The 98213-nt window shown below is 69.3% G+C and carries 92 protein-coding genes; 36 read left to right on the forward strand and 56 right to left on the reverse strand.

Annotated elements, in window-relative coordinates:
- The 13 genes from ABTZ89_RS00005 to ABTZ89_RS00065 all read right to left on the reverse strand — a co-directional run.
- On the reverse strand, positions 1-245 hold a 245-nt coding region (locus ABTZ89_RS00005; RefSeq protein ID WP_502949492.1), incomplete at its 3' end, for a ribosome maturation factor RimM.
- Between the two features lie 5 nt (positions 246-250).
- A complete protein-coding gene (locus ABTZ89_RS00010; RefSeq protein ID WP_093146638.1) occupies positions 251-490 on the reverse strand; it encodes an RNA-binding protein in 240 nt (79 codons plus the stop codon).
- Positions 487-924, reverse strand: coding sequence for a 30S ribosomal protein S16 (rpsP, locus tag ABTZ89_RS00015; RefSeq protein WP_270952888.1), 438 nt, complete (start codon positions 922-924; stop codon positions 487-489). The genes ABTZ89_RS00010 and rpsP overlap by 4 nt, the downstream gene beginning before the upstream one ends.
- Before the next feature lie 223 nt (positions 925-1147).
- The gene (locus ABTZ89_RS00020) at positions 1148-1885 is read right to left on the reverse strand and encodes a CPBP family intramembrane glutamic endopeptidase (RefSeq protein ID WP_270952889.1); all 738 of its coding nucleotides are present in this window, start codon (positions 1883-1885) and stop codon (positions 1148-1150) included.
- Positions 1886-1994: 109 nt separating this feature from the next.
- Positions 1995-2819, reverse strand: a complete 825-nt coding sequence (locus ABTZ89_RS00025) for a CPBP family intramembrane glutamic endopeptidase (protein WP_351038385.1) — start codon at positions 2817-2819, stop codon at positions 1995-1997.
- A 90-nt stretch (positions 2820-2909) separates the two neighbouring features.
- The gene (locus tag ABTZ89_RS00030) at positions 2910-3986 is read right to left on the reverse strand and encodes a metal-dependent hydrolase family protein (RefSeq protein ID WP_270952891.1); all 1077 of its coding nucleotides are present in this window, start codon (positions 3984-3986) and stop codon (positions 2910-2912) included.
- Positions 3983-5536 (reverse strand): signal recognition particle protein, encoded by a 1554-nt coding sequence (ffh, locus tag ABTZ89_RS00035; RefSeq protein WP_351038387.1) that lies wholly within the window; start codon positions 5534-5536, stop codon positions 3983-3985. Before ffh ends, ABTZ89_RS00030 begins: the two co-directional genes overlap by 4 nt.
- Positions 5537-5682: 146 nt before the next feature.
- Positions 5683-7407 carry a DEAD/DEAH box helicase gene (locus tag ABTZ89_RS00040; RefSeq protein WP_351038389.1) on the reverse strand — a complete coding sequence of 575 codons (1725 nt, stop codon included), beginning with the start codon at positions 7405-7407 and terminating at the stop codon, positions 5683-5685.
- 299 nt (positions 7408-7706) lie between these two features.
- The gene (locus tag ABTZ89_RS00045; RefSeq protein WP_270952896.1) at positions 7707-8243 is read right to left on the reverse strand and encodes an AAA family ATPase; all 537 of its coding nucleotides are present in this window, start codon (positions 8241-8243) and stop codon (positions 7707-7709) included.
- A 471-nt stretch (positions 8244-8714) separates the two neighbouring features.
- Positions 8715-9053 carry a P-II family nitrogen regulator gene (locus ABTZ89_RS00050; protein WP_270952898.1) on the reverse strand — a complete coding sequence of 113 codons (339 nt, stop codon included), beginning with the start codon at positions 9051-9053 and terminating at the stop codon, positions 8715-8717.
- Positions 9050-10378 carry an ammonium transporter gene (locus ABTZ89_RS00055; protein WP_270952900.1) on the reverse strand — a complete coding sequence of 443 codons (1329 nt, stop codon included), beginning with the start codon at positions 10376-10378 and terminating at the stop codon, positions 9050-9052. Before ABTZ89_RS00055 ends, ABTZ89_RS00050 begins: the two co-directional genes overlap by 4 nt.
- A gap of 50 nt (positions 10379-10428) precedes the next feature.
- A complete protein-coding gene (locus ABTZ89_RS00060; protein ID WP_351038392.1) occupies positions 10429-11700 on the reverse strand; it encodes a CynX/NimT family MFS transporter in 1272 nt (423 codons plus the stop codon).
- Positions 11697-12386, reverse strand: coding sequence for a FadR/GntR family transcriptional regulator (locus tag ABTZ89_RS00065; RefSeq protein ID WP_270952902.1), 690 nt, complete (start codon positions 12384-12386; stop codon positions 11697-11699). The genes ABTZ89_RS00060 and ABTZ89_RS00065 overlap by 4 nt, the downstream gene beginning before the upstream one ends.
- A 137-nt stretch (positions 12387-12523) precedes the next feature.
- Between ABTZ89_RS00065 and ABTZ89_RS00070 the strand changes: the two genes are divergently transcribed.
- Genes ABTZ89_RS00070 through ABTZ89_RS00080 form a run of 3 tightly spaced genes read left to right on the forward strand, consistent with a single transcriptional unit; the run spans position 12524 to position 14384 of the window.
- Positions 12524-12859, forward strand: a complete 336-nt coding sequence (locus ABTZ89_RS00070) for a helix-turn-helix domain-containing protein (RefSeq protein WP_270952905.1) — start codon at positions 12524-12526, stop codon at positions 12857-12859.
- 14 nt (positions 12860-12873) lie between these two features.
- On the forward strand, positions 12874-13707 hold the full coding sequence (locus ABTZ89_RS00075) for an ImmA/IrrE family metallo-endopeptidase (protein WP_270952906.1): 834 nt from the start codon (positions 12874-12876) through the stop codon (positions 13705-13707).
- A 14-nt stretch (positions 13708-13721) separates the two neighbouring features.
- Complete coding sequence (locus tag ABTZ89_RS00080; RefSeq protein ID WP_351038396.1) at positions 13722-14384, forward strand: PIN domain-containing protein; 663 nt, start codon at positions 13722-13724, stop codon at positions 14382-14384.
- A 73-nt stretch (positions 14385-14457) separates the two neighbouring features.
- Here ABTZ89_RS00080 and ftsY read toward each other — a convergent pair whose 3' ends face one another.
- Positions 14458-15921 (reverse strand): signal recognition particle-docking protein FtsY, encoded by a 1464-nt coding sequence (gene ftsY, locus ABTZ89_RS00085; protein ID WP_351038398.1) that lies wholly within the window; start codon positions 15919-15921, stop codon positions 14458-14460.
- 174 nt (positions 15922-16095) lie between these two features.
- Here ftsY and ABTZ89_RS00090 point away from each other — a divergent pair, with 174 nt between their 5' ends.
- Positions 16096-17232: an anhydro-N-acetylmuramic acid kinase gene (locus tag ABTZ89_RS00090; RefSeq protein WP_351038528.1), complete on the forward strand. Its 1137-nt coding sequence runs from the start codon at positions 16096-16098 to the stop codon at positions 17230-17232.
- 30 nt (positions 17233-17262) lie between these two features.
- Here the strand turns inward: ABTZ89_RS00090 and ABTZ89_RS00095 are convergent, their stop codons facing one another.
- Positions 17263-17847: a 2-oxoacid:ferredoxin oxidoreductase subunit gamma family protein gene (locus ABTZ89_RS00095; protein WP_351038400.1), complete on the reverse strand. Its 585-nt coding sequence runs from the start codon at positions 17845-17847 to the stop codon at positions 17263-17265.
- 90 nt (positions 17848-17937) lie between these two features.
- Here ABTZ89_RS00095 and ABTZ89_RS00100 point away from each other — a divergent pair, with 90 nt between their 5' ends.
- The 6 genes from ABTZ89_RS00100 to glnA all read left to right on the forward strand — a co-directional run bounded on the left by ABTZ89_RS00100 (position 17938) and on the right by glnA (position 26020).
- Positions 17938-19377, forward strand: coding sequence for a class I adenylate-forming enzyme family protein (locus ABTZ89_RS00100; protein ID WP_351038402.1), 1440 nt, complete (start codon positions 17938-17940; stop codon positions 19375-19377).
- Positions 19370-20587 (forward strand): lactate racemase domain-containing protein, encoded by a 1218-nt coding sequence (locus ABTZ89_RS00105; protein WP_351038404.1) that lies wholly within the window; start codon positions 19370-19372, stop codon positions 20585-20587. The genes ABTZ89_RS00100 and ABTZ89_RS00105 overlap by 8 nt, the downstream gene beginning before the upstream one ends.
- Positions 20588-20600: 13 nt before the next feature.
- Complete coding sequence (locus tag ABTZ89_RS00110) at positions 20601-21410, forward strand: SDR family NAD(P)-dependent oxidoreductase (RefSeq protein WP_351038406.1); 810 nt, start codon at positions 20601-20603, stop codon at positions 21408-21410.
- 115 nt (positions 21411-21525) lie between these two features.
- Positions 21526-21726: a hypothetical protein gene (locus tag ABTZ89_RS00115; RefSeq protein WP_270948196.1), complete on the forward strand. Its 201-nt coding sequence runs from the start codon at positions 21526-21528 to the stop codon at positions 21724-21726.
- Positions 21645-24503, forward strand: a complete 2859-nt coding sequence (uvrA, locus tag ABTZ89_RS00120; RefSeq protein ID WP_351038408.1) for an excinuclease ABC subunit UvrA — start codon at positions 21645-21647, stop codon at positions 24501-24503. The genes ABTZ89_RS00115 and uvrA overlap by 82 nt, the downstream gene beginning before the upstream one ends.
- 92 nt (positions 24504-24595) lie before the next feature.
- Positions 24596-26020: a type I glutamate--ammonia ligase gene (gene glnA, locus ABTZ89_RS00125; RefSeq protein WP_351038410.1), complete on the forward strand. Its 1425-nt coding sequence runs from the start codon at positions 24596-24598 to the stop codon at positions 26018-26020.
- Between the two features lie 33 nt (positions 26021-26053).
- Here the strand turns inward: glnA and ABTZ89_RS00130 are convergent, their stop codons facing one another.
- The gene (locus ABTZ89_RS00130; protein ID WP_351038412.1) at positions 26054-27235 is read right to left on the reverse strand and encodes a YVTN family beta-propeller repeat protein; all 1182 of its coding nucleotides are present in this window, start codon (positions 27233-27235) and stop codon (positions 26054-26056) included.
- Positions 27236-27370: 135 nt separating this feature from the next.
- Entirely contained in the window at positions 27371-28513 is a 1143-nt protein-coding gene (locus ABTZ89_RS00135) for an L-talarate/galactarate dehydratase (protein WP_351038414.1), read from the reverse strand.
- A gap of 375 nt (positions 28514-28888) precedes the next feature.
- Here ABTZ89_RS00135 and ABTZ89_RS00140 point away from each other — a divergent pair, with 375 nt between their 5' ends.
- Genes ABTZ89_RS00140 through ABTZ89_RS00150 form a run of 3 tightly spaced genes read left to right on the forward strand, consistent with a single transcriptional unit; the run spans position 28889 to position 31894 of the window.
- A complete protein-coding gene (locus ABTZ89_RS00140; RefSeq protein WP_351038416.1) occupies positions 28889-29887 on the forward strand; it encodes a tripartite tricarboxylate transporter substrate binding protein in 999 nt (332 codons plus the stop codon).
- Entirely contained in the window at positions 29884-30351 is a 468-nt protein-coding gene (locus ABTZ89_RS00145) for a tripartite tricarboxylate transporter TctB family protein (RefSeq protein ID WP_351038418.1), read from the forward strand. Before ABTZ89_RS00140 ends, ABTZ89_RS00145 begins: the two co-directional genes overlap by 4 nt.
- Before the next feature lie 58 nt (positions 30352-30409).
- A complete protein-coding gene (locus ABTZ89_RS00150) occupies positions 30410-31894 on the forward strand; it encodes a tripartite tricarboxylate transporter permease (protein ID WP_351038420.1) in 1485 nt (494 codons plus the stop codon).
- A gap of 17 nt (positions 31895-31911) precedes the next feature.
- On the opposite strand, the gene ABTZ89_RS00155 is transcribed toward ABTZ89_RS00150, so the two are convergent.
- A complete protein-coding gene (locus tag ABTZ89_RS00155; RefSeq protein ID WP_270948110.1) occupies positions 31912-32787 on the reverse strand; it encodes a LysR family transcriptional regulator in 876 nt (291 codons plus the stop codon).
- A 196-nt stretch (positions 32788-32983) separates the two neighbouring features.
- Here ABTZ89_RS00155 and kdgD point away from each other — a divergent pair, with 196 nt between their 5' ends.
- The 3 genes from kdgD (at position 32984) to ABTZ89_RS00170 (ending at position 35726) form a co-directional block, all read left to right on the forward strand.
- On the forward strand, positions 32984-33904 hold the full coding sequence (kdgD, locus tag ABTZ89_RS00160) for a 5-dehydro-4-deoxyglucarate dehydratase (protein WP_351038423.1): 921 nt from the start codon (positions 32984-32986) through the stop codon (positions 33902-33904).
- A gap of 167 nt (positions 33905-34071) precedes the next feature.
- Positions 34072-35409: an enolase C-terminal domain-like protein gene (locus ABTZ89_RS00165; protein WP_351038425.1), complete on the forward strand. Its 1338-nt coding sequence runs from the start codon at positions 34072-34074 to the stop codon at positions 35407-35409.
- Positions 35316-35726, forward strand: coding sequence for a hypothetical protein (locus tag ABTZ89_RS00170; RefSeq protein WP_351038427.1), 411 nt, complete (start codon positions 35316-35318; stop codon positions 35724-35726). The genes ABTZ89_RS00165 and ABTZ89_RS00170 overlap by 94 nt, the downstream gene beginning before the upstream one ends.
- 82 nt (positions 35727-35808) lie before the next feature.
- On the opposite strand, the gene ABTZ89_RS00175 is transcribed toward ABTZ89_RS00170, so the two are convergent.
- The 6 genes from ABTZ89_RS00175 to ABTZ89_RS00200 all read right to left on the reverse strand — a co-directional run bounded on the left by ABTZ89_RS00175 (position 35809) and on the right by ABTZ89_RS00200 (position 40622).
- Positions 35809-36261, reverse strand: a complete 453-nt coding sequence (locus ABTZ89_RS00175) for a hypothetical protein (protein WP_351038429.1) — start codon at positions 36259-36261, stop codon at positions 35809-35811.
- Between the two features lie 215 nt (positions 36262-36476).
- Positions 36477-37196: a GntR family transcriptional regulator gene (locus tag ABTZ89_RS00180; RefSeq protein ID WP_351038431.1), complete on the reverse strand. Its 720-nt coding sequence runs from the start codon at positions 37194-37196 to the stop codon at positions 36477-36479.
- Positions 37197-37235: 39 nt separating this feature from the next.
- Positions 37236-38417, reverse strand: coding sequence for an N-methyl-L-tryptophan oxidase (gene solA / locus ABTZ89_RS00185; RefSeq protein ID WP_351038433.1), 1182 nt, complete (start codon positions 38415-38417; stop codon positions 37236-37238).
- 8 nt (positions 38418-38425) lie between these two features.
- Positions 38426-38821 carry a hypothetical protein gene (locus ABTZ89_RS00190; protein ID WP_351038435.1) on the reverse strand — a complete coding sequence of 132 codons (396 nt, stop codon included), beginning with the start codon at positions 38819-38821 and terminating at the stop codon, positions 38426-38428.
- A gap of 22 nt (positions 38822-38843) precedes the next feature.
- Positions 38844-39413, reverse strand: a complete 570-nt coding sequence (locus ABTZ89_RS00195; RefSeq protein WP_351038437.1) for a GNAT family N-acetyltransferase — start codon at positions 39411-39413, stop codon at positions 38844-38846.
- 42 nt (positions 39414-39455) lie between these two features.
- Positions 39456-40622: a cation diffusion facilitator family transporter gene (locus tag ABTZ89_RS00200; protein ID WP_351038439.1), complete on the reverse strand. Its 1167-nt coding sequence runs from the start codon at positions 40620-40622 to the stop codon at positions 39456-39458.
- Positions 40623-41193: 571 nt separating this feature from the next.
- Here ABTZ89_RS00200 and ABTZ89_RS00205 point away from each other — a divergent pair.
- The 10 genes from ABTZ89_RS00205 (at position 41194) to ABTZ89_RS00250 (ending at position 52869) form a co-directional block, all read left to right on the forward strand.
- The gene (locus ABTZ89_RS00205; RefSeq protein WP_270948101.1) at positions 41194-42735 is read left to right on the forward strand and encodes an ABC transporter substrate-binding protein; all 1542 of its coding nucleotides are present in this window, start codon (positions 41194-41196) and stop codon (positions 42733-42735) included.
- A 21-nt stretch (positions 42736-42756) separates the two neighbouring features.
- On the forward strand, positions 42757-43431 hold the full coding sequence (locus ABTZ89_RS00210; RefSeq protein WP_270948100.1) for a haloacid dehalogenase type II: 675 nt from the start codon (positions 42757-42759) through the stop codon (positions 43429-43431).
- Positions 43432-43452: 21 nt separating this feature from the next.
- Entirely contained in the window at positions 43453-44730 is a 1278-nt protein-coding gene (locus ABTZ89_RS00215; RefSeq protein ID WP_270948099.1) for an NAD(P)/FAD-dependent oxidoreductase, read from the forward strand.
- A 33-nt stretch (positions 44731-44763) separates the two neighbouring features.
- Positions 44764-45708, forward strand: coding sequence for an ABC transporter permease (locus ABTZ89_RS00220; RefSeq protein ID WP_351038442.1), 945 nt, complete (start codon positions 44764-44766; stop codon positions 45706-45708).
- A complete protein-coding gene (locus ABTZ89_RS00225) occupies positions 45695-46594 on the forward strand; it encodes an ABC transporter permease (protein ID WP_270948097.1) in 900 nt (299 codons plus the stop codon). The genes ABTZ89_RS00220 and ABTZ89_RS00225 overlap by 14 nt, the downstream gene beginning before the upstream one ends.
- A gap of 28 nt (positions 46595-46622) precedes the next feature.
- Positions 46623-47330, forward strand: a complete 708-nt coding sequence (locus tag ABTZ89_RS00230; RefSeq protein ID WP_351038445.1) for a GntR family transcriptional regulator — start codon at positions 46623-46625, stop codon at positions 47328-47330.
- Positions 47327-48319 (forward strand): ABC transporter ATP-binding protein, encoded by a 993-nt coding sequence (locus tag ABTZ89_RS00235; RefSeq protein WP_351038447.1) that lies wholly within the window; start codon positions 47327-47329, stop codon positions 48317-48319. Before ABTZ89_RS00230 ends, ABTZ89_RS00235 begins: the two co-directional genes overlap by 4 nt.
- Positions 48316-49320 carry an ABC transporter ATP-binding protein gene (locus tag ABTZ89_RS00240; protein ID WP_351038449.1) on the forward strand — a complete coding sequence of 335 codons (1005 nt, stop codon included), beginning with the start codon at positions 48316-48318 and terminating at the stop codon, positions 49318-49320. Before ABTZ89_RS00235 ends, ABTZ89_RS00240 begins: the two co-directional genes overlap by 4 nt.
- Positions 49317-50798, forward strand: coding sequence for an aldehyde dehydrogenase family protein (locus tag ABTZ89_RS00245; protein ID WP_351038451.1), 1482 nt, complete (start codon positions 49317-49319; stop codon positions 50796-50798). Before ABTZ89_RS00240 ends, ABTZ89_RS00245 begins: the two co-directional genes overlap by 4 nt.
- A gap of 733 nt (positions 50799-51531) precedes the next feature.
- Positions 51532-52869, forward strand: coding sequence for an MFS transporter (locus ABTZ89_RS00250; protein WP_351038453.1), 1338 nt, complete (start codon positions 51532-51534; stop codon positions 52867-52869).
- Between the two features lie 47 nt (positions 52870-52916).
- On the opposite strand, the gene ABTZ89_RS00255 is transcribed toward ABTZ89_RS00250, so the two are convergent.
- The 4 genes from ABTZ89_RS00255 to ABTZ89_RS00270 form a co-directional block, all read right to left on the reverse strand.
- The gene (locus tag ABTZ89_RS00255) at positions 52917-53483 is read right to left on the reverse strand and encodes a tRNA ligase subunit PheS family protein (RefSeq protein ID WP_351038455.1); all 567 of its coding nucleotides are present in this window, start codon (positions 53481-53483) and stop codon (positions 52917-52919) included.
- Between the two features lie 451 nt (positions 53484-53934).
- Positions 53935-55080 (reverse strand): aromatic ring-hydroxylating oxygenase subunit alpha, encoded by a 1146-nt coding sequence (locus ABTZ89_RS00260; RefSeq protein WP_351038457.1) that lies wholly within the window; start codon positions 55078-55080, stop codon positions 53935-53937.
- A 218-nt stretch (positions 55081-55298) separates the two neighbouring features.
- The gene (gene purU, locus ABTZ89_RS00265) at positions 55299-56147 is read right to left on the reverse strand and encodes a formyltetrahydrofolate deformylase (RefSeq protein WP_270948089.1); all 849 of its coding nucleotides are present in this window, start codon (positions 56145-56147) and stop codon (positions 55299-55301) included.
- A gap of 10 nt (positions 56148-56157) precedes the next feature.
- On the reverse strand, positions 56158-57531 hold the full coding sequence (locus ABTZ89_RS00270; RefSeq protein WP_351038459.1) for an L-serine ammonia-lyase: 1374 nt from the start codon (positions 57529-57531) through the stop codon (positions 56158-56160).
- Positions 57532-57646: 115 nt separating this feature from the next.
- Here ABTZ89_RS00270 and ABTZ89_RS00275 point away from each other — a divergent pair, with 115 nt between their 5' ends.
- Complete coding sequence (locus tag ABTZ89_RS00275; RefSeq protein ID WP_270948087.1) at positions 57647-58321, forward strand: GntR family transcriptional regulator; 675 nt, start codon at positions 57647-57649, stop codon at positions 58319-58321.
- Here ABTZ89_RS00275 and folP read toward each other — a convergent pair.
- From folP to ABTZ89_RS00345, 14 genes are all read right to left on the reverse strand, one after another.
- Positions 58314-59201: a dihydropteroate synthase gene (gene folP, locus ABTZ89_RS00280; RefSeq protein WP_351038462.1), complete on the reverse strand. Its 888-nt coding sequence runs from the start codon at positions 59199-59201 to the stop codon at positions 58314-58316. The genes ABTZ89_RS00275 and folP overlap by 8 nt on opposite strands.
- Positions 59198-60076, reverse strand: a complete 879-nt coding sequence (locus tag ABTZ89_RS00285; protein ID WP_351038464.1) for a bifunctional 5,10-methylenetetrahydrofolate dehydrogenase/5,10-methenyltetrahydrofolate cyclohydrolase — start codon at positions 60074-60076, stop codon at positions 59198-59200. Before ABTZ89_RS00285 ends, folP begins: the two co-directional genes overlap by 4 nt.
- Positions 60073-60693: a cyclodeaminase/cyclohydrolase family protein gene (locus tag ABTZ89_RS00290; protein ID WP_351038466.1), complete on the reverse strand. Its 621-nt coding sequence runs from the start codon at positions 60691-60693 to the stop codon at positions 60073-60075. The genes ABTZ89_RS00285 and ABTZ89_RS00290 overlap by 4 nt, the downstream gene beginning before the upstream one ends.
- A gap of 106 nt (positions 60694-60799) precedes the next feature.
- Complete coding sequence (locus ABTZ89_RS00295; protein WP_351038468.1) at positions 60800-63274, reverse strand: GcvT family protein; 2475 nt, start codon at positions 63272-63274, stop codon at positions 60800-60802.
- Positions 63275-63371: 97 nt separating this feature from the next.
- Positions 63372-63965, reverse strand: coding sequence for a sarcosine oxidase subunit gamma (locus ABTZ89_RS00300; RefSeq protein ID WP_351038470.1), 594 nt, complete (start codon positions 63963-63965; stop codon positions 63372-63374).
- Entirely contained in the window at positions 63958-66738 is a 2781-nt protein-coding gene (locus tag ABTZ89_RS00305; protein ID WP_351038472.1) for a 2Fe-2S iron-sulfur cluster-binding protein, read from the reverse strand. The genes ABTZ89_RS00300 and ABTZ89_RS00305 overlap by 8 nt, the downstream gene beginning before the upstream one ends.
- The gene (locus tag ABTZ89_RS00310) at positions 66735-67046 is read right to left on the reverse strand and encodes a sarcosine oxidase subunit delta (RefSeq protein WP_351038474.1); all 312 of its coding nucleotides are present in this window, start codon (positions 67044-67046) and stop codon (positions 66735-66737) included. Before ABTZ89_RS00310 ends, ABTZ89_RS00305 begins: the two co-directional genes overlap by 4 nt.
- 18 nt (positions 67047-67064) lie before the next feature.
- Positions 67065-68303, reverse strand: coding sequence for a sarcosine oxidase subunit beta family protein (locus ABTZ89_RS00315; protein ID WP_351038476.1), 1239 nt, complete (start codon positions 68301-68303; stop codon positions 67065-67067).
- Positions 68300-69601, reverse strand: coding sequence for a serine hydroxymethyltransferase (glyA, locus tag ABTZ89_RS00320; RefSeq protein WP_351038478.1), 1302 nt, complete (start codon positions 69599-69601; stop codon positions 68300-68302). Before glyA ends, ABTZ89_RS00315 begins: the two co-directional genes overlap by 4 nt.
- Positions 69602-69720: 119 nt before the next feature.
- Positions 69721-70347: an MBL fold metallo-hydrolase gene (locus ABTZ89_RS00325; RefSeq protein WP_270948077.1), complete on the reverse strand. Its 627-nt coding sequence runs from the start codon at positions 70345-70347 to the stop codon at positions 69721-69723.
- The gene (locus ABTZ89_RS00330) at positions 70344-71432 is read right to left on the reverse strand and encodes an S-(hydroxymethyl)mycothiol dehydrogenase (protein ID WP_270948076.1); all 1089 of its coding nucleotides are present in this window, start codon (positions 71430-71432) and stop codon (positions 70344-70346) included. Before ABTZ89_RS00330 ends, ABTZ89_RS00325 begins: the two co-directional genes overlap by 4 nt.
- 219 nt (positions 71433-71651) lie before the next feature.
- Positions 71652-72797 (reverse strand): aromatic ring-hydroxylating oxygenase subunit alpha, encoded by a 1146-nt coding sequence (locus tag ABTZ89_RS00335; protein ID WP_351038481.1) that lies wholly within the window; start codon positions 72795-72797, stop codon positions 71652-71654.
- Positions 72798-72923: 126 nt separating this feature from the next.
- A complete protein-coding gene (locus ABTZ89_RS00340) occupies positions 72924-74099 on the reverse strand; it encodes an NAD(P)/FAD-dependent oxidoreductase (protein WP_351038483.1) in 1176 nt (391 codons plus the stop codon).
- Entirely contained in the window at positions 74099-74458 is a 360-nt protein-coding gene (locus tag ABTZ89_RS00345) for a bifunctional 3-phenylpropionate/cinnamic acid dioxygenase ferredoxin subunit (RefSeq protein ID WP_270948073.1), read from the reverse strand. The genes ABTZ89_RS00340 and ABTZ89_RS00345 overlap by 1 nt, the downstream gene beginning before the upstream one ends.
- 121 nt (positions 74459-74579) lie before the next feature.
- Here ABTZ89_RS00345 and ABTZ89_RS00350 point away from each other — a divergent pair, with 121 nt between their 5' ends.
- Both ABTZ89_RS00350 and ABTZ89_RS00355 read left to right on the forward strand, forming a co-directional pair.
- The gene (locus ABTZ89_RS00350; protein ID WP_270948072.1) at positions 74580-75365 is read left to right on the forward strand and encodes an IclR family transcriptional regulator; all 786 of its coding nucleotides are present in this window, start codon (positions 74580-74582) and stop codon (positions 75363-75365) included.
- 137 nt (positions 75366-75502) lie between these two features.
- Positions 75503-76942 carry an MFS transporter gene (locus ABTZ89_RS00355; RefSeq protein ID WP_351038486.1) on the forward strand — a complete coding sequence of 480 codons (1440 nt, stop codon included), beginning with the start codon at positions 75503-75505 and terminating at the stop codon, positions 76940-76942.
- A gap of 251 nt (positions 76943-77193) precedes the next feature.
- Here ABTZ89_RS00355 and alc (ABTZ89_RS00360) read toward each other — a convergent pair whose 3' ends face one another.
- Genes alc (ABTZ89_RS00360) through ABTZ89_RS38885 form a run of 3 tightly spaced genes read right to left on the reverse strand, consistent with a single transcriptional unit; the run spans position 77194 to position 80479 of the window.
- Complete coding sequence (gene alc, locus ABTZ89_RS00360) at positions 77194-78393, reverse strand: allantoicase (protein WP_351038488.1); 1200 nt, start codon at positions 78391-78393, stop codon at positions 77194-77196.
- A gap of 32 nt (positions 78394-78425) precedes the next feature.
- Positions 78426-79967, reverse strand: a complete 1542-nt coding sequence (locus ABTZ89_RS00365; protein WP_351038490.1) for an AbgT family transporter — start codon at positions 79965-79967, stop codon at positions 78426-78428.
- Positions 79964-80479, reverse strand: a complete 516-nt coding sequence (locus ABTZ89_RS38885) for an allophanate hydrolase-related protein (protein WP_502949493.1) — start codon at positions 80477-80479, stop codon at positions 79964-79966. Before ABTZ89_RS38885 ends, ABTZ89_RS00365 begins: the two co-directional genes overlap by 4 nt.
- Before the next feature lie 194 nt (positions 80480-80673).
- Between ABTZ89_RS38885 and alc (ABTZ89_RS00375) the strand changes: the two genes are divergently transcribed.
- The 3 genes from alc (ABTZ89_RS00375) (at position 80674) to ABTZ89_RS00385 (ending at position 84115) form a co-directional block, all read left to right on the forward strand.
- Complete coding sequence (gene alc, locus ABTZ89_RS00375; RefSeq protein ID WP_351038494.1) at positions 80674-81894, forward strand: allantoicase; 1221 nt, start codon at positions 80674-80676, stop codon at positions 81892-81894.
- A 6-nt stretch (positions 81895-81900) separates the two neighbouring features.
- Positions 81901-83247 (forward strand): C4-dicarboxylate transporter DctA, encoded by a 1347-nt coding sequence (dctA, locus tag ABTZ89_RS00380; RefSeq protein WP_351038496.1) that lies wholly within the window; start codon positions 81901-81903, stop codon positions 83245-83247.
- Positions 83248-83425: 178 nt separating this feature from the next.
- Positions 83426-84115 carry a GntR family transcriptional regulator gene (locus ABTZ89_RS00385; RefSeq protein ID WP_351038498.1) on the forward strand — a complete coding sequence of 230 codons (690 nt, stop codon included), beginning with the start codon at positions 83426-83428 and terminating at the stop codon, positions 84113-84115.
- A 19-nt stretch (positions 84116-84134) separates the two neighbouring features.
- Here ABTZ89_RS00385 and ABTZ89_RS00390 read toward each other — a convergent pair whose 3' ends face one another.
- Genes ABTZ89_RS00390 through ABTZ89_RS00400 form a run of 3 tightly spaced genes read right to left on the reverse strand, consistent with a single transcriptional unit; the run spans position 84135 to position 87061 of the window.
- Positions 84135-85421: an MFS transporter gene (locus ABTZ89_RS00390; RefSeq protein ID WP_351038500.1), complete on the reverse strand. Its 1287-nt coding sequence runs from the start codon at positions 85419-85421 to the stop codon at positions 84135-84137.
- Between the two features lie 60 nt (positions 85422-85481).
- Positions 85482-86231 carry an SDR family NAD(P)-dependent oxidoreductase gene (locus ABTZ89_RS00395; RefSeq protein ID WP_351038502.1) on the reverse strand — a complete coding sequence of 250 codons (750 nt, stop codon included), beginning with the start codon at positions 86229-86231 and terminating at the stop codon, positions 85482-85484.
- Positions 86228-87061 (reverse strand): sugar phosphate isomerase/epimerase family protein, encoded by an 834-nt coding sequence (locus ABTZ89_RS00400; protein WP_351038504.1) that lies wholly within the window; start codon positions 87059-87061, stop codon positions 86228-86230. Before ABTZ89_RS00400 ends, ABTZ89_RS00395 begins: the two co-directional genes overlap by 4 nt.
- A gap of 126 nt (positions 87062-87187) precedes the next feature.
- Here ABTZ89_RS00400 and ABTZ89_RS00405 point away from each other — a divergent pair, with 126 nt between their 5' ends.
- The gene (locus tag ABTZ89_RS00405; RefSeq protein WP_351038506.1) at positions 87188-88105 is read left to right on the forward strand and encodes a LysR family transcriptional regulator; all 918 of its coding nucleotides are present in this window, start codon (positions 87188-87190) and stop codon (positions 88103-88105) included.
- 226 nt (positions 88106-88331) lie between these two features.
- On the opposite strand, the gene ABTZ89_RS00410 is transcribed toward ABTZ89_RS00405, so the two are convergent.
- From ABTZ89_RS00410 to ABTZ89_RS00425, 4 genes are read right to left on the reverse strand one after another with little or no spacing between them, the layout of a single operon-like run.
- Positions 88332-89642 carry an MFS transporter gene (locus ABTZ89_RS00410; RefSeq protein WP_270948061.1) on the reverse strand — a complete coding sequence of 437 codons (1311 nt, stop codon included), beginning with the start codon at positions 89640-89642 and terminating at the stop codon, positions 88332-88334.
- A 5-nt stretch (positions 89643-89647) separates the two neighbouring features.
- Positions 89648-90796, reverse strand: a complete 1149-nt coding sequence (dgoD, locus tag ABTZ89_RS00415) for a galactonate dehydratase (RefSeq protein WP_351038509.1) — start codon at positions 90794-90796, stop codon at positions 89648-89650.
- A gap of 39 nt (positions 90797-90835) precedes the next feature.
- Positions 90836-91450, reverse strand: coding sequence for a 2-dehydro-3-deoxy-6-phosphogalactonate aldolase (locus ABTZ89_RS00420; protein ID WP_351038511.1), 615 nt, complete (start codon positions 91448-91450; stop codon positions 90836-90838).
- Entirely contained in the window at positions 91441-92427 is a 987-nt protein-coding gene (locus tag ABTZ89_RS00425; RefSeq protein ID WP_351038513.1) for a 2-dehydro-3-deoxygalactonokinase, read from the reverse strand. The genes ABTZ89_RS00420 and ABTZ89_RS00425 overlap by 10 nt, the downstream gene beginning before the upstream one ends.
- 65 nt (positions 92428-92492) lie before the next feature.
- Between ABTZ89_RS00425 and ABTZ89_RS00430 the strand changes: the two genes are divergently transcribed.
- Positions 92493-93260, forward strand: a complete 768-nt coding sequence (locus ABTZ89_RS00430; RefSeq protein ID WP_351038515.1) for an IclR family transcriptional regulator — start codon at positions 92493-92495, stop codon at positions 93258-93260.
- Between the two features lie 152 nt (positions 93261-93412).
- On the opposite strand, the gene ABTZ89_RS00435 is transcribed toward ABTZ89_RS00430, so the two are convergent.
- The 3 genes from ABTZ89_RS00435 to ABTZ89_RS00445 form a co-directional block, all read right to left on the reverse strand.
- Positions 93413-93868 (reverse strand): SRPBCC family protein, encoded by a 456-nt coding sequence (locus tag ABTZ89_RS00435; protein WP_351038517.1) that lies wholly within the window; start codon positions 93866-93868, stop codon positions 93413-93415.
- A gap of 175 nt (positions 93869-94043) precedes the next feature.
- Complete coding sequence (locus tag ABTZ89_RS00440) at positions 94044-94973, reverse strand: fumarylacetoacetate hydrolase family protein (RefSeq protein ID WP_351038518.1); 930 nt, start codon at positions 94971-94973, stop codon at positions 94044-94046.
- Complete coding sequence (locus tag ABTZ89_RS00445; protein ID WP_351038520.1) at positions 94973-95947, reverse strand: MBL fold metallo-hydrolase; 975 nt, start codon at positions 95945-95947, stop codon at positions 94973-94975. Before ABTZ89_RS00445 ends, ABTZ89_RS00440 begins: the two co-directional genes overlap by 1 nt.
- Positions 95948-96167: 220 nt before the next feature.
- Here ABTZ89_RS00445 and ABTZ89_RS00450 point away from each other — a divergent pair, with 220 nt between their 5' ends.
- Together ABTZ89_RS00450 and ABTZ89_RS00455 are read left to right on the forward strand one after the other, a co-directional pair.
- A complete protein-coding gene (locus ABTZ89_RS00450) occupies positions 96168-96788 on the forward strand; it encodes a TetR/AcrR family transcriptional regulator (protein ID WP_351038522.1) in 621 nt (206 codons plus the stop codon).
- A 368-nt stretch (positions 96789-97156) separates the two neighbouring features.
- Positions 97157-97354, forward strand: a complete 198-nt coding sequence (locus ABTZ89_RS00455; protein ID WP_351038524.1) for a pyrimidine/purine nucleoside phosphorylase — start codon at positions 97157-97159, stop codon at positions 97352-97354.
- Positions 97355-97538: 184 nt separating this feature from the next.
- Here the strand turns inward: ABTZ89_RS00455 and ABTZ89_RS00460 are convergent, their stop codons facing one another.
- On the reverse strand, positions 97539-97961 hold the full coding sequence (locus ABTZ89_RS00460) for a cupin domain-containing protein (RefSeq protein WP_351038526.1): 423 nt from the start codon (positions 97959-97961) through the stop codon (positions 97539-97541).
- Positions 97962-98213 lie beyond the last annotated feature (252 nt).

The raw sequence follows: 98213 nt of genomic DNA on the forward strand, positions 1-98213 counted from the left end.
TCGGCGGCCTCGCGGCCGTCGACGCCCTCCGCGCGCAGCAGCAGCCGCCCGGCGTGCGGCCGGGTGGCTGCCACGGTGAGGTTCTGCCCGCGGCCCTTGCCGCGGCGCTGGGTCCCGAGCACCGAACCGGGTGCGAACCGCAGCTCAGGGCTGTCGGTGAGCACCTCGACGACGAGCTCTCCCCGCACACCGTGCGGTCGGACGATGCGCCCCACGGCGAGGGTCTCCTGCTCGGGATCAGCCATGGCGCTCAGCGGTCGGTGTCGACCACGTCGACCCGGATGCCGCGACCACCGATGCCGGACATCACGGTCCGCAGGGCGGTCGCGGTGCGACCGCTGCGGCCGATGACCTTGCCCAGGTCGTCGGGGTTCACGTGCACCTCGAGGGTGCGACCGCGCCGGGTCGTGAGCAGCTGAACGCGGACATCGTCGGGGTTGTCGACGATGCCGCGCACCAGGTGTTCAAGCGCGTCCGCGAGGACCGTCACGCCTGACCTTCCTCGGACTTCTCCTCGGCCTTGTCCTCGGCCTTCTTGCCACCCTTCTTCTTCGGGGTGGTGGCCTCGACGGTGGGCTCCTCGCCGGCGGCGGCGAGCGCGGCCTCGAACAGCTCCTGCTTGCTCGGCTTCGGCTCGGCGGTCTTCAGCCGACCCTCGGCACCCGGCAGGCCCTTGAACTTCTGCCAGTCGCCGGTGATCTCCAGGATGTTCTGCACCGGCTCGGTCGGCTGCGCCCCGACACCCAGCCAGTACTGCACCCGCTCCGAGTCGACGACGATGCCGCTCGGGTTCTCCTTCGGGTGGTACTGGCCGATCGTCTCGATGGCCCGGCCGTTGCGGCGGGTGCGGGCGTCGGCGACGACGATGCGGTAGTGCGGCTCGCGGATCTTACCGATCCGGGCAAGCTTGATCTTCACAGCCACGGGTGCTGGTGCTCCTCAGACTCTCGTTCGTGCTCCGGTGAGCACGCCGAACCACGTGGGGTGGCGATTCGGAATGCTCGTAGGTCAAATGGCCACAAGCGGTGAGAGGGACCCCTCGCGGCGAACAGCTAACCATTCTGCCAGATCCGCAGCCTCCAGCAGTCCCGGGGTGGTCCGGGAGCAGACGATCTCGTCCTGCGCGGCTGGATCCGAGCCCGGCCGGTCAGGCGGGGAGGAGCCCGAGGGAGACGAGGAGCAGGCCGAGGGCCGGGAGGAAGTTGTTCACCTGGTGGGCGACCACGCTGGCGGTCAGGCGGCCGGTGACCATGCGGGCCACGCCGATCGGGATCGCGATCACCAGCAGCAGCGCGGTGCGCTGGGGTTCCAGGTGCCCGATCGCGAAGACAGCGGTGCTGAGCAGGAACACGTTCAGCTGGCTCCAGCGCATCCTCTCCATGGCGCCCCAGAGCAGGCCGCGGTAGAGCAGCTCCTCGCACAGCGGCGCGATCAGCCAGATGTGCAGGAACACCACCACCGCGGCGATCGGGGGCAGCTCCACCCCGTCGAGCACGCTGCTCACCGTCGAGTGGGCGTTGTCCTGCCCCACCCACTTCGCCCACAGCATGGTCGCGATGGTCGTGGTGACCAGGCCGATGCCGCCGATGAGCAGGCCCGTGGTGACGTCCGACCAGCGCCACTCCAGACCGAAGTCCAGCCGCGGGCCGTTGCCGCGCACCACCGTGATCAGGACCGCCAGCGCCCCGGCGATCACCGTGGGCAGCACCAGCATGATCACCAGCGTCAGGGCGTCCGGGCTGCCGAGCGCGGCGGCCAGGACCACCGACACCAGCACGAAGACCACCTGCGTGAGGACGAACGCGCCGAACCCCCACCGGTGGGTGCGGGCGGGTGCGCGTTCCGGTGCGTCCTCGGCTGGTTCTGGCTGTTGCGTTTCGTTCACGGGCGCCTCCGTGGTGCCGATCGGCGGCGTGGCGAGCCCGTGGCTGATCGCTCGCGGGCACCGGCGAGCCGCCAGGTTACCGCTATCGGCGCCTTGCGCGGCAGCGATTTCACCTGGCCACGGCGAACAGCAGGAGTGCGGGCAGGAAATTGTTCGTGGCGTGGGCGATCATGCTGGTCGCCACCCGACCGGTGATCATCCGCGCCGCGCCGATCGCGAGACCGCCGACGAACAGCACCGGCGTGCGCCACACCTCCTGGTGAATGAGCGCGAAGATCAGCGCGGTCAGGACCAGGATCGCGTAGCGCGGCAGGCGGTAGTGCTCCAGCGCGCCCCACAGCGCGCCGCGCATCAGCAGCTCCTCGGTCAGCGGCGCGCCGAGGAAGGCGAACAGCGCGAACAGGAAGAGCCAGATCGTGCGCTCCCCCTGCATCAGCCGGGTGAGATCGGTCTCCGGCGGCGGGCCGGAGACGGCGATGATCACCAAGGTCAGCAGCCAGGACCCGATCAGGGCGGCGAACCCGCAGGCCACGCCCACCTTGAAGTCTCGCTTCTTGGGCACGATGCCGAAGTCCGAGCGCAGGCCGCGGCCGCGCCACCAGGAGAACACCGCGGGCACCAGGCCGAGCAGGACGTTCGGGGCGAAGGCGAGCAGCAGCAGCGGACCGGTGTTGGGCGGGGTCGTCGGGTCGAAGCCGCCGTGCCGCTCCGGCCGGACCGCGGTGAGGACCAGCACGCACAGGTAGTAGCCGCCGTAGCCGATGAAGAACGCGGCCAGGCCCCACGCCAGCGAGCCGCGGCGCGCGGCCTCCAGCTGGGCCTCCCAGTACGTCGGGTGCAGGTCCTGGTCGACGCCGTCCTCCGCCGGAGGCGTCGGTTGCGCGAGCGGGTCGTGCCCGTTCTCCGGCGGTTTCCGTTCCGGCTGGTCCCCCACTGCGCGCTCCCCTCGACGCCTCAACCCTAAGCGCTCGAAGAGTTCGACGCCGATCAACCACCCGGCCCTGACCTGGTGGTTCGAAGATCGTCAGGCGCCGACGACGTTGCCGCGGAGAACGATGCGGACGGGGTTGCGGAGCTCGGTGAGGTCCTTGCGGGGGTCGGCGGCGTAGCAGACCAGGTCCGCCGGGGCGCCGTGCTCCAGGCCGGACCAGCCCAGCCACTGGCGGGCCTCCCACGACGCCGCGCCGATGGCCTGCTCGGTGGACATGCCGACCCGGTTCAGCGCGATGACCTCCTCGGCCAGCACGCCGTGCGCGATGCCGCCGCCCGCGTCGGTTCCCGCGTAGACCGGGATGCCCGCCTCGATCGCCTTGGCCACCGTCCGGTCGGCCCGCTCGTACAGCTCGGTCATGTGCGAGGCGTAGGTCGGGTACTTGGTGGCCGCCGCCGCGAAGGACGGGAAGTTCTCGATGTTGATCAGCGTGGGGACCAGCGCGGTGCCGCGCCGGGCCATCAGCTCGATCGTCTCGTCGGTGAGACCGGTGCCGTGCTCGATGCAGTCGATCCCGGCCTCGATCAGCCCCGGCAGCGCGTCCTCGCCGAAGACGTGCGCGGTGACGCGGGCGCCCAGCCGGTGCGCGGTCGCGATCGCCTCGCGCAGCACCTCGTCGCTCCACAACGGAGCCAGGTCGCCCACCGAGCGGTCGATCCAGTCCCCGACCAGCTTGATCCAGCCGTCGCCGTAGGCCACCTGCTCGGCGACCGCGGCCGGCAGCTGCTCCTCGTGGTCGAGCTGGTCGGCCAGGTACGGGATGTAGCGCTTCGGGCGGGCCAGGTGGCGGCCGGCGCGGATGATGCGCGGCAGGTCCTCGCGCTCCTGCAGCGGCCGGGTGTCGATGGGCGAGCCGCAGTCGCGGACCAGCAGGGTGCCCGCGTCGCGGTCGAGCTCGGCCTGGGCGACCGCGTCGTCCAGCTCCACCGGGCCTTCCGGTCCGATGCCAATGTGGCAGTGCGCGTCGACCAGGCCGGGCAGCACGAAACCGCCGTCGAAGACGGTTTCGGCGCCCGGCACCGGGTCGAGGCTGACGCGCCCGTCGCGAACCCAGAGGTCGCGGTGCTCCCCGTCGGGGAGGACCACTCCGCGCAGGTGCAGCGCGGTCACTTCTTCTTGCCGTTTCCGAAGTTCAGCTTGGACGGGTCGAAGCCGGCGGGCAGCTCGTTCATGCCGCCCTCCAGCTTGGACAGGTCCGGGCCGCCGGGGGGCATGCCGGGCATACCGCCGGGCGGCATGGCCGGGAAGCCACCGGGCAGGCCGCGCATGCCCTTCGGCTGCGTCGGGCCCTTGCCCTTCTTGCCCTTCTTCCCCTTCTTGCCCTTGCGGTTCTTGCTGCCCCCGCCACCGCCGAAGCCGAACCCGCCGGCCATCTGCTGCATCATCTTGCGGGCTTCGAAGAAGCGGCTGACCAGGTCGTTGATGTCGCTGACCGTCACGCCGGAACCGCGGGCGATGCGCTGGCGCCGGGAGGCGTTGATGATCTTCGGGTCGGCCCGCTCGGCGGGCGTCATGCCGCGGATGATCGCCTGGATGCGGTCCAGGTGCTTCTCGTCGAAGTTGGCCAGCTGGTCCTTCATCTGACCGGCGCCCGGCAGCATGCCCAGCAGGTTCTGCAGCGGGCCCATCCGGCGCACCGCCTGCATCTGCTCGAGGAAGTCCTCCAGGGTCAGCTGGCCGGTGCCCAGCTTCTCCGCGGCCTTCTCCGCCTGCTCCTGGTCGAAGGCCTGCTCGGCCTGCTCGATCAGGGTGAGCATGTCGCCCATGCCCAGGATCCGGTTGGCCATCCGGTCCGGGTGGAAGAGGTCGAAGTCCTCCAACTTCTCACCGCTGGAGGCGAACATGATCGGCTGACCGGTGATCTCTCGGACCGACAGCGCGGCACCACCGCGGGCGTCGCCGTCGAGCTTGGTCAGCACCACGCCGGAGAAGCCGACGCCGTCGCGGAAGGCCTCGGCGGTGTTGACCGCGTCCTGACCGATCATCGCGTCGAGGACGAACAGGACCTCGTCCGGGGTGATCGCATCCCGGATGTCGGCGGCCTGCTTCATCATCTCCTCGTCGACGCCCAGCCGGCCGGCGGTGTCGACGATGACGACGTCGTGCTGGGCCCGGCGGGCCTCGTCGATGCTGCGGCGGGAGACCTCGACCGGGTCGCCGACGCCGTTGCCCGGCTCGGGCGCGAACACCGGCACCCCGGCGCGCTCACCGACGACCTGGAGCTGGTTCACCGCGTTCGGGCGCTGCAGGTCGCAGGCCACCAGCATCGGCGTGTGGCCCTGCCCGGACAACCACTTGGCGAGCTTGCCCGCCAGCGTCGTCTTACCGGCACCCTGCAGACCCGCCAGCATGATCACCGTCGGCGGGGTCTTGGCGAACTCCAGCCGCCGGGTCTCGCCGCCGAGGACGGTGACCAGTTCCTCGTTGACGATCTTGATGACCTGCTGGGCCGGGTTGAGGGCCTGGGAGACCTCGGCGCCCTTGGCCCGCTCCTTGACACCCTTGATGAAGCTGCGCACCACGGGAAGCGCCACGTCTGCTTCGAGCAGGGCGATGCGGATCTCCCGCGCGGTGGCGTCGATGTCCGCGTCGGACAGCCGCCCCTTGCCGCGCAGGTTCGTCAGGACCGAGGTGAGCCGGTCGGAAAGAGTGTCGAACACGGGTTCACGGGCTCCAGAGTCGATGGATTACCTATGCGAGGGTAACTGCCCCCGCCCGGGGTCCGGTGCGGGCTGGGCAGCGCAATCGCGGAAATGGCGCAACCCCGGGCGGCGGGACGGCCACCCGGGGTTCACCGGACATCACTTCAGCTGCGCTGGTAGTCATCGCGCCGACCGCGCGACTGCGGCGAGCGCTGCCCCTTGCGGTGCGGGCGCCGGTCGCGGTCCCGATCGCGGTCGCGGTCCCGGGCCGGACGGCGGGGACGGCGGTTGATCGACTCGCCCTCGGCGCGGGTGATGCGCAGACCGCGCCCGGCCACCTGGGTGTCGCGCAGCTTGGTCAGCAGCTCTTCCGGCAGGTCGGCGGGCAGCTCGATCAGGGTGTGCTCGTTGCGGATGTCGATGTGCCCGATGTACTTGCTGGGCACGCCGCCCTCGTTGGCCAGCGCCCCGACCAGCGCGCGCGGGGTGACCCGGTTGCGGCGGCCGACCTCGACCCGGTAGGTCTCGGTGTCCGAGCTGTTCGAGTGGAACGACGGGCCTTCGCGGCGCTGCGGCTCCGGCTCGGGCTCCAGCAGCAGCGGCCGGTCGCCCTGGGCCATGCTGGCCAGCGCGGCGGCGATCTCCAGCGCCGGCACGTCGTGGGTCTGCTCGTACTCGCGCACCAGCTCCTGGAACACCTCCAGGTCGCCCTTGGCCAGGGTGTCGGTGATGGCCTGCGCGAACTTGGCCAGGCGGCGGTCGTTGACCGCGTCGATCGTCGGCAGGTCCATCTGCTGGATCTGCTGGCGGGTGGCCCGCTCGATGGCGCGCAGTAGGTGCCGCTCGCGCGGGGAGACGAACAGGATCGCCTCACCGCTGCGCCCGGCCCGGCCGGTGCGGCCGACGCGGTGCACGTAGGACTCGGTGTCGTGCGGGATGTCGTAGTTGAGCACGTGCGAGATGCGCTCGACGTCCAGACCGCGGGCGGCGACGTCGGTGGCCACCAGGATGTCGATCTTGCCGTCCCGCAGGTGGCCGATGGTGCGCTCGCGCTGCGCCTGCGCGATGTCGCCGTTGATCGCCGCCGCGTTGAAGCCGCGGGCCTGCAGCTTCTCCGCCAGCTCCTCGGTGAGCTGCTTGGTGCGGACGAACACGATCATCGCGTCGAAGGCCTCGACCTCGAGGATCCGGGTCATCGCGTCCAGCTTGTTCGAGCCGCGCACCGGCACGTACCGCTGGGTGATGTTGGTGGCCGTGCTGGTCTTGGTCTTGACCGAGATCTCAGCGGGCTCGTTGAGGTAGTTCTGGCTGATCTTGCGGATCGCGCCGGGCATGGTGGCGGAGAACAGCGCCACCTGGCGGCTCGACGGCACGGACTGCAGGATCCGCTCGACGTCCTCGATGAAGCCCATCCGCAGCATCTCGTCGGCCTCGTCGAGCACCAGGTTCTTCAGGTTGCTCAGGTCGAGCGAACCCTTCTCCAGGTGGTCGATCAAGCGGCCGGGGGTGCCGACCACGACGTGCGCGCCGCGGCGCAGGCCGGCCAGCTGCGGGCCGTAGCCGGTGCCGCCGTAGATCGGCAGGACGTGGAAGCCGGGCAGGTGCGAGGCGTAGCGCTGGAAGGCCTCGGAGACCTGGATGGCCAGCTCGCGGGTCGGCGCGAGCACCATCGCCTGCGGCCCCTTGGCCTTGAGGTCCAGCTGGGAGAGGATCGGCAGCGCGAACGCCGCGGTCTTGCCGGTGCCGGTCTGCGCCAGACCCAGCACGTCGCGCCCCTCCAGGAGCAGCGGAATCGTCTGCGCCTGGATCGGGGACGGGGTTTCGTAGCCGATCTCGGTCAGCGCCTGGCGGACGCGCGGGTCGAGGTCGAGCTCGTCAAAGGTCTGCATGCTGAACGCGGGTCTCCTCAGTGGGGTCGACAGGGGGCTGATGGATCGCGGAAACGGCCCGGTGCTGCCCGCCGAGGAGGGTGGGCCAGGGGAGTCGGCGCGGTGGTGCAGCCGACCACGGGACAGTCGCTTGCGCTTGTCGAACCGCGCGTTCCGCTGGACGCACACCCTGTTGCCAGTCACCCGCAGCTCGATGATTCTCAGCCTGGTGCGGCGGCGTCCTAGCCGCAGCACCAGCGATCCAGCCTAGCGATCGAGATCCGCGCCCGCTGCCCCGCCCCACCACAACGGGACGCAAGTCACGATTCGACGTCCAGCCTGAGGCCTGAGCTGACCTCTTCGCGGGTCAGGAGGTGCGCTTGCCGCCAGCCGCGCGGCGTCGCACCGTCGCGGAGCCTGCGGTGCATGCGGTCCGCGCGCTGCACGTGCCGGGCGAACGACGTGCGGCGGATCAGGCGGCCGCGCTGCTGCTGACCGGCCAGGGCGTCGTCCGGGTCCGCGTACAGCCACACGAGCACTCGCTGGCGGCCGCTCATCCAGCCGAACGCGAGCAGCAGGGCTCGGGTGGTGGCACGGGTGGCGGGTTCGTGCGCGACGACCGGGCCGGGCGCGGTCAGGCAGAACCAGACGATGCGGGTCCGGTGCGCCAGGTGCACGACCGGGCGGTAGTAGCGGTAGGGCAGCCAGCCCGGCAGGACCTCGCGCAGGCGCGCGCGGACCTGCTCGGAGTCGAGCGTCGAGATGTCGGCGTCCGAGCTGAGCTTGCCCAGCACCGTGCTCTTCCCGGCGCCGGGCAGGCCGGCCAGGACGACGAGGGATCGGCGGCCGACCTGCACGGCCGGCGGAGGATATGTGACCACTGGTGAGAAGTCCGGTATGTCCACGACGGGACCAGATTACGCGTTGTTGGATCTTGTGCGGCAGATCCGCTCGCACATCTCCCGCGAACAGGAGAGGAGGCGGCCCGCCTCCCCCTGCGAGCCGCCTCCAGCGCCACCCCCTGGCGCACTTCCCGGTCCGCGCGGGCGGCCCTTCCCCTACCACCCGCGCGGTTCCCCCCTTTGCGATCGCCAGGCCCGGTTTCACCCGCCCGACCCCCAGTACGGGCGGGTTCCCATCCGGTTCCCCCTGATCACCGCGTCGCACTTAGAAGTGTGCCGGGCCACCGGCCCCGGCGAGACCGTGAAGCTCCCTGAGTCCGACTGCGTATTGCTACTCACCCACCACCCGGCCCGGTCGGAAAACCACTCACGACATGACGAAGGGCGCCTCCCGACTCGGAGGCGCCCTTCGAGAAGTCACGAGGACTAGATCGCTTCGGGACCGGTCTCGCCGGTGCGGACCCGGACGACGGTGTCGACGGCGGTCACCCACACCTTGCCGTCCCCCACCTGGCCGGTGCGGGCGGCGCGCACGATGCCGTCCACGACCTTGTCCGCATCCGGTTCGTCGACCAGGACTTCGACGCGGAGCTTCTCGATGAAGTCGACCGAGTACTCAGCACCCCGGTAGACCTCGGTGTGCCCCTTCTGCCTGCCGTAGCCCTCCACCTGGCTGACGGTCATGCCCAGCACCCCGAGCCGGCCCAGCTCCTCCTTCAGATCGTCCAACTTGGACGGTTGCACGATCGCGGTCACCAGCTTCATGCGCGGCTGCCCTCCAGCTTGCGTTCCGACTCGACCGCGGTGCGGCGCGCGGAGCGGCCCTCACCGAAGTGGTAGGCGGCCTCGGCGTGCTCGGTCTCGTCGATGCCCACGGCCTCGTCCTGCTCGCTGGCCCGGAACCCCACGACCGCCTTGACCAGCAGCGCCAGCAGCAGGCTGAGCACGAACGAGTAGGCCAGCACCGCGACCGCGCCGACGGCCTGCCGCCACAGCTGGTCCAGCCCGCCGCCGTAGAACAGGCCGTCGACCCCGGCCGGGGCGGCCGAGGACGCGAACAGGCCGATCAGCAGCGTGCCCAGCAGGCCGCCGACCAGGTGCACGCCCACGACGTCCAGCGAGTCGTCGTAGCCGAAGCGGTACTTGAGGCTGACCGACAGCGCGCAGACCGCGCCGGTGATCGCACCGACCGCGATCGCGCCCAGCGGGGTCACCGACGAGCAGGCCGGGGTGATCGCGACCAGACCGGCGACGATGCCCGAGGCCGCGCCGAGCGTGGTGGCGTGGCCGTCGCGGATCCGCTCCACCAGCAGCCAGCCGAGCATCGCGGCGCTGGTGGACACCAGGGTGTTGACCAGCACGACCGCGGCGGTGGTGTTGGCGGCCAGCGCCGAACCGGCGTTGAACCCGAACCAGCCGAACCACAGCAGGGCCGCGCCGAGCACCACGAACGGCAGGTTGTGCGGCTTGCCCGGGTCCTTCGGCCAGTCCCGGCGCTTGCCCAGCACCAGCGCCAGCGCGAGCGCCGCGGCACCGGCGTTGATGTGCACCGCGGTGCCGCCGGCGAAGTCGATCGCGGCGATCCGGTTGGCGATCCAGCCGCCGACCGCGGTCACGTTGCCCGCGTCATCGGTCGAGTCGAACGCGAACACCCAGTGCGCGACCGGGAAGTACACCACCACCGCCCACAGCGCGGCGAACAGCAGCCAGGGGCCGAAGCGGGCGCGGTCGGCGATCGCCCCGGAGATCAGCGCCACCGTGATGATCGCGAACATCGCCTGGAAACCGGCGAAGGCCAGGGTCGGGATCGAGCCGGAGAGCTGGTCCTCGCCGAGCAGCGAGCCGAGCCCGAAGAACTCGGCGGGGTCGCCGAGCAGGCCGACGCCGCCCACGTCGGACCCGAACGCCGTGGAGTAGCCGACGAGCACCCACAGCACGCCCACCACGCCGATGCTGCCGAGGCTCATCATCAGCATGTTGAGCACGCCGCGGGAGCGCACCATGCCACCGTAGAAGAACGCCAGACCGGGGGTCATGAGCAGGACCAAGGCCGCGCTCACGAGCACCCACGCGGTGTCGCCTGAATTCACATCGCCTCCCGTGCGGACCGAGTTGCGCCGCATCATGGGAAGCCGCTGTTTCAGCCGACCCGTCCTGCTGTTTCGCCGCGGTGAAATCGGGTTACGGGCGTGTTGTGACGTGACCGCCGTGCTGCACGGGACGGCACTTGGCGGTGGCGGCAGGCGAGCAGCCCCGAGATCAACCAGGCGGCGCAGCAGGCCATCAGCAGCGCCAGCGGGGCCGTCCAGGTGCCCGCCAGGTCGTGCAGGAGGCCGATCAGCAGCGGACCGGTCGCGGCGATGAGGTACCCGATGCCCTGCGCCATCCCGGACAGCGCAGCGGCGGTGTCGCTGTCCGGCGCGCGCAGCCCGATCACCGTCAGCGCCAAGCCGAACGACGCGCCCTGCGCGACCCCGAGCACGATCACCGAGGGCCACACGCCGGATGCCGGGCCGACCAGGATCCCGGCGAACCCGAGCGCGATGCAGATGGCCAGCACGGTGGAGATCGGCCGCTGGTCGCGGAACCTGCGGCACAGCACCGGCACCGCGAGCGAACCGATGGACTGCACCGCCGCCTGGATGCCGAGCGCCAGTCCGGACAGCTCAGCGCTCATGCCCCGGCCCTGCAGCATGGTCGGCAACCAGCCGAACACCACGTAGGCCATCGCCGACTGCAGCCCCATGAACGCGGTGACCTGCCAGGCCAGCGGGGTGCGCCACAGCAGCCCGGGCCGCGACGGCTGCGGCGGCGCGCCGGAACCGCGGCGCAGCACGAAGGCGCTGATCACCAGGGCCACCAGCACCGGGACGGCGAGCACCCCGAGCGGTGCCTGCCAGGCCGAGCCCAGCGCGGTGCCGACCGGCACCACGATGCTGGCCGCGAACGCACCGCCCAGCGTCAAGCAGACCGTGTACACCGCAGTGATCACCGGGATGTTGTGCGGGAAGTCGCGCTTGATCAGCCCGGGCAGGGCCACGTTCGCCACCGCGATCCCGGCGCCGACGACGACCGTGCCCGCCAGCAGCGTCCAGGTCGAACCCGCGGCCCGCAGCGAGTTCCCGACCAGCAGCACCACCAGGCAGCCGACGACCACCTTCTCGTCGCCGAACCGCTGCCGCAGCGTCGGCGCGACGAACGCGAACACCCCGAGGCACACCACCGGCAAGGTGGTCAGCACGCCGGCGAAGGTGTTCGACACCCCCAGGTCCCGCTGGATCGCCTCCAGCAGCGGAGCCACCGCGGTGAACGGCGGCCGCAGCGCGAGCGCCACCAGCACGATCAGCACCATGGTGGCCACCGCGGCGGTGCCGGCCGGGCGCACGGGCGCCTGCTGGACTCCGGTACTCACTGCTCGGTTCCCCTCTCTGCGACGACGCTGCCCAGCGACGTCAGGCACGGCTGGATCACGGCCTGCGCGGCCGCGGCGGCGGACTCGGGATCGCGGTCGGCGATCGCGTCGAACAGCGCTCGGTGGGCTTGCGGGCCGCCCTCGGACAACGCGCTGTCCGCACGCAGCTCCACCAAGCTCTCCCGCAGGCGTTCGCTCAGGTAGCGGTACATCTCGGTGAGCAGCGGGTTGCGCGCCGCCTCGACCACGGCGCAGTGGAACTCGACGTCAGCGGCGCCGAAGTCCTCTGGCGAAGCAGCGCGGTCCCGCCGCTCCAGCAGCTCGCGCAGCCGCTCGACGTCGGCGTCCTCGCGGCGCACCGCGGCCAACCGCGCGGCCTGCACGTCGTGGGCGAGCTGGACCTCGAAGACGTCCCGCAGCTCGGCCAACCGCAGCTGCCGCAGCATCGGCGTCGGATCGGCGGCCGACACCACGAACGTCCCGGCGCCCTGCCGGGCCTCCAAGCACCCCAGCTGCACCAGCGCCCGAACGGCCTCCCGGACGACGGCCCGGCTCACGCCGAGCTCGGCGACCAGCTCCTGCTCGGTGGGTATCCGCTCCCCAGGAGCCCAGGCCCCACCGGACAACTGCTCGTTGAGCGCAGCGATGACCTCGTCGACCGAAGACCGACGCCCCACAACCCGCATCCGAACTACCTCCCGCCAGACCGTAAGCGATACATCAGTCGTCAGACAAATTTCCCACCGGGCGAGAAGCACCAACAACCTTCGCCATCGGCTATGATGAATCAGATCGGAAAAAATGATTCAGATGGGGGGTTCAGGTGACTGCGACACAGGTCGGGGCAGCGGTTGACCGCGCTCGCGAGGCGGCCGGGCTGTCCCAGCGGGGCCTCGCCGACCGCACCGGCATTTCCCAGACGACCCTTTCCCGCATCATCTCCGGCGAGCGGGCCGCGAAGATGCCCGAGATCATCCGGATCGCCGACGCCACCGGCTACACCGTCGCCCAGCTGACCGGAACAGCGGCTGCTGAACGAGTGCAGTGCGCTGCTCGCGCGAGCAACGGCTCGGGCATGGAGAAGATGCGGCAGCGGCTGCTGGATTTCATCGAACTCGATGCCTACCTGGACGAGCAGGCAGTCACCGCGCCCCAGTGAAGGACAGGCAGATCATGACGCCGGAGCAGCAGGGAAGGGAAGCGGCAGCCGCCTTCCGCCGCGAGCACCACCTGGGAGATCAGCCCCTAGGTGATCTCGTCGCGCTCATCGAGCGGACAACCGGACATGATGTCGCCGTGCTGGACGCGAGTCCCGACGAGCACGGACTGACCATGCGCGACCCCGTGCGGGACGTCACCTTCATCGGGGTCGCCCGCACACGCAATCCCATGCGGCAGCGCAGCACGCTGGCGCATGAGCTCGCCCATGTGATCTTCGCCGACTGGAACGGACCACAAGGACAAGACCTCAGCGCCCGCACTGCTCAGGAGCAACGCGCTGATGCGTTCGCCCGGAATCTGCTGGTGCCGGCGGCCGGTCTCAAGGCGTTCCTAGGAGACCATGCCGCCCCGTCCGAGGCCGCCCTGTCGGCCGTCGTGCAGGGGTTCCTCGTCTCACCGGCCATCGCGGCCATCGCGCTCCACGACTGCGGATGCATCAACGCATCCACCAAGCAAGAGTGGATGGGACTTTCGACTCCACAGCTGGCAACGCGCTTCGGGTGGACCGATCAGTACGAGTCGCTCCAGAACGACTCCGATCGCACCCGCTCGCCCCAGCGACTCCTCGCCCGCACCATCGCCGGATACCGGGAAGGAGTCGTGACGGCTCAGTCGGTAGCCACCCTGCGAGGAATCACCGTCGATGCCGCCAGGAGAGAACTCGCCGACGCCGGAATCGCCCCGCGCGATCCCTCGGTTCCGTGGATGACGGCCCAGGACCTGCCGGTCGTATCAGTGGACTTGAGCGACCTGGACGACCAAGCAGGCGAGGGCGTCGCCGAATGAACCATCGCCCCATCATGGATGCCGGACCGGGCATCAACTTCCTGTCCCTCAACAAAGAACGCCTGCTCTTCAGCGTCCTGGGGGCGTTGAGCGTCCCAGAGATCGTGCGAGATGAGATCCTGCGCAAAGCTCGCCAGGATCAGCGCTTCGCCGCAGCTGAACGCGTCTGGAAAAGGCTTCCACCCCGGCTCATGGAAGTCCTCCCCGACGACGTGACCGACGAACTGGCCGCAGCGGTCCAGCGCATCAGCGGCATCCCCTTCGATCAGCGCATCCGGACCTCGAAAGACCTTGGAGAGACGATGGTCATCGCCCATGCCGTCGTCGCGGCCGAAGCCGGAGAGCACGCGATCGTCCTCATCGACGACGGCGGCGGCTGCCGTGCGGCCGCGTTCGAAGCCCAACGCCTCCAGCGCCTGCGCAACGCAAGTCACTCCGTCGGGAGCATCAGACTGGTCAGCAGCATCACAGTGTTGGAACGCGCAGCCGGGGTGAGCACCTGCCCGACAGGGACGCCATGCGAACGCTCTACTCGCGACTCCGAAACCTCGATGACGGACTGCCTCCCCTGTCCGACACGAAGCTCATGTCTCTGCCCTGCTGGCAATGAGCCGCGCAAGATCTCTGCCAGCAATACCGGGCATCTCCCCGTCGACGGCAATCAGCGCGCCACCTAGCTGCACGGAGCAGCCCCTGTCCGGACAGCAACGACCCCCGCACCGGTCGGCGCGGGGGTCGTTCTGCGTTGGCTCAGTCGAGGAGGGCGTCCACGAAGGGGCCTGGTTGGAAGGGGGCGAGGTCGTCCGGGCCTTCGCCGAGGCCGACCAGCTTCACCGGGACTCCCAGCTCTCGCTGGACCTGGAAGACGATGCCGCCCTTGGCCGTGCCGTCGAGCTTGGTCAGGACGATGCCGCTCACGTCCACGACCTCGGAGAACACCCGGGCCTGGGTCAGGCCGTTCTGGCCGGTCGTGGCGTCCAGGACCAGCAGGACCTCGTCGACCTGGGCCTTCTTCTCCACGACCCGCTTGACCTTGCCGAGCTCGTCCATCAGGCCGGTCTTGGTGTGCAGGCGGCCGGCGGTGTCGACGAGGACCGCGTCCACCGCGGTGTCCGAACCGCGGCTGACCGCCTCGAACGCCACGCTCGCCGGGTCCGCGCCTTCCTTGCCGCGCACGACCTCGGCGCCCACCCGGTGGCCCCAGGTGGCCAGCTGCTCGACCGCTGCGGCGCGGAACGTGTCGGCCGCGCCGAGCAGGACGGTCCGGCCGTCGGCGACCAGGACCCGGGCCAGCTTGCCGGTCGTCGTGGTCTTGCCGGTGCCGTTGACGCCGACCACCAGCACCACGGCGGGCTTGCCGCCGTCGGACGGGTCGCCGTGCGGCAGCGCCTTGACCGCGCGCTCCATGTCCGGGCCGAGGGCGTCGACGAGGACCTCGCGCAGCAGGGCGCGGGCGTCGTCGGGGGTGCGGATGCCGCGCGAGGCGATCTCGGTGCGGAGGCGCTCGGTGATCTCGGTGGTGGTGGCCGCACCCAGATCGGCCATCAGCAGGGTGTCCTCGATCTCCTCCCAGGAGTCCTCGTCGAGGTCACCCGCGCCGAGCAGGCCCAGCAGGCCCTGGCCGAAGGTCGACCGGGACCGGGACAGGCGGCCGCGCAGCTTCTCCAGGCGACCGGCCGTCGGCTCGATCTCCTCGATCTCCTCGGCCGCTTCCGGCTCCGCCGGGGTCGGCTCGGGCGTCGGCTCGACGCGCTCCTGGACCGGCACCTCGGGTTCGGCCGGCGCGGTCTCCGCCGGGGCTTCCGGCTGCGCCGGGGTCTCGGGCTCCGCCGGGGCCGACGGCTCCTCGGTCACCGTCGTGTCGGTCACCGCAGTGTCGGTCGCGTCCGGGAGCTGGACGTCGACGATGTCGCGGCGGACGGTGTCGCGCGGCACCGCCGCGTCGTCGCCGACTCCGGGCTGGCCCTCCACCTCGGTGCGCTCGCCCGCCGGGTGCTCCGGCGGGGCAGCCGTGGTGGCGCCGCCGCTGGACAGGCTGATGCCGCCGTCCGCGCGGTAGCCGCCGCCCTTGACGGCCTCGGTCGGCCCGGCGCTGTCTTCCCGTTCGCCCAGGCTGATCCGGCGCCGACGGTTCAGCACCACACCGGCGATCACGGCGATCGCCAGCACCAGCACCACGGCGACGATGATCAAAATCACGGTAGAGGTGGTCACCCGCCCATCCTCCCACCTGCTGATTCGGGTGCTGGCACGCGCCCCGAACCGCTCCCCGCGGCGGTGAGGAAATAACCAACAATGCGCCGCCGATGCTTGCATTTCCCGGCGGCTGTGCAATACACCACATATGTGCAGTGGTGGCGAGTGCTCGGGCTGATCTCCGGAACGTCGATGGACGGTGTCGACGTGGCCGCGGCGGAGCTGCGCCTGGACGGCGACGTCCTGGACCTCAGGCCGCTCGGCAGCACCACCGTCGCCTATCCCCCGGACCTGCACCGGGACCTGCTGGCCGCGCTCCCGCCCGGGGAGTGCAGCGCCGCCGAGCTGTGCCGCCTGGACACCCTCGTCGGGCAGCACTTCGCCGCCGCGGCGAAGGCCGGGCTGGAGCTCGCGGACGGCCGCGCGCACCTCGTCGCCTCGCTGGGCCAGACGCTCTACCACTGGGTCGAGGACGGCAAAGCGCGCGGCACGCTGCAGATCGGCCAGCCCGCGTGGATCGCCGAGGCCACCGGGCTGCCCGTGGTGTCGGACCTGCGCGCCCGCGACGTGGCCGCAGGCGGGCACGGCGCACCGCTGGCCGGTGTGCTGGACGCGCTGTGGCTGGCCGACGAACCGGGTCCCGGCGTGGCGCTGAACATCGGCGGCATCGCCAACATCACCGTCGTCGGCGGCGAGCGCCCGCTGGCCTACGACACCGGTCCGGGCAACGCGCTGATCGACCTCGCCGCCGCCCGGATCACCGGAAGACCGCAGGACACCGATGGCGCGATCGCGGCGAGCGGCACCGTGCGAACCGATCTGCTGGACGTCCTGCTCGCCGACGAGTACTACCGACTGGCCCCGCCGAAGTCGACCGGCAAGGAGCGGTTCAACGCCGAGCACCTCGACCGGGCGCTGGCGCGGATCGGCACCGAGGTCGACGGCGCCGACCTGCTCGCCACGCTCACCGAACTGACCGCGCGCACCGTCGCCGACGCCTGCCGCGCGGAAGGAGCAGTCCGCGTCGTCGCCTCCGGCGGCGGCGTGCACAATCCGGTCCTGCTCGCCGCCCTGCGCCGCCTGCTCGACGCTCCGGTGCTGGTCAGCGACGAGCTGGGGCTACCCTCCGACGGCAAGGAAGCACTGCTGACCGCGCTGCTCGGATTCCTCACCTGGCACGGCACGTACGGCAACACGCCGGGCACCACAGGTGCCGCCGGACCCCGGTTGCTGGGCAGCATCACCCCAGGAGCTGGACCGCTGCGGCTGCCTGCCCCGGCCGTCCACCAGCCGAGCCGGCTGCGCGTGCAGCCCGGCGACACCGCGTAGGAGGCAGCATGCGATGGCTAGACCTGGCCGTCATCGGCTTGTACCTGGTCGCCATGCCGGTGCTCGGGTTGTTGTTGAGCTCACGGCTTCGGCGCCCGCGGCCAGCGCGGTCGCATTGGATCCGGCGTGCTCCCGGCGGTACGGCGGCAGCAGCTCGGTCATCGCCGCCACCAGCGCTTCCTGCGAAACCAGCCCGGTCACGTTGTTGAACGCTCCGAGCAGCACGAACCCGGCAGCCTGCGGCGCCCCCAGCTCGACGGCCAGCGCGGTCGCCGCGACCGGCACCACCCGGTGCTGGTCGCCTGCGGTTTCCGGATCCACAATGGACGAGTTGAGCAGCAGCAACCCGCCCGGGCGCAAGCGTTCCGGCACCGCGCCGCTGAACTTGTGGTTGGCCACGATCGCCGACGCCGCGGACGGCAAGATCGGCAGCGCGCGCAGCGGTGCATCACCGATCACGACGGTCGACTGCGACGGACCGCCGCGCATCTCCCCGCCGTACTCCGCAGCGAGCATCGCGTGCCTGCCCTCCCGGGTCGCGGCCAGTGCCAGGGTCTTGCCGATCAGCTGGATGCCCTGCCCGCCGATGCCCATGAGCAGTACCTCGAACTCCACTGCACCACCTCCAGAGGAAGCGCTTGCTTGGTTTTTGATTTTTAATCTAAAGTCCGGTCCGGGTCAACGGTTCGACCTCGAGGAGGCGCAATGCCCCTGTTGATCGGCGACGCGATCCGCGATGCGGCCCGCGCGACACCTCAAGCCACCGCAGCCACCCTCGGCGCGGACCAGATTTCCTTCGCAGCACTGGACGAACAGGCCAACCGCGCCGCCAACGCGCTGCGCGGCCTCGGGGTCCGGCGCGGCGACGTGCTCGCGTGGTGGTCCGGCGCGGCACTGCACAACCTCACCGGGATGCTCGCCTGCGCCCGCATCGGCGCGGTGTTCGCACCGCTGTCACCGCAGCTCGGGCCCGGTGAAGCGCGGCCCGTGCTGGACTACCTCGATCCCCGGCTGCTGGTCTGCGACGACGAGCGGCTGGAGCCGGGCTCGGGGGTGCGGGCAGTCGGCGTCGACGGCCTGGACTCGCTGATCCGGTCGGCTTCCCCGGCAGCGCCGGTGACACCGGATCTCACCGAGGACGACCCGCACATCCTGTACCTGACCAGCGGCAGCACCGGCACCCCCAAGGGCGTGCTGGTCAGCCACCGCGCCAGCTGGCTGCGCTCCGCACCGGGCCCGGCGGACCCGCCGATGCGCGGAATGCTGAGCAGCTTCCCGCTCTTCCACTACGGCGGCTGGCACTACGTGCTGGAAGCATGGCTGAACCGCACCGCCGTTCACCTGGTGCCGAAGGCCGACGCGGCACACCTGATCGACGCCATCCAGCGGCACCGCCCGACCGCGATGTACGCCATCCCGGCGGTCTGGGAACGCGTGCTCGCCGAACCCGCCGATCTCAGCTCGCTGCGCAATGCCGACACCGGGACCTCGCTGGTCGCCGAAGAGCTGCTGGAACGGCTGGCAGCGCGGATCCCGCGAGCTCGCACCCGGATCCTCTACGGCGCCAGCGAAGCCGGCCGGATGACCTCGCTGGCGCACCACGAACTGGCCGGCCACCCCGGCAGCGTCGGAACCCCGTTCGGCGCCGGGCAGATCCGGATCGCCGAGGACGGCGAGGTCCTGTTCCGCGGCCCGACCCTGATGAACGGCTACCTGCGGCTGGCGGACCAACCGGTCCACGACGGCTGGTACCGGACCGGCGACCTCGGTCGGCTCGACGAGCGGGGTTTCCTGTACCTGACCGGGCGAAAGCGGGAAGTCATCCGTTCCGGCGGGGAGACGATCTCGCCTGCCGAGGTGGAGACGGCGATCCGCGGGCTGCCGGGAGTCCGGGACGTCGCGGTGGTCGGCCTGCCCGACTCGACCTGGGGCGAAGTGGTGTGCGCCGCCATCGTCCCGGAGGACGGCCAGCCGATGCCCACCGTCGCTTCGCTGCGCGCCCAACTGCCCGGACTCGCGAGCTACAAGCATCCGCGCGTCATCGCCGCTGCCGCGGAGATCCCGCGCACCAGCGCCACCGGGCAGGTCGTTCGCGCGAAGGTCCGCGCGAACGTGCTCGCCGAGCAAGCGGCGAGCCATGCCTAGGGCGTCCGTCCGCTGGCAGGCCTGGTTCGACGACTGCGACCTGGTGCTGGATTTCCCCACGGGCTGGGCAGTGCGCACCTGCTCCCCCCAGGACGCAACCGACATCGGTGCCCGAGGGATCGCGGCGGCATTCGCCGAACCCTTCGGCGCACCGCGACTCCACGAGATCGCTGCGGGTCGCACCGCGCCGTGCGTCGTGATCGACGACCTGTCGCGGCCGACGCCCGGAGCGCGCCTGATACCGGCCGTGCTCGACGAGTTGGCCGCCGCCGGCATCGCCGCCGAAGAGGTCACGGTGCTGATCGGCGCAGCCAACCACCGGCCGCTGATGCGCGCCGACCTGCTGAAGAAGGTCGGCGAGGAGGTGCTGTCCCGCTGCCGGGTGCGCAACCACTTCTCCTGGACCGGGTGCCGCGAGATCGGCACCACCACCCGCGGCACCCCGGTGCGCCTCAACACCGATTTCCTCGACGCCGACCTGAAGATCCTGGTCGGTTCGATCGTGCCGCACCCGGTCACCGGCTTCTCCGGCGGCGCGAAGCTCGTGCTGCCCGCGGTGGCGGCCATCGAATCCGCCCAGGCGTTCCACACCGGTGTGCCGAAACGCGGTGAGCGGCTGGGCATGACCGAGACGACTGCCCGCCGCGACGCCGAGGAAGCCGGCCGCATGGCCGGGGTGGACTTCATCGTCAACGCGATCCCCACCACCAACCGCGGCATCGCGGGCCTGGTCACCGGAGACCTGGTGGCAGCGCACCGCGCCGGGGTGGACATCGCCCGCCAGGTCTACGCCACACCGGACCCGGGCGAGGTCGACGTCGCCGTGTTCGCCAGCTACCCCAAGGACAACGAGTTCCTGCAGTACTCCACCGCCCTGTCCGCCCCCACCGGCGCCGGACGATCCCCGGTACTTCCGGGAGGGACCGTGGTGATCGCCACGGCGGCCACCGAAGGCATGGGCTTCCACTCCCTGTTCGGCCCGGGCATGCCGCTCGGCCACCTCGCGCCCACCCCCAGCGGGGACTTCGACCTCGTGATCTTCAGCCCCGGCGTGAGCGCCAACGATCTGCGCCCCGAACAACGGGCCGAGCTGACCCTGTTCAACACGTGGCAGGACACCTCGAACTGGCTGCACCGCAAGCATGGCGACCACGCCGCGGCGGCCGTCTTCCCCACCGGCACCACCCAACTGCTGAGGCCGCCGACCTGACCGCAGGAACTCGATGTGGACGGCGCCTGCGGCGTCCGACCACCGACCACCCTTCGAGGAGCACCCGTGCCGAACACTGCCCAGCCCACCATCAGCCTCGGTTTCACCCCCCGGCGACGTCCTGCTGGTCAGCGGCGCCGGGAGCGGGATCGGCGCGGCCATCGCCCTCCGCGCCGCGGAGCTGGAGCTCGCCGTCGCCGCCTGGGACCTCGACGGGAGCGCCATCGCCGCCACCGTCGACCGGATCACCAGGACCGGCGGCAAGGCCCTCGCGGTCACCGCTGACGTCTCCGCACCCGCCGACGTCGAGCGGGGCTTCGCCGAGAGCCGCCGCCTCGGCGAGATCCGCTACCTCGTCAACAACGCCGGGCCGTCCTCCGCCGGGGACCTCGACTTCGACGACGGCGTCCGGATCGCAGTCGGCAGCGTCCGGTCGATGACCGAAACCTGGCTCTCCGCCGGGGTTCCCGAGGGAGCCGCGCTGGTGAACATCGCTTCCGTCGCCGGAAACCTCATGGGCACGGATTCGCCCTGGTACTGCGCCGCCAAGGCGGGGATCGCCGGCTACACCAGGCACCTCGCCACCTACCGGAACACCGAGGTGCGCAGCAACGCGGTCGCCCCGGGCATGACCGACACCCCGCGACTCCAGGGCTTCGCGCGGAGCGAGGTCGGGCAGCGGTCGCTGGAGAAGAACCCGATGAAGCGGATGGCGACCGCGGACGACATCGCGTGGTCCGCGCTGTTCCTGCTCTGCCCGCTCGCCTCCTACATCAACGGCGTCCTGCTGCCGGTGGACGGCGGCTGGGCGGTGACCCAGTGACCGGCGGGCCGGCGGATCCGCGAGGTCGTGCTGCCACCGCACCGGCGCCTTAGCGGCTCCACCGGCACCATGCGCATCGCGGGCAACTGCAATTCGCTGCTGCACCGTCCACAGCGTGGCTGATGTGGCGCTCGGCGTGTGCTGGGACGCCACCGGCGAGGCCGCTGCGGTGGGCGAGTTCGAAGCCCTGTGCCAGACTGATTGCGTTGTCCTGACGTGGGTTGGTCTTGAGGCGTGGCTGACCGGCTGGTTGTTCGTGGCGCGCGTGAGCACAACTTGCGCGGCGTGGGCGTCGACCTGCCCCGCGACAGCTTGATCGTGTTCACCGGTCTGTCCGGTTCCGGGAAGTCGTCGCTGGCGTTCGACACGATCTTCGCGGAGGGCCAGCGCCGGTACGTGGAGTCCCTGTCGGCGTACGCGCGCCAGTTCCTGGGGCAGATGGACAAGCCGGACGTGGAGGTCATCGAGGGCTTGTCGCCCGCGGTGTCGATCGATCAGAAGGCCGCGAGCCACAACCCGCGTTCGACGGTGGGCACGGTCACCGAGGTCTACGACTACCTGCGGCTGCTGTACGCCCGCGCCGGGGTGCCGCACTGCCCGGTCTGCGGCGAGCGGATCAGCAGGCAGACCCCGCAGCAGGTCGTCGACCAGGTGCTGGGCCTGCCAGAGCGCACCCGCTTCCAGGTGCTGGCCCCGGTGGTGCGCGGGCGCAAGGGCGAGTACGCCGATCTGTTCACGCGCCTGCGGTCGCAGGGGTATTCGCGGGTGTCGGTGGACGGCCAGGTGCACCACCTCGACGAGGTGCCGAAGTTGCGGAAGCAGGAGAAGCACTCCGTCGAGGTGGTCGTCGACCGGCTCACGGTGAAGCCGGGCGCGAAGCAGCGGCTCACGGAGTCGGTGGAGACGGCGCTGGGGTTGGCGGACGGCCTCGTGACGCTGGAGTTCGTCGACCAGCCGCCGCGCTCACCGGACCGGCAGTGGTCGTTCTCGCAGAACCTCGCGTGTCCCCGCGGGCACCCCATCGACGTGCAGGACTTCGAGCCGCGGTCCTTCTCCTTCAACTCGCCCTACGGCGCGTGCCCGGTGTGCACCGGGATCGGGGTGCGCCGCGAGGTCGACCCGGACCTGGTCGTCGCGAACCCGGACCTGTCGCTGGCGGAAGGCGCCATCGCACCGTGGCAGGGCGGCCAGAGCGAGGAGTACTTCCAGCGCCTGCTGCACTCCTTGGCCGATGCCCGGGGTTTCTCGATGGACACGCCGTGGCGGCGGCTGCCCGCGAAGGTCCAGAAGGCGGTGCTGCACGGCTGCGACGAGCAGATCCACGTGCACTACCGCAACCGCTACGGCCGGCAGCGGTCGTACTACGCCAGCTTCGAGGGGGTGATCCCGTTCCTGGAGCGCCGCCTGGAGCAGACCGAGTCGGAGTACGTGCGCCAGCGGTACGAGGGGTACTTGCGGGAGGTGCCGTGCCCGGAATGCGAGGGAACCCGCCTGCGGCCGGAAGTCCTCGCCGTCACCCTGGAACACCGGCAGCTCGGGAAGCGCTCGATCGCCGAGGTGTCCGCCCTGTCGGTGGCCGGTTGCGCCGAGTTCCTGCGCGGTCTGGTGCTCGGCCGCCGCGAACGCTCGATCGTCGGCCGGGTGCTCGCGGAAATCCAGGCGCGCCTGAGCTTCCTGCTCGACGTCGGGCTGGACTACCTGTCGCTGGACCGGGCCGCGGGCACGCTCGCCGGCGGGGAAGCCCAGCGGATCCGCTTGGCCACGCAGATCGGCTCCGGTCTCGCCGGCGTCCTCTACGTGCTGGACGAGCCGTCGATCGGCCTGCACCCGCGGGACAACCACCGGTTGATCGCAACGCTGACCCGGCTGCGCGATCTCGGCAACACGCTGATCGTCGTCGAGCACGACGAGGACACCATCCGCGCTGCGGACTGGGTCGTGGACATCGGTCCGGGCGCGGGCGAGCACGGCGGGTCCATCGTGCACAGCGGTCCGCTGGACACCTTGCTGGCCAACCAGAAGTCGTTGACCGCTGCGTACCTGACCGGCCGCCGCTCGATCCCGGTACCGGCCGTGCGACGGCCAGCTGATCTGTCGCGGGCGCTGGTGGTCCAGGCGGCGCGCGAGCACAACCTCCGCGGCATCGACGTGTCCTTCCCCCTGGGTTGCATGATCGCCGTGACCGGGGTTTCCGGCTCGGGGAAGTCGACCCTGGTCAACGACATCCTCTACAACGGGCTGGCCAGGCAGCTGCACGGTGCCCACGCGGTGCCGGGCAAGCACCGCGGCATCACCGGCGTCCACCACATCGCCAAGGTCGTCCACGTCGACCAGTCCCCCATCGGTCGCACCCCGCGGTCCAACCCGGCCACCTACACGGGGGCGTTCGATCCCATCCGCAAGCTGTTCGCCGCCACCACCACCGCCAAGGTCCGCGGCTACCAGCCCGGGCGCTTCTCCTTCAACGTGCCGGGCGGACGCTGCGAAGCCTGCGCCGGGGCGGGCACCATCCGCATCGAGATGCAGTTCCTGCCCGACGTGTACGTGCCGTGCGAGCAGTGCGGCGGGGCCCGCTACAACCGCGAAACCCTGGACGTGCGGTACAAGGCGAAGACGATCACCGAGGTCCTGGACATGCCCATCGAACAGGCGTTGGAGTTCTTCGGGCCGTTGCCGGGGATCGCTCGCCGGCTGCGCACGTTGGTGGACGTCGGCCTCGGGTACGTGCGGCTGGGGCAGCCGGCACCGACGCTGTCCGGCGGCGAGGCGCAGCGGGTGAAGCTGGCGACGGAGCTCACGCGACGGTCCAACGCGGGCACCGTGTACATCCTCGACGAACCGACGACCGGGCTGCACTTCGACGACGTGCACAAGCTGCTCGACGTGCTGCAACGCCTGGTAGAAGCGGGCAACACGGTCATCGTCATCGAGCACAACCTCGAGGTCGTCAAGACCGCCGACTGGATCGTCGACCTGGGGCCGGATGCAGGGTCGGCGGGCGGCCGGGTGGTCGTCACGGGCACCCCCGAAGCGGTCGCCGAGGCGGAGACCAGCTACACCGGGCAGTTCCTGCGCCACGTGCTCGCTTCCTGAGCCCGGAGGAAGAGGTGATCGGCTGCGCATTCGAGTCCCGGAACGACCAACGCACTTCGAGCCCCTCGCCCGAGGAGATGTGGGAGGTAGCCATGTTCACCAGTCCGGACGACGTCCTGCGGTTCATCTCCGACGAGGACGTGAAGTTCGTCGATGTCCGGTTCTGCGATCTTCCCGGCATCATGCAGCACTTCGCCGTGCCCGCGAAGTCGTTCGCCGCGGAGATCTTCGACGAGGGCATCGCCTTCGACGGGTCGTCGGTGCGCGGCTTCCAGTCGATCCACGAGTCGGACATGCTGCTGCTGCCCGATCCCTACACCGCGCGGGTGGATCCGTTCCGCACCGAGAAGACGTTGAGCCTCAACTTCTTCGTGCACGACCCGTTCACCTTGCAGCCCTACAGCCGCGACCCGCGCAACATCGCGCGCAAGGCCGAGCAGTACCTTGCCGAAACCGGCATCGCCGACCTGGCCTACTTCGGCCCGGAAGCCGAGTTCTACCTCTTCGACTCGGTGCGGTTCTCCACCGCGGAGCACGCTTCGTTCCACGAGATCGACGCCGTCGAGGGCTGGTGGAACACCGGCCGGGCGGAGGAGGGCGGCAACCAGGGCTACAAGATCAAGTACAAGGCGGGGTACTTCCCGGTCCCGCCCACCGACCACCTGGCGGACCTGCGCGACGAGATCGTGCTGAACCTGATCGATGCGGGTTTCACCGTGGAGAAGGCCCACCACGAGGTCGGCACCGCGGGCCAGGCCGAGATCAACTACAGGTTCAACACGCTGCTGCACGCCGCCGACGACCTCCAGCTCTACAAGTACGTCGTGAAGAACACCGCGTGGCAGCACGGCAAGACGGCCACGTTCATGCCCAAACCGCTGTTCGGCGACAACGGATCCGGCATGCACACCCACCAGTCGTTGTGGAAGGGCGGCCGGCCGCTGTTCCACGACGAGGCCGGTTACGCCGGGCTCTCCGATCTCGCCCGGCACTACATCGGCGGCGTCCTGCACCACGCGCCGAGCCTGCTGGGGTTCACCAATCCGACGGTGAACTCCTACCACCGAATGGTGCCGGGGTTCGAGGCGCCGGTGAACCTCGTCTACTCCCAGCGCAACCGCTCGGCCTGCATCCGCATCCCGGTCACGGGCGCCAACCCGGCGGCCAAGCGGATCGAGTTCCGCTGCCCGGACTCCTCCGGAAACCCCTACCTCGCCTTCGCGGCGATGATGCTGGCCGGGCTGGACGGCATCGCGAACAAGATCGAGCCGCCGGAGCCCATCGACAAGGACCTCTACGAGCTGCCGCCCGAGGAAGCCGGCGCGGTGGTGCAAGTCCCGTCGTCGCTGGACGCCGTGCTGAACAGCCTCGAAGCCGACCACGACTTCCTGCTGCGCGGCGATGTCTTCACCTCGGACGTGATCGAGACCTGGCTCGCCTTCAAGCGGGAGCACGAGATCGACCCGCTGCGGCTGCGCCCGAATCCGTACGAGTTCGAGCTCTACTACGACGTGTGACGGGAGGTATCGCGCAGCCGCCGCCGGTGGTCGTCAGCGGAGGTTGCCGGTGTGCCCGAGGGAATACCGGCCTGGCTGCGGCATGTAGGTCAGCCCGTGCGGGCCGGCGCCGACCCGGATCCGCGCCAGCAGGTGACCGGTGTCGGTGTCGAACACGTAGACCTCGTTGTGGTACCGGCCGGACAGCCACAGCTGCTTGCCGTCGGCGGAAACCCCGCCCATGTCCGGGCTTCCGCCGCCGGGGACCTGCCACTTGCCGATCGGCTGGTGGGTGGTGCTGTCCAGGACCGACACGCTGCCCTCTCCCCGGTTGGCGACGAACACGCGCCGCGAATCGCGGGAGAAGTAGATCCCGTGCGCGCCCTTGCCGGTGGGCACGAAACCGATCTGCCGGCTCGCCGCGCCGTCGAACAGGTACACGCCCCCGGCCATCATGTCGGCCACGTAGAACGTGCTGCCGTCCGGCGCCAGCCGGCTGTCCTGCGGCATCCCGTCGTGCACTTGGTCGAGCTGGAAGGTGCGCACCTGCCGGCGCCCGGCGACGTCGAGCACGATCATCCTGTTGGCGAACTCGCACGTCACCAGCGCGAGTTTGCCGTCGGCGGTGAAGTCCATGTGGTTGACCCCGGCGCAGTCGGGCACGGACACCTGCCCTTGCCGCTGCCAGGTGTGCGGATCGTAGAAGTCCAGGCGCTTGTAGTACTCCGCGACGACGATGGCCGAGCTGCCGTCCGGGGTGAAGTACAGGTTGTACGGGTCCTGGACCTGCAGCGGGACACCGGGCTTGCCGGTCTTCGGATCGACCGGGGTGAGCGTCCCGCCCGGCACTTCGTCGGCGGCGACGTAGAGCGTCTTCAGGTCGTAGGACGGAACGACGTGCTGCGGCTCGTTTCCTCCTGGGAACGTGTCGACGACCTTGAAGGTGTTCGGGTCGATCACCGACACGGTGTCGTCCAGGCTGTTGGGCACGTACACCAGGTTGCGCACCCCGTCCATGGCTTCCGACAGCTGGCCGGGGCGGGTCGCCGCGTAGACGTCACCGGCGTCGAGCGGGGGTGGCATCCCCGCCAGCAAGTCGGTCTGCGGAGGCGCCGGAACCGCCGTGGGCGCGGACACGTCGGCGTGCACCTGGTGGTCCGGTTCCGGGACACCGCAAGCCGCCGCCACGAGCCCGAAGACACCCAACAACCCTAGGAACGCTTTCCTGAACCGCACGGCCGCGACGCTACAAGTCACCCGAAGAAGAGCGCGGAAAACCACGCCTCCGAAGTCGGCATAAGGCCTTAAAGGGTGACCCGCGCCCGCGCCTTCGAACCCGCCGGGCCCGCTGGAAGAGCCGCCCTCGCCGGGTCAGCCGTGGACTTCGTGTTGCGCGACCGTCCAGGACCGGGCTTGGTCGCTGATCGTCACTCCGAGGCCTGGGCGCGAGGAGAGGTGCATCCGGCCGTCCTCGATCCGGAGGTGTTCGTTGAACAGGGGGTCGAGCCATTCGAAGTGCTCCACCCACGGTTCCCTGGCGTAGGCCGCCGCGAGGTGGATGTGGATCTCCATCGCGAAGTGCGGGGCCAGCTGGAGGTTCCGGTCGTCGGCCAGCGCCATCACCTTCAGGAACTGGGTGATGCCGCCGACCCGCGGGGCGTCGGGCTGGACGACGTCGGCGCCGCCCGCCCGGATCAGCTCGCGGTGCTCGGCCGCGCTGGTCAGCATTTCACCCGTTGCGATCGAGGTGTCGAAGTTCGACGCGAGCACGGCGTGGCCCTCGAAGTCGTAGGCGTCCAGGGGTTCTTCGATCCACACCAGGTTCAGCGGATCCAGGGCTCGGCACATGCGTCGCGCGGTGGGGCGGTCCCACTGCTGGTTGGCGTCGACCATCAGCGCCGCACCGTCGCCGATCTCCTCGCGGACCGCGGTCACCCGGGCCAGGTCGACGGCGTTGTCCGGATGACCGACCTTGATCTTGATGCCGCCGATGCCGCTGGCCACCGACTCCGCCGCCCGGTCCACGACCTCCTCGATCGGCGCGTGCAGGAATCCGCCGGAGGTGTTGTAGCAGCGCACCGAGTCCCGGTGCGCGCCCAGGAGCTTCGCCAGCGGCAGGCCCGCGCGCTTGGCCTTGAGGTCCCACAGCGCGACGTCGAAGGCCGCGATCGCCTGCACCGACAACCCGCTGCGGCCGACCGAGGCACCGGCCCAGACGAGCTTGTCCCAGATCTTGGCGATGTCGCTGGGGTCTTCGCCGATCAGCACCGGGGCGATCTCGCGGGCGTGGGCGTACTGACCGGGGCCACCGGCGCGCTTCGAGTAGCTGAAGCCGATGCCCACCAGCCCGCTGGCCGTGGTGATCTCGGCGAACAGCACGGCCACCTCGGTCATCGGCTTCTGCCGCCCGGTCAGCACCTTGGCGTCGCTGATCGCGGTGGGCAGCGGCAGCGTCACCGAGGTGATCTCGACGCGGTCGATCCGGTCCAGGACGGCTGATTCGGTCGCGGTCACGGGTTCCCCCTCCATCGACGTCCACTGTGGACTCGGCTGCGCGCGGGCGGGTTCGTCGAACCGGATGCGCTTGATCGTGACCGGCCCGACCAGGGCCAGTGCTCCGCAGTGACCAGGACTTTAAGTCGGCGTACCGATTCCGGTCCAACACCAAATCAACATCGATCAATACCCGGACTGCATCGGCGCATCCAGCGTGGAAGCCGGCGCGGCACTCCCCCGCGCCGCCGGGCAGCGATGCGCGGAAGGTATCACTCGATACCAAATCGACCTTGGACACGCATCGCACGCGATCTTAGGCTGCCGAGCGTTCGACACCGTGACGGCACTCACACCGCGACGGTGGGCCGCCTCCAGCCGAAGGAGCCCCAGGTGATGTCGAAAGTCCCCGCACTCCGAAGAGTTCTGCCGTCCGTGCTCGCCGCTGCGCTGTCCCTACCGCTCGCCGCATGCGGCGGGAACCTGTCCAGCGGTGGTGGGGATTTCCCCGGCGGACCGGTGACGATGCTGGTCGGCCAGGCCCCCGGCGGGAGCACCGATCTCATCGGTCGCGCCCTGGCCGACGGCGCCGCCGACGACCTCGGCGTCGCGATGCCGGTGGTCAACACGCCCGGCGCCAACGGGGCGCTGGCCGCGAAGGAACTCGCCGGCAAGCAGCCGGACGGCCAGCACGTCCTGGTCCTCAACGCGTCGCTGACCTCGATCACCCCGCTGGCGGTCGCACCGGAGGAAGTCGTCGACATCAACGACTTCGAGGTGATCACCGGGGTTTCCCAGGACGACTACGTCCTCGTCGCCAACTCCTCCTCGGGCCTGCGCTCGGTACCGGACCTGGTCCAGGCCGGCCGGGACCTCAAGTTCGCCACGACCGGCGTCGGCACCGGCAGCCAGCTGTCCCAGGAACTGCTGTTCAAGCAGGCCGGGATCGCGGGCACCGCGGTTCCCTTCGACGGCGGGTCGCCGGCGATGACCGCGGTCCTCGGCAACCAGGTCGACGTCGCCTCCGTCCAGCTCGGCGAGGCGATCAGCCAGATCGAGGCAGGTCAGCTGACCCCGATCGCCACCTTCTCCGCGCAGCGCAGCCGGTACCTGCCGGAGGTCCCGACGGCCGTGGAGCAGGGCTACGACGTGCGGGTTTCGCAGTTCCGCGCAGTGGTCGCGCCCAAGGGCACCCCGCCGGAGCGGGTGGAACGGCTGCGCAAGGCGTTCCAGGCCACCTTCGCCGCGGACCGGTACCGCGAGTTCAACGAGGACAACCTGCTCACCCCGCACGAGGTCGACGGCGCGCAGGTGGTCCAGGAGTGGACCAGCTCGCTGGAGAGCTACCGCGCCATGACCCAGCAGTACGGGATCAGCCTCGGCGGGCCGAAGTGAGCGAAGCCCAGCCGGAGCACGAGCGCCCGGCCGGGATGGCCGCGAACCTGGTCGTCGCGCTCGTCGTGGTCGGAGTCGGGGCCTGCGGCGCGGTCGGGTCCTGGTCGCTGGGGCTGGGCAGCGCCGCGGAGCCGGCGGCCGGGACCTGGCCGTTCCTGGTCAGCCTCGCGATCTCGGTGCTCGGTGTCGTGCTCGCACTGCTGGCGCGGCGCACGCGCGACGCGGAGCGGATGTCGTCGGCGAGCTGGGCGGTCCTGGCCGCGATCGCGAGCATGGTCGGCTTCGCCGCGGTGATCACCGCGATCGGGTTCGAGATCCCGGCCGCGCTGCTGGCGTTCGTGTGGCTGCGGTTCCTCGGCCGGGAGTCGTGGCGGATGTCGGTGCTCGGCAGCCTCGGCATCGTGGTCGGGTTCTACGTGGTCTTCGTCGGCTTGCTGGACGTCCCCATCCCCCACCTGTTCTGAACCGGAGAAGAGCTCCCGGTTCCGGCCGCCGTGCACAACACTCCCGTTAGGAGCGGCGATGGATCTGGCCCCGGTGATCGAGGGGTTCGGCGTCGTTCTCGAACCCACCAACCTGCTCTACTGCCTGATCGGCGTGGTGATCGGGATGCTGGTCGGGGTGCTGCCCGGGCTCGGCCCGGCCGCCACGATCGCGATCCTGCTGCCGTTGACCTTCAACGTCGAGCCGGTCACGGCGATCATCATGCTCGCCGGCATCTTCTACGGCGCGCAGTACGGCGGCACCATCACCTCGGTGCTGCTGCGGTTGCCCGGCGAGGCGTCGTCGGTGGTGACGGTCTTCGACGGCTACGCACTGGCCCGCCAGGGCCGGGCCGGGACCGCGCTGGGCATCGCGGCGATCGGGTCGTTCGTCGGCGGCACCGCCTCGATCGTGGTGCTGTCGGTGCTCGCGCCGCTGATCGCCGGGTTCGCGCTCGACTTCGGCCCGCCCGAGTACGCGGCCCTCGCCCTGCTCGGCATCCTGCTGGTCGCCACCGTCAGCAACGGCGGCCGGGTGAAGGCGATCGTCGCCGCGTGCGTCGGCCTGCTGCTGGCCACCGTCGGCCGGGACGCGTTCACCGGCTCGGAGCGGTTCACCTTCGACCTGCTGCCGCTCTCGGACGGGCTCGACTTCGTGCCGATCGCGATGGGCGTGTTCGGGCTCGGCGAGATCCTCCACAACCTCGAACAGCGGCAGCAGGGCACGATGACCGCCACGCGGGTCGCCAACGCCTGGCCGTCGCGCGGCGACCTCCGGCAGTCGGCCGGGGCGATCGGCCGGGGTTCGGTCCTCGGGTTCGTGCTCGGGGTGCTGCCCGGCGGTGGCGCGACGCTCGCCTCGCTCGCGGCCTACGCGGTGGAGAAGCGCCGGTCGAAGACCCCGGAGCGGTTCGGCCAGGGCGCGGTCGAGGGGGTGGCCGCGCCGGAGACGGCGAACAACGCCGCAGCGACGTCGTCGTTCATCCCGCTGCTCACGCTCGGGATTCCGGCCAACGCCACGATGGCGATGATCTTCGGCGCGCTGCTGATCCAGGGCGTGACGCCGGGCCCGCAGCTGGTCGACGAGGACCCGGAGCTGTTCTGGGGCGTGGTGAACTCCATGTACCTCGGCAACGTCCTGCTGCTGATCATGAGCATCCCGCTGGTCGGGCTGTTCGTGAAGATCCTGCGGGTGCGCCCGGCGGTGCTCGCGCCGATCACCGTGCTGATCACGCTGGTGGGCGTTTACACCGTTCGCAACAGCGTTTTCGACATCGCGCTGGTGATCGCGTTCGGCGTGCTCGGCTACCTGATGAAGAAGTTCGGCTTCGAACCCGGTCCCCTGGTGCTGGCGTTCGTCCTCGGCTCGCTGCTGGAGACCTCGCTGCGGCGGTCGTTGCTGCTGTTCGAGGGGGACCCGACCGGCTTCGTCACCAGGCCGATCTCCGGCACCCTGCTCGTGTTCCTGGCCGTCGTCGCGCTGTTCCCGCTCGCGCAACGGCTCGTCCGCGCCAGGAGCCGCTGAGTGTCCACAATGGCGGGTCAGAGCAGATCGAGCAGCGCGTGCAGAGCCGGGTTGTCGTTCGCGCGGCGCCAGACCAGGTGCAGTTCCACCGGATCCGGTTCGGGCAGCTGCAGCGGTCGGAAGCGCACGCCTTCGAAGTGCAGCCGTGCCGCGGTGGCGGGCACCAGCGCGGCACCGAGCCCGACCTGCACCAGGGCCAGAGCGGTGTGGATCTGGCTGACGTGCTGCACGTACGTCGGCCGCACCCCGGTCCGGCCGAAGGCGGTGACGAGCAGTTCGTGGAAGTACCGCGCTTCCGTCGGGGAGTACATCACCACGTCGGCGCCGTGGAACTCGCCCAGTTCCAGCGGTTCGGAGCCATCCGCGAGCGGGTGCCCGTCCGGCAGCGCGGCCAGCAGGGGTTCGGAGCGGAACAGCCGCGACGCCAGCTCGGGACGCGCGGCCGGCGGGCGGGCGAGCCCGAGGTCCAGGGAACCGCCCGACAGCCGTTCCGCCTGGTCGCGGGTCACCAGCTCGTGCAGCACCACGTCCACGTGCGGCAGGTGCTCGCGAACGGTGGCCAGCAGGCCGCCGAGCACCCCGTACGCCGAGGTCGCGGTGAACCCGATGCGGATGATGCCGGCCTGGCCGAGGGTCGCGCGCCGCACCGAGAGCGCGGCGTTCTCCGCCTCGTGCAGCAGACGTCGCGCGTCCTGCAGGAACGCGCGGCCGGCCGGAGTCAGCCGCACGGTGCGGCTGGTGCGGTCGAACAGCTGGACCTTGAGCTCCTTCTCCAGCTGCTGGATCTGCCGGGTCAGCGGGGGTTGGGTCATGCGCAGCCGCTGCGCGGCCCGGCCGAAGTGCTGCTCCTCGGCCACCGCGACGAAACCCGTGAGTTGGTTGAGCGTGAACATCGATGCTGCCCCGGTATCAGTAGATGCATTGTTTGATTTGGACGGGCATTGATGGGCCACCTTACTGTCATCCGCAGACCGACCGTCCGAAGACACCAGGAAGTCGCTCCTGCTCGTCGGCGAACGCACCGCCCAGCCGCCGGGCCACGCAGCAGGCAAGGACGTCGTCAGGAATCGCCCACGGAGGAGATCTTTGATGTCCGCGTATTCGCCCACCGGCATGGCCCGGCAGCTCGCCAGCGGGCTGCTGTCGTTCCCGGTGACCCACTTCCGGCCCGACCTCGGCTTCGACGAGGCCGCCTACCGCGAGAACATCGGGTGGTTGAGCGGTTTCGGCGCGGCCGGGCTGTTCGCGGCCGGCGGCACCGGCGAGTTCTTCTCGCTGACCCCGGCCGAGGTCGAGCAGGTGGTGACCGCCGCGGTGCAGGAGGTGCCTGCGGGGCTGCCGGTGATCGCCCCGGCCGGGTACGGCACCGCGACGGCGGTGGAGATGGCCCGCGCCGCCGAACGCGCCGGGGCAGCCGGTCTGCTGCTGCTCCCGCCCTACCTGACCGAAGCCGACCAGGCCGGGCTCGCCGCGCACGTCCGGGCGGTCTGCGCCGCCACCGGGCTCGGGGTGGTCCTCTACAGCCGGGCCAACGCGATCTTCGAGGACACCACGGTCGCGGAGCTCGCCGAGGACTGCCCGAACCTGGTCGGGTTCAAGGACGGCGTCGGCAACGTGGAGAAGATGACCCGCCTGTACTCCCGGCTCGGCGACCGGCTCACCTACGTCGGCGGACTGCCCACGGCCGAGACGTTCGCACTGCCGCTGCTGGAACTGGGCGTGACCACCTACTCGTCGGCGATGTTCAACTTCGTGCCGGAGTTCGCGCTGCGCTTCTACCGGGCGGTCAGAGATCGGGACCGCGCCGCGGTGTACCGGTACCTGAACGAGTTCGTGCTGCCGTACTGCGACATCCGCAACCGGCGCGCCGGGTACGCGGTGAGCATCGTGAAGGCGGGCATGAAGGTCATCGGCCGCCCGGCCGGGCCGGTGCGCCCGCCGCTCGTCGACCTGGACGACGCCGAACTCGCCGCGCTGGCCGACCTGGTCGAGCGCGTGCCGGAGGAGTGATGACACCACCCACCGGATCGCCGAGGACCGACTCCGGCAGCGCCGGGTCGCCGGCTCCGGCGTTCCTGAACGGGACGCGCGATTTCAACGAGGTCTTCATCCCGATCGCCTGACGTGGCAGCGGCGGGCGAGCCGCGCTGCGAAAACCGTTTTGTGCGGAGGAACGCATGACGCAGAAGCAGCCCGTGGTCACCGCGATGCGGGTGGTCCCGATCGCCGGGCACGACAGCATGCTGCTCAACCTCAGCGGGGCCCACGCCCCGCACTTCACCCGAAACCTGGTGATCCTCACCGATTCCGAAGGCCGGACCGGGGTCGGCGAGGTGCCCGGCGGCGAACCGATCCGCAGCACGCTCGACGACGCGGCGGACCTGGTCGTCGGACGGCCGGTCGCCCGGGTGCGCTCGGTCCTCGGCGAGGTGCGCGCCCGGTTCGCCGACCGCGATGCGGGCGGTCGCGGCGCGCAGACCTTCGACCTGCGCGTCGCGGTCCACGCCGGCACGGCGATCGAGTCGGCGATGCTCGACCTCCTCGGCCAGCACCTGGAGGTGCCGGTGGCCGAACTGCTCGGCGACGGGCAGCAGCGCGACTCGGTGCCGGTGCTCGGCTACCTTTTCTTCGTCGGCGACCGGAAGCGAACCGACCTCGCCTACCGGAGCCCGGCGGACGAACCCGACGACGACTGGCTGCGCCTGCGCCACGAGGAAGCCCTCACACCGGAATCGGTCGTGCGCTTGGCGGAAGCGGCGCGGCAGCGCTACGGGTTCCGCGACTTCAAGCTCAAGGGCGGTGTCCTGCCCGGACCGGCCGAAGCCGAGGTCGTCACCGCGCTGGCGCAGCGGTTCCCCGAAGCGCGGATCACCCTGGACCCCAACGGCGGCTGGCAGCTGGCCGAAGCGATCGAGATCGGCCGCGCCCTGCGCGACGTCCTCGCCTACGCGGAGGACCCGTGCGGCGCCGAGGGCGGCTACTCGGGTCGCGAGACGATGGCGGAGTTCCGCCGCGCGACCGGGTTGCCCACCGCCACCAACATGATCGCCACCGACTGGCGGCAGCTCAACCACGCGATCCGCGCCGCAGCGGTGGACATCCCCCTGGCAGACCCGCACTTCTGGACGATGAGCGGCTCGGTGCGGGTGGCCCAGCTCTGCCACGAGTGGGGCCTGACCTGGGGCTCGCACTCCAACAACCACTTCGACGTGTCCCTGGCGATGTTCACCCAAGTCGCAGCGGCGGCCCCCGGTGAGATCACCGCGATCGACACCCACTGGATCTGGCAGGACGGCCAGCGGATCACCCGGGATCCGCTGCGCATCACCGAAGGCCGGATCGACGTCCCCGCCTCCCCCGGCCTCGGGGTGGTCCTCGACGTGGACCGGGTGCAGGCAGCCCACGAGCTCTACCTGGAGCAATGCCTCGGAGCCCGCGACGACGCAGCAGCGATGCAGCACCTGATCCCGGGCTGGACCTTCAACCCCAAACGCCCAGCCCTCGACCGCGACTGACACCCGCGGCAGGCCGTGATCTCACCCCTGATGCGGGGCACCGAGTCGCGAATTCGTCTTCGTCGCAACAGCTTCGGGAGTCACGCGGGCCGGATCCACTTGTCGCAACCGCAGCCCTCTCCGGAGTTCCCATCCCCGGATTCGGCGCCGCACTGAGCTACTACGACTCACTCGCCGCCAAACGCCTCCCCGCCGCACTCGTCCAAGGCCAACGCGACTACTTCGGAGCCCACACCTACCACCGCATCGACGAACCCGGCACCTTCCACACCCGGTGGTCCGACAACCGCACCGAAACCACCATCACCGACCACTAAGGCGTGTCCGGCCACGAGATCTCCGGAAAGATCATCGTCTTGGTCGATGGCACATCAACAGGCCAGCACTTCGATGCACGCCTTAGCGGAGCAGGTCCGGCCGGACTCTGGCTATCTCCTGGGCCAGCTGCCGGACCGTGGTGGTGTCCGGCAGTCTCAGTTCCACTTCCGGATCGGCAGTGGGCAGGCGTCGCAACAGCGCGCTGTGGCGGGTGACGAAGCGACGGTCCACGGGGGTGAGCACCAGGGCCGACCGCACCGCCCTCGAGTTCGGGTCGTCCTTGACCGGCGGGCGCGCTTCCTGACCGCGCACGGCACGCAGCTCGTCCCACGCGATCAGGTCGGATTTGCGACCGGCCCGCCACCACAGTCCACGTTCATCGACGGCGAAGCGATGCGTGCGGGGGACGGAGCCGACCATCACCAGCAGGCCGCCCAGCGCGAACGCGCCGAACAGGAACGACACGAGGGCCGGAGAAAGATCGGCTTTCGACGTCCCCGACGGGTTCCCGATGTCGGGGAAGACGAAGGCCATCCCGAAGAAGACGAACATGGCCAGCCCGCCGATGAACATCGCCCGGCCGGATCGATACTCGACTACGGGCGTCCCAGGATCGGGTGACCATGTTCGTGCGGACACGGCAGGCAGCGTAGCTGAAGACGGGAACCGGCAGATACATCATCTAGCGAGACCGTCACGCACTAGCACTGCACGCCGTCGACGTGATGTGCGCTGGGGCCGGCAGGTGTTCAGCGGCGTCGGGGGGCGGTGGTGTCGGCCAGGACGATGCCGGTGGCGGCCCGGTTCGGGTGCCCGGTTCCGGAGACGAGCCCTTCGAGGACCCGGGCTCGGCTCGCTTCGATCTGCTGGACGACGATCTCGCGGGCCCGGGGAGCGTCTCGGGCCAGGAGCGCGTCGTGGAGGTCGTGGTGCTCGTGCACCATCTCCGCGGCGCGGTCGCGGTTGCCGAGGCTGATGAAGAACAGCCGCTGCATCTCCTCGAGCAGGCCTTGCAGGGTTCTGGCCAGGCGTTCGTTGCCGGTCGCCTTGGCGATGCGGACGTGGAACTCCCGGTTGTCCTGCAGGAACCGCTCGTAGCTGAGCGTGTCACCGTGCACGTACGTCTTGTGGGCGAGCGCGTGCAGTTCCTCCAGCTCTTCCTGCGGTGCGCGCTGCGCGGCGAGCTCGACCGCCACCGGTTCGAGCACGAGTCGCATTTCGAACAGGTCCTGGACGCTGGCCAGGGTGACCACCGAGACCCGGTAGCCCTGCCGAGGGCGCACCTCGACGAAGCCCTCCTGCACCAAGCGGCGCAGCGCCTCGCGGACCGGGGAGCGGCCGAACCCGGTGGTCTCGGTGAGGGCGACCTCGCGCAACTCCTCCCCCGGTGCCAGCTCGCTGGTCAGGATCAGGTGCTTGAGGTGCTGGTAGGCGCTCTCGGTCGCGCTGCCTGAAACGTTTCGTGACATGTCAGGTGCGATGATACCGCTCGGCAGCGCCGCGGCAGGTCACGCCGGCGTCAGGGCATCCGGGGGCCAGGCCGCCAGCGGCCGGTCCGGGGCCAGGAAGTCGACGTCGCGCGGGGTGCGACCGTCGGTGACCAGGTCGGCGACGACGTCGCCGATGGCGGGGGCGAACTTGAACCCGGCGCCGGAGAAGCCGCAGGCCAGGATGATCCGCGGCTCGTCGGGCAGCGGGCCGAGCAGTGGTTGCCCATCGGTGGTGTAGCCCTCCAGTCCGATCGTCGTGGCCACCGGGTCGGCGTGCAGTCCGGGGAAGTAGGTCGCCACGGCGTCCCGGAAGAGGTGCAGGAGTTCCCTGCCGACGGTCAGCGGCGGGTTGTCGGTGTCGTGGACGACGGGGTGCCCGGTGGTGTAGATGCCGATCTTGATCGTGGCGCCGTCGACCACCGGGAAGCCGTAGGCGTTGACGTCCCCGACGCGTTCGAAGACCGGGAAGACGTCGCTGCGGTACCGGTCGACGTCGTCGGGCACGTACCAGGCCTGCACCACGCGCCTGGGCAGCACCGCGGTGCGCATCGCCGGGAGGACGTCGCGCACCCGCGCTCCCGGTGCGACCACGACGTGGCCGTAGCGCCGGGAACCGGTCTCGGTCCGGACCACGACGCCGTCGGCTCCCGGCTCCACGCCCAGCACTCGCGTGTGGTCGAAGACGACCGCACCGAGCTCCTCGGCCCGTTGGGCCGCGGTCACCACCGACAGCTCCGGTCGCAGGAAACCCGCCTTCGGGTCGAGGACGCCCGCGTCGCCGGCTCGGACCAGGTGCTGCGGAAAGCGTTCCTTGAGCTCGGCGCCGTCCAGCACCTCGTGGTCGAGGCCGGCCGCGCGCGCCGAAGCGTGCGCGGCGACGAGCGCCGGTGCGTCCGCCGGCCCGAGGATCAGGCCGCCGACCAGGTGCAGGAGGCTGCGCCCGGTCGCGCTCTCCAAGCCGCGCCAGAGGTCGAGCGCCTGCAGCGCGAGCGGGGTGAGCCGCGGTTCCCGCTGGCTCTGCACGGAGAACCGCCGCGTCTGCCCGGAGAACGCGCCCCGGTCGTGCCCGATGCCGAACCGCTCGTAGCCGTGGACGCCGTGGCCGCGGACGGCGAGCCGCCACGCGGCCATGGCTCCGATCGCGCCGAGTCCGATCACGGCGACGTCGGCGTCGTGCTGCGCCTCGGGGGACATGGACATCAGACCCCTCAGGCCGCGACGAACTCGTCGACCTCGGATGCGTGGACGTGCAGCATGCGGGCCAGCGAACCGTTGCCGCGCGAGAACTTCAGCCGCGGCTCGGCCCGGTTGAAGAACGCCGCGCCCTGGTCCGGGGATTTGTCGGACTTGTCGTCGGGGTACAGCGGGTTGCTGGTGTTCTCGATCTTCGGCCACAACGCGCGGGCCGCTTCGGTGGACTCGAATTCGAGGATCAGCACGAGGGTGCCCGGCAGCAGCTCGTTCGCGACTTCCTCCAGGACCGAGCCGCCGAGGTAACCGGGATGCCCGTCCAGGGACCGCAGGAAGTCGCGGAGGCAGTCCTTGGCTTCGTCGACCTTGCCCGGTTCGGAGACGTAGATGAAGACGTCACGCCGTTTGGCCATCGTCAATTCCTCATTTCGTCGATCAGACCGATGCGGCGTTGCGCACGGCGAGCGGGATTTCCATGAACACCGCGCGGGACACCCCGGCGGTGTCGTCCTCGACCAGGACCGAGCCGATGGACAGCCAGAACGGCACCGCGCCCGGCGAGTGGCGGAAGGTGTGCAGCGCGACGGTGTCGTAGTGGCCTTCGCGCCGCACGCGGTCGAGGACTTCGCGGATCAGGACCCGCGCTATGCCGCGCCGCCGGTGCTCGCGCAGGACGTAGACGCGGACGAGCTGACCGGTGCGACCGTCCCGGTAGCGTTCCACCAGGTGCGGCGGGCTGAGCCCTTCCTTCAGCTCCCCGCCGCGGATGCCCGCCGTGGCCAGCAGTTCACCGGTGCGCTGGTCCTCGGCGACGAGCAGGAACGGTGCCTCGGGTTCGAGGTACCAGCCGGCCATGTCGTCGATGTCGGCGTGCACGACCGGGTCGTAGGGATCGCCGAAGTCCTCCCGGACGGTGCGCAGCATCAGCGCTCGCGCTTCCGGGATGTCGGCGGCGGTGAGTTCTCGGACGAGGTATCCGGTGTCGTGGTCGGTCTTCGCTGGCATGGGCGCAAACCTCCGGTTCGGTGTTGGCTTGCGGAACCGCCGCTACTGCTGGGCGGCCAGTTTCGCCCGGTACTCGGCGCGGGCTTCGGCGCTCGCGTGGTGTCCGGCGAGTTCGTGCAGATCTGCTGGTCTTGCTCCGTCGACGATCGGGTGCAGGTGCACGACGACCGATTCGAGGTGCGGTGTCGCGTGCAGCAGTTCGTGTTCGACGCGGTCGGCGATCCGGTGTCCTTCCAGGACGGTCAGATCACCCGGCACCGCGACGTCCGCGTCGGCCTCCATGCGGTGGCCGTTCCAGCGGGCGCGGACCCGGTCCACCGCCACCACGCCGTCGACGGCGGAGGTCGTGCGGGTCATCGAATCGATGACGCCGGGTTCGACGCCGTCCATCAGCCGGCGGAACACGGTGCGCATGGTGCTGATCAGGATGCCCGCGATCACCAGCGCGATGATCAGGCCGATGATGGCGTCCGCGCGCTCGAAGCCGAGCCACACCCCGACCACGCCGAGCACCACGGCGATCGAGGTGAGCCCGTCGGCGCGGGCGTGCTGCCCTTCGGCGATCAGCGCCGCCGAGCCGATCTTGCGGCCGGTGCGGATCCGGTAGATCGCCACGATCTCGTTGCCCGCGGCGCCGACGAAACCCGCGGCGAAGACCCACCACAGGTTGGTCAGCGGGCGCGGGTTGATCAGGGCGTCCACCGACTCCCAGATGATCAGCACCACGGAGGCCGCGATCACCAGGGAGATCAGCACGCCGGCCAGGTCCTCGGCCCGGCGGTAGCCGTAGTTGTAGCGCTTCGTGGCCGCGCGCCTGCCGAGCCGGAAGGCGATGACCAGCGGGATCGTCGTCACCGCGTGCCCGAGGTTGTGCAGGGTGTCGGCGAGCAGCGCGATCGATCCGGAGATCGCCACGATCGCCATCTGCAGGATCGCGGTCGCCATCATCCCGGCGAGGCCGATCCAGGCCGCCCGGATCCCCTGACCGCTGGTCTCCTCGGCCGACTGGATGGCTTCGTTGGCGTCGTGCGAATGCGGCACCACGACGTGCTTCAGCTTCGCCAGGAAGCCGTGCTCGTCGCCGTGCCCATGACCGTGGCCGTGCCCATGTCCGTGTCCGTGTCCGTGGTGCGCGCCGTGGTCGTCGTGTTCGTGCTCGTGGCCGACTGCCCGAGCTCCGGCCGCACTGGTCGAGTTTTCGCTGCTCATCGAGACCGAATTCCCGTCTGTGGTGGGAGCGCGCGAGATGTTCAGCGCGTGATGTTTCACGTGAGACGTTACAAATGCTCGGCCCGGACCGTCAACCGCTGAACGAGCTCCGCAAGACGTCCGACCCAGGTTGTTAACAAAGTGGCCCAGACCGCGAGCGGGCCCGGCGGATTACCGACACTCCTCGCGAAACTCCTGGTGCGCAAAGCTTTTTCGCCCGTTCAGACGCATCCCGGCGAGAGGTGACCGGTCAACGATCCGCTCAGCAGAAGGAATTGTTGACAACGCCTGATCGCTGCCACATGATTGCCCGCATCCTTGCCGAGCCGATCATCCGGCTCACCTCGGTCGGCCGCTCTCCCCAGCGGTCGGCGTCCGCACCGTTGCAGCAGCTGCCAGTAGTGCGCCGCGATTGCCCCGTCCTCGCCGATGGCCAGGACTTCCGGCGAGCAGCGGAGCGGGAGACGAGAAGTCGACGAGGCGCCCGTCGCCCGGAACCGACCACGAGATCGACGCACACGCCTGGCGGTCGTGATCTACCGGCGGCTGTCCCCCTCCCCAGGTGGTTCCCATGAGAAGCTCACGACTCGTCCGCTACGCCGCCCTCACCGCGGCGACCGCACTGGCGCTGGCCGGCTGCGGCACCTTCGAGAACGGCTCCCCCGGCGGCGCCGACGGCGGATTGGTGATCAACCTCCAGTTCACCCCCAAGTCCCACTACGCCCTGGAAACCGACGACGCCCTGGTGCTCAGCCAGGTCGGCTGCCTGGAAACGCTGCTCACCTACGACGCCGGAGCGAGCGAGCTCAAACCGATGCTGGCCACGTCCTGGCAGCAGAGCAGCCCGACGTCCTGGGACTTCAAGCTCCGCGAGAACGTCAAGTTCCAGGACGGCACCGACCTGACCGCGGCCGCGGTGGCGGATTCGCTGCGGCGACTGCTCAAGGCCGAGGCACCGCCGCGCGCGTTCACGCCGAAGGTGATCGCGGGCGTGGACGCCCTCGACCCGTCGACCGTGCGGATCACCACCGGAAAACCGAGCGCGCTGCTGCCCTTCCGGCTGGCGAGCGCGAACACCGGGATCCTCGCCCCCGCGGCCTACACCGACTCCGGCATCGACCCCGTTCGCCACTGCACCGGCCCGTACACCCCGGTTTCCGAGGCACCGAGCCAATCGATGACGTTGGAGCGCAACGCGAACTACTGGGGTCCCCCTGCTGCAGTGTCCCATGTGGAGGCTCGGTTCACCCCGGAAGGCACCACCCGAGCCACCCAGCTGCAGACCGGTGAATCCCAGATCGCGCTCGGCATCCCCGCCACCAAGCTGGCCGAGCTGCGCAGCAACAGCGAGCTCGCCGTGACCGAGGCGTTCACCCCTCGCACCACCGGCCTGTACTTCAACAACTCCCGCGCCCCGTTCGACAAACCCGAGCTGCGCAAGGCCGTTCAGGCCGCGCTCGACCTCGGGGCCATCGCCACGAGCGTCTACGACAACGGCGCGAAACCGGCTGTGGGACCGTTCTCCCCCGACGAAGCGTGGGCACCGCGAGGCGCCAAGCCGCCGGCGCAGGACGTCGCGAAGGCCAAGAAGCTGCTCGCCGACGCCGGATACGCCCCGGGGCAGCTCAAGCTGACCCTGCTCGCCTACGCCGAACGGCCGGAGTTCGGCGACCTGGCCGCAGTTGTCCAAGCCAACCTGGCCGCGATCGGGATCACCGTCGAGGTGCGGATGAGCGACTACTCCGCGATCGAACCCACGCTGCTGGACGGCAACTACGACCTGGCGCTGCTGTCCCGCAACCACCTCACCGACATCGCCGATCCGATCGGCTACCTGACCGCCGATTACAGCTGCAACGGCGGGTTCAACATCAGCAAGTTCTGCGACCCGGCCGTGGACGCCGCGCTCGACTCCGCGAACGCGATGGCCACGCCCGACGAGCGCAACGCCGTCTACGCCGACATCGCGCGACAGCTCGAGGACAACGCCGTCACCGCCTTCGTGGTGCACGAGCAGACCTTCGCCGCGCACCGCAACTCCGTGCGCGGATTCGTCGACGACCCGATGGCCAGGTACGCGGTGACCAACTCGCTCACCGTGGCGAACCAGTAAGCACCGAAGGGAAGGCTCCGCATGGACCTGCTCGGCTACACCCCCAAGTACATCACCTTCGACTGCTACGGAACCCTCACCAACTTCCAGATGACCGAGACGGTGCTCCCCCTCATCGCGGACCGCATCGCGCCGGAGGACACCCCGACGTTCATCAAGGACTTCCGCGCCTACCGCATCGACGAGGTCATCGGCGAGTACAAGCCCTACCAGCAGGTCCTCCGCGACTCCTGGCAGCGGGCCTGCAACCGGTGGCGGATCCAGTACCGCGCCGGCGACGCCGACACCATCGTCGAGGCGGTCGGCTCGTGGGGACCGCATCCCGAAGTGCCGGAAGCGCTCGGCAAACTGGCCGCGGCCTACCCGCTGGTCATCCTCTCCAACGCCGCGGATGCGATGTTCCGCAACAACGTCGAGCAGCTCGGGGTGGACTTCCACCGGGTGTTCACCGCGGAGCAGGCCGGCGCGTACAAGCCGCGCTACCGGGCGTTCGAGTACATGCTCGACCAGCTCGGCGCGGAGCGGGACGAGATCCTGCACGTCTCCTCGCACATCTGGTACGACGTGATCCCGGCGCACGAGCTGCGCATCCGGCACAAGGTGTACGTCAACCGCGGCTACGACCCGTCGGTTCCGTTCTACGAGTACGCCGAGACCACCGACCTGGCCGGCGTGCCGCCGCTGCTCGGTCTGTGAACCAGGACATCGGAGGACCTCGTGAAGCTGCTGTCGTACTGGTTGGACACCGCGAAACCCGCTGGTGACTTCCGGCGCAACGAACTCCCGGCGCGGGCGGACGTGGTCGTGGTGGGTGCCGGGCTCACCGGTCTGTCGACCGCCGTGCACCTGGCTCGCCGCGGTGCGCAGGTCGCGCTGCTGGACGCGCACACCGTCGGTTGGGGTGCCTCCGGGCGCAACGGCGGGATGGCCACCACCGGGCTGGCCATCTCGTTCGCCACCGGCGTCCAGCGATACGGCGAGCGACCGGCGACGGCGATGTTCCGCGCCTACAACGACGCGATCGACACGCTGGAAGAACTGGTTCGGACCGAGGGGATCGACTGCTCCTTCGAGCGCACCGGGAAGCTGACGCTGGCCGCGAAACCGTCGCACTACCGGGCTTTCGAGGAATCCGCCGAGCTGATGCGGACCATGGCCGGGCAGGACGTGCGGCTCGTGCCGCCGTCCCGGCTCCGGGACGAGATCGGCAGCCCGTACTACCACGGCGGCATGGTCGATCCGCTCGGCGCGGCCGTGCACGTCGGCCGCTTGACGGCCGGGCTGGCCGGCTCGGCGGCGGCGAACGGCGTGTCGATCCACGAGGAATGCCGCGTCGTCGAGCTGGTCCGGCGCGGTGAGCACGCCCACGACGTGCGCACCGAGCTCGGCACGGTCCGCGCCGATCAGGTCGTCGTCGGGACCAGCGGTTACACCGGGAACCTGACCCCGTGGCTGCAGCGGCGGATCGTGCCGATCGGCAGCTTCATCGTCGTCACCGAACCGCTCTCCCCGGCGGTGGTCGACGAGCTGCTGCCGAACCGGCGGGTCGCCTCCGACAGCAAGCACCTGACGTACTACTTCCGGATCACCCCGGACAACCGGTTGCTGTTCGGCGGACGAGCCCGCTTCGCCCTGTCGAACCAGGACTCCGACCGCAAGAGCGGGCGGATCCTGCAGCGCGCGATGCGCGAGGTCTTCCCGCAGCTGGCCGGTACCCGCATCGACTACTGCTGGGGCGGGCTGGTCGACATGTCCCTCGACCAGATGGTGCACGCCGGGGAGCGCGACGGGGTGTTCTACTCGGTCGGCTACAGCGGCCACGGCGTGCAGATGGCCACCCACATGGGCAAGGTGCTCGCCCAGGTCCTCGCCGGCGAACCGGCCGCCAACCCGTGGCGCGACCTGAAGTTCCGCGCCATGCCAGGACATTTCGGCCCGCCGTGGTTCCTCCCCCCGGCAGGTGTGCTCTTCAAGTTCCTCGACCGCGTCAGCTGAACTCCCCTACCAGCAGCGGAAAGGGGGCGTGCCGTGTTCTACGTCGTCAAACGGCTCATCGTGCTGATGAGCACGCTCGTGATCGTCTCGTTCGCGGTCTTCCTGATCCCGTACCTCACACCGGGGGATCCGGTGCGGAAGATCCTGCGGGCCCGGGTCGGCGACCTCGACGTCGACCCGGCCGCGCTGGAGAACCTGCGCCACCAGTACGGCCTGGACCGGCCACTGCTCGTGCAGTACTGGGATTGGCTCAGCAGCGCGCTGCGCGGCGATCTCGGCCTGTCCTACACCAGCCGCTCCCCCGTCATCGAGATGATCGGGCACGGACTCGCGGTGACCGCGGTGCTGGCCGTCGCGTCGCTGCTGCTGGCCCTGCTGGTCGCGCTGCCGCTCGGGGCGCTCGCCGCGGTCAAGCGCGGCAAGCCGACCGACACCGCGATCACCACGGTGACGCAGGGCTTCGTGGCCATCCCCGAGTACTGGCTGGCACCGGTGCTGATCCTGGTCCTGGCGATGCAGTTCGGGCTGCTGCCCTCCGCGGGGTGGCAGGGCCCGCAGTCGATGGTGCTGCCCTGCATCACCCTCGCCCTCCGGCCGATGAGCTACTTCACGCAGGTGGCCCGGGCATCGATGATCGAGGTGCTCGAATCCCCGCACATCACCGCGGCCCGGGCCCGCGGGCTGGCGTTCGGCACGACGATGCTCCGGCACGGCGTGCGCAACTCGCTGCTGCCGGTGATCACGCTCTTCTCGGTGTGGCTGGCCGGGCTGCTGGGCGGATCCGTGGTGGTCGAGGTGATCTTCTCCATCCCGGGCATGGGGCGGTTGCTCTACGAGTCGGTGGTGAACAACGACGTCCCCGCGCTGCAGGCCGGCATCGTGAGCCTGGTCGGGCTGGCGGTGCTCATCACGACGCTGACCGACCTGGTGTACGCGTGCATCAATCCGACGGTGAGGACAGCCCATGTCTCTGCTTGACGACCACCTGCGCGCACCCGAAGCGCAACGCACCGAAACCTCGTCCCCGCGGCTCACCCGCAGGCGCGGTTGGGCGAACGTCCGGACCTGGCCGGTGAGCCTCCGCGTCGGCGTCGCGGTGTTCGCCGCCGTGCTGCTGGTGCTGGCCCTGACCCCGTGGATCGCACCGCACGACCCGACCGCGCAGGACCTGGCGGCCCGGCTGGCGCCACCCGGTGGCGAGCACCTGCTCGGCACCGACCAGCTCGGCCGCGACGTGCTGAGCAGGCTGATGGACGGCGGTCGCTTCTCGGTGTCGATCGCGGCGATCACGCTGGCCATCTCCGCGTTGTCCGGCACGTTGATCGGCATCGTGTGCGCGCGGCGCGGTGGCGCGCTGGACGAGTTCGTGATGCGCCTCAGCGACGTGCTGCTGGCCTTCCCCGAGATCATCGTCGCGATGTTCCTGGTGTCCGTGCTGGGGGCGAACTACCTGACCCTGGTGCTGGCGCTGGTGATCAGCGGGTGGACCCCGTTCGCCCGGCTCGCCCGCGGGCTGGCCCTGGAGGTGTCCGCGCGGGACTTCGTCGAGGCCGCGAGAGCGCTCGGCTGCTCGAAGTCGTTCATCGTGTTCCGCCACGTGCTGCCGAACGTGCTCGGCCCGCTGCTCGCCCACGCCGCGACCCGCTTCGGGCACAAGCTGATCACCGTCGGCGCGCTGTCCTTCCTCGGTCTCGGCGTGCAACCCCCGGATGCCGACTGGGGCTCCATGCTCGCCGACGGGCAGCCCTACCTGACCCGCGCGTCGTGGCTGGTGATCTACCCCGGTTTGGCCATTTTCGCGACCGCGCTGAGCATCACACTGATAGGTCAGGGAATCAACGCCCGGCGGAGCAGCCGGGGTTGAGCCGATGCATCTGGATCGAGGAGCAGCCGTGAGCTCGCCGAAACGCAAGCCCGAGCCGCGTGTCCCGAAGCGCACGCTGGCCGCCGTCGTCACGTCGCAGATCCGCGAACGGATCATCGCGGGCGCCTACCCGCCCGGTACCCAGCTGAACGAGGGCGAGCTGGCCGCGCGCTTCGCCACCAGCCGCGGGCCCGTGCGCGAGGGGCTGCAACGACTGGTGCAGGAAGGTCTGCTGATCAGCACCCCGCACAAGGGCATCGCCGTGCGGGTGCTGACCGCCGACGACCTGGACGACCTGTACTTCGCCCGCGCCGCCCTCGAACGCGCCGCGCTGCAGCGGCTGACCTCGCACGGCGCCCCGGCAGCGCTGATCGCGAACCTGGAGCAGGCGGTGGAGCAGCTGGCGCAGGCCGTGGAGAACGAGGACTGGCACCAGGTCTCGGCCGCCGACCTGCGCTTCCACCAGCACATCGTCAACGCCGCGCGCAGCGAACGCCTCTCGCTGATGTACGGCTCGCTGGCGGACCAGACCCGGCTCGGCCTCAACCTGATGCTGGGCACCTACAAGGGGCGCACCGACCTCGTCGACGAACACCGGGAGCTGCTCAAGCTGATCAGCGCCGGCGATCGCCCGGCCGTGCTGGAGGCCCTGGACCGGCACTTCGGGGAAGCGATGATCACCCTGCGGCACCACACCGACTCCGAGGTGCCGCCCGGACCGGGGAGGCGGACATGACCGATCTGCTGACCGTCACCAACCTCTCGGTCGGTTCGCCCACCGGCCCACCGATCCTCGACGGCGTTTCGCTGCGCATCGGCGAGGGCGAGGTCCTGGCCGTCGTCGGCGAGTCGGGCTCCGGCAAGAGCATGACGGCGATGTCGCTCATCCGCCTGCTCCCCGCACCGCTGACCGCCGGCGCCGACGAGATGGTGCTCGGCGGCCACGACCTGCTGCGCGCGACGGACAAGGAGATGAACTCGATCCGGGGCGGGCAGGTCGGTGTCCTGTTCCAGCAGCCCAAGCGGATGCTCGACCCCACCTGCACCGCGGGTGCGCAGATCGCCGAACCGCTGCGCCGGTTCCGCGGCATGAGCCGGTCCGCGGCGCGGCGGACGACTGTCGAACTGCTCCGGGACGTCGGGATCCCCGAACCCGAGCGGCGCGCCCGCTCCTACGCGCACCAGCTCTCCGGCGGCATCGCGCAGCGCGTCATGATCGCGGTGGCGCTGGCCGGGCAACCGAGCCTGCTCATCGCCGACGAACCGACCACCGCCCTGGACGCCACCGTCGAGGCCCAGATCCTCCGGCTCATCGCGGCGAAGAAGCGCGAGCTGGGCATGTCGGTGCTGTTCATCTCGCACGACCTCAACGTGGTGTCCGCGATCGCCGACCGGATCGCGGTCATGTACGCCGGGCGCATCGTGGAACAGGGCCCGGCCGAGGAAATCCTCACCGCACCGGAACACCCCTACACCCGCGCGCTCATCGAGTGCTCCCTGCTGCGGCAGAACGCGCAGGGCGAGCTCTACGCCATCCCGGGCCAGGCCGGTTCGGCGCGGGAGATCACGGTCGGCTGCCGGTTCCGGGACCGGTGCGCGACCGCGCAGTCCGCGCACATCGAGCACCAGTGCGCGCACGCCGAACCGGCGCTCGTCGATTCGGGCACGCCCGGGCACACCAGCCGGTGCTGGATTCCGCTGCAGCAGACGAAGGAACCGCTATGAGCGCTGAGGACCGCGATGCCATCGTCCTGGACGACGCCGTCAAGCACTTCCCGTTGCCGCGGCGCGGTTTTCGGCCTCGCGAGCGGGTGCACTCCATCGACGGCGTCACGCTCCGGGTCCGCCACGGGGAAGTGCTGGGACTGGTCGGCGAATCCGGCTCCGGCAAGAGCACCCTCGCCCGGGTCGTCCTCGGTCTGACGCCCACCACGTCCGGTCGGGTCGCCGTCGACGGCGTGGACGTCGGCCACCTGAGCGGGGCGGAGCGCAAGCGGCTGACCCGCACCGCGCAACTGGTCTTCCAGGACCCGCACGCCGCCATGGATCCGCGGATGACCATCGGCGAAAGCCTCTGCAGCGTCTTCGCGCAGCACGGGATCGGCAGGAAGCACCAGCGGGTGCGGGCGGCCTCCGAGGCGCTGGCCGAGGTCGGCCTGGACCAGGGCTACCTGGACCGCTATCCGGCCGAATGCTCCGGTGGGCAGCTGCAGCGCGTGGTGATCGCCCGCGCTTTGCTGCTGCGACCGAAGCTGCTGATCTGCGACGAGCCGACCTCAGCGCTCGACGCCTCGGTGCAGGCGCGGATCCTGAACCTGCTGCACCGGCTGCGCCGCGACCACCAGCTGACGATGGTGATGATCTCGCACGACCTGCGCGTGGTGCGGTTCATCGGCGACCGCATCGCGGTGATGTACCTCGGCCAGATCGTCGAAATCGCCGACCGGGACGTGCTTTTCGAGCGGTCCTGCCACCCGTACACGTTGACCTTGCTGGCCTCCGCGGGGGCCTGCGCGCAAGCCCCGCCGGAGGTGACCGCGACCGGCGAGCCGCCGTCGCCGATCCATCCGCCGTCGGGGTGCCGCTTCCACCCGCGATGTCCGCTGGCGACCGAGCGGTGCCGCTCGGAAGTCCCCCAACCGCAGGAGATCGCGCCGGGGCACCAGGTGCGTTGCCACCACTGGAACGAAGCGCGGATCACGCTGGCGACCGAGGAGTCCCGATGACCACCAGCGCACCGGCACCCCTCGAAGACCAGGTGTGGACACCACCGGCCGGAGGCTTCTGGGCGGGCAGCTGGCAGGACGGCGACCGCCGGATGCCGGTGCGCGACCCCGAGGACGGTTCGACCGTCGGGTCCGTCGCGGACACCACCGACGCGGAGGTCGACCGCGCCGTCGCGCACCTGGCCGAGCACTGGCGCCCCGGCTGCTGGCCGCTCTGGCAACGCCGCCGAGCGCTCGAAAGCACCGCTGACGAGCTGTCGAGGTCGGTGGACAGGTTCACCGCGATCATCGCCGCGGAGGGGTGCAAAACGGTCTCCGAAGCCCGCGCGGAGGTGTCCCGCGCCGTCGAGACCTTGGAGCTGGCAGCCCACGCCGCCGCGAGCCTCAGCGGTCGAACAGTGCCTTTCGACAACACCCCGCGCGGCCTGGGCTGGACCGGTTGGCACACCCGCGAACCGCTCGGCATCGTCGCCGCGATCACCCCGTTCAACGACCCGCTCAACCTGGTCGCCCACAAGCTCGGCCCCGCCCTCGTCGCGGACAACGCCGTGGTCCTCAAACCCGCCGAGCAAACACCGCTGAGCGCGCTCGCGCTCGTCGAACTCCTGCTGCGCAACGGTGTTCCCGGCGACCGCATCGCCGCTGTTCCGGGCCGCACGTCCGGGCAGGCGCTCGTCCGCCACCCGCGCATCGACGTGGTGTCCTTCACCGGTGGTCCCCGCACCGCCGACCGCATCGCGCAGGCCGGTCCGGCGCGCAAGCTCCTGATGGAGCTCGGCGGCAACAACGCGCTGATCGTCTGCTCCGACGCCGATCCCGACCGGGTCGCGACCGCCGTCGTGGACGGCGCTTTCGGCGTCGCCGGCCAGAACTGCCTGTCGGTCCAGCGGGTTCTCGTGCACGCTTCCCGCTATCGCGCGGTGCTCGAACGCGTCGTCAGCGCGGCGCGGGACCTGGTGGTCGGCAGCAAGCGCGACCCCGCGACCGACGTCGGACCGATGATCGACGCCGACGCGGCCGAGCGCGTGGTGCGCTGGATCGACGAAGCGGTCACCGGCGGCGCAACGCTGCACACCGGCGGTCAGCGGCGGGGTACCTTCGTGCGGCCCGCCGTGCTCACCAGCGCACCCTCCGAAGCGCGGGTCCGGACCGACGAGGTCTTCGGTCCCGTCGTGCTGCTCGACCCGTTCACCGACACGACCGCCGCCATCGACGCGGCGAACGCTGTGAACACCGGCCTGCAAGCAGGAGTCTTCACCCAGGACATCGATCGAGCGATGACGATCGCCAATGCCCTGACCGTCGGCGCGGTGCTGATCAACTCCACATCTGACTTCCGCATCGACGCCATGCCCTTCGGCGGCTTCAAGCGCTCCGGCATCGGCAGAGAAGGCGTCGAGTCAGCGGTGCAGCAACTGACCGAGCCCAAGATCATCGCGATCAACACCGGCACCCCGCAACACGACCCTGCGGCCTGAACGCCGGTTCACAACGCATCATCGCGGGCACCTCGGTCGCAGCTGAAAGCGCGCAGGATTGCGGGGAAGATCGGCGCACTGCGCCCATTGTCGATCAATGCGAGCAATTCGCCTCCAGGAGCCGGAACGTCCAGAACGAACACCGGTGACCAGAATGTCCAATGCGGTGCGCCCGCTTTCCAGCGGAACCGCGCTTATTCCCGTGCAGGTGACCGCGAGCGGCCTCCGGGTTCACACATCGTGCGGAATCACCGGGTCACCGTCAACCCCTTGGTGCCACATCTCGAACCGCTGATCGCGGGTTGATATATCAATCTGCTGTCACGCATGATCCGCGTTTTCGCAGGTCAGGACGCTCACGTTCAACGATCTGAGTGCGCCGAGCGCCACCGACGCCCTTGACAAGACCTTCGCACGAGGCAAAGCTGTTGCATTCAGCGAGATAAGTTGCCCATTGCGCAACGAATGAAACTTCACTCACGAGCCACGTCAGCACAGCCAGTGCCGGCGAAGCGGCTGCGTCGCGGCCGAAAACGAGCTGAAGGCACATCGCGCAACATCAGCCCCTCTCACCCGCAATCCGCTCCTCTCCCATTTCCAACGCAATTTTCGCCTGATCGGCCCAAATCGCCCATCAGGAACCCATCGTTGAAAGGAGGCGGCACCGCGCCAGGTGCCGAACACCATGTCAGCGGACGTTCCAACGGAAAAACGCACCCCGCAATCCTCCACAGTGGTCGCCCCGGCACTGGTCAAACGCGCGGTCACCGCAGCAGCGGTCGGCAACGTCACCGAGTGGTTCGACTTCGGGGTCTTCGCCTACATGGCGACCACCATCGGCAAGGTCTTCTACCCGGAATCCAGCCCGACCGCGCAGCTGCTGGCCACCTTCGGCACCTTCGCAGCGGCCTTCCTCGTGCGGCCGCTGGGCGGGATGTTCTTCGGCCCGCTCGGCGATCGGATCGGACGCACCCGCGTGCTCGCCACGACGATGATCCTGATGGCGGTCGGCACCTTCTGCATCGGGATCATCCCCAGCTACGCCACGATCGGCGTCGCCGCGCCGATGCTGCTGCTGCTCGCCCGGCTCGTCCAGGGCTTCTCCACCGGCGGCGAGTACGGCGGCGCGATGACGTTCATCGCCGAATACGCACCCGACAGGCGCCGTGGTTTCCTGGGCAGCTGGCTGGAGTTCGGCACCCTGGTCGGCTACATCCTGGGCGCGCTCGTCGTCATGGTCCTCAGCGCGGCGCTGTCCCACGACGATCTGCTGTCGTGGGGGTGGCGGATCCCGTTCCTGGTCTCCGGGCCGCTGGGAATCGTGGGCCTGTACCTGCGCATGAAGCTGGAGGAGACCCCCGCGTTCGCGAAACTCGTCGAAGATGCCGATCAGAAGGAGCAGCACGCCAAGAAGGCGATCCGGACGATCTTCGTGCAGCACTGGCCGGCCATGCTGAAGTGCGGTGGCCTGGTGCTGGTGTTCAACGTGACCAACTACATGCTCACCTCCTACATGCCGACCTACCTCTCCGACGTATTGCCGCCGAGCATCGGTGAAACCGAGTCCTACCTGCTGCAGATCGCTGTCATGGTGATCATGCTGGTGGTCATCACCTCCATCGGGCGGTACTCGGACCGCGTCGGCCGCAAACCCGTGATCCTCAGCGGATGCATCGCCCTGGTGGTGCTCTCGGTCCCGTCCGTGCTGCTCATCCAGCACAACACGACCGGAACTGTCTTCACCGGACTCCTGATCATGGGCCTGATGCTGGTGGTGTTCAGCGCCACCATGCCTTCGACGCTGCCGGCCCTGTTCCCGACCGGTGTCCGCCAGGGCGCGCTGTCCATCTCCTTCAACACCTCGGTGTCCCTGTTCGGCGGGACCGTCGCCTCGGTCATGACCGCGCTGATCGCCACCACCGGCGACGTCATGTGGCCGGCCTGGTACCTCATGGGCGCCGGTGCCATCGGCGCGATCTCGATGTGGTTCACCAAGGAATCCGCCAACGAACCGCTCCCCGGATCCCCCGCGGCAGTGGAGGATCAGACCGAAAAATCCGGGAGGAGCTAGCGACCGACGTCCGCGACGAGGTGCCTCGTTCCACGCGAGGCACCTCGTCAGCTGTTGCGCTTCGTCTCTCCCGCGGCGCTCAGATCACCTCCATCACCGGCCCCTCGTGCACGGCGCGGTAGATCCTGTTGCGGATCACGTTGGCCTGGTCCGAGATGACCGTGCGGTCGACGGCCCGCAGGACGACGCCAGAGATCCACCTGGTGCGGCTCGCCGACGTGGCTGCGGTCGACCACGTCGCGGCGGTAGACGAGACCAGGAGCCACGATCAGCTCATCGACTCCGGTCCGGCCTGCGTAGTCTTCGAGCGCGACCGGCAGCTCTGCGCTCGTGTGGCGGCGCAGCATCACGGTCGGGCTGATGTAGCGGGTATATCGGCGGGCGCGGGTGACGTCACCGGCGTCGTAGCCGAGGCGGTCGTAGTTCTCCCGCACCGGCACGATCGGTGAGTTGCGCACGTAGCGGACCGTGCTGCCCCACTCCGTCTGCAACGCGCTCACCACAGCGCCGAGAAGGGCTTGAACGGCGTGTCCGCCCTGAGCGGGATCGGTGAGGTCGCGCATGTTCAGCGCGCGGGAAAGCTGGTCAGGGGTCAGGAAGTCGGCATGCGACATGGGAAGGTCTCCGAAACGGTTGCGGGCCGGCGAAGGATGCGAACTTCCCCCGGCCGTGCCTGCGGAGACCTGGAGTGCTATCGGCGCACGCAGAAGACCCCGCGGCCGTGTCCCGGCCGGGGGTCGAGAAATCGCTTCTGCCCGAGCACGACACCAGGCTACCTGATGATTCGACCGCCCACCTCGTCAATAACGTGGCCAGCAACAACGCTCTCGGCGCTGCGTCTGAATTCCACTGCGAATCCCCGACATGACACCGCCATGACGGGGATTCGCAGTGGACTTCACTCACATTGAGCCTTTTTCATCCTGCCCGGACTGCGACCGCGAAGCGCAACCGGCACCGCGTGGCGAGGCATACATAAAGTCGGGCACCCGCAGACCAGGCGGGCGCTGAGGTTCCGCTACCCGCACCGCCACGCAGAACGAGGATGGAAAAACCTCATTGCAATTACGCCTTGGTCTCGCCGATCTGGTCCTGGACCCACTCGTGGAAGGCCGCGATGTGGTGCTCGCTGGGCACGAACACGCCGCCCTGGGCGTAGGCGCTCGAGTCCATCGACAGCTGGCAGCGTTCGCACGCGTCGAAATCCTGCCGGTTGACCCGGTCGAACAGCTCCACCGAGCGCGACAAGTCGCGACCCGATTCGACGACCTCGGGCAGGTAGAGCCAGTCGCACTCGATCAGCGTGCGGTCCGGTGCCACCGGGAACATCCGGTGCAGGATCACGTGGTCCGGCACCAGGTTGATGAACACCTGCGGTTTGACGGTGATCGCGTAGTAGCGGCGGTCCTGGTGCTCGCCGACCCCGGGCAGCCGCTCGAGCCCCTCGCTGCCGTCCACCGTGAACCCTTCGACGTCCGAACCGAATTCCGCGCCGTGCCCGACGTAGTACTGGGCCGCGAAGCCGTCGGCGAACTCGGGGAGCACCTCGGTGAGCTCCGGGTGGATCGTCGCGCAGTGGTAGCACTCCATGAAGTTCTCGATGATCTGCTTCCAGTTCGCCTTGACGTCGTAGTGGATCCGCTTGCCCAGGCTCAGCGCTGCGATGTCGTAGGCGTCGATCTCCCCGGCGTCGCCGAGCCGTTCACCCACGTCGGCGATCACGGTGTCCTCGAAGGACGGCGGCTCCTCGGCCAGGCACACCCAGGCGTAGCCGAGCCACTCGCGCAGGTGCAGCCGCGTCAGCCCGAACTCGGTGCGGTCCACGTCCGGCATGCTGGTGAGGTTCGGCGCTGCCACCAAGGTTCCGTCCAGCCCGTACGTCCAGGCGTGGTAGGGACATTGGAAGGAACGCTTCACCTGCCCCTGCTCCTCGGTGCACAACCGCGCCCCGCGGTGCCGGCACACGTTCAGGAACGCGTTGAGCCCGCCGCGCCGGTCGCGGGCGATGAGCACGCTCTCCCGCCCGATCTGCACGGTCTGGAACGCACCCGGCTCGACCAGGTCGCCGCTGCGGACCGCGCAGAACCACTGCTTCTCGAAGATCCGGGACTGCTCCAGCGAGAAGATCGCCGGATCGGTGTAGTACTGGCCGGACAGGGTGGGCAGCAGGCTCTCGGTCAACCCGGTCTCGGTCGGTCCGGTCGTCGTCATGGCAACCTCATTCTCGTGGTGGGACAACACATCTCGTTCAAGAGAGCCGACTGGCGTGAACGCGCGCCGGCTCGGACGCGGCCGACGCGCTCTCGCTCCGTGCGAGCTCAGCGGGTCGAAATCGGTTGGTAGCGCGAAAAAAACTCGTGCACGAGGCACAATCCGGTGCCGACGCGGCATCTTCAGTTGCGCCGGTCAACGACCCGGCGTCACAGCGGTCATGGGAAGACGACAGTGCTGTGGCCGTTGAGCAGCACCCGGCGCTCGCAGTGCCAGCGCACCGCGCGGGACAGCGCTAGCGCTTCGGCGTCACGTCCCACGGTTTGCAGCGCACGGGGGTCGTAGGTGTGGTCGATCCGGATGACCTCCTGCTCGATGATCGGCCCCTCGTCCAGGTCGGAGGTGACGTAGTGCGCGGTGGCACCGACCAGCTTCACGCCGCGGTCGTACGCCTGGTGGTAGGGCTTGGCGCCCTTGAAGCCCGGCAGGAAGGAGTGGTGGATGTTGATGGCGCGGCCGTGCAGGGCCTTGCTCGTCTCGTCGGAGAGGATCTGCATGTACCGCGCCAGCACCACCAGTTCGGCGTCGTACTCGTCCACCAGCTGCAGCAGGCGCGCCTCCGCGGCTTCCTTCGTCTCCGGGGTGACCGGGACGTGCACGAAGGGCAAGCCGGCGGCATCCGCCATCGGGCGCAGGTCCTCGTGGTTGGACACCACCGCGACGATGTCGGCGCCGAGGCTCCCGGCCCGCCAGCGGAAGATCAGGTCGTTCAGGCAGTGGCCGAGCTTCGAGACCATGACCAGGATCCGGGCGTTCGCGTTGGCGCTGAACTCGTAGGTCATCTGGAACTCGGCGGCCACCGGCGCGAACTCGCGCGACATCTCCTCCAGGTCGACGCCCTCCGGCGCCGTGACCTGGGTGCGCATGAACAGCCGGTCGCGCACGGCGTCGTCGAACTGCTGGTGCTCACCGATGTCGCAACCGCGCTCGAACAGGTAGCCGCTGACGGCGCGGACGATGCCCGTGCGGTTCGGGCAGCTCAAGGTGAGGGTGAAGGTGTGACTCATGCGGATCTCCTCAGCACTCCACGATGTTGAGAGCCAGCCCGCCGCGGGCGGTCTCCTTGTACTTGTCCTTCATGTCCGCGCCGGTCTCGCGCATCGTCTTGATCGCCTTGTCCAGCGACACGTGGTGCGCGCCATCGCCGCGCACCGCCATCCGGGCCGCGGTGATCGCTTTGACCGATGCGACCGCGTTCCGCTCGATGCAGGGGATCTGCACCAGCCCGCCGACCGGGTCGCAGGTCAGTCCCAGGTTGTGCTCGATGCCGATTTCGGCGGCGTTCTCCACCTGCTCCGGGGTACCGCCGATGATCTCGGCGAGCCCGGCGGCGGCCATCGAGCACGCCGAACCGACCTCCCCCTGGCAACCGACCTCAGCGCCGGAGATGGACGCGTTCTCCTTGAACAGCACGCCGATGGCCCCTGCGGTCAGCAAGAACCGCACGACGTCGTCGTCGTCGAACTCGGGCAGGAACTTCTGGCCGTAGTGCAGCACTGCCGGCACGATCCCGGCCGCTCCGTTGGTCGGGGCGGTGACCACGCGGCCGCCCGCCGCGTTCTCCTCGTTCACCGCGAGCGCGAACAGCATGACCCACTCCATCGCGTGCAGCGGGTCTGCTTCGTTCCCGTTGACCTCCAGCTGCGCCAGCAGCTTCGCAGCGCGACGGCGGACCTTGAGCCCGCCGGGCAGCGTCCCCTCGGTGTGCGTGCCGCGGTCCACGCACTCGCGCATCACCGACCAGATGTGCAGGAGTCCGGCGCGGATCTCCTCCTCCGACCGCCAGGACAGCTCGTTGGCGAGCATGATGTCGCTGATGCCCAGCCCGGTCACCTTCGTCAACGCGAGAAGCTCGTCGCCGGTGGTGAACGCGTACCGAACCGGCGTTTGGTCCTCGACGAGCACCGGTCGTCCCGTCTCGTCCTCGTCGAGCACGAATCCGCCGCCGACCGAGTAGTACTCGCGCCGGTCGAGCTCGCTGCCGTCCGCGCCGAAGGCCGCGAACACCATGCCGTTGCTGTGGAAGTCGAGCCGCTTCCGGCGGTGCAGGACCACGTCGTCATCGACGGAGAACGCGATCTCGTGCTTTCCGCCGAGCTCGATCCGGCGCTCCTCGCGCACCCGCTGGACCGCGGGGTCGGCGGCCACCGGGTCGACCAGGTGCGGTTGCTCGCCGGCCAGTCCGAGCACCACGGCCTTGACGCTTCCGTGCCCGTGCCCGGTGGCACCGAGCGATCCGAAGAGTTCGCACCGCACGCGCGTTGCCCGGTCCAGCATTCCGGACTCGCGGAGCCGTGTGGCGAACAGATGAGCGGCCCGCATCGGGCCGACCGTGTGCGAGCTCGAAGGCCCGATCCCGACCTTGAACAGGTCGAACACGGAGATGGTCATCGGCGGCTCCCTGGTCGCGTCGATACCATGAGATATTGGATTAATATATCAGTCTGATGCAAGAGGTACACCTAAGAAATGGTGGTATAGGTCCATGCGGATTTCAGCCCCTAAGATGGCTCTCGTGACCGCTGCCCCGCACGAGCTCGAACCAGCACCCACCTCGATGGCCGAGCGCGCGTACGCCGCCATCCAGGACCAGCTGATCATGCTGGACATCCCGCCGATGGCCCCGATCGACGACCTCGCCCTGAGCGACGCCCTCGGCATCGGCCGCACCCCCGTCCGCGAGGCGCTCAAGCGCCTCGAGGTGGATCGGCTGGTGGTCTCCTACCCGCGCCGCGGCACCTTCGCCACCGGTGTCGACATCACCGACCTCGCCTACATCTCCGACATCCGCACGCACCTCGAGCCGCTGGCCGCCCGCCGCGCCGCCGAGAACGCGCCTGCGGTCATGCGCACCAAGCTGGCCGAGCTGGCCGACGCCATCCAGGACGACGACGCGATGCTCAAGTCGCGCCACGAGCTGATGCAGTGGGACCTGCGGGTGCACCGCTCGATCTACCGCGCCGCGGGCAATCCCCACCTGGAAGACACCCTGGTTCGCTACAACAACCTCGCCACGCGGATCTTCTGCGTGTTCTTGGAGCGGATCACCCATTTCGACCGGCACGTCGACGAGCACGTCGGCCTGCTGCGAGCGGTCGCGGACGGTGACAGCCGGAAGGCCGAGAAGATCGCCAGGGACCACGTCACCGGATTCGAGAAGGCGATCCGGGCGATCATCTGACCGCCCCATCACCGGCCTCGACGGCGTCGAGCACCTTGAGCGCGTCGGCCGTGGCCGCCACGTCGTGCACCCGGAGCACCTTCGCCCCGCGCTGCGCCGCCAGCACGGCTGCGGTGACCGAAGCCGCCTCCCGGTCCCCGACCGGCCGTCCGGTGATCTGGCCGAGCATCGCCTTGCGCGACAAGCCGGCCATCACAGGTGCGTCGAGCTCGGTGAACGTGCTCAGCGACCGCAGCAAGGCGAGGTTGTGCTCGAGGGTCTTGCCGAATCCGAACCCCGGGTCGACCACGATGTGCTCGCGCGGGATGCCCGCGCTCACGCACACCTCGATCCGCTCCCGGAGGAACTCGGCCACTTCGACGAGCACGTCGTCGTAGCTCGGGTCGCGCTGCATCAGGTTCGGCGGCCGGAGCATGTGCGACAGGCACACCGGCACTCCCAGATCCGCCGCCATCTCGACCGCACCGGGATGGCGGAGCGCGCGCACGTCGTTGATCAGCGTTGCGCCCGCAGCCACGGCTTCCCGCATCACCTCCGGTCGCGAGGTGTCGATCGACAGCGGAACGTCCGTCCGCCGCGCCAGCTGCTCGACGACCCCCACCACGCGGTCGAGCTCCTCGGCAACGCTGGGCGGGTAGGCGCCCGGTCGCGTGGATTCACCGCCGACGTCGAGGATGTCAGCGCCCTCTTCGACCAAGCGGAGTCCTCGCCACACGGCGGCGCCGCTGTGCCAGTAGGCGCCGCCGTCGGAGAACGAATCCGGTGTGACGTTGAGGATTCCGCACACCAGCTTGCGCGGACCGCGGAGCATTCGCAGCAATTTCCCGACCGCGGCTGCGGGAACCCTCGAGTCGACGGCAGTTGCCAGCGGGCCGGTCATGCCGAGCTCCGCGAAGCCGATTCGACCACGTGCCGCAGCAGCAGCGCTGTCGTCACCGGCCCGACTCCGCCGGGCACCGGGGTCAACCCGGCCACCGAACCAGCCACTTCGAGCTCGTCCACGTCACCGGCCAAACCGCCGTCAGCGGTCGGGTTGGTTCCCACATCGATCACGACGGCATCGGGGTTGACGTGCTCAGCACCGATCAAGCCGATCCGGCCGACGGCCACCACGAGGATCTCGGCGGGACGGGTGTGCGCGGCGAGATCACGGGTGTGGCGGTGGCACACGGTCACGGTCGCATCGCGCTGCAGCAGCAGCTGGGCCGCGGGTTTGCCGACCACGTTGGAGCGTCCGACGACGACGGCCCGGCGCCCGGCCAGCGGAATCTCGTAGTGGTCCAGCAGTTCCATCACCGCCGCGGCGGTCGCCGGCACGAAAGCGGGCAGGCCGGCGCTGAGCCGCCCCAGCGACACCGGATTGGCGCCGTCCACGTCCTTCTCCGGGGCGATCGAAGCCGCCAGGTCCTCGACGGACGCTCCGCTGGGCAGCGGGGTCTGCAGCATGATCCCGTGCACCGACGTGTCCGCGCTCAGCGCGGTGAGCCGGCCGCGGATCTGGTCGGGCGTCGCCGCAGGGCCGAGATCGACGATGTCGCACCGGATTCCGGTCTTGGACGCGGCGTTCGCGATCGAGCGGACGTACCAGGCGGTGGATTCGTCGTCCGTGGCCACGACCACCGCCAAGCGCGGCGGTGTGCCGGCTCCCGCGAGTGCTTCCGCTGCCGCTGTCACGCCGGCGCGGATCTCCTTGGCGAGCGCAGTCCCGCTGAGCACCGCCGTGGTCGGCTCGTCGGAAACGAGTTGTCCGGTCATCGTCCGATTACCTCCCGTACTGCGGCGGTGACCTTGTCCGCGCGCGCGGCGATGTCGTCGACTTCGGCGATGGCGGCGATCAGCTCGGCGCGCTCCTCGGCGCCGCTGATCCCGTTGAGGTTGACCTCCACGTTGACGCGCGCGGTGGTCGCCGCGGCGCGGGCTGCTTCCGCAGCAGCAGCGATGTCGCTGATGACGTTGCGGTTTCCGACCGGGAGCAACTGCTCGGCCAGGCCGACGACCTGCTCGGCGACCGCGACCACCCTCGCGGGCACCCGGCCGGCCTCGATCAGGGCCGCCGCGATCGCACGCGACCGGATGTCCTTCTGCTCGTCGGTGGACCGCGGGAGCGCGTAGGCCGCCCCGACCGCTCCGAAAGCGGAGGCATCGTCTTCGGCCAGCGTCAGTGCGAGCTCGCGGAGCTCGTCGGTGTCGTTCCGCACCGCGGTGATCGTCGCGGCGTGCTCGGAGTACTTCTCGCCGTCGCTGTAGCGGGCGACCATCCCGACCAGTGCGGCGGCCTGAGCAGCGTGCAACCCGGCGCTCGCCCCACCGCCCGGGGCCGCTACCCGGGCTGCGAGCGAGCCCAGAAAACTTTCGAGGGTTTCCCTGCGCATGGCATCGGTCTTCCTTCTCGGCGGGCTGGAAAGTGGTGCAGGACTGCGGAATCGGGTGGGGTGCGCGGCCACTGACCGCTTCAGACCGCGCACCCCGGCTCTGGGATCAGCGGCGAATGCGGGTCATCTCCGGGTCGACCAGCGGTTCGACGGCGACGGTGGCGCGCACCTTCCGGTCGAAGTACTGGATTTCCACCGAAGTCCCCGGCGTGGCCGATGCGGGCAGCCATGCGTAGGCGATCGGCTTGCCGATCGTGTGGCCGAAAGCTGCCGACGTCACGTAGCCGGCGGGCTCGCCGTCGACGAAGACCGGTTCGCTGCCCAGCACCACGCTGCGGCCGTCGTCGACGGTCAGGCACGAAAGGCGGCGGGTGACGGTGTCAGCGCTGAGGTCGGCGACCGCGTCGTAGCCGACGTACTCGGTCTTCTTCTTGTTCAGGGCGAATCCGAGCCCGGCCTCGTACGGGTTGTGCTCGGTGGTCATGTCACTGCCCCACGACCGGTAGCCCTTCTCGAGGCGGAGGCTGTTGAACGCGGCACGCCCCGCGGCGATGACGCCCAGCGGCTGCCCGGCTTCCCACAGCGCGTCCCAGAGCCGCTGGCCGTACTCGGCGCTGGTGTAGATCTCCCAGCCGAGTTCGCCCACGTAGGACAGCCGCATCGCGGTGACCGGGATGCCGGCGATGTGCGCGTGCTTGAGGCGGAAGTACTTCAGCGCCTCGTGGGAGAAGTCGTCGCCGCTCAAGGGCTGCACCAGGTCCCGGGCGAGCGGCCCCCACACGCCGATGCAGCACGTACCGCCGGTGATGTCGCGGATCTGGACGCTGCCGTCGTCCGGGGCCTCGCGCAGGAAGTAGTCCACGTCGAGGTTGCTGTTGGCCCCGACCTGGAACAGCTGCTCGCCGAGCCTGGCGACGGTGACGTCGGAGCGAACGCCGCCGGCCGCGTCGAGCATCAGGGCGTAGGTCACCGAGCCGACCGACTTGTCCATCTTGCCGGTGGTCAGCCGCTGCAGGAACGCGACCGCCCCGGGCCCGCTGACCTCGATGCGCTTGAGCGAGGTCATGTCGTACATGGCGACCGCGGTGCGGGTCTTCCACGCCTCGGCCGCCGCGATCGGCGAGTGGAACATCGCCGACCACGCGTCGCGCGACGGCGGCTGCCACTCGGTCGGCAGCTCCTTCACCAGGCGGGCGTTGGCCTCGTACCAGTGCGGCCGTTCCCACGCGTGCGACTCCAGGAAGAACGCGCCCAGTTCCTTCTGCCGCGCGTGGAACGGGCTCACCCGCAGGTCCCGCGGTGAGAACTTCGGCTGCAGCGGGTGCCGGACGTCGTAGATCTCCACGAAGTTCTGCTGCGAGGTCTCGTCGACGTAGGCATCGGTCGTCTGGATCTCGTCGAACCGGTTGACGTCGCACCCGTGGAGCTCGGTCTCGCTGCGGCCGTTCACCAGCAGCTGGGCGACGGCGCGGGCGACACCGGCGGAGTGGGTCACCCACACGGCTTCGGCGACCCAGAACCCGGCGACGTCCGGCGACTCGCCGACCAGCGGTCCGCCGTCGGGGGTGAAGGAGAAGATCCCGTTGAACCCGGAGTCGATCTTCGCGTTCCGCAGCGACGGGAGCAGCTCCTTGCTGTGCTCCCACGAGGCTGCGAAGTCCTCCTCGGTGAACGGCAGCATCGAGGGCATCGCCGCCTCGCTGACGTCGTCGCCGTCGACCTCGGGCAGCTCCGACAGCCGCGCGGGCATCGGGCGGTGGGCGTAGCTGCCGATGCCGAGGCAGTCGTTGTACTCCCGGAAGTAGAGATCGCGGTCCTGGTGGCGGAGGGCGGGCAGGCTCGCCTCGGTCTGCTCGTCGTTGCGCCCGACGAGCTCGGCGATCTGCCCGGTGCGCGCGAACTGGTGGGCCAGCGGGAGCAGCGGCACCTTCATCCCGACCAGCTCGCCGACGGCCTTGCCCCAGAAACCGGCGCAGGAGACGACGATGTCCGCGGCTATCTCCTCGCCGCCGCTCGTGCGCACCCCGGTGACGCGGCCGCCCTGCTGCAAGACCTCCGTCACGCAGGTGGAACCGCGGAACACCGCTCCGCGGGCCTCAGCGCGGCGGATGAGGGCAGCGACGGCTCGAGGTGACTTGGCGAGTCCGTCCGTCGGCGTGTGGAGACCGCCGAGAACGCGCTCGGGGTCGAGCAGCGGGTGCAGCTCCGCGCACCGCTCCGGCCCGACGACCTCGGCGGGGACACCCCACGAGGTCGCCCAGCCCTGCTTGCGGTGCAGGTCCGCGAGCCGTTCCGGGGTGGTCGCGATTTCGAGTCCGCCGACCTGGTTGAAGCACCGGTCGCCGTCCACCTCGATGTTCTTGAACTTCTCGACCGTGTAGGTCGCGAACTCGGTCATGGTCTTGGAGGGGCTGGTCTGGAAGACGACGCCGGGTGCGTGCGAGGTCGAGCCACCGGTGAGGGGCAGCGGTCCCTGGTCGAGGACGGTGACCTCGGTCCAGCCGCGCTCGGTGAGCTCGTCAGCCAGATTGGCGCCGACGATCCCGGCGCCGATGATGACGACACGAGGGGTGGTGCTCATGGCGGGCTCTCCTTAACTGGACGGTCTGCGGTGACCGCGCGGAGGGTGCTTGGGGGGTGGGAGGTCGGCCGTGCCCACGATCACGGCCGACCTCGTGCTACTTGGTGGTGCGGAATTCCTCGGCCGTGTCGAGCAGCCAGTCCGCGAGGTACCCGGCGAACGACGGCCGGGCGAAGAGCCGGAAGTCGTCGCCGCCCAGGGCGAGGATCAGCACCCCGGTCTGGCCGATGCCGGTCTGCGCGCTCGATCCCTTCGGGAACGCAGCGGGTCGCAGGTCGATCGAGCACCCGAACGACAGCAGTTCGCGTGCCAGCCCGCCGCTCAGCCGGATCGAGGTGCGCTGCGCGGACACGTCCACGGCCGCGCCGTCGTGAGCGGACACGACCTTGATGAGCGAATCCTCCAGCTCGTGCGGGCGGGAGACGGTGCTCGTCACGAGCCATTCGTCCGGGCCCAGCCAGACGATCTGGCCCTCGGGCGTGGAGGTCCAGGTGTTGGGTTCGACGGGCAGCGCCGAGCCCAACGCGTGCTCCACCGCCGCGGCACCCGGGCCGGTGGCGTCGATGCGCAGGTCCACCGCGGACACGAGTTCCTCGGGTTTGACCACCAGCCCGTCGATCGCCCAGGTCAGCGCGGCCAGCGCGTGCTTCCAGGCTTCCAGGGGGTGCGTCGCGCACAGGGTTTCAGCCATCTCGGCGTGCTCCTTCCGGGTCCACCAGCACGGTTTCGCCGATCTCCGCCTCGACGAGCGCGCCGTCCACCGGGACGTGCACCAGGTCGCCGACGCGGGCGCGGCCGTTCTTCACCAGCGCCAGCGCGAACGGCCGGCCGAGCTCAGCGCTGTGGTAGCTGGACGTGACGTGGCCGAGCATCGGGACCGGCGGTTCGGGAAGGGTCCCGTCCGCGCGGAGTTCCACGATCTGCGAGCCTTCGCGCAACTTGGTGCGCCGATCCGTCGGGAGCAGGGAGACGAGTTGCTTCCGCAGCGGGTTCAGGTTCTCGGCCCGGGAGAACGAGCGCTTGCCGATGAAGTCTTCCTTCTTCTTCGACACCACCCAGTTCATGCCGAGGTCCTGGGGCGCGACCGTGCCGTCGGTGTCCTGCCCGATGATCGGGTAGCCCTTCTCGGCGCGCAGCACGTGCATCGTCTCGGTGCCGTACGGCGTGATGCCGAAGCGCTTCCCCGCCTCCAGCAACCGCTTCCACAGCGAAAGCCCGTACCAGGAGTTGACGTTGACCTCGTAGGCCAGCTCGCCGGAGAACGAGATCCGGGCGACTCGGACGGGAACGCCGTCGAGGGTGGTGTCCTGCCACGACATGAACGGGAACGCGTCGTTGGACACGTCCAGCTCGGGGAACACCTCGCCGACCACCTCGCGCGAACGCGGCCCGACGACCGGGAAGACCGCCCACTGCTCGGTGACCGACGCGAGGTGCACCCGCAGCTCCGGCCACTCCGTCTGGAGCCACTCCTCCATCCAGTCCAGGACCATCGCCGCTCCGCCGGTGGTCGTGGTGACCAGGAAGCGGTTCTCGTCGATGCGCAGCACCGTGCCGTCGTCGATGATCATGCCGTCGTTGCCGCACATGACGCCGTAGCGCACCCGGCCGACCTTGAGGGTGCTCATCATGTTCGTGTAGATCCGGTCGAGGAACACACCGGAATCCGGGCCCTGGACGTCGATCTTGCCCAGCGTGGAGCCGTCGAGGATGCCGACACCGCTCCGCGTCGCCGCGCACTCCCGCAGCACAGCGGTGTCCATGTCCTCGCCGGGCTCCGGGTAGTAGCGGGCTCGCTTCCACTGACCCACGTCTTCGAACACCGCGCCGGCGTCGACGTGCCAGGAGTGCACCGCGGTGATCCGCTCGGGGTCGAACAGGTTGCCGCGTTCCCGCCCGGCCAGAGCCGCGAAGGCGACCGGTGTGTACGGCGGCCGGAAGGTCGTGGTGCCCAGTTCCTCGATCGGACGGCCCAGCAGTTCGGCGGTGATGCCAGAAGCGATCACGCCGGAGGTCTTGCCCTGGTCATGAGCAGTACCGATCGTGGTGTAGCGCTTGACGTGCTCGACCGAGTGCAACCCGGCACCGACCGCGCGGGCGATGTCGCTCACCGTGGCGTCGCGCTGGATGTCGACGAACTGCTTGTCCGGGTCGCCGTCGGTCCGCCAGATCACCTTCGTCGGCGTGCGGGACGGCTCCGAGTCGACCGCCGGCGCCTCCGCACCGGCCCCGTCCTGCACGACGCCGGCCTGGTCGAGGGTGCCGTTGGCAGCACCGATCACCGTGATGCCGGGCAAGCTCCCGGACGGCCGGAAGGAACCGAGCGAGGCGTCGTAGGCCAACGCGCCCTTGACGTGGCTGAACAGGTGCACCGCCGGGTTCCAACCACCCGAGACGAGCAGCAGGTCGGCGGGGATTCGCACCTCGCCGTCGGCGTTGCGCGCGACCACCGCGCTGACGTGCTCCTCGCCTTCAGCGCCGATGACCACTGTGGACGCCGAAACCTCGACACCCCGTTCCGCCGCACGCGCCGCCCACTCCGGCGGCAGTTCGTCCCTGGCGTCGAGGACCTTCACGTCCGCACCGGCGCTGGAGAGGTCGATCGCCGCGGAGTAGGCGGAGTCGTCGCTGGTGAACACGACGACCTGCCGTCCCGCGAGCACGCCGTAGCGGTGCAGGTAGTCCCGCGCCGCCGACGCGAGCATGATTCCGGGGAGGTCGTTGTTCTCGAACACGATCGGACGCTCGTGCGCACCGGCCGCGACGACCACCTTCAGCGCGCGGATGCGGTGCACCCGCTGCCGACTGCGATTCGCGGACGCTGCGGAACCGAGGTGGTCGGTGCGGCGCTCCAGGGCGAGCACGAACCCGTCGTCGTACTGGCCGAAGGCCGTGGTGCGCTGCAGGTGCAGGACCTCCGGGTTCGCGGCCAGCTCGGCGACGACCTCCGCCACGAAGTCCAGCGCCGGCCGTCCGTCGATCCGCTCCGCACCGGTCAGACTGCCGCCAGCGGTAGCACGATCGTCGACCAGGACGACGCTCTCCCCGGCGCGGGCGGCGCTGCGCGCGGCGAGCAGCCCCGCCGGGCCGGCGCCGATCACCAGGGTGTCGACGTGCGTGTGCTTGCGGTCGTAGCGCGCGGGATCGGGTTCCTCGGCGAGGCGCCCCTGACCGTTGACGCCGCGAGCCACCAGCCCGTCGGTCAGCTCGACCGCGGCCGCTTGCAGCATCGGTTCCGGGAAGGGCTCCTCGATCTGCACCAGGCCCGTCGGGTCCTCGGTCCACGCTGCGCCGATCCCGCGCGGCCGCCCCAGCTTCACGCTGGTGCCGATGTGGTGGACGTCGTTGGCCAGCAGGGCGGAGGCCAAGGTGTCGCCCGGGTGACCGGTGTAGGTGCGCCCGTCGAAGGTGAAGGTCAGCGTACGGCTGCGGTCAATGCGCCCGTACCCATCAATCCGGCTCATGCGCGCACCTCCGACTTCGTCGATTCCACGCCGGGAACGATGGGCACTGGTTCACCGACCTTGTAGACGGCGAGGAATTCGTACGTGCGGGTGTCCCGGACGGCGTTGAACCAACGTCGGCAGCCCGTGCTGTGGCACCACCGCTCGGGGAACGGCCCCTTGTTGTTGTCGCGGTAGAACACGAACTCGGCCCACTCCTGGTCCGACAGATCGGCAGGGGTCTCCGGGTAGGAGACGTCGGCCTGGCCGCCGTAGTGGAACTCGACCTCCTCGCGGGGGCCGCACCAAGGGCAGTGGATCAGTTGCATAGCTAGCAGTCCTCGGTTTCAGTGGGCGACGGCAGCGGCGCCGTGTTCGTCGACGAGCGCTCCGGTCGTGAAGCGGTCGAGGCTGAACGGCGCGACGTACGGATGCGGCTCGCCGTGCGCGATGGTGTGCGCGTAGCACGAGCCGAGCCCCGGCGTGACCTTGAACCCCCCGGTCCCCCAACCGGAGTTGACGTAGACGTTCTCGAACGGTGTGCGCCCGACGATCGGACTCGCGTCCGGGGTGACGTCGACGATCCCCGCCCAGCTGCGCAGCAGGTGTGCGCGGGCGAAGACCGGGAACAGCTCCACGGCAGCGGCCATCTGCCGCTCGATGATGTGGAACGCGCCGCGCTGTCCGTAGCCGTTGTAGGAGTCCACGCCCGCACCCATCACCAGCTCGCCCTTGTGCGCCTGGGAGACGTACACGTGCACGGCGTTGGACATCACGATGGTCGGGTGCACCGGCTCCAGCAGCTCCGACACCAAGGCCTGCAACGGGTGCGACTGCAGCGGCGTGCGGACGCCGAGCTTGTCCAGCAGGACGGAGGTGTGCCCCGAGGAGCACAGCGCGACGGTCCCGCAGGCGATGTCACCGCGGCTGGTGCGCACGCCGGTCACCCGCTCACCGTCCACGGTGAACCCGGTGACCTCGCAGTCCTGGATCAGGTCGATACCGGCCTCATCCGCACTGCGGGCGAATCCCCAAGCGACGTAGTCGTGCTTGGCGATCCCCGCCCGGGGTTGGTAGGTGGCGCCCTGCACCGGGTAGCGGATGTCGTCGGAGATGTTGACGATCGGGCAGACCTGCTTGACCTCTTCCGGGCTCAGCCACTCGGCATCGATGCCGTTGAGCTTGTTGGCCTCGACCCGCCGGACCGAATCCCGGATGTCCTGCTCGGTGTGGGCGAGGTTGAGCACACCGCGCTGGGAGAACAGGATCGGGTAGCCGAGCTCGTCCTCCAGCCCTTCCCACAGCTTCAAGGCGTGCTCGTAGATCGCGGCCGATTCGTCCCACAGGTAGTTGGACCGGATCAGCGTGGTGTTGCGGGCCATGTTGCCGCCCGCGAGCCACCCCTTCTCCAGCACGGCGACGTTGGTGATGCCGTGGTTCTTGGCCAGGTAGTGCGCGGTCGCCAGACCGTGCCCGCCACCACCGATGATGACCACGTCGTAGGACTTCTTCGGCTCCGGGTTTCGCCAGAGGAAGTCCGGGTGTTCGGGCAGATCCGCGCCGGGCGGCGTGCTGTTCGTGTTCATGCCTGCAGCTCCGGGTACAGAGGACGGCTCTGGGCGAGGTTCGCGACGCGCTCGGTGAGGGCGTCGAGGCCGGCTTGCGGCGTTTCGGGGCGCAGCGCCAGCGCGATGATGTCCGCGACCTCGTGGAAGTCTTCTTCGTCGAAGCCCCGCGCGGCCAGCGCCGGAGTTCCGATGCGGACGCCGGAGGAGACCATCGGCGGCCGCGGGTCGAACGGGACCGCGTTCCGGTTCACCGTGATGCCGACCCGGTGCAGCCGGTCCTCGGCCTGCTTCCCGTCCATCTCGGAGTTGCGGAGATCGACCAGGACCAGGTGGACGTCGGTGCCACCGGACACCACGCCGACCTTCTCCTCCAGCAACAACCGGTCGGCCAGGATCCTCGCGCCGGCGAGGGTGCGCTCCTGCCGCTCGCGGAAGGCGGCCTCTCCGGCGAGCTTGAACGCCACCGCCTTGCCCGCGATCACGTGCTCGAGCGGACCGCCCTGCAGCCCCGGGAAGACGCTGGAGTTCAGCTTCTTCGCCAGGCTCCCCTGAGCGAGCACGACCCCACCGCGCGGTCCTCCGAGCGTCTTGTGGGTGGTCGAGGTGACCACGTGCGCGTGCGGCACCGGGGACGGGTGCAGACCGGCTGCCACCAGTCCGGCGAAGTGGGCCATGTCCACCATCAGGTAGGCACCGACCTCGTCGGCGATCCGCCGGAACTCCGCGAAGTCCAGCTGCCGCGGGTAGGCCGACCAGCCCGCGATGATCAGCTTGGGCCGCCGCTCCTTCGCCAGCCGCTCCACCTCGTCCATGTCCACGAGGTGGTCGTCCTCGCGCACGTGGTACGCAACGGCGTCGAAGTACTTCCCCGAGAAGGTCAGGCGCATGCCGTGGGTCAGGTGCCCGCCGTGCGCGAGGTCCAGGCCGAGGAAGGTGTCGCCCGGCTCCAGCAGCGCGGACATGACCGCGGAGTTCGCCTGAGCGCCGGAGTGCGGCTGCACGTTCGCGTAGTCGGCTCCGAAGAGCGCTTTGACGCGGTGGATCGCCAGCTGCTCGATCTCGTCGACGTTCTCGCAACCACCGTAGTAGCGGCGCCCCGGGTACCCCTCGGCGTACTTGTTGGTCAGCACCGAGCCCTGGGCCTGCATCACGCTCAGCGGCGCGAAGTTCTCGCTCGCGATCATCTCCAGCGTGTCGCGCTGCCGGGCCAATTCCCGGTTGACGGCCGCATGGACCTCCGGGTCCGTCTCCGCCAGGGGGAGACCGAGCACGTTCTCGGCGCTCGGCGCCCCTTGACGATCAACCGTTACGGACATGCGGCCGACCTCCCGGTGTATCTGTGTTCGGTGATTGATATATCAGTTACATGTCAAATTAAGGGCCGTCGCACGCTCGGTCAACAGTCCGAGGACGACTTCTCCGGAATGCCCGGCGGTCAGTACCCCCGGGCTATCCACTCCTCCAGGTGCGGCGCCTCGGCACCGATGGTGGTCGAGCCGCCGTGTCCGGTGTGGACAGTGGTTTCACCGGGCAGCGCAAGCAAGTTGCGGCTGATGGAGCTGATGATCGTGTCGAAGCTGGAGTAGGACCGCCCGGTGGCACCGGGTCCGCCCTGGAACAGGGTGTCCCCGGTGAAGAGCGTCTTCAGCTCGGGGGCGTGGAGGCAGACGGAGCCCGGTGAGTGCCCCGGCGTCGACAGGACGCGCAGGTCGATCCCGGCCACGGTGATGATCTGGCCGTCCGACAGCTCCCGGTCCGGTTGCCGGTCCGGGTGCGTCAGCTTCCACAGCGGAGCTTCGGCCGGGTCGAGCAGGATCGGCGCGTCGAAGCTGTCCGACAGCACCGGCGCCTGGCCGACGTGGTCGTCGTGGGCGTGGGTGCACACGATCGCCGTCACCCGGCGATCGCCGATCCGCTCGGCGATCGCCTCGGCGTCGTGCGCGGGGTCGATGACGAGGACCTCGCGCTCGTCGCCGATGAGCCAGACGTTGTTGTCGACCTCCCAGGTGCCCCCGTCCAGGGAGAAGGTGCCCGAGGTGACCAGGTGCTCGATCGGGCTCACAGGACCACCACCGAACGCAGCACGTCACCGCGGTGCATCTTCTCGAAGGCGTCCTCGACGGCGTCGAGGGAGATCTCCTCGGTCACGAACTTCTCCAGCGGCAACCGGCCCTGCAGGTGCAGGTCGACCAGTGCCGGGAAATCGCGGGAGGGCAGGCAGTCGCCGTACCACGAGGACTTGAGCGCACCGCCGCGGCCGAAGTACTCGATCAGCGGCAGCTCCGGCGCCATCATGTCCGGCGTCGGCACGCCGACGAGCACGACCGTGCCGGCCAGGTCGCGGGCCTCGAACGCCTGCTTCCAGGTCTCCGGGCGCCCCACGGCGTCGACCACCACGTCGGCGCCGAATCCCCCGGTGTGGCTCCGGATCGCCTCGACGACATCGGTCTCCCGCGCGTCGACGAAGTGCGTGGCACCGAATTCCCGGGCCTGGTCGAGCTTCCGCGGATCGCGGTCCACCGCCACGATCGTGCTCGCGCCGGCGAGCTCCGCGCCCGCGATGGCCGCATCGCCGACGCCTCCGCAGCCGATGACGGCGACCGAATCACCGCGGCCCACTCCCCCGGTGTTGATCGCAGCGCCGATGCCGGCCATCACGCCGCATCCGAGCAGCCCCGCCACCTGCGGCTTCACCCGCGGGTCGACCTTGGTGCACTGCCCGGCGGCCACGAGGGTCTTCTCCGCGAAGGCTCCGATCCCCAGCGCCGGGCTCAGCTCCTGGCCCGATGCCAGCGTCATCTTCTGCGTCGCGTTGTGCGTGTCGAAGCAGTACTGCGGCTTGCCCTTGCTGCAGGCGCGGCACTGCCCGCAGACCGCGCGCCAGTTCAGGATCACGTAATCGCCCGGAGCGACGTTGACGACGCCCTCACCGACCGATTCCACGATGCCTGCGGCCTCGTGCCCCAGCAGGAACGGGAACTCGTCGTTGATCCCGCCCTCCCGGTAGTGCAGGTCCGTGTGGCACACCCCGCACGCTTGCACCTGCACGACGGCCTCACCGGGGCCGGGGTCGGGGATCACGATCGTCTCGACCGTGACGGGCTTGCCCTGCGCGAGCGAGACGACTCCGCGGACCTCTTGTGGCATAAAGCCTTTCTCCTTCTTCGTGCTGGTCGCTCGACCACCGGCGCAGCCGCCGGTGGTCGGGCTCGGACCAGGATTCGGGATGCGAGCCCCCGGACCCGGGGGCGAGAACGCGATTGCGACGCCCACTGTGACATGCGTCTGGTATATCAGTCCAGAGCGCAGTGCGGTCATTTCACGGCGCAGGGACGTGCACCGGGTTCGCCCGGCTTCCAGCGGGTCTCAGCCCGCGATCGCGGACGCCACCCAGTCCCGGAACTCACCGATGTGGTGCTCGCTGGGGACCAGCACTCCGCCCGCGGCGTAAGCCCGCGAGGACATCGCCGGCTGGCAGCGCTCGCACGCGTCGAAGTCCTGCTGGTTGACCCGGTGGAACAGCTCCACCGAACGGGACAGATCGACACCGCTGTCGATGAGCTCCTGCGTGTAGAGCCAGTCGCACTCGACGATCGTCCGGTCCACGGCCACCGGGTACATCCGGTGGAAGATCACGTGGTCCGGGACGAGGTTGATGAACACCTGCGGGTTGATCGTGATCGCGTAGTAGCGCCGGTCGTGGTCCTCGTCGACGCCGGAGAGGGTGTCGAACCCGCCCTGGCCGTCCACGGTGAACCCGGTGATCTCCTCGCCGAACTCCGCCCCGTGCCCCACGAAGTACTGCGCCGCGTAGCCGTCGGCGAACTCGGGCAGCACTTCGGTCAGCTCGGGGTGGATGGTCGCGCAGTGGTAGCACTCCATGAAGTTCTCGACGATGAGCTTCCAGTTCGCCTTCACGTCGTAGGTGATCCGCTTGCCGACCACCAGCTGGTCGATCCCCCAGCCGTCGATGGCGTCGGGATCACCCATCCTGGCCGTGACCGCGCCCTGCACGGCGTCCTCGAAGGACGGCGGCTCGTCGGCCAGGCAGACCCAGACGGTTCCGAGCCACTCCTTCAAAGCGACGCCGATGAGTCCGTACTCGTCGCGGTTGACGTCCTTCATGGAAGTCAGGTTCGGCGCGGCGATGAGCGAACCGTCGAGGCCGTAGGTCCACGCGTGGTACGGGCACTGCAAGGACTTGCGAACCGATCCGGTCTCCTCGGTGCACAAGCGCGCACCGCGGTGCCGGCAGACGTTGAGGAAGGCTCTCAACGCACTGTCGCGACCGCGCACGATCAGCACGCTCTCCCCGCCGACGTCGACGTTGCGGAAGCTGCCCGGCGAGGGGATGTCGCTGCTGCGGGCCGCGGCGAACCAGTTGCTCTGGAAGATCCGGGACTTCTCGAGCTCGAAGACCGCTTCGTCGGTGTAGTGCGATCCCGGCAGGGTCGGGATCAGGCTGGACGCGGATTCCGGCTTCTGCTGGCCGTGGGCTTCGACGGAGCTCACGAACGATCCTTTCCTTCTGCTGCAATGCTGCGATGAACAGTCGGCGCGGCTCCGGGGTGCGAAAGGCTCAAGGAGCAGACGAGCCTTTCGCACCCGAGGACCGCGGAGGGGACTGCACGAGTGCGGTCAGCGCACCGCCGGCAGGAATCCCGCCAGCTGGCGGCGCCACCTCCCGAACGAGCGGGCGCGATCGATCCCGAGAACCCCTTCCGGGTTCCCGTCCTGATCGCGGTAGAGCACGAGGAAGTCGAGCGTTTCGAGGCTCCCCTCGAGCACTTCGACCTTGGAACCCTCGGTGCGGCGGCCGGCGAACTGGATCTTGTGGCCGTACTGGTCCGACCAGAAGTACGGCACCTCGTGGTGCGCCGGCGGTGCGTAGTCCCGGCCGAGGAGGGCGGACACCCCGGCGACCGGCTGCTGCAGGGCGTTGGTCCAGTGCTCCATGCGGCGCGTCGCGCCGAGGAAGGTGCGGTGGGAGTTGGCGCAGTCCCCCACCGCGATGACGCCGGGGACGTTCGTGACGCCTTGCGCGTCGGTCACGACACCGTCGTCGAGCTCGACGCCCGACCCGCTCAGCCATTCCACGCACGGTTCCGCGCCGATCCCGACCACCACCACGTCGGCGGGCAGTTCACGACCGTCGGACAAGCGGACGCCCGTCACCTGATCACCGCCGACGAATTCGGCGAGCGTGGCGCCGGTGTGCAGCCGCACTCCCTTCGTGGCGTGCAACCCGGCGCAGATCTCGCCCATCTCGGCACCGAGCGGCTTCAGCAGCGGCACGGCCGCGGCTTCGACGACGTCGACTTCGACACCCAGGCCCACCGCCGTCGAGGCGATCTCGGAGCCGATGAACCCCGCGCCGATCACGACCAGGCGGGCTCCCGCGACCAGCTCCTCGCGCAGCGCCACTGCGTCGTCGAGCGTGCGGAGGGTGTGCACGCCCTTCGGCAGGTCCCAGGGGAGGCTCCTGGCCCGGGCGCCAGTCGCCAGCACCACGCCGTCGGCCGCGATCCGCTCACCGTCGTCGAGCACCACCGCCCGACCACCGGTGTCGAGAGCGGTGGCGGTGCGCCCGAGGCGCCAGTCCGCGCGCAGCTCGTCGTCCTCGGGCGTCGCCAGTTTCAGATCGTCTTCCGAAACCGTCCCGGCCAAGAACTCCTTCGACAGCGGCGGTCGGTCGTAGGGCGCGTGGACCTCGTCGCCGACCACGACGATGCGCCCCTCGAATCCCTGATCGCGCAGGGACCGGGTGGCGGTCAGCCCGGCGAGGGACGCGCCGACAACGGCAATCGTCTGCATCAACGAACCCCTTCGCCAACCGCTCCGGCAACGTCCGCGCCGGCATCCGCGCCGACTTCGACCGTTTCGCTAACGAACACCTGCCCGTCGACGATGACCACCTCGTGCGTTCGCACGGGCTTCCGCGCAGGCGGCCCGCTGGGCTTTCCAGTGCGGAGGTCGAAGCAGGCGGCGTGCAAGGGGCACTCGACCGCGCAGTCCTCGAGCCAACCGTCCGACAGCGACGCATCCTGATGGGTGCACGTGTCGTCAATCGCGTAGAAGGTGCCGTCCGCGTTGAAGACCGCGATTGCCACGCTGCCCTGCACGCGTACAGACTCCCCGACCGGAATATCGGCCACCGCGCCAACTAAGATCATCGTTGCTCCTGTTGCTCATTGCGGAACACGACGTGCGATTCGCAACAGAGCATCCGGCACTTATCGTTTCCCGTCAATTAACCGATCCCAAATCAACCCGCGCCGAGTTCGGAGTTGCAGGATGCACAACAAGAGCGAGCCCGCAGCGGCCGCCGAGCCGCGGACCGCCACCCAAGCCGTGGATCGGGCGTTGTCCATGCTCACCCTCCTGGCCCAACACGGGCCGTCGGGCGTCACCGAGCTCGCGCGCGAGCTGGGGGTCCACAAGTCGACCGTGTCCCGCCTGATGACCACCATGGAGAAGTTCCGGTTCGTCGAGCAGGTGGGGTCTCGCGGGAAGTTCCAGCTCGGCTTCGGCATCGTCCGGCTCGCCGGAGCCACCACGGCGCAGCTGGACATCGCGAGGGAGAGCAAGTCCATCTGCGCCCGACTGTCGTCCGAACTGCACGGGACCGTGAGCCTCAGCGTCCTCGAGGGCGGTGGTGCCACCACCGTCACCCAGGAGCCCCGGACGGAGCGCAACTGGATCGGTCTCCGGGTGCCGCTGCACGCGACTGCGTGCGGAAAAGTGCTGCTGGCGAACTTCGGGTTCGAGGAGCTCGAGGAAGTCCTGCGGCAACCGCTGCCCCGCTTCACCGAGAACACCATCATTTCCCGGGGCGCCCTGACCGCCGACCTCAACCGGGTCCGCGACCGCGGCTGGGCAACCGCGGTCGGCGAGTTCGAGGCCGAGCTCCGCTCCGTCGCGGTCCCGGTGCGGGGCCCCGGCGGGCGCATGGCCGGAGCGCTGAGCGTCTCCGCCGACAGCCAGCACCTCCGCGGGACCGATTTTCCCGCCGTGGCACGAGTTCTCGGCGAGGCGGCCGAGGAGATCCTCGAACGCCTGCAGGACCTCGCAGGCCCGTAGCCGGCGCCGGAAAAGCTTGACCACCCAAGACACACCTATTAGCTTGAACAGATATATCAGTTGTGCGGACCAAAGGTGATCATGCGTCGACCTCCTCGAACGTCCCGATCGGGCGGCCTGCCGACTGGAGCGGCGGGGTGAACGGCGCGCCCGTACCTCGGGGACCGGGCGGCGAGTTGGCCATCGAGGACGCGCAGACGATCCGTCGCGCGACAACGGCCGCGACCTTGAGCAACATCGCCACCTGGTACGACTTCGGCGCCTATTCCTACATCGCCCTCGCCCTCGACCGGGTGTTCTTCCCCGATGCCGGCGAGTGGGCACCGGTGTTCACCCTGGGCACCTTCGCCGCCGCGTTCCTGGTCCGCCCGCTCGGCGGAATCATCCTGGGGCCGCTGGGAGACCGCTTCGGCCGCACCAGAGTCCTGTCCGCCACGGTCCTGCTCATGACGGTCGCGACCGCGCTGCTCGGGCTCGTTCCCAGTTACGGCGCGATCGGCATCGCAGCGCCGCTGATCGTGCTGTTCATCCGCATGCTCCAAGGCTTTTCGGTGGGCGGCGAGTACGTCGGAGCCCTGACGCTCGTCGCCGAGTACGCCCCGGACCAGCGGCGCGGCTCCCTCGGGAGCCTGCTGGAATTCGGCACGCTCATCGGGTACATGCTCGGCGCCGGTATCACGTCGATCCTGGTGGCCGCGCTGCCGGAAGACGATCTGCTGGCGTGGGGCTGGCGGATCCCGTTCATGCTCGCCCTCCCGCTGGGCGTCACCGGGCTCTACCTCCGGAGAGACCTCGAGGAGACCCCGGCGTTCCGGCAGCAGATGGAGCGCTCGCCGGCGATGGCCACCATGGCGCTTCGGCGCGTGTTCCAGATCTTGGTGAAGCACTACCGCTCGGCGGTCCTGATCGCCGGTGGGCTGATCGTGGCCTGGAACGTCACCAACTACGTGCTGACGAACTACGTGCCGACCTACCTGACAGCCACCCTGCCGGCACACGGCGGGAGCGGAACCAGCGGAGCGTTGGCAGCCACGCTGCAGGTCGCCGTCATGCTGGCGATGCTGATCGTCATCGTCTTCGTCGGCAAGCTCAGCGACCGGATCGGCAGGAAACCGATCCTGATCACCGGCAGCGCGTCGCTCATCCTGTTCGGCCTGCCGTCGGTGTGGCTGCTGCAGACGGGCCTCGCCGGCCAGGTCACCGGCTTGCTGATCATGGGGTTCGCGCTGCTCTGCTTCGCAGCGGTGACCCCGTCCACCCTGCCCACGCTCTTCCCCACCTTCATCCGGTACGGCAGCCTGGCGATCATCTTCAACGTCTTCGTGTCTGCCTTCGCCGGGACCGCACCCACGGTCATCGGAGTCGCGGTGACCACGACGGGGAACCTCGACTGGCCCGGCTACTACCTCGTCGGCGCGGGTGCGATCGGGCTCGTGAGCACCCTCTTCCTCAAAGAGCCTGCCGGAAGACCCCTGACCGGGGCGGCACCGCTCACCTCGAGCGCGGACCTGCCCGCCCCACCGCTCTCCGAAGACGGCGTACCCATGGAGAATCCGCCGAAGCGCCGACGGAAGTGACAAGCTCGGTCCCCATCCGAGCAAATCCTCCTCCAAGAGTCGGCAGGAGCAGAGAACCTACCGAATTTCGTCACCGTGACAAAAAATCCACCTACGCGGGGACACTGCTCCAGCTCGCGCTGCTGCGCCTCCCCGCTCCGGGATGAGTTCCCCATAACGGATAAACAGCACGGCAACCGGGACCAGGTCACCGGGCTGACGGAGACGGCGACCGGTGTCGGCGGGCCACCCCTCGCCCTCGTCTACCAGCGCTAACGGCCGAGAAGGACTGCCAGCGTGCCAGCGACATGTCCCGAACCTCCGGAGGACAGCGCTTCCAGTTCAGCGCATAGGTCGTCCGCGGTGCCGAACGGCCGGGAATCGGCCAGTTCGACCGCCGTCTCAGCGTTCGCGCCCAGCGAGATCAGAGCCGCGATGGCGTGAGCTCGAGGCAGCGCGTTCAGCCAACGGATACCGGTAGCTTCCCGGCCGAGCGCGTCGAGCTCACCGATGAGCCTGAGCCGCGAAACACCTCCGTCCGGATAGATCTCCAGACGTACGTGGGTGGTGGGACGCGGATCGGGCACGGAGAACCAGTGCGGTGCGTCGTGCAGTCCGCAGGTGTGCGGCAGCAGCTCGAACCACGACCCCGGATTCGCCGGGTCCGCCTGCTCGGCATCGCATCCCAGCAACCGGAAGCTCTCCGGGGCGTTGCCGCGGTAGTAGGTGGTGTCGTACTCGACCTGCCGGACGATTCCCCTCCCGGTCAGGCGGAGGTCGATCCAGTCGTGCCCAGGCCCGCGTCGGCGGGTGGATTCCCATCCCTTCTCGTGGCGCAGCACCGGTGTGGGCGCGTTGATGTTGAGCGGGTTCCCGAAGAACTGGTCGCTGCAGTCGAGCACGACGCCGCCGTTGGCTTGAGCTGCCAGATCCAGCGACACACCGAGGAAGCGGCGCGGGTCGGGGACGACGTCGCCGAGGACTCGCAGGCGCGCGATTCCACCATCGGGGTGGGTGTTCAGCCGTACATGGGTGAACCGGCGCTCGACCGCCACCTGGAACCGGTTCACGCTGTCCCGCTCCACGGGGCTTTCCGGGACCAGAGTCGTCCATTCGAGGTCATCGCGGGCGGCCAGTTCCCCGGACGACGCGTAGCCGTCCACGCCGCAGGCTTGCACCGAACACGCCTTGGGGCAGTTTCCCCTGAAGAAGCTCGTGTCGATGACGACCTCCCGGACGATGCCGGCGGCGCCGAGGCGCACGATCACCCAGTCGTTGCCGGGCTTCCGGCTCCGGCGGGTTTCCCAGCCGTCGTAGAGCTCGCCGCGGAGCCCGGTGTGCTCCGCGTGCGACTTCGGGGGCAGCGGGTCGAGGAGGTGGTCCTTCCCGCCGAAGGTCTCGTCGTTGGCGGCGACGGCCGCGCCGCCCAGGCGGATCGAGGCGAGGTCGACGAGGTGGGCCAGTTCTGACATGGGGTGCAACCTCCAGGTTCGCAGAGCTTGGATCAACGCGCGCCGAGCTCGACCCCGGCTCCGGGGCCCAGCGGCAGGTCGAAGAAGTAGAAGATTCCGAGCACGCCGAGCCACACCGCGAAGTACGGGACGACGAAGATGGCGAGCCGGGTCATCAGCGTTCCGAGCCGCAGGCCGGGTTCGTACTCCCGCGCCATGCTCAGCAGGACGATCAGGAACACCGACATCGGGGTGATCAGCGTTGTCGTCGAGTCCCCGATCCGATGTGCGGCCTGAATCACCGCTGGCGAAAGCCCCAGCAGCATCAGGCTCGGCACCATCACGGGGCCGACCAGGGACCACAACGCGCCACCGCCGGTGATCACCATGTTGAGGGTCGCCGAGACGCAGACCATGAGCAGCAACGCCAGGAAGCCGTCGACGTGCGACGACTTCGCCAGGTCGGCCAGCCCGATGGCGAGAACGCTGCCGAGGTTGCTCCAGGTCAGGATGCCGAAGACCTGCGCGATCACGAAGACCACCACGGTCGGGCCGGCGATGTCCCGCATCCCCCTGGTCATCAGGACTTGGAGGCTGTTCTCCTTCGTCAGGGTCCCGGCGACCAAGCCGAAGACGACCCCCACCAGCACGAAAGCCACCCCGATGACCGCCACCAGGTTCTCCAGCAACGGCGATGAGAGCAACGTCCCGTCGGAGCCGTGGAACGGCCCGCCGGGCACCAGCGCACCGATGGCGAGGAGCACCAGGAATCCGCAGGCCGCCGTCAACGCCACCACGAGACCACGCCGCTGGCCGGCGGCCAGCTCGACGCGTTCCGCCGGTTCCTCCTCGCGGCTCGGCAAGCGGGGTTCGAGCACGTGCGCTATCAGCCAACCGCCCACCAGCGGGAAGATCACGCCCACCGCCGCGGTGAAGAAGTAGTTCATCGCGATGTGGACGTCCACCGGCGGCAAGCCCGGAACGAGCTGCACCGCCGCGTCGGTGATCGCGATGTAGGTGGCGTCCAACGTGCCGATGACGAAGCCGCCTGCGTAACCACCTTGCAGGCACGCGTACGCGCCGATCAGCCCGGCCAGCGGGTTGCGGCCCGTCGCCTTGAAGGCGACCGCGCCGAGCGGAGCGATCACGAAGTAGGACGCGTCGGAGAAGACGTGGCCTTGCGCCGCGACGAACGCCACGGCGTAGGGAACTCCCCAGCCCGGAACGCGCGAAAGCAGCCAGCGCACACCAGCTTCGAGGAATCCGGATCCCATGGCGACGTTCACCGCCATCACCATGACGAAGATGTTGCCGAGTCCGGGGAACTCGATGAAATTCGTGATGACGTGGCCGAGCAGGTAGCGGAGCCCGTCCAGGGACAGCACTCCTCGTACATCGAGGACCTGGTCCTTTCCAGGAACCGCGACCGAGGCGCCCAGCAGATCCGCGACCGTGGACGCAACGGCCACGAAAGCGAACAACCAGCAGAACAACACGAACGGTTGCGGAACCCGGTTTCCGATCTTCTCGAGAACGCCGAGGAAAGAAGCGAAACCGCTCGCCGCACCGCGCAATGCACGCGATCCCGCCATCATCTTCCCCTGTCGCGCGCGGACGACTTGGCGCTGGCCGGCGGAACCTCGTCGCGATAACTGCGCCAGCCGCCGTAACCGGTGATGTCTTCGTACTTTCCGGGGATCCGCTCGGTTTGCCGGAGCAACATCGCCAACGACGCCGTCCCGTCCTCCAACTCGATGACACCGAGCTCGAGCTCGGGCGATTCATTGGGGAGGAACTGGTCGCGCAGTCGATCCAGCGGGACGTCGTAGACCTCGCCCCGAATCTCGGCACCGTCGTGCGGCACCGGCCACAAGGCCGGAAACCTGTTGCGCACGCAGACGAACCGATAACGCGGAGCGGTCCGCAATTCACCGATGAACGGGCAACCCTCGATGTACCGGTGCGCCCTTCCCCCGCGCAGAGCTCCTCCGCTGACGAACAGATGTACCACGATCAACCTCCTGGCAGAGCAACGCCGGCCGCCACCGGAGCAAGCGTCCGAATTCAGAATCGACGCACTCCTGGCCGGCCCTCCAGACAGCCGCACCGGACGGTCGCAACCTCATGCGACAGACGGACTCCGGTGTTCGAAGACAGCTTGCGAGCAGGCGGCCGCGCGTTCAAGGAAACCGCGCGTATACCAGATTTGTATACCCGCGATTCCTTGAAACGGTTGGCCCGCCTGGCGAAACTCAACTCCACCGACGGACGGCTCACCGAATCCGTCCGCGAATCCCGTTCATGGACAACACGAAAGGCCGCGCCGTGGTCGATTTCGCCCATTTCACGGATCTCGCCTCCCGCAACATCGGCGGTAGCGTCGTGCTCACCAACGACGAGTTCTTCGTCGAGAAGGAAAATCTGATCAAACCCGAATCGCCCGTTTCCTGCAAAGGGCAATCCGGGAACCGCGGTGGGATCTACGACGGCTGGGAAACCCGCCGCAGGCGCACCGCAGGACACGACTGGGCCGTGGTCCGGTTGGGAGTCCCCGGAATCGTCCACGGCGTCGTCGTGGACACCGCGTTCTTCCGGGGGAACTACCCCGACCGCGTCTCCGTGCAAGCATGCGCGCTGGACGGCTACCCCGGTCCGGAAGAGCTCGCGGAAGCCGAATGGGTCGACATCGTCGCGGAAACTCCCTGCGAAGGCGACACCGAGAACGCCTACCCGGTGCACGCGCGGACCAGGTTCACGCACGTGCGGTTGTGCATCCACCCCGACGGCGGGGTCGCCCGCCTGCGGGTGCACGGCGAAGCCGTACCGGACCCGCTCGACTTCAGCGGACTTTCCTGGGACATGGCCGCGCTGGAGAACGGCGGACGGGTCATCGAGCAGAGCGACGGGTTCTTCAACCCGGCGTCCAACGTCATCACCCCGGGAACCGCTCGCACGACCAAGGACGGGTGGGAGACCAAGCGGCGCCGCGACGACGGCCACGACTGGTTGACCGTCCGCCTCGCAGCGCCGGGGCACATCCACCAGGTGATCGTCGACACCTCGCGCTACATCGGCAACGCGCCGGAATCCTGTTCCCTGCTGGCCTGCGATGCGGCTGCCAACGACCTGGACGACCCGACGGCGTGGTGGACGATCGTCGACCGCCAGCGACTCCAGCCCGATCAGCTGCACCGCTTCCACACCGAAACCCGGAAGCAGGCCACCCATGTCCGCCTGAACATCTTCCCCGACGGAGGCCTCGCCAGGCTGCGGCTGCTCGGTCACTGCTCAAGCGCCGGATCCCGGGAACGCGGCATCCGCTGGATCAACGTGCTTCCGGAAGCACAGCTGCGGACAGTACTGTCGCGTCTGGGCATCTCCGCTCCGCAGGTGGAGAAGTTCGCCGACGCACGCCCCCTTGCAACGCTGCGCGACGCCGAGGCACTGCTCGACCGGACGACAACAGCGGCTCTGCACGCACGCCTCGGCATCGCGGACGCCGACAGCGACGCAAGAGGGTGATCCGCGATGCCGTGGCCATCCAAGCGCAAAGTTCCGGGAGCCAAGAAGAGGCCCTTCTACCGGTCGCTGTTCTTCCAGATCGCGGCAGGACTGGTGCTGGGTGCCGTCGTGGGCGCGGTGTGGCCGGATTTCGGTGCCGCGCTCAAACCGCTCGGGGACGGTTTCGTCAAGCTCGTCAAGATGATCATCGCGCCGTTGGTGTTCTGCGTCGTGGTGATCGGGATCGCCGGCGCCGGTGACCTCGCCACCCTGCGCCGCATCGGCGTGAAGGCGCTCATCTACTTCGAGATCGTCTCCACCGCCGCACTCGTGGTGGGCCTGGTGATCACCGAGATCATCGGGCCGGGCCAGGGGTTCAACGTGGACCCGTCCACGCTCGACCCCGGCTCGGTGCAGGAGAAGACCGAGGGTGCTCCGGCGAGCGCGTCGGAGTTCGTCCTCGACATCATCCCGGAAAGCGTGATCGGCGCCTTCGCCGAGAACAGCCTGCTCCAAGTCCTGCTGTTCTCCGTGCTGTTCGGCATCGCGATGATCCACGCCGGTGAACGCGCCCGCCCGTTGATGTCCTTGATCGAGAAGCTGCAGGACATCATCTTCACGATCGTGGCCTGGGTGATGAAACTGGCGCCGATCGCGACGTTCGGTGTCATGGCCTACACCGTCGGCGAGTACGGGCTCGGATCGCTGACCAGCTTCGGGAAGATGATCGGGGCCTTCTACCTGGCGATCCTGGTGTTCCTCGTCCTCCTCGCGGTGCTGTTGCGGGTGACCACCGGCGTCGGCTTCCTGCGGGTGGTGAACTACGTGCGCGAGGAGCTGGTCACCGCGGCGTTCACCGGCTCCTCGGAAGCGGTGCTGCCGCAGATCACCAAGAAGCTCGAGGACGCGGGCTGCTCGCGGACCGTGGTCGGGTTGGTGGTGCCGACCGGGTACTCGTTCAACCTCGACGGCGCGTCCATCTACATCTCCGCATCGGTGGTGTTCCTGGCCCAGGCCATGGGCACCGATCTCGGTTTCTCCGAGCTGCTCACGATCATCCTCGTCGCGGTGCTGACCTCGAAGGGGATGGCCGGGGTCGCAGGATCGGCATTCGTCGCGCTCACCGCCACCATCGGAGCTGTCGGTGGTATCCCCGCAGCAGCGGCGGTGTTGATCCTGGGCCCGGACCGGATCATGGCCAAGGGACGAACCGCGACGAACTTGATCGGCAACGTGGTGGCGACCTTGATCGTCGCCCGCTGGGAGAAGCAGCTCGACCGCCGGCAACTCGACCGGGCGCTGCGCCGCGGCAAGTCCAAACAGGATTCCGAGGAGGACATCTCGGAAGCAAGTCGCTCTGCCGGCGGGAAATGAACGCCAGCGCCGAACGTGGGACGATGCCCGTGGCCACGCCGCGGGCATCGCCTGTTCCAGCGGCGAGAGCCGGCGGCTGCGCGAAGTGGACGTGCGCACTACCCTTCTCCGCCCACCTGTGGTGTGCTGCTGGCAGTCGGCCTCGCCGAATCGATCGACCTCCTGAACCCGAGGAACGATGATGTCGATGCACCACTCGGAGAACTGCGCGGCCAAGTTGCCGAACGCGCTGCGCGATTGGGTGCGACGAGAGATCCGCACCCGCATCTCGGACGGCAGCTTGCACCCGGGGCAACGACTGCTGGAACGCGAGATCGCCGATCGGATGAACGTCTCCCGAGTACCCGTCCGCGAAGCCCTGCGCCTCCTCGAAGCCGAGGGCTACCTGGTCGCGGCGCCCACCGGAGGCGTCGTCGTCCGCGAACTGGACGCCGACGAGATCAACGAGATGTTCGACGTCCGCGGCGCCTTGGAAGCCCTGGCAGCACGTTTGGCCACCAGGTACGCCGATGAGGCCGCCACGACCGCCCTCCACGAAGTCGTCCGCGCCAACCGCACCGCCATCGACAACGGGGACACCCAAGCGATCGGCCGCACCAACCACGAGTTCCACGCGTTGTTGAGGCGCACCGCGGCAAATCGCTTCGTCACCGAACGCGTCGAACCGCTGATCGGCCGACTCTCCTGGGCCTACCGGACGAGTCCGGACCCAGAACACGTCTGGCGAGGTCATCTCGCACTGCTCCACGCCATCGTCGCCGGCGACGAGGAGATGGCGGCACAGGCCGCGCACCTGGACAACGAGCACAACCGGGACATCGCCCTCGACCTGATCCGCACCCGGCACCCACGCAGCCCATTCGGTTGAGCGGACGTTTCAGGACCGATCAAGCTCGAACTGCCCGATCGCGGGAGGGGTCCACGGCCAGGGCGAAGATCAGCCCGCCCGCGGCGAGCAGGGTTCCGAACACCAGGAAGGATGCGGTGTAACCGCTGCCGGGTGCAGCTGCGGTGTCGACGAGTCGCCCGGCGACGAGCGGGCTGACGATTCCCGCAGCGGCCGAAGCTGCCGTGATCATGGCCAGCGCACCGGCCCGCCGCGAAGCGGAGAACAGCTCCGACACGACGGGGAAGGTCACCGTGTTGACCGCGACGGAGAAGCCATAACCGAGGGTGACCGCAGCAACGGCGACCACCGGCGCATCGATCGCCGGGATCGCGGCGAGCACGACACCGGAGAGCAGCAGGCAGATCCCACCGACCCGGCCTCGGCCTACCTTGGCCGATGCTCCTGCGCGCATCAGCCGGTCGCCGATCCCCCCGATCAGCACCAACGCCCCGACCCCCGCCACGCTCGGCAGGGCGAACAGCACCCCGGCCGTCGTCGCCGAGTAGCCGAGCCCGTTCTGAAAGTAGGACGGCAACCAGGTGAAAACGACCGCGGCGAGAGCTCCCTGAGCGAAGGTGGCGAACAGGCAGGCCAGCATGGTCGGTGTTCGCAGGCCCCGCATCCAGCTTCGGTCCGACGAGGACGCGCCACCGGTCGAATCGTCGGATCCCGCGTACGGGCCGGGCCGTCCGATGAAGAACCACACGGTCGTCCACACCACGGCGATGACGCCGATCGCGACGAATCCGATTCGCCATCCGAACGCCACGACGAGCAAGGAGATCACGGGGAGCAGCGCGATTTTGGCGAAGGACGCACCGCTGGTGATGACGGCGGCCGGCATGCCGCGCCGGTCGGCGGGGAACCAGGAGTAGGCCGCGTTGTGGGCCAGTGGCACGGTCGGCCCCTCGGCGGTGCCGACCACGACCCGGCTCAGGACGAGCATCACCGCTCCGGCAGCGAGCGCCGCCGGGATCTGTCCGATCGTGCAGAGAAGTCCGCACCCGAGCAGGACGACCCGGGTGGAGATGCGTCGTCCGGAAAGCCCGATCACCAGGCAGCTGATCATGGTGAGCAAGTAGGTCGCACTGCTGATCATTCCGTAGGTCGTCGCGGACATGCCGAATTCGGCGCGAATCGGCTTGGCGACGATCCCCAGCAGTCCTTTGTCGACGAACACCAGGACGTGGGCTCCTGCTGCCGCAGCCGTCACCGCCCAGGGAGTCCACTTCGGAACGGCTCGGGGCGCGTCATCGGCCGGGGTCGGGCTCAGATCGGTCGTCATTGCGTCTCCTCGTTGAGAACGACTTCCCACGGCGGTTCTCCAGCCGTGGGACTGCGTGGATCAGGGCGATGGGGCCAGTTGGGCGCCGCCGCAGACGTGCAGGACCTCGCCGGTCACGAAGCCGGCCGCCTCGGAGGCGAGGTAGCCGACGGCGTGCGCGATGTCCTCCGGAGTTGCGAAACGCTGCATCGGAGTCATCGCGAGGTGCTTGGCTTCGAAAGCTGCGTACTCCTCCTCACTGCGGTTGGCTCGAGTGAAGGGAGTGGCCACCATGCTGGGCGCGACCGCGTTGGCCGTGACCCCGAGCGGGGCCAGTTCGAGTGCCAGGGAGCGGGTGAGGCCGACAACTGCGGCTTTCGAGCTCGTGTAGGCGATCGGCCCGCCCGACAACCAAGTCCGGGAAGTGATGTTCACGACCCGTCCACCCGTTCGCGTTGAGCTCCACAGGGGAACGGCCTGGCGGCACAGCGCTGTCGGTCCCCAGACGTTCACGGCCATCACGCGTTCCCAGTCGTCACGGCGAAGAGCCTCCATGCCGCGGGGTGCGGTGACGGCGGCGTTGTTGACGATCACGTCGAGCCGTCCGAAGCGCTGTTCGACCATCTCGACGAGGGCCTGGACCGACGTCTCGTCGGCGACATCGAGGTAGCAGGCCTCGATGCCCGTCAGGTTCGCGCAGCGCTCCTTCGCACCGTCGAGGTCCCGGTCGGCGAGCAGCACCACCTCGGCTTGCCCGGTCAGGTGTTCGCCGATCGCGGCCCCCAGGGCCCCGGCCCCGCCCGTGACGAGGGCGACCCGGCCGCCGGTCACGGGTTCACCACCGCGGGCTCCGCAGCATGCAGGACTTGCAGACCGACCTTCAGAGCAGCCTCGGGCGGCAGATCAGCGGTGAAGTCTTCGAGGGACAGCCAGCCGTCGTAGCCGCCACGGTGCAGCGCCGTCCGGAGGGAGCCGACGTCGAGCACGCCGTCGTCCATGCGAGACCAGCGCAGTTCCCAAGGCTTCCCCGCTTCCGCGGGTACCCAGCGGGCGTTCTTGACGTGCACGTGGGCCAAGTGCTCCCCGAGTAACTCCACCGCAGTGCCGTGGTCTTCATACCCCTCGACCAGCAGGTTTCCGGCATCGTAGATCACTCCTACGAGTGCGGGGTCAGCGCCGGCGACGATCCGCTGCGCCAGCGATGCGCTCGGGCATATCGAACGCTGGTGCAGCTCGAGCAGAGCTCGAACTTCAAAGCCGGAAACGATCTCCTGCAGATCGCCGACGAACCTGCGCGCACGGTCCGCGTGCTCGCCCCACGGCATTCCGTCACGCCACGGGGCCCGGAACCGGAACCACGGCACTCCCGCCTCGGCAGCCGCGGCTGCCGCCCGCCGAGCCGCGGTCAGATCACCGCATTCGACATAGGTGTCCAGCCCGACGACCTCCACACCGCTCCGGCGGCACCGATCTGCAAGCGCCGCGACCTCGGCGAATCCGATGGTGCACCGGTTGTCGGTGAAAACGTCGGTTCCAGCTCCAGGCCCGTCGTCGGACACCCGCCATTCGATACCGGCCAGCCCCGTCTCGACCGCCAACGCGATCGCCTCGTCGGGGGTCCGGTCGAAGAACATGATCGAACAGGCACTGATCGGGTTCACGGTCGCCTCTCCTCGATGTCAACCATGCCCAGAAGTGAATGCCGCAAGACCCACCCCTGTCCAAGACCAGCTGAGACACCCCGGCTATGCCTCCTGGGTATGGCCGCCGGTGCGATACTCGTTCCCGTGGAACTGCGTCACATGCGATACGTCCTGGCAGTTGCCCGCCACGGGTCGTTCAGCCGCGCAGCAGAAGCGCTGCACATCGCACAGCCCGCGCTGAGCCGGCAGATCCGCGCCATCGAAGCCGAGCTCGACGTCAAGCTCTTCGACCGCAGTTCCACCGGTGCCACGGTGACTCCGTCTGGTCGGACATTCGTCGCCCACGTCAGGCAAGTCCTGGCCCTCGCCGACTCGACGGGCGAGGTCGTGCGCGCGGAGTCACCGCAGCGCGAGCTCGTGCACATCGGCCTGCCGCCGGGACTGCCGCAGAAGTGGACCGTCGAGGTCTCCCGCCGACTGCTCTCAGAAGTGCCGAGCGCGTCGGTGCGGTTCGTCGAAGCCGGTAGCACCGAGCAGCTGCGGCTGTTGACGCAGGGCAGGCTCGACGTGGCGGTGGTGCACCAGCTACCCCCGGCGGAGACCAGGTCGATCCTGATCGGCAGCGAGCCCCTCGGCGTCGCGATCCGGCCTGACCACCCGCTCGCCAGCGCGCAGCAGTACCGCTTGGTCGATCTCGACCGGCTGCGGATTCTGGTGCACTCGCGTGAGCAGATCCCCACCCAGCAGGACGGCGTGCTCGCTGCGGCCGGGTCGGCCGGGATCGAACCCGAATGGATCTTCGCTCGCTTCGTCGAACACGCACGCGCATGCGCCGAAGCAGCCCAGGTAGATGCTGTCCTGGTCGGCTCCCACACAGCACGCACTCAGCTCGACGGCTGGGTCTGGAGGCCGATCGAGGACCTCGAACTCGCGATGAACACGTGGCTGGTGCACCGCACAGACGCCCGCGATGTCGTCCCGCCGACCATCGCGGCGATCAAGAGGTCGGCTGCACGACCGCTCCTCGACGAATCGCGCACGGCCCCTCCGCCGCGGGGATAAAGGGGACACGAATCGCCGACGCCGCAGTCTCGGGATTCCTGGTCACGATCACGGTAACCACCAGGGCGGCGTGTTTCGGTGCGGACTCGCCCACCAGAACCGTCATGACTGATCGTCCAGTGTGGAATTGCTGGAAAGGATACGGCGGGTGGCGGGAAGCTTGCGGCGAAAGCGTCGTCTTCCGGCGCCTTTCCGGGGCTCCGCGCAACGGAGCCCCGGATTTCGGTCAGCGCTCGGCGACCCGTTCAACTCGGCCGACCAGCAGGACGTAGGACAGGATCCCGGCCACCGTCACCGCCGTCATGTAGCCGAAGGCCGGGGCGAAGCTGTCCTCCGTGACCAGGAAACCGATCACGATCGGCGTCGCGATCGACGACAGGTTGCCGATGAAGTTGAACATCCCGCCGGTGAGCCCGAGCAGCCGCTCCGGTGCCAGCGCCGAGACCAGCGACCAGGTGATCGAGGCGAGCCCGTTGCCGAAGAAGGCCACGGACAGGAACACGATCACCAGCGCCGTCGAGTCGGTGAAGTTCGCCCCCACCATCAGCGTGCTCAGCAGCAGTCCGATGATGATCGGCGCCTTGCGCGCCAGGCCCAGCGACGCGCCCCGCCGCAGCAGGAAGTCCGACACCACACCGGAAGTCAGCACGCCGACCAGCGCGGCCACGAACGGCAGCGAAGCCAGGAACCCGGACTTGATGTAGTCCATGCCGCGGTAGTCCACCAGGTAGGTGGGGAACCAGGTGAGGAAGAACCACAGCGTCGAGGTCAGGCAGAACTGGCCGAGGTAGATGCCCCACAGCTTCCTGCGCCCGAGCACCGTGGCGAGGTCGCCGCGGGTGATCCGGGCCCGCCGCGGCTGCTCGTCGACCAGATCGACCAGGCCGCCGCCGGAGCGGATCAGCTCGACCTCGGCGGCGTTGGCCCGCGACTCGCGCGGTTCCCGGTAGCCGAGGTACCACACCGCGCCCCACACGATCCCGACCAGGCCGGTGAGGATGAAGACCCAGTGCCACGACACCGCCGACTGCAACCAGGACAGCACCGGCGTCAGCAGCGCCAGGCCGATGAACTGCCCAGAGGTGTAGAAGCCGATGGCGGTGCCGCGTTCCCGCTCCGGGAACCACACCGTGGCGACCCGGCTGTTGATCGGATACGCCGGCGCCTCGCACGCGCCGACCAGCAACCGCAGCACGATCAGCGCGACGAACCCGCCGACCATGCCCATGAACAGCGTCGCCAACGACCACAGCACCAGGCACAGCGGGTAGAGCACTCGCGGCCGGATCCGGTCCACCAGCCAGCCACCGGGGATCTGCATCGCCGCGTAGGTCCAGCCGAACGCCGAGAGCAGCAACCCCTGCTGCGCCTTGGAAAGCTCCAGCTCCTCGGCGATGGCCGGCAGCGCGATCGACAGGTTCGAGCGGTCCAAGTAGTTGATCACGACCGTGCCGAACAAGAGCACGGCGATGAGCACGCGGGCGCGGGAGGCGGTGCCCGAGGCCCGCGCCGCCGCGGTCGATGCGGTGTCGGTCATCCGGCTCACCACTCCGCCACGGAACCGTCGGCGTGCCGCCAGACCGGATTGCGCCAGCGGTGGCCTTCGGCTGCGCGCTCGGCCACGTACTCCTCGTTGATCTCGATGCCCAGCCCCGGGCCGGTCGGGATCGCGACCTGCCCGGCGTCGTAGGTGAACACCGCCGGATCGGCCAGGTAGTCGAGCAGGTCGTTGGAGGTGTTGTAGTGGATGCCCAGGCTCTGCTCCTGGATCGTGGCGTTGTAGCAGCCCGCGTCGATCTGCAGGCAGGCGGCCAGCGCGATCGGACCGAGCGGGCAGTGCAGCGCCAGCGCCACGTCGTAAGCCTCGGCCATGTGCGCGATCTTGCGGGCCTCGGTGATCCCGCCGCAGTGCGAAGGATCGGGCTGGACGATGTCCACCGCGCCGGAGGCCAGCACCGACTTGAAGTCCCACCGCGAGTACAGCCGCTCCCCCAGCGCGATCGGGATCGGCGAGCCCCGCAGCACGTCGGCGAAGCCATCCAGGTGCTCGGACAGCACCGGCTCCTCGACGAACATCAACCGGTAGGGCTCCAGCTCGCGCAGCAGCACCTTGGCCATCGGCCGGTGCACCCGGCCGTGGAAGTCGACACCGATGCCGACGTCGGGTCCGACCGCCTCGCGCACCGCGGCGACGTTGGCCACGCACTGGTCGACCTTGGCCCAGCTGTCGAGGTACTGCAGCTCCTCGGTGCCGTTCATCTTGACCGCGGTGAAGCCGCGGTCGACCACGGCCCGGGCGGCCTGGGCGGTCTCGGCCGGGCGGTCGCCGCCGATCCAGGAGTAGACCTTGATCCGGTCGCGCACCCGGCCGCCGAGCAGGTCGTGCACCGGCACCCCGAGCGTCTTCCCCCGGATGTCCCACAGCGCCTGGTCGATCCCGGCGAGCGCGCTCATGTGGATGCCGCCACCCCGGTAGAAACCGCCCCGGTAGAGCACCGTCCAGAGGTCCTCGATCCGGGACGGGTCCTGGCCGACGAGGTAGTCGGAGAGCTCGTCGACGGTGGCGGCCACCGCGTCGGCGCGCCCTTCCAGGACCGGCTCGCCCCACCCGACGACGCCTTCGTCGGTCTCGATCTTCAGGAACAGCCAGCGCGGCGGCACCTGGTATGTCGTCATTGACGTGATCTTCATCTGGTGCGTTTTCCTTCTTCTAGTGCTGCCGGTGCCGACTCAGCGGGTGGCACCCGCCCAGGCGTGCCGCATCGCGACCGCCCGGGCACCGACCTGTGCGGGGGTGTCCCCTGGCCGGTAGAGCGAGGAGCCGAGCCCGGCTCCGCCCGCTCCGGCCGCCGCCCAAGCGGCGAGGTTGGTCTCGTCGACCCCGCCGACCGGCAGCAGTTCGACGTCCGGTGGCAGGACCGCCCGCCACGCCTTCATCCCCGCCATCCCGACCGCGTCGGCGGGGAACAACTTCAGGTGCCGCGCGCCGGCTGCGACAGCGGCGAACGCCTCGGTCGGCGTCGCAACCCCGGGGTACGGCCTCATGCCCGCCTCCACCACCGCGGCGATGACCTCGGGATCGGTGTTGGGCGCGACGACGATCCGCGCACCCGCGGCGTGGGCTCGCGGCACGTCCGCGATGTCGACCACCGTGCCGACCCCCACCGAGCAGCTCTCGCCCAAGGATCCGGCCAGCCGCTCGACCGAGGTGAACGGGTCCGGCGAGTTCAGCGGCACCTCGATGGCGTCGATGCCTGCCTCGACGAGCACCTCGCCGATGGCGAGCACTTCGCCCGGCGTGATGCCGCGCAAGATCGCGACGAGTCCGCTGCCGTTCACTGCCATTGCTGCTCCTGTGCTTCGGGGTGGTGGAGTCCGGTCGCGCACGCGATCCGCCAAAGCCCGCGCGCCGCGACGTCCTCGGTCAACACGGTCGGGACGACGCCGTGCGCGGCCAATGCGCGCTCGTAGCGGCGGCACAGGTCCTCGGTTCCGCACAGCAGCACCCGGCCCGGGTCGGTGGTCGGCAACTGGTGCGCGACCTCGTGGGCGATGAGCACGCCCGAGACGTAGTCGTGCACCGACGCCGGATCCAGGAGGCCGTCGAGCACGAGCGGACGGGCGCCGAAGAGCTCGGCCGTCAGACCGCGCGAGCGCCCGGCGGCCAGCCCGCGGGCGAACGCCTCGTCGTCGCGACGTGGTTCGACGGCCGTGCGGGCGAGGATCCCATCGGCGGTCAACAGGCCGAACAGCTCGCCGGACATCGCGGTGACGAAGGAGAGCACCTTGCCGTTGTCGACCCTCACCCACTTGCTGTGCGTGCCGGGCAGGACCAGGGTGACCACTCCGGTGGGCTCGTCCAGCGCCTCGAGCGCACCGATGATCTGCGCTTCCTCACCTCGGATCACGTCGCCGGGCACGTCCGCGGCGGACGGAACCCGCAAACCGGGCACGAGGTGGACGACTCCTCGACGGTGCCGCACCCGCACGAGCGCGTCGGCTCCGAAGCGCAGGTCGGCGGGAACGGTGCGGTAGCCGGCGTCAGCCCAGCCCTGGGCGCTGCCGACCATGCCGCAGGCGATCACCGGCACGTCCGGGTGCGCGGTGACCCAGTCACCGCAGGCCGACCAGAACGCCGCCTCGTACGCGAGTTCCCGCGCATGGCCGTCGCGGACGTCGATGCCCTCCGTGGTGGCGAGCAGGCCCTGCTCAGGGCGGCGGACGTCGATGATCCGGCCGACGCGGTCGAGCAGCCAGGCGCGCTGCGCGGAGGTTCCCCAGTCGAGTGCTATCAGGCCCGGGAGGCGGCTGGCGTCGGTCATGGGCGGAACTGTGCGAGATTTTTCCCGATAATGCGAACACCGTCCCCATATGTAGGATCGGGGTCATGGTCACCGAGGATTCCGCTGCTCCCCCGGGCACCCAGACCCTGGCCAGAGGGCTTGCGATAGTGCGCGCAGTGGCCGACGGCGCCACCGATCTGCGCACCCTCGTCGAGCGGACCGGCCTGGGCCGCAGCACCGCGCACCGCCTGGTGCAGCTGCTGGTCCGCGAGGGGTACCTGCGATCCGGGCGGGACGGCTACGTGCTCGGTCCGACGCTCATCGAACTCGGTTTCCAGGCGCTGCACGGCAACCCGCTGCCGGTGGTGGCCCGGCCGGTCCTCGAAGAGCTGTCGGAGCAGCTGCAGGACACCGTCCACCTGGCGGTGCGTGACGGCTCGTCGGTGCTCTACCTCGACAAGCTGCCCGGTTCCCGAGGTGCGGAGATGCGCTCGCGGATCGGGCACCGGATGCCGCTCACCCGCACCGGCGTCGGCATGGCCCTGCTGCTGGACTCGCCGCAGGAGTGGGAACAGCTCTACGAAACCGAGACCTCGGTGGAGCCCGCGCTGGCCAACGACGACATCGAGACGTTCACCGCCCGGATGCGCGAGTACGCGACGTCGCAGGTGACCATGGACATGGAGGACAACGAGCCCGGCATCCGCTGCGTAGCCGCCCCGATCCGCGACGCCACCGGAACCCTGGTGGGCGCGATCAGCGTGTCAGCCACCCGCCCGTACATGCCCGCAGCCCGAATGCGCGGCCTGGTCAAAGTGGTCAGCCGCGCCGCCCAGCGAATCTCCGCCGCCCTGGGCCACCGAACTCTCTGACGGCGCTGGCCCCACCGCAGCGTCACCGCGTGCGAGGGTCATCGCGCCGCAGGGAATTCGCGATGTTCCGCCGCCACGCACCCACTGGACGCCCAGCAGTTCGAGGTCGTGTCCCAGCAGGTTTCGGTAGTCCGGCCGGACTTCGTGGTCGATTAGGACTCTGCGAGTTCGGCGAGCCTGTCCAGGGAAGCCCGGAGCTTGTCCTCAGTTGTGGCGCGGGCGCGGGGCAGGCGGTTCTCGTCGGTCAAGCGGGACCAGTCGTAGGTGTGGCAGACCTGGGTGCGGCCATCGGCGGTCGGTTCGAGCTCCCACCGCCAGAGGTGCCCGGGCGGCTGCTTGCCCGGTTCGGACGGTAGCCAGGCGATGCGACGTCCCTCTTCGAACTCCACCACGCGGTTCTCGCGGACGCTGCCCTGGGTGAGCTTCACGGTGAACGCCTCTCCCACGGCGCTCACACGCTGCCCTTCGGGAGCTTCGGCGAGATTGTCATTGCCATCCCACCGCGGCTGTCGTGCCGGATCGGCGATCAGTTCGAAGATCCGCTCCGCACTGGCGGCGATCACCCGGCAACTGGTCACGACCTTCGGAGATTGGCTGTTGGCAGTCACCACCTGATTGAAGCACCCCTAACCCGCATCCAGAAACTCTTGAAGCCGAGTTCTGCAGACCGGATCCGCAGTTGATCCTGGCAGGATTCGCGCGCGCGGCCGCTCGAGCCGCCGCGCGGTCCACAAAGGATGGTTATCGAGGAGCAGAACACGGGGCTCGCCCTCACCGACGTTCTCAGAAGCCCGAGCTCAGCGGTTGCGGCTTCTCCCCCTCGATCACGCGATGGCGGATCTCGCCCAGCTGCTCGACGACCAGCCGCACCAGGTCCCCGGGCTGCAGCCAGCCCCTGAACTCGTCCGGGTTCATCGCGAAGTGCTCGAACAGGCATCCGCTCGGCACCGTGCCGGAGCCGATGACATCACCGGGCCGCAGCGTGGTGCCGCGCGACGTGTAGGTGATCATGTCGGGGAAGCCCCAGTCGATCGAGTCCCAGCGGCCCTCGCTCACCAACTCGTCGTTGACGTACCCGGTCATGCCGAGGTCGAACGCGTTGCGGCTGCGGAAGGACTCGATCTCGTCCGGCGTGACGAGCATCGGTCCCAACGTGTTCGCCCCGTCCTTCCCCTTGGCCGGCCCCAGCTGCATCGCCATTTCGTTGATCTGCAGGTCGCGGGCGCTCCAGTCGCACAGCAGCAGGTACCCCGCGATGTGCGACTCGGCCCGGTCGAGCGGGATGTTCGAGCCCGCCCGGCCGATGACCGCCGCGATCTCCAGCTCGTAGTCGAACTTCTCGCTGCCCGGCGAGATCGCCACGTCGTCGTGCGGGCCGATCACGGCGGCCACGTTGGAGAAGTAGAACGCCGGGAACTGGTTGTGCCGCTCGTCGACCGGGATGTCGGCAGCGCCCTGGCAGTTGCGCAGGTGCTGGAGGAATCCGGTGCAGTCGCGGATCGACCGGGGCTGCAGCGGGGCGCGCAGCGTGAGGCCTTCGAGCGGCAACGTCTCGCTCGGCGCTGTTGCGGCCCGCGCCCCCGCAGCGGCGAGGTCGTCGGCGTCGAGCAGGTCGAGCAGCGTCACGCCTGGCTCCAGGCCCAGCACCTGGTCGTCGACGACCAAGCCGACGCGGTCTCCGCCGGCCGGCGAGGCGTAGGTGACGAAACGCATCAGTCGTTCCCTCCCGCAGTGGCGTCGAGCGCGGGGAAGCCCTCGAGCGCGGCGATTCGGCCGAGCACGAGGAGCCGTTCCTCGCGCGGCATGTCCGGGTTGAGCTGCTGGTAGACGTTGATGACGTTCTGCGCGAGCCTGCCGTGCTCCGGCAGCTCGCCGTACTCGCCCAGGTCGATGGACGCGATCGCCGCGTCGACGTCGAGCCCGTCCTCGAACCGCTTGCGCGCCTCGGCTTCGACGAACACGAGGTACTCGCGCATGGCCGACACCTCGGCCTTCCCGGACACCGGCCCGTGCCCCGGCACGATCGTCGTGACGTCCATGTCGAGGATGCGGTCGAGCGCGTTGATCCACCGGCCGATCGGCCCGGCCCACGCGATCGGCGTGCCGCCGACGAACAGGATGTCGCCCGCGTACAGCAGCTTCGCGTCCGGGACGTGCACGAGCGCGTCGCCCGGGGTGTGCGCCGGGCCGACCTGGATCAGCCGCACCTCCCGGCCACCGACGTCGAGGCCCAGCTCGCCCTCGAACGTCCGGTCCGGCCCGGTAGCGGTGATCCCCTCGAAGTCGAACGGTGCGAAGATGTGCCGCGCGAAGTCACCGGTCGGCCCGGCCACCTTCTTGATCCCGGCGAGCTGCTCCACGGCCTCCTGCGTCATCAGCTCCGCGGCAGCCGCGGACGCCACGATCTCCACACCTCGTGCGGCGACGAGCTCGTTGCCGAAGACGTGGTCGCCGTCGGAGTGCGTGTTGACCAGCGTGCCGAGCGGGTGCTGCCCGAGCACCGGCGCGATGCCGTCGAGCATTTCGCGGGTGAGCGCGAGGTCGAAGAGCGTGTCGACCATGAGCGAGGTACCGGAACCGGTGATCAGCCCGGAATTGCTCCACCCCCAGCTGCCGTCGGGCAGCATCCACGCGTAGCAGCCGTTCCCGAGGTCGTGCAGGCCCTTGTCGTACGTCGAGCTGCTCATGAAGTCCCTTCCTCCGCGATCACCCCCCGTCGCCGGCCAGCGGCCGGGCCGAGGTGTCGTGCGGCTGGTTCTGACGTGGACGTCGCGCGCGGACGCAGCCAGTAGCATGAACTCGAGTACATTATTGGACTTGGATCCAAGTTTTTTCGCACCATAGGGTTGGCGACTGGAGGGTGTCAAGATTTCAAGCCGACGTGGGGATCGAATGCGCAGTGCCGAGATGAATGCCGAACCGGGCGAGCAGGTGCCACCTGCCGGGCAGAGCCGCCAGGCCCGCAAGCGGGAACAACGGCGAGACCACGTCTTCCGCGCCGCCATCGAGCTCTTCGTCGACCAGGGCTACGACAGCACGACGATGGACGACATCGCGGAGCGCGCCGACGTCGCGAGGGCCACGGTCTTCAACCACTACCCGCGCAAGGCGGCCTTCCTGGAGGAGTGGACGCTCCGCCGCCGCCAACGCGCCGCACGCGTCCTCGCCGAAAGCGTGTCGGGCACCGCGAACGCGAAGGAGCAGCTGCGGATGTTCTTCGCCGAGCTCGTGACCACCAACGAGGAATCCCGCGCCGAGGCCATGGCCCTGCTGCTTCCCGGGCTGCGCGCGACGAACCTGATCGTCGACCCCGCGCTCGGACACGCACTCGCCGACGTCATCGGAAACTCCGCCGACGCCGGGAAGCTGCGACCAGGCGCCGACCCCGAACACGTCGGACGCCTGCTCGCAGTCGGTTACTTCTCGGTGCTCTACCGGTGGATCTCCCACGATCCGCCCAGCTTCGACTTCTGGCACGAGATCGAGATCCTGCTGGACACCGTCTTCGACGGCGCCCTGCACTCCTGACCCCAGCGCCGGAACGCTCGCCATCGGCGAAGCGCCGTCAGCTGCTCGCCGCTCCGGACTCGAGACCGTGATGCACACCCATGACCAGGTGCTCGTCCTCGGCCGGACCAGCCCACGACACCGGACAACCAAGCACGTGCGCCACTTGATCGGTCGCGATCTGCAGCACCGGTGTCCTTAACCAGGAACGTTCTTCTAGTACGAACGTGGGCGCGCAGCAAGGGGTTTGAATCCTGCTGCGCGCCCGCATCGGGTGACCTGAGCTAGGACGCCCGATCCTCCGGTAGGGGCTTTCGGGCGGTTTCGTTCGCGAGCAGGACGCCGATGAGGGACAGAGCTGCTACCGCAACGAGGAAGAAGGCCGGGGCATGCGAGTTGTCGGTCTGCGCGATCAGCCAAGTCGCCGCGTAGGGGGCGACGCCGCCGAACAGGACGGGGACGTGAAGCTGCCCGGCTCCGACCAGTGGAAGACCTTCGGCGAAGGCGATTCCTTCCAGATCGAGGGCAACGAGTCCTTCACCGTGCGCATCACCGACACGGTCGCCTACCTCTGCCCCTACACGTGATCGCACCGGTGTCCCGTTGATCCGCACGGATCAACGGGACACCCCGCCTGCGGTCTACCCAAGGTTAATTTCAGTTGCCACTGACATAATCGTCTCGATCGACAGGAAAGCGAGCCGCGGCCGCGCGAACAGCGAACCCGGATCAGCTCGTTGCAGCTTGCGCTGAGCAGGCTGTCTCAGGCGTTCAGGCTTCGTCTCGATCAGATCGGGCCCGCGCCTGGCGGGACGCCCTGGCAGTGCCGAAGTTCGACCAGTCGGCCTCGGCCGGACGCCCCCAGACCACCACGACCTTGAGCACCGTCCCGCCCGTGTTGCGCAGGTCGTGATCGGATCCGACGGGAGCGAGCACCGCGTCCCCCGGCCCGAGCACGTGGGTCTGCTCGTCGACGCGCATCGTGGCTGTGCCCTCGACGACAAGGTAGAGCTCTTCGAGCGGTTCATCCTCGCGATGGGCGTGCATGCCCTCCGCGCCGCCTGGCGGCAACTCCCACAGCTGGACCGCCACGGGCAGGCGCGCACGGTCGAGGAAGTACCACTGGACCCTGGTCAGCGCGGTCCCGCCGTGCATGTCGTAGTCGAATGCCGCACTCCCGGCACGCTCAAGCATGAACTCGCTCCGAATCGCTGCTGCAGCAATGACGCCCCACAAGGTCGCACAGCACGCTCCACTCGCGCAGCGGACCGCTGGTGGAGATCTTCACGCCACCCATGCCGTTCAGGGAACCCAGTCGGGGCTGCGGAACGCGAGCAAACCCGGTCGAATCCCCGCGCCGGTTCAGCATTCGATGACGTTGACCGCGAGTCCGCCGCGGGCCGTCTCCTTGTACTTGACCTTCATGTCCCGGCCGGTCTCCCGCAT

It is taken from the genome of Saccharopolyspora sp. NPDC002686 (assembly GCF_040295745.1).
GTDB classification, from domain to species: domain Bacteria; phylum Actinomycetota; class Actinomycetes; order Mycobacteriales; family Pseudonocardiaceae; genus Saccharopolyspora; species Saccharopolyspora oryzae.

Coding starts and splice junctions, on each gene's coding strand:
- ABTZ89_RS00040 (WP_351038389.1), bottom strand. CDS start 7,407: ATGCAGACCTTTGACGAGCTCGACCTCGACCCGCGCGTCCGCCAGGCG.
- ABTZ89_RS00050 (WP_270952898.1), bottom strand. CDS start 9,053: ATGAAGCTGGTGACCGCGATCGTGCAACCGTCCAAGTTGGACGATCTG.
- ABTZ89_RS00065 (WP_270952902.1), bottom strand. CDS start 12,386: ATGCGGGTTGTGGGGCGTCGGTCTTCGGTCGACGAGGTCATCGCTGCG.
- ABTZ89_RS00075 (WP_270952906.1), top strand. CDS start 12,874: ATGACGCCGGAGCAGCAGGGAAGGGAAGCGGCAGCCGCCTTCCGCCGC.
- ABTZ89_RS00080 (WP_351038396.1), top strand. CDS start 13,722: ATGGATGCCGGACCGGGCATCAACTTCCTGTCCCTCAACAAAGAACGC.
- ABTZ89_RS00090 (WP_351038528.1), top strand. CDS start 16,096: ATGGACGGTGTCGACGTGGCCGCGGCGGAGCTGCGCCTGGACGGCGAC.
- ABTZ89_RS00100 (WP_351038402.1), top strand. CDS start 17,938: ATGCCCCTGTTGATCGGCGACGCGATCCGCGATGCGGCCCGCGCGACA.
- ABTZ89_RS00105 (WP_351038404.1), top strand. CDS start 19,370: ATGCCTAGGGCGTCCGTCCGCTGGCAGGCCTGGTTCGACGACTGCGAC.
- ABTZ89_RS00110 (WP_351038406.1), top strand. CDS start 20,601: ATGTGGACGGCGCCTGCGGCGTCCGACCACCGACCACCCTTCGAGGAG.
- glnA (WP_351038410.1), top strand. CDS start 24,596: ATGTTCACCAGTCCGGACGACGTCCTGCGGTTCATCTCCGACGAGGAC.
- ABTZ89_RS00140 (WP_351038416.1), top strand. CDS start 28,889: ATGTCGAAAGTCCCCGCACTCCGAAGAGTTCTGCCGTCCGTGCTCGCC.
- ABTZ89_RS00150 (WP_351038420.1), top strand. CDS start 30,410: ATGGATCTGGCCCCGGTGATCGAGGGGTTCGGCGTCGTTCTCGAACCC.
- ABTZ89_RS00155 (WP_270948110.1), bottom strand. CDS start 32,787: ATGTTCACGCTCAACCAACTCACGGGTTTCGTCGCGGTGGCCGAGGAG.
- kdgD (WP_351038423.1), top strand. CDS start 32,984: ATGTCCGCGTATTCGCCCACCGGCATGGCCCGGCAGCTCGCCAGCGGG.
- ABTZ89_RS00165 (WP_351038425.1), top strand. CDS start 34,072: ATGACGCAGAAGCAGCCCGTGGTCACCGCGATGCGGGTGGTCCCGATC.
- ABTZ89_RS00170 (WP_351038427.1), top strand. CDS start 35,316: ATGCCTCGGAGCCCGCGACGACGCAGCAGCGATGCAGCACCTGATCCC.
- ABTZ89_RS00175 (WP_351038429.1), bottom strand. CDS start 36,261: ATGGCCTTCGTCTTCCCCGACATCGGGAACCCGTCGGGGACGTCGAAA.
- ABTZ89_RS00180 (WP_351038431.1), bottom strand. CDS start 37,196: ATGTCACGAAACGTTTCAGGCAGCGCGACCGAGAGCGCCTACCAGCAC.
- solA (WP_351038433.1), bottom strand. CDS start 38,417: ATGTCCATGTCCCCCGAGGCGCAGCACGACGCCGACGTCGCCGTGATC.
- ABTZ89_RS00190 (WP_351038435.1), bottom strand. CDS start 38,821: ATGGCCAAACGGCGTGACGTCTTCATCTACGTCTCCGAACCGGGCAAG.
- ABTZ89_RS00195 (WP_351038437.1), bottom strand. CDS start 39,413: ATGCCAGCGAAGACCGACCACGACACCGGATACCTCGTCCGAGAACTC.
- ABTZ89_RS00200 (WP_351038439.1), bottom strand. CDS start 40,622: ATGAGCAGCGAAAACTCGACCAGTGCGGCCGGAGCTCGGGCAGTCGGC.
- ABTZ89_RS00205 (WP_270948101.1), top strand. CDS start 41,194: ATGAGAAGCTCACGACTCGTCCGCTACGCCGCCCTCACCGCGGCGACC.
- ABTZ89_RS00210 (WP_270948100.1), top strand. CDS start 42,757: ATGGACCTGCTCGGCTACACCCCCAAGTACATCACCTTCGACTGCTAC.
- ABTZ89_RS00225 (WP_270948097.1), top strand. CDS start 45,695: ATGTCTCTGCTTGACGACCACCTGCGCGCACCCGAAGCGCAACGCACC.
- ABTZ89_RS00235 (WP_351038447.1), top strand. CDS start 47,327: ATGACCGATCTGCTGACCGTCACCAACCTCTCGGTCGGTTCGCCCACC.
- ABTZ89_RS00240 (WP_351038449.1), top strand. CDS start 48,316: ATGAGCGCTGAGGACCGCGATGCCATCGTCCTGGACGACGCCGTCAAG.
- ABTZ89_RS00245 (WP_351038451.1), top strand. CDS start 49,317: ATGACCACCAGCGCACCGGCACCCCTCGAAGACCAGGTGTGGACACCA.
- ABTZ89_RS00255 (WP_351038455.1), bottom strand. CDS start 53,483: ATGTCGCATGCCGACTTCCTGACCCCTGACCAGCTTTCCCGCGCGCTG.
- ABTZ89_RS00260 (WP_351038457.1), bottom strand. CDS start 55,080: ATGACGACGACCGGACCGACCGAGACCGGGTTGACCGAGAGCCTGCTG.
- purU (WP_270948089.1), bottom strand. CDS start 56,147: ATGAGTCACACCTTCACCCTCACCTTGAGCTGCCCGAACCGCACGGGC.
- ABTZ89_RS00270 (WP_351038459.1), bottom strand. CDS start 57,531: ATGACCATCTCCGTGTTCGACCTGTTCAAGGTCGGGATCGGGCCTTCG.
- ABTZ89_RS00275 (WP_270948087.1), top strand. CDS start 57,647: ATGGCTCTCGTGACCGCTGCCCCGCACGAGCTCGAACCAGCACCCACC.
- folP (WP_351038462.1), bottom strand. CDS start 59,201: ATGACCGGCCCGCTGGCAACTGCCGTCGACTCGAGGGTTCCCGCAGCC.
- ABTZ89_RS00285 (WP_351038464.1), bottom strand. CDS start 60,076: ATGACCGGACAACTCGTTTCCGACGAGCCGACCACGGCGGTGCTCAGC.
- ABTZ89_RS00290 (WP_351038466.1), bottom strand. CDS start 60,693: ATGCGCAGGGAAACCCTCGAAAGTTTTCTGGGCTCGCTCGCAGCCCGG.
- ABTZ89_RS00295 (WP_351038468.1), bottom strand. CDS start 63,274: ATGAGCACCACCCCTCGTGTCGTCATCATCGGCGCCGGGATCGTCGGC.
- ABTZ89_RS00300 (WP_351038470.1), bottom strand. CDS start 63,965: ATGGCTGAAACCCTGTGCGCGACGCACCCCCTGGAAGCCTGGAAGCAC.
- ABTZ89_RS00305 (WP_351038472.1), bottom strand. CDS start 66,738: ATGAGCCGGATTGATGGGTACGGGCGCATTGACCGCAGCCGTACGCTG.
- ABTZ89_RS00310 (WP_351038474.1), bottom strand. CDS start 67,046: ATGCAACTGATCCACTGCCCTTGGTGCGGCCCCCGCGAGGAGGTCGAG.
- ABTZ89_RS00315 (WP_351038476.1), bottom strand. CDS start 68,303: ATGAACACGAACAGCACGCCGCCCGGCGCGGATCTGCCCGAACACCCG.
- glyA (WP_351038478.1), bottom strand. CDS start 69,601: ATGTCCGTAACGGTTGATCGTCAAGGGGCGCCGAGCGCCGAGAACGTG.
- ABTZ89_RS00330 (WP_270948076.1), bottom strand. CDS start 71,432: ATGCCACAAGAGGTCCGCGGAGTCGTCTCGCTCGCGCAGGGCAAGCCC.
- ABTZ89_RS00340 (WP_351038483.1), bottom strand. CDS start 74,099: ATGCAGACGATTGCCGTTGTCGGCGCGTCCCTCGCCGGGCTGACCGCC.
- ABTZ89_RS00345 (WP_270948073.1), bottom strand. CDS start 74,458: ATGATCTTAGTTGGCGCGGTGGCCGATATTCCGGTCGGGGAGTCTGTA.
- ABTZ89_RS00350 (WP_270948072.1), top strand. CDS start 74,580: ATGCACAACAAGAGCGAGCCCGCAGCGGCCGCCGAGCCGCGGACCGCC.
- alc (WP_351038488.1), bottom strand. CDS start 78,393: ATGTCAGAACTGGCCCACCTCGTCGACCTCGCCTCGATCCGCCTGGGC.
- ABTZ89_RS00365 (WP_351038490.1), bottom strand. CDS start 79,967: ATGATGGCGGGATCGCGTGCATTGCGCGGTGCGGCGAGCGGTTTCGCT.
- alc (WP_351038494.1), top strand. CDS start 80,674: ATGGACAACACGAAAGGCCGCGCCGTGGTCGATTTCGCCCATTTCACG.
- dctA (WP_351038496.1), top strand. CDS start 81,901: ATGCCGTGGCCATCCAAGCGCAAAGTTCCGGGAGCCAAGAAGAGGCCC.
- ABTZ89_RS00385 (WP_351038498.1), top strand. CDS start 83,426: ATGATGTCGATGCACCACTCGGAGAACTGCGCGGCCAAGTTGCCGAAC.
- ABTZ89_RS00390 (WP_351038500.1), bottom strand. CDS start 85,421: ATGACGACCGATCTGAGCCCGACCCCGGCCGATGACGCGCCCCGAGCC.
- ABTZ89_RS00410 (WP_270948061.1), bottom strand. CDS start 89,642: ATGACCGACACCGCATCGACCGCGGCGGCGCGGGCCTCGGGCACCGCC.
- dgoD (WP_351038509.1), bottom strand. CDS start 90,796: ATGAAGATCACGTCAATGACGACATACCAGGTGCCGCCGCGCTGGCTG.
- ABTZ89_RS00420 (WP_351038511.1), bottom strand. CDS start 91,450: ATGGCAGTGAACGGCAGCGGACTCGTCGCGATCTTGCGCGGCATCACG.
- ABTZ89_RS00425 (WP_351038513.1), bottom strand. CDS start 92,427: ATGACCGACGCCAGCCGCCTCCCGGGCCTGATAGCACTCGACTGGGGA.
- ABTZ89_RS00430 (WP_351038515.1), top strand. CDS start 92,493: ATGGTCACCGAGGATTCCGCTGCTCCCCCGGGCACCCAGACCCTGGCC.
- ABTZ89_RS00440 (WP_351038518.1), bottom strand. CDS start 94,973: ATGCGTTTCGTCACCTACGCCTCGCCGGCCGGCGGAGACCGCGTCGGC.
- ABTZ89_RS00445 (WP_351038520.1), bottom strand. CDS start 95,947: ATGAGCAGCTCGACGTACGACAAGGGCCTGCACGACCTCGGGAACGGC.
- ABTZ89_RS00450 (WP_351038522.1), top strand. CDS start 96,168: ATGAATGCCGAACCGGGCGAGCAGGTGCCACCTGCCGGGCAGAGCCGC.
- ABTZ89_RS00455 (WP_351038524.1), top strand. CDS start 97,157: ATGCGAGTTGTCGGTCTGCGCGATCAGCCAAGTCGCCGCGTAGGGGGC.
- ABTZ89_RS00460 (WP_351038526.1), bottom strand. CDS start 97,961: ATGCTTGAGCGTGCCGGGAGTGCGGCATTCGACTACGACATGCACGGC.